A 115,343-nucleotide genomic window follows, 5' to 3' on the forward strand; every position below is an offset into this window, starting at 1 on the left:
TTTCTCTATTTCCTTTTTCAGTTGTTCCTATTGCAATATGACAAGCTTTTGATACTACACGATTGTTTTCCCTTACTTTTATGTAGACCACATCTACAATTAGATACGGAATTTTTAGTTTGCTTAAGTCACTATTTCTCCATAGCTTTACTTCTTCGTCAAGCTCTTTAGTTAAAGATGATACAAAGGATTTAGAATATGTTTTACCACACATATTTTCTATCACCTTGGATACTTTTCTTCTTGATACTCCTTGAACATACATTTCTAGCATGGTTGAAAGTAGTGTTTTTTCATTTCTTTGATATCTTTCAGATACTTCTGTTGAGAATTTACCATCTCTTGTCCTAGGTACTCTTAAAGTTAATGTTCCTATTTTGGTTGTATAGTCACGTTCATAGTATCCATTACAGTAGGTGATTCTGTTAGGATCTCTTTGATAGGCTGTATTTTCTAAATATTCATCTTTTTCCATAAGTTCATTAAAAACTTTTGTTAAGATAGATTTGGCAATTTTATTATCTACAGATTCATTAATTAAATTTTGTATTTCTTCTTGATTAATTGTAAAATGTAATTGGGTCATTTGTTCCTCCTAGTTGGTTTTTGTGGTTAAAAACATTGTACTAGTTTGGGTTTTAAATGACCTTTTTCTTTTTACACAATTATACGGACTCTATCATTTTATTTTATCATATTTTTAACAATATGACTATATTATTAAAATGAAACTGCAATATTTTTATTTATCATTTGATTTTCTTGTGAACTAACTTTATTAATTAAAGTAAATATTTTATATGCAAAAATTCTAAATTTTTGCTATAATAATAGTGTAAATTATCGAATATATTTTAGGACTTATATGATTTCTATATTATTCGTTAATTACCATAATCAAAAAGAAGATCTTCCCCAAAATTTGAGGAAGGTCTTCTTTTTTATAAGGCAAAGTATAAAATAACTACTGATATTAAGTTCCATAGGCTATGAAGATAGGCTGAAAGTCTTAGACTATTTGTAAGGTACCTAACCATAACTAGGACAAAACCTAGAGAAAAATAGACTAAAAATGAGTAAAGGTCTGTAGGAATATGCATTAGGGCAAATACTATATTTGCAAGTATAAGCGATATAATATCTCTTAGGTTTTGGTCGTTTTTTTTAAAGATTTTTCTAATTATACCAGGAAAATACTCCCTAAATGTGTATTCTTCTACAGCTGGAGCAAGTAGTACCATGTAGGCTATAAGAGCTGGTGAAAAGTTTAAGGCTAACATATTTTCTATGGCTTCTTGGTTTTGTGATATAGAAGCATTTGATCCAAATATCATACCTAATAAATAAGATAATGTAAGAATTGATACAAAGCCTACCACTAGAACTTTTAAAGTGTTTAATACCCCCATCTTGTTTTGGTGTCTTCTATAAAAAATAAGATAGAAAATTAAGGTAAAAAGAGCGTATCCTACTGTTATAATAAAAACTATATCTCTACTCATTCCCATCATTATACTAGTTATAGCAGGTGTTGAGCCAAATAATATAAGTAAAATTAAAAGAATAAGTCCAATTATCCTATATTTTCCTATAAATCTTTTTGATAAATATTTCATAATACCCCTTTCATTTTCGTTAATACTAGATATTTACCCTAAATTTTATTGATTAGCTATTTTTATATTTTCTTGTATTTATCATTATAATCAAACTCACTAATGTTTTTTTGATAATTGACACATTTTGAAAAGAAAATCTAAAAATATTCATACTTAAATTCTATCGTACAATTATTATTTTTTAATATATTACTTTTAGTTCTTTCTAAGTTTCTAGCTATTATCTCTTCATATTAAGATTTTATGTCTTTGTTATTAATATCTTTAATATTTTCCTTAATTATCTCATTATATTTTACCTTAAAACTTGGATTTAATAATATATAAGACCACTTTCAAAGTATGTTCAATATATTTAATGCTATTCTTATTTTTCTTTATTTCTTATCATAATAAAATCTACATTTCTATATTGCTATAATATATATCAAGGCACAAAAAAAGAAGGGAAGATCCCCTCTTTACAGTATTTTAATACCTTATTTTATTTGCAATTATTCATATAGTCCAATTTTTTGGCAAAGCTCATCTATTTTGTCTATTATTTCACCTATAAAGTCAATTGTATCTTCTAGGGCTTTGGTATTTGTCATATCTACTCCTGCTTTTTTAGCAAGATCCATTGGACTTAGAGTTGAGCCTAAGTTTAGAACTTCTCTCCATCTTTTTATATCTTCCTTATCTCCATGGATTAACTTTTCTGAAACTTGAGTTCCTATGGTAAGTCCTGCTGAGTAGGTATATGGGTAAAGTCCCATATAATAATGAGGTTGTCTCATCCATGTAAGTTCAGATCCATCTACAAGTTTGACATCACTTCCCCAGAACTCTTCTAGTTTTTCTCTAAAGATTTGGTTTAAGTCATCGCTTGATAGACTTTCTCCCTTATCTACTCTTTCATAGACTTCTCTTTGGAAAGCTGCCTCTAAAAAGTGAGTTACAAAGTTGTGGTAATAGGTTTTTGAAATCATTGTATCCAATACCCAAAGTTTTTGCCTATCATCTTTGGCGTTTTTAAGTAGATATCTTTCCATAGTGATTTCATTGGCGGTTGATGGACTTTCTACAAAATACATTGATACGTTAGTGTTTAGAGCGTCTTGATTTTTGTTGGCATTTTCAAAGTGTCCAGCGTGTCCTAGCTCGTGGGCAAGGGTCATTACTTGACTCATGTCCTTGTTGTAGGTTGTCATGATATAGGAGTGAACTCCGTAAGGAGTATCACAGAAGGCTCCAGTTCTTTTGCCTTCATTTTCTGCATAGTCTATCCATCTTTCTGAAAATGCTCTCTTAAGCATTTCTACATAATCATCTCCCAAAACTTTTAGACCATCAATTATATAATCTCTCGCTTCCTCTATTTCAATTTCTTTAGAAAATCCTGAATCAATGGAAAGTTTAAGGTCTGCATAAGTCATTTCATCTAATTTATAGACTTTTTTGATGATATTTGCATACTTTCTCATATATTTTGGAAGTTTTGCCATAATTGTGTCTATATGATTGTCATAGATTTCTCTTGGTATATCTTGGTAGGATAAAAGCATATCAATTACAGAATCAAAGCCTCTAAGTTTCGATACTATTTTCTCATTTTGCACTTGAGTATTATAGATAGCACCATTTCCTCTTTCATATCTTCTAAGGGCATCGTGGTAGTTTCTAAAAGCTTTTCTTCTTACTTCTGTGTTTTTATCAGCCTCGAAGTATTCTTCAAAGTTGTTGTGATTAAGATTTATCTTCTTACCATCAACTTCAATTGGATCTACTTTTATATCTCCATAACGCATGGAAGAATATTCACCATAAGGTGCATCAAATGTTGGGGCAAGTTTTGATAAAACTTCTTCTGCACTATCATCTAGAATATGGTCCTTTTTATCTAGGATTTTTTTAAGGTAATAGTCATAGTCTGGATTTTCTTTTCTAGTTTTATTTACTATATCTTCATCAATTTTTGTCAATAGTCCATCAAAAAATGTAAGATTTGATCCTATATCACTAGATATAGTACCAAATTTGGCATATCTTTTTTGAGGATGTGGGTCGTTTGCATCAACTTCTGTTGAGATTCCAGCAAAAGATCCTAACCTATGAAGTCTTGCCACTATATCTGATAGACTCTTTAAGGCCCTTTTTAATTTTTCACTAGAGTCTATCTCTTTAAATTCTTCTTTGAAATCTTCACTTAATTTTAGGGTGTTTTCTAATTCATCATAGAAAGCTTTGTCATTTTCAAATATATCTTCTAATTTCCAAGTTTCTTTTACATCAACTTCACTTCTTTTTTTCATAATTTCCTCCTAACTATCTATATTCCATTATACCCTTATAAAGGAGTATAATGAAAAAAACGGAGGTATTATGACTATAAATTTAAAAAAATTAGAAAATTATGCAAAACTTGCAGTAGAATTTGGTGTAAATGTTCAAGATGGTGAAGATGTTTTGATAAATTCTTCTATAGAGGATCCCTCTCTTGCAAGATTTATCACAAAATATGCTTATGAAAGTGGGGCTCGTAAGGTTAGCATAAATTGGAAAGATGAAGAAATCATAAAGCTTGACTACACATACCAAAATCAAAAAACTTTAAATGAAGTTCCAGACTATATAATAGAAAAAAATATCTATCAACTAGAAAAACATAGGTCTAATAGGATTTCAATTATTGGAGATGACCCAGATTTATTAAAAAATTTGGATCAAAAAAAGATAGCTGAGGCTGTAAGGGAGAATTCTTTAAAGCTTAAAGACTTTGTAAAATATACTATGAACGATATGGTTTCATGGCTTGTTATAGCCTATCCTACCAAGAAATGGGCTAAGAAAATCTTTCCCGAACTAAAAGAAAATGAAGCAGTAGATAAGCTTTGGGAATTAATTTTTGACGTAAGCCGTATAGATGAAGACTGGAATAATACTAAAAAGAATTGGCAAGACCATATAGAACTTTTGAATGAGAAGGCAAGCTTTTTAAATGCTCATCAGTTCGATGAAGTTTGCTACAAGTCTTCTAACGGAACAGACCTTAGGGTAAAACTTCCTAAAAATCATATATGGATGTCAGCATCATCAAGAAATGAAAAGGGAGATACTTTCTTGCCAAATATACCAACAGAAGAAGTTTTCACCTCTCCTCAATATGATGGAGTAAATGGAAGACTTGTTGCAGTAAAACCACTTGTATATAATGGGGTGATTATAGATAAGTTTGAATTTACCTTTAAGGATGGACTTGTAGTAGACTTTAAGGCAGAAGTTGGATATGATACTTTAAAGGAAATGCTAGAATCCGACCCAAATGCTAAAAGACTTGGAGAAATCGCCCTTGTACCATACCATTCTCCAATAAATGAATCCAATGTCTTATTCTTTAATACACTTTTTGATGAGAATGCCTCATGCCATTTCGCCCTAGGTAAAGCCTATCCTACTACTATAAAGGGTGGTACAGAAGTAGCTGACGAAGATCTGCACACCATAGGTCTAAATGATTCTTTAATCCATGAAGACTTCATGGTGGGAGCAAAAGATCTAGATATAAAGGCCTACAAAGATGGAAGAGAATATCAAATATTTACAGATGGAAATTGGGCTAAATAAACTTAAGAATAAAAACTGAAGTTCTTTTTAAAAAAATAGCGAATTTCTATCTTTTCATGATTGTAAGCTAGTCTTAGAAAATTTCAAAAAAGTTTAATTGATATTTGATACCAAATCATCATAAAGTATTTGTAATGGTTTTTAAAGATTAATTCATTATAAAATTATCGATAAACTAGCAATTATTGGTATTTAGCTACTATTATTTTTATGTAATATATTTCCTAGATTATTAATATATGTATTTAATATAAAAAGTAGATGAACTTTTTAAATTCATCTACTTTTTATATAGCTTGACTTAAATTTTCAGCTAATTTTTCGATTTTTTATAAGTTTTATTATCCTACTTACCACAAAAATAATAAGAATAAAATCTATAATCATAAATCCTACATAAATATAATTTGTTATCTTTACATTCTCACTTACTTCAATTTTTTCTGTCTTTTGATTTTCTGTAGGATTTTTTTCATCTTCTACTCTTCTTGCATTTACCAAAAGCCTATTTGGCCTTGGCCAAAAAAATGGATGACAGGTAAGAAGGGTTATTATATCTTCTCCCTTTTCTATTCTTAAGCTTTCCCAATCAAAAGGACCAATTACTTCTTTTGAAAATACTTTGTATGTTAGAGTCCTATCAGCTCTTTTTATATAAATTAAATCTCCATTTACCAAATCATCTGCATATAAGAGCATGGTATCTCCCCACCATCCCCTATGGCCTGCAAGGACTGAACGTGTTGATTCTCCTCCTACCGGGATTGATGAACCTGATACTTGTCCCAATCCCCAGGCTATATGGTCATAGCTTGCATCTAGATAAATTGGAATTACTTTTCCAAGTTTTGGTATTTCTATATAAGCAAATATATCATCTGGATTATCAAGAATTGATTTAGACCCGAAGTCCCCTACTTCAAATGGATCTGTCATTGATATGTCAGAATCTTTTATAGTTTCATTGTATGCTATAGCTCTTTTTTCTACCTCGTCTAGGATTTCTTTATCTTCCTCTGCTTGAGATTTCAATACTTTTTCATAGACCATTTTGTTTTCTATGTCGGAGTAGAATCTTTTTGCAATAGGAAAGGCTAGTATTATAAGACCTAGAAGTATTATTATATAGCCAAATATTTTCTTATTTTTCTTTGAGTCTTTCTTCAATATCTTTTACCTCCATGTTCATCTTTTTTTGACGATGTTTTTCTCTAATATAGGTTAGAATGGTAAATAAAAGTATAGGGATAAGAACTAAAAATAGTTGGTAGAAGTCTGGTCTTATCTTTGGGGTGTTGGCACTACCATCATCTATTGCCTGAGCATAATCTATTCTTTCTCCTCTTACTAAAAGCCTATGTGAATTTATCATATATGGTGTACAGGTAAGAAGGGTTGCATAATCTTTTTTATCAACTACTAAAATAGGATCAAAGTTAGTAGGCTCTACTACTTGAATTTTATCCACCTTGTAGGCTAAAGTTTCTTTTATATTGTGGATATAGAAAATATCTCCCTCTGTAAGTTGATTAAGATACCTAAATAAGACTGCGTTAGGAAGACCTCTGTGAGCTGTGATTACCGTATGGGTGGAATCTCCCCCTATAGGAAGCGAAGTTCCCTCAAGGTGACCTGCTCCCTTTTCAAGAACATCATCGCTTGTTCCTGCATATATTGGGATATCTACTGCAATTTTTGGTATTTCAATATGCCCTAACATCTCATGGACTTCAAGCATTCTTGCATAGTCGGCCTTAGCTTCTTTTACCTTTTCATCATAAGGGTCAGAGATTATAGATGGATCTAAAGTTTGGTTGTAAACTCTCGCTAATTCCATCCTTTTTTCTAGGTCTTCTTTGCTTACATCATCCTTAGCCTTTTTAAATTCTATGATTTCATCTTTGGCCTCTATCTCGTAGAATTTTTGGCTTATAAAAGGATAGGAGAAGATAAGAAAACCCACTAGGAATATGAGTAAAAAAGGTAGATTTCTTCTTATGTCTTTTTTACTTAACTTCATCATCTTTACCTAAATTTTCTATTTGGTTTTTGATTTCATCAATTTTTTTACTTGTCTTATTATTTTCTTTCCTTAGTTTTCTTATTCTAAATAGGAGAATTATTATAATAATAAGGGCTATAAAGAATAGAATCCTAAATATCCAGTTGGTTTTGGCTTCTTTAATCAATTCTTCATCTACACTTTCTACATATTCTACCCTGTGACCTCTTACTAAAAGTCTATGTGAATTTATCATAAAAGGAGTACAAGTAAGTAAGGTTGCATAATCATGTCCTGGAAAAATCATAAGATCTTCAAAGTTTGTAGGCTCTATTACTTTGATTTGATCAACTTGATAGGCAAGGGTTTCTTTAATATTATGTATATAAAACTTATCTCCTATTTTAAGTTGGTCAATATTTGTAAATAGAGTCTTTTCTGGTAGACCTCTATGGGCTGTAAGGACTGTATGAGTGTTGTTTCCACCTATAGGAAGAGAGGTTCCTTCAAGGTGGCCTACACCAATTTGTAATACATCTTCACTAGTTCCTGCATAGATGGGTAGGTCTTGATTTATCTTTGGTATTTCTATATGACCTATCATTTCCTCTACTTCGAGCATTCTTGCGTACTCCCTCTTGCCAGCTTCTTGTTTTTCCTTAGCAAATGGATCTTCCGGTACAACTCCTGATAGAGCATCATTGTATGCTTTTGCAAGACCAATTCTTCTATCTATTTCTTCCTTATCAATCTTTGACTTACCTTGGTTAAATATTTCTACTTGTTCCTTTGAATCTAAGGTATAGTACCATCTTGATATTATAGGATAAAGAAGAACCAATATCCCTATTAGAAATATCAGCTTCCATAATATATCTTTTAATGTAATTTTTTTCTTTTTTTTATTCTTACTCATTAAATCACCTATTTTAAAGTCCTTGTTTATTATATCTTACACTACTTGATAATTTTAATAAAGAATTTTTGTAAATATATAATTTCAGGACATTTTCTTCTTTTGCTCTATCTATAAGTGAAAGGAGATAAGATATGAAAATTAGAATATTATTTAAAATCAATGATGGTGCAGAGGAAAAAAAGATTTCTAGAACTTTTTCAAATTTAAATGAAGCATTAAGTAATGAAAATCTTAAAAACTTTGCCCAAGCCTACATGTCACTTACTGACATTACTGCTTATACAGTAGAAAAAATAACAAGTAAAGAAATATAAGGAAGGAGTAAAAAATGGAAAATAGAAAATTAAAATTAGGATTTAAGGATGACTTCAATAAGTCAAAGACCATATCAGTTGACTATCCAAAAGTAGACCTTAACAATCAAGAAATAAGGACTGCTATGGATAAGATTATAGAAAGCAAGGTAATAGAAACAAAAGATGGCAAGATAAGTAAAGTTGACAAAGCCTATATAGAAAGAGTTTCAAGAGACGAAATCAATGTAAATGAAATAATTTAAGTAAAGCTGGCTTAGGCCAGCTTTTTAAATACTAAATTTAAATAAAACTTATCAGTCTTAATGGAATTTAAGGTCTATTATTTTAACCTTAAAGTTCTTTTAGGCAAATAATAAAGTCCTAAAAGGACTTTAGCAAATTAAACTTTTATATAAATTTCCTATAGACTAAGTATGTCGACAAATAAATAGCGATCGCAGTAAGGAAATTTTATGAAAATATGTATAGAAAACTTGGATGCGATTATAAGAAAGTACAAACCACTTATCATAAGCACTATAAACAAGTTTCCAATCTATGATAGGAATGAAGCCTATATCAAAGCTTATGACTTTATCCTTAATATAGTGGAAGACTATGATGAGAAAAGAGGAAAATTTGGAGGCTATATAAAATATAGACTATATTATTACTTTCTAGATATGAGTAAAAAGAAAGAAGCAATATCCCTAAATGATAAAGATAAAAAGGGAATAGAACTAATAGAAAATCTTAAAGATAATATAGACATAGAGAAAGATTTGATTAAAAATGTCGAAATAAAAGTATTAAATGATGCAATAAAAAAGCTTAACAAAAGACAAAGAGATATAATCTATCTAAAATACAACAAAAATTTCTCCCACAAGAAGATAGGAAGTTTATTAAATATTAGCCCTAAAACTGTAACTAATATTCATGGTGATATTATATATAAGCTAAGAAGGATTTTACGTGAAGAAGAGATTTTAGAAAATTTTTAGTTTTTTATAAAATTTCATAAGTTCTAAATAGAGGAATTAAAGCTTATAATTAATTTTTTGATTTCATTAAAATAATTTCATCGGAAATTCTTTTATTAAGATATAAAACAAGCCAATAATTGACTAATAAGATGAAATATAGTACACTTAATGTCTAGAGAAGACTTTCTTCTGTGGGGAAAGGAGGCTTTATGGACAATATTATCGCCATCTTACCTATTGAAATCAAAGGTTTTGGTATTGGCTGTGAGGTCTATTATACATCTCATATTGTAAAAGATAAGAGATCATGTGAACTTTTTTTGAAACATTTGTGTGCCAAAAGGGCTATTTCTGTAAAACTTATGCACAAAAGAATGAAAGATATCTTGAAAGTTTCAAGGAATTTACCTTATTTTATTGATTCCTTCAATGTATTTTTTCCCTTTAAGATAAATGAAACTGACCATGATAATCTTAGGAGAGCTTTTGTAAATGCCTTTTATGTTGAAAATATCAAAGATTCTACTATTTTTCTCAAAAATGGGTCTACCCTTTCAAGTCTTAATAAGGATAAGTCCTTAAAAAATAATTTTAACCATGCAAGTAAGGTGATGTACATGGCCTTAGCTAAAGAATCTACTAACTTTAAAAAAAGGCTTGAGCTTTATCAAAGTCTTAATATACTTGATTTTTAAAAAACAGGCTCCCTCAAAAAGGGAGCCTGAAATCTTAGATAATATTTATCCTTCATATGCTTCTTTATCTACAAATAAATAGCAATTTGGGTGAAGGTGTAGTAGGCTTGCTGGGAAATTTGTGTCAATTTTATCATCTTCTATAATTTTCTTTACAGCATCAAACTTATTTTTTCCACTTGCAAGTACAATTATGGTTTTTGCATTGAAAGCATCTGCCATTCCCATTGATATTGCGTATTTTGGAACATCTTCTTCTGATTTAAAAAATCTTGAATTTGCCTTTATAGTTTCATCTGTAAGCTTAACTATAGATGTTCTTTTGTTAAGTTTGTCAGCTGGTTCGTTAAAGGCTATATGTCCATTGTTTCCAAGTCCTAGTATTTGAATATCTCTAGGTCCCATTTCATCAAGAACTTTGTCATATTCTTTAGCATATTTTTCGTCATTTGTATCAGCCTTTGGTAGGTGGGTATTTTCTTTTTTAATATTTACCTTATTAAATAAGTTTTCATCCATAAAATATTGATAAGATTGTTCATTTTTTGGGTCAATTCCTACATATTCATCAAGGTTTACTGACTTAGCCCAGTGGAAAGATATTTCTCCATCTTTTTGTGCTTTTACTAAATTTTCATAAAGTCCAACTGGTGTTGAACCTGTTGCAAGTCCTAATTTTGATTGTGGCTTTTCTACTAAAAGGCTTTTAAATAAGTCTGCTGCCTTTTTGCTCATCTCTTCATATGAATCACTTACTATAACTTTCATATAAAATCCTTTCTTTATTTATTTGTTTCTTTTTATATTTTACTGGTTATTGTTTTTTTTTAAATGCTAATTTTTAAATGAATGAACTGGAGCTGGTATTCTTCCACCACGATTTATAAAATCAGATGAAGAAGACTGTCTTATATCCATAATTGGAGCATAACCTAATAACCCACCAAATTCGGCATAGTCACCACACTTTTTGCCATAGACAGGAATTACTCTTACTGCTGTTGTTTTTTGATTAATAACACCAATTGCTGCCTCATCTAAAATCATAGCTGATATAGTAGAAGCCTCAGTATCTCCAGGGATTGCTATCATGTCAAGTCCCACAGAACATACACTTGTCATAGCTTCAAGTTTATCAAAGGTCAAATGTCCTGCATCTGCCGCCTTAATCATAGCTTCATCCTCACTTACAGGAATAAAAGCTCCTGAAAGTCCTCCAACAGATGATGATGCCATAAGACCTCCCTTTTTTACTGCATCATTTAGCATAGCAAGAGCTGCTGTTGTTCCATGTCCCCCAACATGCTCTATTCCTATCTCTTCAAGTATTCTTCCTACGCTATCTCCAATAGCTGGGGTAGGTGCTAAGGATAAGTCAAGGATTCCAAATTCCTTGCCAAGTCTTTTAGCTACATCACGACCAATTAAATCTCCCATTCTTGTAATCTTAAAAGCAGTCTTTTTGATAGTTTCATAGACCTCATTTATTGGTTTTTTCTTATCTTTTTCAATAGCAGCCTTGACAACTCCAGGTCCTGATACACCAACATTTATAACAGTATCAGCCTCTCCTACCCCAAGAAAAGATCCTGCCATAAATGGATTGTCCTCAACTGCATTAGCAAAGGCTACAAACTTTGCACAACCTAGAGAATCTTGGTCTTTGGTAAGTTTGGCTAAGTCTTTAATTCTCTCTCCTATAAGCTTAACTGCATCAAGATTAATACCTGCTCTTGTAGATCCTACATTTACAGATGAACAAACATAATCAGTAGTTGAAAGGGCGTGTGGAATAGAGTTTATCAAAATTTCATCAGATTTTGTCATAGATTTTTGAACAAGGGCAGAAAAACCACCGACAAAATCAACTCCAACATCTTTTGCCACCTTATCAAGAACTTCTGCATATATCGTATAATCATCCAAAGCTGAGCTTGCTGCAACTAAGGAAATAGGTGTTACTGAAATTCTGTTATTTATTATAGGAACTCCATATATCTCTGATACTTTTTTGGTAGTTTCAGTGAAATTCTCACATTCTTTCATCATCTTTTCATAGATTTTTTTGGTTGATTTCTTATAGTCACTATCGGCACAATCAAGAAGGTTGATTCCCATAGTAATAGTTCTAATATCCAAATGCTCTTGGTCAAGCATCTTTATTGTTTCAATAATTTGCTTAGTATCCATAACTAAATCCTTGCCATCTTATCAAAAAGTTCTTCGTTTTGGAGCCTTAAATCAAGGCCAATCTCCTTAGAAAGCTTCCCTATAGCCTTATTTACATTTTCAAAAGAATCATTAGACTCTTTTAAGTCAACATTTAAAATAGCAACAAACTTATCATCCATAATAGTTTGACTAAAATCTAGGATGTTGATATTGAACTTAAAAAGTAGTTCAGAAACCTTATATACAATACCCGGTTTGTCATTTCCAATCACTGTCAAAATTGCTTTCATAATATTCTCCTATTTTTCCAAAGTTTCTACTAGAACTATTTTAGCATAATAAAGTGAAATTTAAAACAAGCTTTTTAGACCCATTATTAAAGGGACAAAATGAACATCCCTTTTGTCCCATGTTATAAACTATTCTTATTAAAAAATCTCATTTTAATTATGCATATGCCTATAATAATTAAAGAGAATTTGTTTTGGTGCACTTGAATCTAAAGCTTTCCCCCACCCGCATAGCAGATGTTTTTTGCTTTACTATATTCCATTTGCTCAACTAACTTAAGTGTACAATAAAAAACTGCCATTTGGCAGCTTTTCTGTAGACAAAGTACTTTGAAATTTATTATACACAAAACTTCTTACATCTAGTTAAAGAACAGAACATTACTTTAACTTAAGTAAATAGTAAAGGAAAGTCCCTTTATATCTAAATTAATTATATAGTAAAGAAAAACTTATTAGCTTTATTCATTAATTTACTCTCTGCAATAAAAATTTGTCTTTTTTCAAATTCTTATTTATTCTCTTTTGTTAGGATTTCGTAGATTTCGTCTCTATTTGCATTTTCTACAAGATTATTTACTACTTCTTCTGCATTGATTTTATTTGCTACGTTTGCTAGTATTCCTATGTGGTCATCGTCTTTTCCAGCTATTCCTACTATTAGTTTTACAAGCTCTCCGTCCCAATCTACTCCTTTTTTACTAACTATAACAACTATTCCAGATTTTTTTATAGATTTTTTAGTTTCACTAGTCCCATGAGGTATGGCAAGACCTATACCAAAGTGAGTTGGAGCTTCCTTTTCTCTTTGAAGCATACCAGCCTCATATTCCTTATCTACATAACCTGATTTTTCCATAAGTTCTTGAACTTTCTTTATAACTTCTTCCTTACTAACAAATGTTTCATCAAGGATTATATTTTCTTTTTTTAATATTTGCCTATAAGTTTTATTTTTCATTTTCTTTTCTTCAAAGCTTTCATAATACTTGCCTTCTTGATTTTTAATTTCGGATAATAACCTATCTAAATTGACATCATTAAGATAATTCTCTATTGTTATAATATTATAATTTCCAAGTTTTCTTTTTGCCCTGTCATACAGGTTTTTGTGTAATACAACTACATCATAATCACTTGGAACTTCTTCTATGGTAAAGTTTTTAACTTGAATACTGTTTATGTTGTTATCTTTTAGCATTTTTGCAAATCTTGATGCTCCCATGGCAGATGAACCCATTCCAGCATCACAAGCAAAGGCAACTTTACTAATTTTTCCTGTGATTTTCTTATTTTGTTTCATTTCTTTAGTTTGAGCTTCATATTTTCCTATATTTTCTTCGCTTTCCTTGCTAGCTTTAAGAATTAATGATGTAACTAAGAAACTTACAAGAGTTGCTACAAAAACTCCTAATATAACTCCAAAGTAGTTTCCTCTTGGGGTTAGGGCAAGGTAGGAGATGATTGAACCTGGTGATGGTCCCGCTGTTAATCCAACTCCTAGTATGTTAAAGATAAAGGTTCCTGACATTCCACCTAAAATCATTGCTATTATTGTGATAGGTTTCATCAATACATATGGAAAGTATAGCTCGTGGATACCACCTATAAAGTGGATTACTATAGCTCCTGGTGCTGATTTTCTAGCTGATTCATTGCCAAAAAGGGTATATGCTAGTAAAAGTCCTAGACCTGGTCCTGGATTTGATGCCACCATGAAGTATATGGATTTTCCTGTAGCAAGGGTTTCTTGCATACCTAATGGGTAGTAGATACCTTGATCTATTACGTTATTGAGAAATAACACTTTAGCTGGTTCATTTATCACTGAAAGTAAAGGTAAAAATCCTGTTGATACTAATACTTCGATTGCCTTTGTTATTAGAATATTTAACGATTCTATAAGTGGTCCTATAAATAAATAAGATAGAATCATTAGGATAAAGCCTAAAATACCAATAGCAAAGTTATTAACTACCATTTCAAAACCAGACCTAATCTTATTTCCAAGTAATGAATCTACTTTTTTCATGATATAGCCACCAAGAGGTCCCATTATCATGGCCCCTAGAAACATTGGTATTTCGGCTCCTATTATAAGTCCCATTGTTGCTATGCTACCTAGTACTCCACCCCTTTTTCCACCTACCATGGTTCCGCCAGTATTTGCTAAAAGTAATGGTAGGAGGTATTTAACTGATGGAGCAACAAGGCCTGCCAATTTTTTATTTGGAAACCAACCTGATTCGATAAATAGGGCTGTTACAAGACCCCAAGCTATAAAGGCGCCTATGTTTGGTAAGACCATATTTGTTAGAAATCCACCAAATGACTGAACTCTTCCTCTAATTGATATTTTTTCTGACATTTCTTACTCCTCACTCAAGATTTGCATGGTATTGCCATAGTTTGACCATATCGATATTTTTGTCATTAACTATTTTCAAAGCTATAGAATCACCTAGTATTAATAACGCTTGTTCAAACAAACTTGTCATAGGTTGCTTGCTTAGAAGCTCATCTTTTAGATTTAATTTAGTATTTGTTGGTATCCTAAGCATGATATCAGTATATTCTTTCATGCTTGAATTAGGGTTTGAACCTATGTAACAAACCATTGCTCCTATCTCTTTTGCCTTTTTTGCTATGCTTAAAGGATAGAGACTTTCTCCACTTCCTGAACCTACTATAAGCAAATCGTTTTCAGAAATAGCAGGCTCTGTTATCTCCCCAACTACATGACAGCTTACACCAAGGTGGGATAGCCTTTTGGCTATAGCCTCAAGTGAAAGCTTAACTCTTCCTACACCTACAAAAAATACCTTCTCAGACTTATTAATTTTTTCTATTAACTCATCAACTTGTTTTTCATCAATTTTTTCAAATAAGTTGGATAACTCACCCAAAATAATTCCATAAGATTCTTTAAAGTCCATTTTCTGCCTCCTTTATACTTTTTATGATGTTTTCCCTATTTTCCTTAAGATTTAAGCCTTTCTTATACAAACTTTTTGAACCTAAAACCAAGTCTCTTGCACCATATGATATATAGTCATTAAACTTATCAGTACTTACCCTTCCATCTAGTTGTATTTTTGCCTTAGAGTTTGATCTATCAATCATTTCTTTGATATTTTTAATCTTCTCTAGACCATATTTTATTTGCCCTTCATTTTTGTTTGTTGCATAGCCTGGATTTATCATCATAATTAAGACAGAGTCTAGTTGGTCTATTACGTATTTTAGAACACTTTCATCCCTCGCAGGTGTAAGGGCAACTCCTACTTCTATGCCTGCATTTTTTACTATATCTATATATCTTTGGACATGAACTGATGTTTCTTCATGGAAGCTAATCCTATCAACATTTAAGTTAATCATCTCTTTTATAAAGTATTCGTTGTTGACACTCATTATATGAACATCAATATACATATCAGTATATTTTCTAATTTCTTTTATTGTTTCAAGTCCAAGTGGCATAGATGGGGCAAAAGCTCCATCTATAACATCTATGTGTAGCCTATCAAAGCCTGATTCTTTAAGCTCATCAATGCTTTTTTCAAGATTTAATAAGTTAGCACACATTATGGATGGTGATAGTAAAGTCTTCATTTGTGCTCCTTTTTTTTGCGTGTTTATGCTGTTTTATCTTATATTACCATCGTAAACACGCATTGTCAAGCATTTTCCTGTATTTTTTTGCATGTTTGCTTGATTTTTTAGATAATCTAGGTAAATTCTTATTAGGAGAATATATGTTAAAAGCTGAAAGACAAGAAAAGATTATTGAGATTCTCGAAGTTGAACACAAGGTTATAGCAAGCGAGCTAAGTAAAAGGTTTGACGTTTCAGAGGACACTATTAGAAGAGATTTAAAAGAATTAGATAATTTAGGAAAACTTAAAAGGGTTCACAGTGGAGCTTTAAAGATTGGACCAAAGATTACCAATTTTGAATATAGATCGAAGATTGGTCAGGAAGAAAAAAAAATCATGGCTAAAAAAGCACTTCCATTTATAAAGGAGAACTCCCTTATAGTTATAGATGGTGGAACTACAAACAACACCCTTATAAATCAAATTCCTCTAGACTTTAAGTGTAAGATTATTACAAATTCCATACCTATAGCAGTGAGTCTTAACAACCACAAGAATATAGAGTGTATAGTCTTGGGTGGAGACTATGACAAAAGAACTATGAGTAATTTCGGACCAATGACCCTAAAAGAACTTGATTACTTTGTTCCAGACATTTATATAATGGGAGTTTACAATATTAATCTCGAATATGGTGTAAGTGTAAATACCTTTGAAGAGTCTGTCATAAAAAAGAAAATGAGTGATATTTCTACAGATGTCTTATGTATGGTTACAAAGGATAAGCTTGAAACTGTGAGCAATTACAAGCATACGAACTTAAAGGATATAACTTATCTTATAACATCTAATTGGGAAGATAAGTTTAAGAAAAAATATAGAAAATTTATTGAAAAGGTAATATAAATAATTAAAATATCCAGACCAAGTGGCCTGGATATTTTTTATGTTTTTAGTCTATTTTTTCATATTCTTCAACTATTTTTTCAAATAGTCCACTTCTTTCGTCTTTTTTGATTTCTGCAAAGTGTTCAATGGCCTTTTCTATGCCATTTTCTTTGATATAATCTTGTATTTCTAATGCTTTTTCATCTTCTTTGTTGTCATATTTGAATGCATAGGCTATGGCTTTAGCAAGATAATCATATTCTAGATTATTGTCATAGGCTGATATTGCAGGACTTACTAGCCTATCTGTTTTACCTAGCTTTCTTTGTGGATCTCTTGCAACTCTAGCTACTTCATCATGGCTTGCTGTCTTTAGAAATCTATTTAATTTTGATTCTTTGAATTTATCTAACTCTACTTTATCAAATCCATATTTTTTGATTAGTACTTTTGATGATTCTTCCATTAGTTTTTTAACATCCGAAAGAATTTCTTCATCTCCGAAGGCCTCATCCATCATTGTGTAGCCTTTATAGTAACCAAAGTAGGATGTTGCTGCATGAACTCCGTTTACTAGGAAGAGTTTTCTTTCTAGTTCTTCGTCTATGTTTTGGGTGTATTCAGCATCTTTTATTGGTTTTGTTGTTGAATCTTTTAGTTTTGTTTGTTCAATTACTGCTTCGAAGTCGTCTGAAATTTCTACTACTGACCTTCCATCTACTGTTTTATTTTGTACAATTCTGTCTGTTACTGTGTTTGGGAAAGTTGCAAGGCTATCTACTTCTTCTTCTGTTAGACTTGTGTTTTGTAGTAGGTGTCCTTTTAAGATATCACTTGCTCTGAAGGCATTTTCAAAGGCCATTATGTCTACTTTTGGTGTAGATGGGTCTTTTTTTTCAAGGCCTTTTGCTATAATCTTTGATGTTGAGTCTAGGTTTTCTACTCTTACTGAGGTTGTTATGATATCAGCTTTTGTAATTGCTTCATAGATTTTTTCAAGATCTTCATCTTTACTTGAGCATAGGGCTGATACATTTTCAAGTTTTATAGCTTTATTTTCATGATCCATTAGTTCTAGACCTACATATCCATCTTCATTGATTTGGTCTACTATTTTGTCAAATACATCTACAAATATGAGTTTGTAACCTGAGTCGTGAATTATTTTTCCAAGTAGCCCACGACCTATGGCCCCTGCTCCAAATTGAATTGCTGTCTTCATATTTATTCTTCCTCTCTTGTTAAGATTTCATATATCTCATCTTTATTGGAGTTTTCTACTAAGGAATTTACTATCTCTTCTGTGTTGATATTATTTGCGACATTAGCAAGAATTCCTATATGATCATCACCTTTTCCAGCTATTCCTACTATTAGTTTTACTAATTCTCCGTCCCAGTCTACTCCATTTTTACTTGTTATTACTACAAGACCTGATTTTTTTATCTCTTTTTTAGTTTCATTTGTTCCATGTGGAATGGCAAGACCTATGCCAAAGTGGGTAGGGGCTTCTTTTTCTCTTTGAAGCATACCAGCTTCATAACCCTTATCTACATAGCCTGATTTTTCCAATAATTCTTGAACTCTTTTAATGGCTTCTTCTTTATTTTCAAATGTTTCATCTAAAATTATATTATCCTTTAATAAGATAGTATTTTTCTTTTCTTCTTTCAAGTCAGCTATTTTTTGAGTTTCTTCTTTTACTTCTTCTTTGTTCTCAACTTTTGCTGTACTTTTTGCTTCTTTAAGCCTTTCTACAACTTGATCATATTCTGGAGCTTGCATGAAGTTATTTACTGAAACATGTATTGCATTTGGAACGATTTGTTTTGCACGCTCTGTAAGATCTTTATGGGTTACTACAAGGTCTACATCTTTTGGAAGATTGGCTATAGCTACATTTGTTATATCTATTCCTTCTAATAATCCTGCTTCTTTTAGTTTTTTCTTTAAGATGCTTGCTCCCATGGCTGATGAACCCATTCCTGCATCACAAGCAAATCTTATCTTTGAAATGTTAGCAAATGACTTTTCTTCGTTTACTATTGCTGTTTCTTTTCCAGATTTATTAGCTTTTACATCTCCCTCTGCCTCATCTAAACTTTTTGAGCTTTTAGAAGTTCTTAATATTACTGAACCTATAGCAAAAGAAATGACTGTTGCAACTAGAAATCCTAGGATTGTTGCAAGGTAGGAGCCTTTTGGAGTCATAGCAAGCCAAGCTAGAAAACTTCCTGGTGATGGGCTTGCTACAAGTCCACCATTAAGGAGTTCAAGAGTAAAGGTACCTGAAGCTCCTCCCACTATTGTTGCAAGGATTAGTTTTGGATTCATAAGGATATATGGGAAATATATCTCATGGATTCCACCGAAAACTTGAATTATAGCTGCACCTGCCGCTGATGATTTTTCTCTTTTATTACCAAAGATAGAATAAGCAAGAAGAACTCCTAGTCCTGGTCCTGGATTTGATTCAATCATAAATAGGATTGATTTTCCAGTATCTGCAGCTTGTTCTAATCCTATTGGTGTAAAAATACCATGATTTATGGCGTTATTTAAAAATAGGATTTTTGCTGGTTCTATAAAGATGTGAACTAAAGGCAAAAGTGATCTTTCTAATAAGAAATTTATTCCAGCTGCAAGTAAGCCAGTTAGACCTGATATAAGAGGTGCTACAATTACATATGATAAAAGGGCTAAGCCTAAGGCTAAAAATCCTGCAGAGAAATTGTTTACAAGCATCTCAAAGCCTTCTGGAACATGTCCTTCATAAGCATCTTGAAGCTTTTTAAGTAGCCATCCTCCCAAAGGTCCTAAAAGCATGGCAGCAACCAGCATTTTTTCTTCTCCTGCTGCAGCTATTGCTCCCATTAAAGCTACTACCCCTACTACTCCACCCATTTTAGGATTAATAAGGTTTCCACCTGTATAGGCTATAAGTGCTGGTATAGCATATCTTAGAAGTGGATCTACTATCTTGTTGAAATTTTCATTTGGTAGCCATCCTGCTGGTATGAATAAGGCCGCCATAAATCCCCAAGCAATAAGTGCCGCTATATTTGGCATTACCATGCTTGAAAGGAATGATCCAAAGTTTTGGACTCTAGATCTTATACTTTTTTCTGTCATAGTCTCCTCCTTTATTTATTTATTATAATTATACCCAATAAATAAATTAATAACTTAAAAAAAAAACCTGCCTATAGGCAGGTTTTTTAATGAAAGATTCTAATTTTTATTCTTTAAATTCTTTATTAATTAATAATTAAAGTTTGCAACCTCAAAGAAATCTTGTGGATGTTTACAAGCAGGACAAATCTTAGGTGCTTTTTTACCTTCGTAAAGGTATCCACAGTTCCAACATTTCCAAATTACTTTTTCTTCTTTTTCAAATACTGTTCCATTTTCAATATTATCATGAAGTTTTTGATATCTATCTCTATGAGCTGCTTCTACTTTAGCAATATGTTCCCAGCTTCTTGCTATTTCATCAAATCCTTCTTCTCTTGCAATTTTTGCAAATGATGGATACATATCTTCAGCTTCTTCGTTTTCTCCATCGATTGCACCTTGAAGATTTGTTAATGTATCATGGTATACAACTGGAAATGCTGTATAATCTGGGTTTAATTCGATTGCATCAAGTTTAAATTCTTCTTTAAGATATTTATAAAATTGTTTAGCATGAACTTGTTCGTTTCTTGCTGTTTCCTCAAAGATTTGTTGAATTTGAACATATCCTTCTTTTTTAGCGATTTTTGCAGCAATTGTATATCTCATTGTTGCTTGTGATTCACCAGCAAATGATGTAATTAAGTTACTTGCTGTCTTTGTTCCTTTTAATGATGTCATTATATGTACTTCCTTTCTCTTGCGTTACTCAAATACATGTTCTTGTCATCTCTACATTAATTACTATATACCTTTCTTTAAAAATGTCAATAATGATTCTAAAGTTTTAATCATTCTAAAATAATGAAAATTATTATCATTATCAACAACCTTTTCCTTTATTTTTTTTATAATTGCTCATATTTTGGGTATAAATAAAAAAAGGAGGATTTGTAATGAATATAGATTTTACTAATGTTGACCTTACAGGTCTTGACTCTTACAAAGACAAAAGTCTCGATGCATTCAAAACTTTAATCGAGAAAACAGGAGAAGGTAGTGACTTTTTAGGTTGGATTGATAGGCCAGTTGACCTAGATATGCAAGAATATGAAAGAATAAAAAAAGCTAGCAAGAAAATCCAAACTAATTCCGATGTACTTGTAACTATTGGTATAGGAGGATCTTACCTTGGAACAAAAGCTATAGATTATGCTATGGCAGGCTATTTTAGAAGAGAAAATGGTACTCAATTAGTATATGCAGGACATCAACTATCTGGCGAATACCTCTATGACCTACTTGATTTTCTAAAAGAGAAAGAATTTTCTGTAAATGTCATTTCAAAGTCTGGTACTACGACAGAACCAGCTATCGCTTTTAGATTTTTAAAGGAAATGGCCGAAGAAAAATATGGTAAGGAAGAAGCTAAAAATAGGATTTTTGTTACAACCGACAGACAAAAAGGAGCTTTAAAGGATTTAGCTACTAAAGAAGGTTATGAAACTTTTGTTGTACCTGATGATATAGGCGGAAGATTTTCAGTAATTTCGGCAGTAGGTCTTCTTCCTTTATGTGTAGCTGGAGTTGATATAGACAAATTTGTTGATGGTTTTAAAAATGGTCGCAAAAAATATACTATTAATTCATTCGAAGAAAATGATGCTATAAAATATGCAGCTATTAGAAATATGCTTTACGAAAATGGTAAGGATATAGAAGTTTTAGTAAACTATGAACCTAAACTTAAGTATATTTCAGAATGGTGGAAACAATTATTTGCAGAAAGCGAAGGAAAAGATGGCAAGGGACTTTTCCCAGTATCTGTAAATAACACTACAGATCTTCACTCCCTAGGTCAAATGATCCAAGATGGCAAAAGAAATATATTTGAAACAGTTCTTAAGGTTCAAAAACCAGATAAGGATATTACAATTAAAGAGGATTCTGATAACCTAGATGGTCTAAATTATTTAGCAGGAAGAGACCTTTCTTATGTAAATGAAAAGGCCATGGAAGGTACAATCTTAGCCCATATCAAGGGAAATGTTCCAAATATTCTTCTTACTATAGATGATGTATCTGAAGAAAGTTTGGGAGAACTTTTATACTTCTTTGAAGTAGTTGTTGGAGTAAGTGGCTATATGCTTGGAGTTAACCCATTTAACCAACCAGGTGTAGAAGAGTATAAAACCCAAATGTTCAAACTTTTAGGAAAACCAGGATATTAAATAAAAAAATAAGACCTCAAAGACTCTTTGAATTAGAGATTAAATAAAAACTAAATTAGGAAGTCTTTAGGTGGCATGATAAAAGGCTATGGGTTTATGATTCATAGCTTTTTTCTTTAGTTATATAATAATTAATATCTTCTAATTACTTGACTAATAGAGGAATGTATAGGAATATGTATAGAAAAGTGAAGGAGAAAAACATGAAAAATCAAGAATTAAAAAGACAAAGCTTTATAGAATATACCTAAGAAAAATCAAAAAATTAAAGACGTACTTTTAGATATGGCTAAAGAACACTCATATGAAATTAAAGAAAGAGGAGACCTTGAAAGAAAAAATAATGATGCAAAAGATTTTCTAGATATACCAATTTGATCTTTAAAGAGAATGCTTAAAGAAGATTATGAACTTGGAAAGATAAATTCTTAAATAAATGAAAAAGGCCATGAACGAATCATAGCCTTGAATTATTACATATCTTTTATAGAAGATTTTATATGTTCTCTTTCTTCGTTTGAAAGATTGTATTTATCAAAAAGCTGTTTATCAATTTCATTAATAGATTTTGTCCAGTCGATATCTGACTCAGAAGTAAAATCTTGAAGTGGAACAAATCTATATACTATTTGAGTAGTGTTTTGAGATGATTTAACCAAAGTAACCATAAATCTCAAGAATTTACTTTCTAAATATTTTTTAAGATTCTGTGCTTCTTCGATTGTTTCAAACTTTCCAATTGGTATTAATGAATCCGTACAGGCAGATTTTTTCTCGCCGATATATGGTTGACCAATCACCTTTTTATCAGTATGAGGTGCTCCAGCAGATTTTGATATGAAAACTTTATATGAGTTAAAAATGTCAACATTCTTCTTTATTTTATCTTCTATGATATACCTTATTTCATTAGCTTTACACCTGAGTTCGCAAGCACCTTTGAACATATAAATTGATGCTACTTTTTCCACAACACTTTGTTTCCCAATAATTCCGAAGGCATTTCTTCCTTTAGTTATTTCAGTTAAAGGACGAAATTCTTCTTTTTTTACTTTTTTTAGGATGCTAAACTGATATTCGTCTGTAAGTATTACATCTATTCCTTTTATAAATAGTTCTCTTTTTTTATGAATACTATTGCCATTTGTATGCTTTATAAAATCTAATTCACCAATATGTTTATTTGATGATATAAAATAGCAAATCCCCCCTTTAATTTCTACAGAATTAAAAATGTCATTAGTATCTTCAGTCAAGTCCATAATATTGTGTAAAATTTACTAGCACAATTTGTATAGTTATTCTATAATATTATACCAGTTTGTACAAACTAATTTTCACATTAATGTGAAATCATTCCTAAAATTTGTAAGGAAGTACATGATATTAAAGAACTTAATCCAGAAATAATTAGAACTTTTGTAGATGAAATTCATGTAGAACAATCAGAAAAAGTTCAAGGAACAAATCTTAAAAGACAACAATTTGGTTTTATTGGAACTTCATCGGTAAAATCGACATATAAAAACCGGCATAAAGGTTAATATCTTCATGCCGATTAAATTTAATGGAATTAATCCCTAATTAAAATCCACAAATGGATCTTATTTTTACTTTCTTGTAAATAAAAGCATAAAAGGAAAAATTCATCTTTATATTAATTAAACACAAAATAAGAATAAATATATAAAAATAGGACTGTTGCACAATGAATCAATCATTTAAAAATCATCACAAACTCCTCCACTATTATTTGACCTCCATAAGCGGCAGGCTATTATAAGTTGTCTATAAATAACTTGTAATGATATAACAATAGAAATTCATATTTTTGCAACAGCTCCATCACTTATTTTTGTCAGCATATTTCAAAGCACCACCTAAAATAGCATTAATGAAGTCTCTTGATTCGTAGATTTTATAGTAGCTTAGTTTCTTATCTAAGATAAGTTTAGCTGTATTCTCTTCTATAGTTTGGTTTTCATTTGAAAGTTCTCTTACAAAACTTTTATGAAGATTTTTGTCTTTTGGGTTAAGGGTGTCAAATACATCTATGTAGCAAACATTTTTGACGTCAACTTCTACTTCAAGTCCATCACTTACCTTTTTTATATCTTTTACTGAAACTTTGAGATTTGCATAATTTGCCTTTAAGAATTCTTTTTGTTCAGGCAATTCACTAGAATATGATTCAGATAAGACTTTGTTGATTTTACTAACCTTATCAAAATACTTCTCTTGAGCTTTTATATCTTGTTCTTTTATACTAAGTACGGCCTTATCAATAGACCTTTGAGGAGTATTATAGAATTTTTCATATAGGAAAAATGGAGATATAATAAGTATTCCAATGACTAAAAGCCTAATGATTCCATTTCTTTTATTTTTCTTTTTTCTTATATTTTTTCTTTTGTTCCTATCATGTTTTTGATAGGGAGAAGTTTTTCTTTCTCTTGATTTTTCAGCGAAAATTTCACTTCTTTTTTTCTTAGCCATGATTTATCCTTTTAACAAATAATTTTCTTTTAAATCCCTATTATTATATAATTAAAGTGGTGATACTATGAAAAAACAAAAATTAATAATAGCAGATATATTGGCTCTTATTTTAAGCCTTATCATGATATATTTACCCTTATTTACAAATAAAGAAACTTTTTCCTGGATATATTATTCATATATTACGGCTTATTTTGCATCCATTTTTTCAAATACTAAGGATAGAAAGGTCCTATTCTTTTTCATTCCTCTTATATCTTTAAGTTTTATAAGAGCTTATATAATAGGATTTGACCCTACTAAGCCTAGAATTTTACTTAATAATTTATCTGAAATAATTGCATCTAATTACAAAATAATATTGCATATATTTATATTATATCTAGTAGAAAGGATTTTAACAAAAGTATTTGGAGCCTACTTTACAAAAATATGTGGGATAATATTATTTATCCTTTATTTACTATGCTTTAATACATCTTATCTTAAAGGTTTAAGTCCTTTCAATAAATATATGTTTTTTGGCTTTATATACTTTATCTTTGCAAGAATTAACCCTTCAAAAAAGATAAACCCTTATCTTTACATAATAGCTTTTCTTATCTTTATAATTGAAATTTTTATTATAGATAAGACTAAGATTTTTATAGGATTTTCTATAGGTTTTCTACTCTTAACCTATCTTATTTTAAAGGCTGATATATATGAGATAGGCTTTGAAAAGTACTTTTTAAATTCCCTTTTGTATCTTTTTGTACTTATTAAATTTCTTTTAGAAAATCTTTTATATCTTTCTAATTTAAACCTATATATTTCAGCTACTATAATTTCATTTTTTATAAGCATAATTTTTTACCAATTTAGGATAAAGATTTTTGACTATCTTTTCTTGGGAGTTCACAAAGATAATGCTAAAATAATAAAAAGTAAAAAAAGAGCCTAGTTATTGAATCTTAATTTAGATTTTAAAAAAATTATTCGAAAAAGTATAAAGCTATAAGTATAATCTATGGACTTTTAATGTGCTATTAATTTTTAAATAAATAGCATAAAAGCTTTAATATAATTTAAAAATTGGGGGATATTATGAATCCAGACATAAATATTACTGGTATAAGATTAGAAACAAATTCGCTTATTCTAAGACCTTTTAAAAAAGATGATCTTAAAGATTTTAATGAATATGCAAAAATTCCAGGTGTTGGGGAAATGGCTGGTCGGACTCATCACGAATCTATAGAAGAGTCATCAAAAATTTTAGATATGTTTATTAACGGAAAAAAGACTTTTGCTATAATCAAAAAAGAGACTGGTAAAGTTATAGGTTCATTTGGCATAGAAAAATATAAGGAAGAACTTGTTGGAGAAAAATATAAAAATTTAAAATGTAGAGAAATAGGCTATGTCTTAAGTAAGAATTTTTGGGGTAAGGGCTATATGACAGAAGCAGGTCATGCAATCTTGGAATATTGTTTTGATACTCTAGAACTAGATGCAGTATTTTGTGGATATTTTAAAAAAAATACTCAATCAAAACGTGTAAGTGAGAAGTTAGGTTTTAATTATTTATTAGAGCATTTCTTCTACACTAAATATGGAACTAAGGAGCAAGCAATATTAACTGTAATTCATAATAGCCAATGGAGAAAACAGCTTTAGATATTTTGTTAAAGTGATTAAGAAGACTATAGGAGTGTTGCCTAATATTAACTTATCAATTAAATCATCACTTTTAATTTGAGGAATTTCTTGTTACTTGGGATTATTTATAGTTAAATCTGTGATAAATAATTTAGTATCTTATAAAAATCCTAAAAAAGAATAATATTAAATAAGGAAGCTGTATAATATGTTTTTCTATAGTACATCATTTTATTTCTTATTTTGTTAGCATTTTTTCTTGACATAAGTTTTATCCTAATTAGCTTTTTAGCCTAACTATGAGATTTTTATACATAAATTTTACACAGTCATATAAAATTAAAAGGGGCTGTTGCAAAATTATGAATTTCTATCGTTGCATCATTTCAAGTTACTCCTAGACAATTTGAGAATAGCCTGCCGGCTCATGGAGGCCAAATTGTCGTAGAGGGACTTGAAATGATATTACAACGATTAATTCATTTTGCAACAGCCCCCTTTCAATTTGCGTCTAAGACTTCTTTAATTATTTAATTTATTGAGTCTTTAGATGCTATTTTTTAAAGAGGATTAAAGTATTACTATTATTATTTTCTTTTTTTACTTATAAATAGTCCAAGCATTGCACTAAAAAGACTTGCTAGGGATAGTTTAAGTGAGTTTATACCTGTTTTAGGGTTATTAGATTTTTTCTTTTCTCCAACATATTTAAAATCGGTTTTTGTCTTTTTAGATTTGACTTTCATTTTAATTCTTTCTGGTTTTTCTTCTTTTAAAAGTCTTATATAGTATTTACCATCATTACCCTTTCTTATAATATATAGCTTGTTAAGCTTTGAATTTTTGATTATAGCTTCTGCCTGTTTTATCGCATCTGATTTTTTATCAAATCCCTTATCCAAGTTGAAAGTATCTTCTGTAGCTTTTTCGTCTACTACTATTTTATCATCTGAAGGTTTTTCTTGATTTTTTTCATTATTTTTGTTTGTTTTTTCTTTCTCTTTATCTTCTTCTATTTGTTTTAAAATCTTTTCAAAAGAATCATGACTTATTAGGTCATTTTCTTTTAGGTAATCGAAGTTTTCCTTTAATAAGTCAAAGCTCTTATTATTACTATCTTTTATAACTAGAAGTAGCTTATCATAGTCTATAGCCTTATGACCTTCATTTGTATTTTCAAGTCCAAAGATAAATTCTGCTGCTGATAGGAACTTGTTGGCTTGATCACCATAAGTTTCTGTTGGGGTGATTATTATTTTCTTAGCAATAATTGCTTTTTCAAATTCTAAAGTCTTAGCACTTGCATCATTTGCGTAGTCTTTAAATTCTAATATTCGTGAATTATTTTTATCATCAATTATTTCTAATTTTCCTGCTTTTATTCTACCATTTGCTCCAGATTGTCTTGGAAGATAGGTGAAGTTTTTGATTAGAATTGGCTTAATTAGTTCAACAGTTGCACTTTCTCCAATTGAAATATTTTGCCAAGGTGAATGCCAAATCGTGCTAGAATCTCCATCAAAAGCATTTTCAAGTTCTTCTCCACCTTGTGCGACTGCATACAAGTTTTCTATATCTTCAATGTTTATATATTTTTTTGTAAGTTTAAGTTCATTTTGTTTCGTGTAGACATCGTCTATGAGTTTTTGTAAGTCTTCTGGATTTATATCTTCACTTGCTATTACAAGCTTAGCTAGGGCGTCTTGGTAGGTCTTTACTGATTTTTCATCATAGATTGAAAGGTCTTTTTCTGTATAAAAGTTTCCAAAGAAATTTTCTTTTAATAAACTTGATGATAGTTCTACCTTTCTTATTAAAAGATTATCTAACATAAAGTCCTTGTAAGATCGGAAGTTTGCTTCATTTCCACCACTTGCTTTTGTATCAGCAGGTTCAGTAGTTGAAAGTATTCCAATCCACCTTTGTTTACCACCTTCTACCAAGAATTTAGCCCTCTTACCGCTTTCTTCCTTACCATCTTCCCAGCTTTTTCCTAGGGAATATACTCTTAAGTTTTGTGGATTAGTATATTCTCCATCTCCTATTACAAAAGCATAAGTTCCATCACTTCCTGCCTCATAGTCAAAGGCAACTTGATAGATATATCCTTCTTCAAATCTAAAGTTTTGTGGAATTGTTTGATAAACCAATCTATTTCTTCCTGTTAAACCATTGGTCTTAAGTGACCAATTTCCATCTATTACATCATTTATAACTTTTCCATTCCATCCTTTTTGGGTGTATGGAGCATTCTTTTCTGCAAGATGGGTTCTATTGTCTTCTACCCCTTCAACTCCTCCTATTACAAATGGGAAGATACCTTGTCCAACTTGTTCAAAATCTTGGAAGAAGTCTCCTTCTTTGAGATCATGATTATTTCCATACATTTGTGACTTGTTTTCAAACACTCTCAAATCATCAAAGTAGCTTGCCCCTCTTCCAGTTTCCCTTCTTAGAGTAAGAGTAACATCTTCTGGATTATCTCCAGTTGTAAAGTATACATACATATTTTGGAAGTAAGATTTATTATCCACTGTTGCAGACTTATCCCATGTATTATGAGCATTGGCCTTTACATAGTTTAGAGCAATTGATTTTTCTGTATAGTTTGAGTAAGTTTTAGAATTTGATTTTATATCAATAAAGGCTTTTGCATCTGACCTATTGTCTACTCCAACATAGATTGCATATTGAGTATTGGCCTTAAGTCCTTTAATATTTTGTGTAAGAGATACTTCATCTTCGTTATCAGCTATCTTAAGCATAGGGTTTGCACCTTGAGATAAGACAACTTGGACTTTTTCTTTATCTCCCTTTATATCCCAGTGGTCTAAAGACTTGGAGTTAAATCCAACATCTTCTATTCCCATAGCTTCTGACCATTTAATGTCTTCTTTTTTTGCATTTTCTTTATAGATTACATAGGCAGTGTTTGCCTTAGCATCTAACTCTATTTTTCCATTTTTTATCTCTATTACTTTTTCATTTTTCTTTCCTAAATCTGTAAGCTCATATAAATAAACTTTGCCACTCCATCCATCAAGAACATCCCAACTAGTCTTTCCGCCTTCTGGATTAAAGTGGTATAATTTTTCTATTCCTTCAAACTCCCATGGAAGAAGATATTTTCCTTCATCAAAAACTACTTTGCCATTTAACTTCATCGTTCTTTGCATGTATCCTTCATCATTTAGGTCATTTGATTTTCTATTTATAATAAGCTCATCAAATCCATTTTCTTTTTCATTTCTAAGCTTTATTTCCATCTCTGGTGTCCACTTGTAAGATTCACCATTATCACTCATATCAACTGCTTTTCCATTTTTCCATTCATAAACCCTGTAGTGTTGAACGAATTTAGTTGGAAGATTTGTTTTAAAGATATTTCTTATAAAACCTGCCCAATCATTTCTTCCTTGCCAGCCTTCAAAGTCTATCATGTCATAACCACCTAAAAGTGGATTAACTGCGGCTCCACCATAGGCTGGGTAATTTCCAACCCATGAATCTTTTTGATGATTTCTTAAAAATCTAACTATATTTGAGTTGATTCCCTTAAGCGAATAACCACCGTATGTTAGATCTGCTGCCCAATGTTGGAAAGTAGAGTCATACTCTCCAGCAAAGCCCCATTCGAAAGCCGCTCTCCAGCCTAAATCATTAAGCTCTTTTGAAAGCTGATGACTTGCCCATGCATTGTTATTTCCTGATTGACCATTACCCCATACATCTACATATATAAAATCAAGCCTATCTCCAACGATTTTCTTTAAATCTTCAAATCTATTAAAACGTCCATAAGCTAAATCATAAGCTGCATCTATATTTATGCCTTGGTCAAGCCAATTCCAACCATAGGCAAAATTTCCATTTCTATCTTTTCTTAGCCTATCTGGTGTGAAATATTTACTTTCTGGATAGGTTTCTGATGCATTTACATGGATTCCAATTCTTGCTCCATACTTTTTTCCTAATTCTAAAAGCTTATTAAAATCTTCTGCTCCACCCATTCTCTTACCTATATCAGCATAGTTTAGATGACCTGAGTCATGACCTTCTGATCCATATCCTTTTAAAAGAACCATTTGTCCAAGTCCATCCGTATTTAGGTAAACTTTCTTAATCCCATCAATACTTGTTAAGAATGGATTTTGGGCTTGAGAACCAAAGTTCATGGCTATTCTTTGACCTACTAAGTCTTTTACGTATTCATGACCCATTGGGTTATTCATTATATCCCTATAGGCTATGGCTCCATCTTGCCAGTCGATTTTACCATCATCATTTAAGTCATCTGCAAAAGCAATCTTTGCTGATGGTTTTATCCAAGTTCTTTCATCAAATACTTTGTAGCTACCATCTTTATTTTTATAGGCAAGTTGGTAGATGTAGGAAGATGAGTTTATTCCTAAGAAATTTTCATCCCCATAAGTTTTCTTTTCTATGGTAAGCCTAGTATAATCATCTGATCCACCACCATAGTTAAATTGAGAATTTGACCACACAGCTACTGAAAGATTCTTATTGGTTACAAATCCATACATGTAACCTTTCTCTTCTATATCATTCATAGGATTATCAACATCTATATGGACATCTCCCCTTTTATGTGTATTTACACTCATTCTAGCCCCATCAAAAGCGGCGCCTTCATCCTTACTTGATACAGATGCTAGAAAATTATCCTTAAAATCAATAGTTGAGATTAGTTTTTGAGGATTATCAATTGTTTCTCCTGCCTTAATATTGTTATTATTTACAATATCTACTATATTAAAGTGTAATTGATTTTTAAGAACTTTCATCCTTACATCTAAGATAGTATCTATGAAAAACTCCTCATTTTTAATACTTAGGGTATATTTTGCTTCATTTCTGCTAATTTTTTCATACTTAACATTTGGTTTTACTTCTACACCATTTATAGTGAGGGTATCTGCAAAGTTAGGATTTGCCTTAAAGGTCTTTCCTTTATAAGAATATTCTTTAACTCTTGGAAAAAGTGTATCTATGCTAGCCTTTATATCATCTGCTTCTATGCTATCATAAATGGCCTTAGAATCATCTATCTTAGCTCCCTTTTCAAATATTTTTTCTTCTTCTTTTACATTTTCTTGATTGTCTGTCTTGACTAGGACATTAGTAAGTTCTCCATTAAAAGAACCTAATTTTAAAAGAAGAGTCCTATTTTCAATCAAGGCATCGAATACATTTTTAGGAATAACTGTCGTATCAAATACTGCCTTGCCATTGTTTGTCGCATTGAGTTGCCCATCCTTTTTGATAGATATAGATAAGGAATTTTTCTCGCCTATTTTTGGAGTTTGAACTCTTGCTCCCTTATAATAGTCCCCATTTCCATCAAATTTATATTCCCAAAACCATCCGGCTCTGTCATATCCTACAAATATATTATTCTTATAATCTTTGTGGTAGAGGAATACTCCAAATCTCGATTCCTTTTCCTTTGATTTGTCAATAAAGTCAATATTTACATTGGTATTCCCAGAAGGATCTGACATAAGTCCTTCCTTTTTAAAGGTGGCAGTATTTGCTCCGTTGTCATTTTCTTTTGTTGATTTAAGTTCATTATAGTGGCTACCATCTAGTTTGGTTTCCTTAACCTCTCCTTTTTGAGATGTTTTTTCCCATTCTATAACTTCTTTACTGGTATCGTTTTTCTCAGTAGTATTTAAATCATTCTCAGTATTTTCTTCTAAATCTTTTTTTATATCTTCTTTTGTATTTTTATTTACTTCTTCTTTTGTATTTTCTTCGGCTTTATTAGAATTGTCTTCTGCTATGGACTCGTCTTTTTTAAGCTCTTTTATAACTTCTTTATTTTCTATGTTTGAGTCATTTACTACATCTTCTTGTGCAAAAGACTCACTAGAAGCTATAGTTAAAACTGATAAGGAAATAACACAAGCTAGAATTTTTTTAGGTAGTTTGTTCTTGACAAGATATTTTTCTTTCATATCGTCTCCTTTATATCGTTTTCCTAATAATTGAAAGTATGGTAATTACCACTTCTTATATCATAAAGGAATTATTTTTCTTTGTCAAACGTTTTTTTGATAAATGGTCACTATTAGAGCTTATAAGTGCTTTTTGACAAAGAAAAGAGGCTGTTGCAAAATTATGAATTTCTATCCTTGCATCATTACAAATTACTCACAGACAATTGAGGATAGCTTAACATCTCATGGATGTAAAATTGTCGTGGAGGAGCTTGTAATAATTTTGGAAAGATTAGTCATTCTGCTACAGTCCCATTTTTTAATTTATAGATTTTTTTCGATTTTTTGCTTATAGTCACGTCTTAAAAAATATACACAATAAAATGCCGCAAAAAATTCTGCTATTATAAAGGATATCCAAATCATATTTATATTTCCTGTCCTTTCTCTTATAAAGTACATAAGAGGAAGAAGGATTATAAATTGCCTTAAGAAAGGTTCAAATAAAGCTACTCCAGATGATGATAAGGATTGAAAAATTGAAGCACATACTATGGAGAATCCTACTGGTAGGTAGGATATTGAAATTATCCTAATCATAGGTACTCCTATATCCATCATCTTTGGTGTTGCTGAAAACAACTTAAGTATAGGTACTGGAAATACCATAAAAATTATCATGCCAAAAACTATCATAATAGTTGCTGCAGATATAGATAATTTTATAGCTTCTTTTATTCTTTTCTCATTGCCTGCCCCAAAGTTATAAGAAACTATAGGTACCATGGCATTTGATATACCTAAAACCGGCATGAATTCGAAACTTTGCAACTTAAACATTACCCCATATGCTGCTATAGCTGATTGACCAAAACCTGCAAGAATTGTATTTATGAAAAATACTGCAAAAGAAGTTATAGCATTCATTAAAGCTGCTGGAAGTCCTATAGCAAAAATCTCCTTTAAAATAAGATGAGATACAGAAAATCCCCTAAACCTAAATCTTATTTCCTTATTCTTTCTTATATTTAGTCCTAGTCCAACTAAAGCTCCTATGATTTGACCTAAGACTGTAGCGATTGCTGCACCCTTAACTCCCAATTTTGGAAAACCAAAAAGACCAAATATAAAAATCGGATCAAGTATTATATTTATAATTGCTCCAATTCCTTGAGTTATCATTGTATAAAAAGTAAGACCTGTCGATTGGAGGAGTTTTTCAAAAAGAATTTGGAAAAATACACCCATAGAAAATAAGCAAACTATATATAAATAATCTATCCCATAGGATATGATTTCAGGATCTTTTGTTTGCATTCTTATAAAAGGTTCTACAAAAAATAAGGCAATAATAACAAATACAAATGATAAAATACCTGCTAGCATAAGTCCATGGACTGCAACACTTGATGCCTCATCTTTCTTATTCATGCCCAAATACCTAGATAAAAGGGCTGACACACCTACTGATATACCTACTCCAAAGGCTATAATTACATTTTGTACGGGAAATGAAATTGTAACTGCTGTAAGAGCCTTTTCTGAAAGCCTTGCTACAAATATTGAGTCTACTATGTTATATATAGCTTGAACAAGCATTGATATAATAATGGGAATACTCATCTCAAACAAGAGCTTGCCCATAGGCATATTCCCTAACTTTTGTGATTTTACTTCTGCCATCTAATCTCCTTTCAAAAAATAAAAATAACGGCAAGTGCCGCTATTTAAATACCTATATACTTACTTTATTAAATTTAATGAATATTGCAAGTCATTTTCAAAGTTTTTTACATTTTATTTTAGATGTTACTTAATTTATTTTTACTTTTTTTTAAAAATAAAAGACTCTTATATTTTTTTGGAAATGGATAATAGATAAAAGCCCCTGTTTTCCTTACTATATATCCATTAAAGTTTTGTTTAAACCTTAAAACTCCATCTGAACCATCATAAACCCCATCTATCCCAAAGAAATTATAGGTTTTAATTCCTCTTTTCATAATTCTTTTCATCGCTTCAAATTGTAGGATAAATGGTCCTGGAAGTTTTTGATATTTTGTTAAAGATCCCCCTAAGAAATATATAGCTTGATTGTTTTGATAAACTAGGATCATATTAGCAAGAGGAATTATATCACGACTTGCATCTTCTTTTAAATCTTTTAAGCTTTCTATTTCATTTTTTAAAGAATCTCTTCTTTGCTTATTCTTATTATTCTCTTTTATACCAGATAGTATTTCTTCAAGTCTTTTTATAGAATTATTTAAGTTAATTTCTGCTACTAGAAACTCTTTTTTATCGGAAAACTCATCATAGAAAGTATTATAATAGTCTATAGACTTATCCCCAAAGCCTTGTCTTTTAGCAGTTTCAAGGGTTAAACTTTTAAAATCTTCCATTTCATTTTTTTTAATTTCCCTAACTCTTATATCAAGCTCCTTAGCTTTTTTTATTTTTCTTTGGGCATTTTTATTAAATGAATTCAAAAGATTATCATAGTCATCTGGTAGAAAATCAGACAAATCTTTTACGAATTGATAATCAGGTGATCCATCATATTCAGGAACTGTCCCATCATTTCTTATATATCCAAGCTCTTGCATCTTATAGAAGGTAGAATAGTCTTCATCTGTTAATGGCTTTCCCTCTTGGTCATACTTTCTGAAATCTTTGTCAAGCTTTATTACAAGTTTTAAATATCCATTTTCTTTGGCATAATCTTTCATTTTATCATAGAAGAGATATTCATATTTTTCATTATAAGAACTTGCACCTACCATAAAGTCAATTCTTTTCCCGCCGAGAAAATTTCTAATAAAGCTAAGACCAACAGCAAAAATTTCTTCATCCTCTACGAGAGCTAGAAGTTTAGTTTCCCTATTATTACTTTCTAAAGAAGCTTTCATTTCACTAGTTTGCAAAAAAGAATAAGTTTCTACTTTCTTTAAAAAATCATCATATTTATTTCTTGAAATTTCTTTTATTACCATAATTGCCTTTCCTATTTAACTCTTATTATATATATGATATCATATATTAGCTCAATTAATAAATAAGAGCAATTTATATATTTTAAAATCCCTATAAAAACAAATAACGGCCGAGGCCGTTATTATTCTTATCCAAAAATTTCTTTTTCAGATTTTCTTATATGTCTTTTTAAAATTATTTTTCTTTCAAAAGAGTTATCATATTCCATTATATTTGGATTGGCTGTGTTTATTACTCTTTCTTTATCATTAAATTCATCTAATAGACTCTTGTCCATATGCTCTTCTAAGCATTTTTCACTTAATTTTATTAGCCTAAATTTCTTAGATGGCTCTACCAATTCACTTTTTCCATATCCTAAATCATTTATAGCAAGTTCAATTAAATTTACTCCAGCAAGAGTAGAGTAATAGAATGTCCTACCTTGTCTTTGGTTCATCTCTAAAACAAAGATTTCTCCAGTATTTGAATCCATCTTAAAATCCAAGTTAAATAAACCTACATAAGCTAGCTTATCAACTATATATTTTGCAATCTCTCTCATCTTCTCATTGTCTGCATCAACTTGAACCAGGTGATTTCCTACCGTCAAAACCCTTTTGTCAGAGATTAGATTTCTTGCAAGAACCATGGAAGTTTCACCCTTAGTAGACCTATATCCATTTAAGGAATACTCTGATCCATCTCCTCCATTTACATATTCTTGTACAATCATCTCTCCCTCGTAACCTGCCTTATAGATTTCTTTCAAAACTTTAATAGCTTCTTCTTTTGATGATATATCATAACCCTTTTGTTTTTTTTCGAAATCAAGAGCATAAAGGGCTGGGAAATCATCAGGCTTCATAAAGATATGTCCTTCAAGACTTAAGCTTTCTATATTATCTTTTCTGATAATTTCAGTTTTCGGATACCTAACCCCTATCTTATCAAGATATTCATAAAACTTTGACTTATAAAATAATTCTTTATAAATTCTTCCGAAAGGATAGGCAGCCTTACAATCAAAGTCTAACCTATCTAAATTCTTACATAGTATATTAAGATATATCTCATTAGGTGCAAAGATTATAAATATTGTATCAGGATACTTTTTTGCTTCTTCATTAAGCATAGTCACAAATTGATCATCATGACTTGAAAATCCTTTTTTATAAGTAAGGGTTGAGATTTTAGTATTTCTATAAACATTTAAAATCCCTGACCCTACCGTAACTGCCTTTTTATTAAAGGCTTCAAAGTAGCTCCTAGCTACAGAGTATGAATTATCGTCCGTACCTAAAACTAAAGCTCTTACTTCTTTCATCATATCTCCTAGAATAAAGACTTCATTGACTTGGAATCTTTTTCTTCATTTAATTTTTCAATAAATTCTTCGAATGAAACGTCTTTTGTTTCTTCTCCGTCCCTATTTCTTACTGTAAGTTTGCCAGATTCTTCTTCTTTTTCACCTACAACTAGCATGTAGTTTGTTCTCATAAGTTGAGCTTGTCTAATCTTATAGCCTACACCCTCACTTCTGTGGTCAACTTCTACTCTAAAACCTTCTTTTTCGATTTTTTTACATAAGTCATCAGCAAAATCAGAATATTTATCAGATACTGGAATTATAACAACTTGTTTAGGATTAATCCAAAGAGGGAATCTTCCTGCAAATTGTTCTGTAATAGATCCTATAAATCTTTCAATAGAACCTAAAAGAGCTCTGTGAAGCATAACTGGTCTTTGTTTTTCACCATTTTCATCTACATATGTTAGGTCAAAGTTTTGTGGCAATTGGAAATCAAGTTGAATTGTTCCACATTGCCATGTTCTTTTAGCCGCATCTTCTAAGTGGAAATCAATCTTTGGACCATAAAATGCTCCATCTTTTGGATTTATTTGATATTCAATTCCACGTTCTATTAAAGCATCTTCTAGGGCCTTTTCTGCAAAGTTCCACTCTTCAATCTTACCCATAAAGTCATCTGGTCTTGTTGAAAGCTCGATTTTATATTTGAAACCAAATGTAGAATAAAGTAAATCGGCAAGGTCAATCATCTTAAATACCTCATCCTTTACTTGACTTGGTAGGCAGTATACATGAGCATCGTCTTGAGTAAATGTTCTTACTCTGAAAAGTCCATGTAAAGCACCTGAAAGTTCATGTCTGTGAACTTGGCCATATTCTGCAAGTCTTATAGGAAGATCTCTATATGAATGTGGTTCTTCTCCATATACTAATACTGAACCTGGACAGTTCATAGGTTTTATTGCATAATTCTCACCATCTATTTTTGTAAAATACATGTTTTCTTTGTAGTGATCCCAGTGACCTGACCTATGCCATAGTTCTTCATTCATAATTAATGGTGTTTTTATTTCTCCATAACCATTTTTCTCAAGTACTTTTGTCCACCAATTTAAAAGCTCATGTCTTAGAATCATTCCATTTTCTTTGAAAAATGGGAATCCTGGAGCTTCCTCATGGAAAGAGAATAGGTTCATTTCCTTACCTATTTTCCTATGATCACGTCTTTTGGCTTCTTCTTGTAATTGTATATATTCATCTAATTGTTTCTTCTTCTCAAAACTTATACCATAAATTCTTTGAAGCATCTTCCTATCAGAATCTCCTCTCCAATAAGCACCAGCTATTGATTTAAGTTTGATAGCCTTTATAGCTTTTGTTGAAAGAAGGTGTGGTCCTCTACAAAGGTCAACAAATACACCATCTCCCATATCATATATTGTAATCAACTCATCTTTTGGAAGATCTTCTATCAATTCAACCTTATAGTCTTGACCTTCTTTCTTGAAATATGATAGGGCATCTTCCCTTGAAATTTCTTTTCTTTCAATTTTGAGGTCTTTTTTTGCAATTTCTTTCATTTTTGCTTCGATTTTTTCTAAATCTTCTGGAACAAACCTATGCTCTAAATCTACATCATAGTAGAATCCATCATTTATAGCAGGTCCTATAGCAAATTTAGCATCAGGCCAGATTTCTTTTATAGCTGCTGCCATTAAGTGGCTTGATGTATGCCAAAATATCTCTTTTCCTTCTTCATCATCAAATTTAACTACTCTAAAATCACAATCTTCATTAATTGGCTCAGCATAGCCTTTAACTTCACCATTTACAACAGCACCAAGAGCTGATCTAAAAAGTCCTTCAGAGATATCTTTTGTAACATCTCCTACTCTTACTCCATCTTCATATTCTTTTACATTTCCATCTGGCAATTTTACATCCACCATATTCTCTCTCCTTATTCTTTAATAATTACTTTTAAATAATAAAAAAGACACATCATCCCAAAGGACGATGTGTCGTGGTTCCACCTTAATTTAAACTCATTAATGTTTTATCGCAGACCTTGCGCTTCCTATTAAGGAAAATATCGGGGGTGGTCTTCAGAATAGTCTTTAATAGAAAGCTTTCAGCTTCTGCTTTCCTCTCTGTAAAAAAGTAAAATCCCTACTCTTCCCTTCAAATACTTATATGAAACTTATGTTTACATAATACTACAAAAAAATTTAATTGCAAATAATTTTTAAAAAAGTTTATTTGCCTAAGAAAATATTTATAAGAATAAAAATCTATTGTAACTTATATAAGCATGAGTTATGATTTTTATCTTTCCAAATAAGAACTTCTCTTTTACCTAAATAAATTCTTATCTTAATAAATAATGTTTAATTCTGATTATTTTTCATAAAAAATATTGCTAATCGAAAAATATTTTCACAATTTATATAGTATGTGATATAATACACGCATGATTAAATAAGGAGTTATTATGGTTTTAACTAATACAAAAATTAAAAGAAAATTTATAAAGGATGAAGCTTACGATATAATCTCCGAGCAAATTATAAGGGGTGAGTTAATGCCTAAGACAAGACTTAGGATAAATGACTTATCTAAAGACTTGGGGATTTCTAGAACTCCTGTAAGGGAGGCCTTATTAAAGCTTGAAGATGAGGGACTTGTTATGACTAAGGCAAATAGGTGGACTATGGTTGCCCCTATTAATATCAAAGAAACCTTGGATATCTATCCAATTATTTCAAGTTTAGAATGTCTTTCACTTAGGTTAGGTTTTAAAAGGATTGATGAAAAAATAATTAAAAAATTAGAAGATGTTAATGAAAAGATTAAACTTAAAAGTAAGGAAAAAGACCAACTTGAAATTTTAAAACTTGACGAAAAATTTCACAAGATTATTATAGACTCGTCTTTAAATGATGAAATTTATCCTATAATTGAGGGTCTTAAGAGAAAGGTAAAAAGAGTTGAAATTTACTTTTTTGAAAGCCATAAGGATCAATTTACAACTTATGAGGAACATAAAAAGCTTATTGAGTACTTAAAGGATAAAGATTTTGAAAAATCTATAAATGCCCTAAGAAAAAACTGGGTCAATACCCTTGATAGTCTTGACGAAATTACTGAAGACATTGAGGTAGATAGTGATGAAGATTTGTTACCAAATAATTAAATTATTAAGAATAAAATTATTTTAAATATAGTATACTGTCAAACTTAATTAAGATAGGCCATTTTCTAATCTTTTATAAATATAATACTTAAGATAAAGGATATAGCTTTTTAACAGTAATAGTAGCTATCTAATAGGCTTACAACTTTCTTGTAAGAGTCAATATTTGCCAAATGTAATTAATTTTGTGTACAATATTGATCCAAATTTATACTTCAAAGATTTGCAAATATGGTAAAATTTTAAAATCAACTTATTCTTAGTTTTTGCTATCTTATTTTACTACAGATATAAGTTAATTATGATAGTGATTTTACTTTAATAGATTTAAATTAAGGCTTTGTGTAAATTTTCTATTTTTAGGCTTTAAATTTTCACAACGCTTTTAATTTTAACTAATATTAAAATGACCTCTTCTTTAATAAGTAAGTTTACAACAAAATGTATATTTAACTTATCATTTACAATTTTAATGCTATATTTATACTATATGATATTATTGAAAATATATTCTAAATTATTTTTATTATTATAATTAATTATTCATTACTTACTTCAATGATATATCTATATTTTTTATTGCTCCCTAAACCTGACAAGGATTTAGGGAAACAGTAATCCAAATTTAAATAATAATTAAGTTTTGAAATTTTCTTAATATTAGATTAGGAAAATTATTTTTTATTTAATATTAGTGATTTTGGGTATCAATTTATAGTTAGGAGATGATTATATGCTTAAATTCATGAAAAAAATCCCGGGCGGACTACTTTTAATACCAATGCTTATATCCGCCCTTTTTCATACTTTTTTGCCTGACTTTTTTGTGGTGCCAGGCATAACAGAAGCCATTTTTACCACAAAAGGAACTAATTATATAGTAGGACTTATTTGTTTTTTATCTTCAACTGCTATTGATATAAAAAATATAAGCAAGGTTTTAAAAAAACAAGGTACAATCCTGCTTCTTAAGATTTTCCTTTGCTTTATATTTGGAATAATTTTTATAAAAATCTTTGGACTTGATGGAGTCTTTGGCATATCTGCCCTAGCCTTTATTACTTGCATTTGTTCTATTAACCCATCCCTTTACCTTGCCCTATCTCACGACTATGGAAATAAAGATGATGAAGCAGCCTTTGGTCTTACAGGAATTCTTTGTGTACCAGCCTTTCCTATCTTGGTTTATTCTATATCTAAATCATCTGCGATAGATTGGACACCTGTAATATCTGTACTTATACCAATTGTACTTGGAATATTGATAGGAAATCTTGATAAAGATATGGCTAAATTCTTCACACCTGCTGTAACTATCCTTACTCCTTTTATGGGTTGGTCTTTTGGAGCAGGAATAAATATTATAGAGGCCCTAAAAGCAGGCCCTCAAGGAATACTTGTTACAATATTATTTTACCTATTGATATTTCCTCCAATATTTTTCTATGAGAGAAAAATCCTTAAGGAAAATGGAATTACAACATTTGGTATATCTTCCATAGCAGGACTTTCTGTATCAGTTCCAACTATAATTGCCCATACAGATAAGAGTATAGGCCTTATAGCCAATACTGCTACAGCTCAAATAGCCCTAGGAGTTGTCCTAACAAGTATTATAACTCCAATTCTTACGGGCATTTATACAGACAAGAAAAAAATAAAGAAAAATACTTAAAAAGAATAGAGTCTGTTGCAAAATTATAAATTTCTAATGTTTCATCATTACAAGTTACTCATAGACAATTTGAGAATACTTCTATCTCAATGAAGTCCAATTGTCGTGGATGATGTTATAATGGCTTTGGAAAGATTGATTCATTTCTGCAAATGTCTTCTTTACTTTTTTTAGTATATGTACTATAATTATAAACAAAATATAAATTGGTAGAGTAGGACTAAAGCGTTAAGTGCTAGAAAATGGGATGTTGTTTCTAGACGAAAGATTTTAGTCCGCATCCGCTACCATCATATCCTATGATGGCAGACTACCGAATAGGAGGAATTTTTGAAAAATCTTAAAAACATTAGAACTATGATATTGCTATCATTTTTTATAGCCTTATCAGTTGTAGTATCCAAATTTTTTTCTATCACTACAATGAGCCAAAAGGTTGGTCTTGGCTTTATAGTTACAGCCCTTATGTGCTCAATTTTTAATCCATCACTTGCAGTTATTGCATCTATAATAATTGATCTTGTGGCAAATCTTTTATTCCCAACTCCTGGAGGTTTTTACCTTCCCTTTGTTATTACTAAGATTGCTTCTGCCCTTATCTATACTTTCTTTTTGTATAGAAAAGAGATTACAAGAAAAAACATCATATGTGCAACTACTCTAAACACCTTGATTACAAGCTTATTTTTAAATACAATCTGGGTAAGCCAGCTTACTGGAAATCCCTTTATAAGCCAATTTTTATTAAGGATACCCTCTATGGCCTTTAACTATGTCTTACACACCATAGTTTTAGTTATAATCTTGCCAAAACTTGCACATCTATTAAGAAAAGAAGTAAAAAGACTAGGTGCTCAGCCAGAAAATGCACCTTATTAAAAATTTTTAAAAACAGGGATTATTGAAATTAACCCATAATATGGGATAAGTTCATATAGGCCCTGTTTTTTAGTCTATTATTTATTAAATTTTCATTTTTCTTAAAATCTCTTTTGAAAAATAAATTTATTGAGGTTTATATGAAGTTTCATAATAGAACATGTCTCCTCTAGCATAGGATATAGTATACTCTATTATATTTTCTTCAATATCAAATGTTGTTCTAATAATCTTAAGGCAGGGACTATTTTTTTTAAGTCCTAAGGACTTTGCCATCTCACTATCAAGCTCTGATACTGAAAATCTCTCCTTAATTTGGTAAATATTTACCTTAAAGTTTTCCCTAAATATATCATATAGGGCCTTTTTTTCTAGTAAATTTTTATCTACTTGAGAAAACCTCCCATAGGGAATAGTAGTTTTTTCATACATCATCGGCACATTATCTGCCAACCTTAGTCTGTCAAATTGTATGACTTTTTCCTTATCTTTTAACTTCATTTTATCCTTTAATTTATTATTTGCATCTCTTATGGCATAGTCTACTACTAAAGACTTAGGCGTTTTGCCATTTTTCTTAGTTTGCTCTGTAAAGGAATAGTAGTTTGATAAGTTTTCCCTATCTCTTTCTCTTATAAAGGTTCCCTTTCCCTGAATTTGGTAAAGGATACCTGAATTTACAAGATAGCCTATAGCATTTCTTACGGTTGTTCTTGAAACATCGTAGTCTTTACAAAGTTGCCTTTCTGAAGGAAGCTTATCTCCATTATTCATTATGGCAATCTTTTCCAAAAGTTCATCTATAAGCTTTGTATAAAGAGCTGACATTTATTTATATTCATGAATTGTAACGCCTTTTACAACTCTGTTTACTGTGTTTGATCTAGAAGGATTGTCAGGTCTATTACCCACCCTTAAACTTGTAACTAGAGCAAATATTTGGGCAATTACTATATATACTATAGAAAGATAAGCATCATTTAAGTCATCTGATTCAAAAATAAGCTCATAATCTCTATCAAGATTGGAATTTGCAATTCCTATCAACTTTTTAGCTATACCGTCATTATATACTTCGTCTAAAACATCAAGATCATATAGTCTTGTATAAGCATTTGATGATACAAAAGAAACTAATAGGGTATTTTCGTCTATGAATGATTTTGGACCATGTCTAAATCCCATAGAAGAATCCCAAATTGTAGCAACCTCTCCTGCTGTAAGCTCTAAAATTTTAAGTCTTGCTTCCTTGGTAAGCTTTCCTAAAGGACCTGAACCAAGATATACAACCCTATTAAAATCAAAGTTTACTAAGTCTTCTAGTTCATCTATTCTAGCATAAATTTCTTTTCCAAGTTTTGAAAGCTTTTCTACAATTTCCTTTTTATTTTCACTCTTTGAATCGAATATCAAAAGAGTTGCTAAAAGCATAGATGAAAATGAGTTTGTCATGGCAAAACCCTTATCATTTGTAATTTCAGGCTCTAAAAATACATAAGAGTTAGGATCATCATATAGACCTTTTGCAAGCTCACCATCTTTTGCACAAGTTATAGGTAGGTTGTAGAAATCATCCACTAATTGTTGCCCTAATTTAACTGCAGCTAAAGATTCTGGGGAGTTTCCACTTCTTGCAAAGGAAACTAAAAGAGTCTTTTGATCTTTTTGAAAGTGTAGGTAAGGGGAAGAAACTAAGTCTGTTGTAGCTACTGATTCAAAGTTAAAATCACCATGAGTCTTAAGATAGTCTACAGCTACATTCCCAACATATTCGCTAGTTCCTGCTCCTGTAAATATTACCTTAGTGTCTTTGCCAAGTTTTTCTAAAAATTTATCAATATCGCCTTTTCTTTCTTCATACAGGCTATACACATCAAGCCAAGTATCAGCTTGGTTTAGAATCTCAGTATAGGTGTTTTTAAAGTCTTTTTCTTCTAATTTGTTTTTATCCAATAGCATAATAACCTCCTGTATTGGTAACTACCATTACTTTAAGTGTATACGATTCCAAGTTTCATGTCAAGATTAGAGACTAAAAATAGCTTTGGAATTTAAATTTTATTATCTATTCTTTTTCCTGTTTCAGGATCAAATAAGAATATTTTATCACTATTTAAATATACACTGATTTCTTGATCTATATCATAAGATAAGTTATCAAAATCTCTAATAATTATCTCATTTCCATTAAAATCTGTATATATTACCTTTTCGCTTCCCAGAGATTCAACAACAACGACTTTTGTTTTGATTTCTATATCTTTTTCACTATTTCTTTTAATATTTATATGTTCAGGTCTTATAGCAAGTTTAATATTACTTTTACCAAAAGCCTTAATAGTATATGACTTAATATTTGTAAAAAGCTCTTCTGGAAAATTTACTAAGCTATTTTCTAATTTAACTTCTTTTTCATCTATATACATATTAAGCATATTTATCCTAGGAGAACCTATAAAACCAGCTACAAATTCGTTGATTGGATTTTCATAAAGATTAACTGGACTGTCTACTTGTTGAATTATTCCATCTTTCATTACTACAATCCTGTCCCCCAAGGTCATAGCCTCAGTTTGGTCATGAGTTACATATATAAATGTTGTATTGAGCTCTTTATGTAGTTTATTTATCTCAGTTCTCATTTGAGTCCTAAGTTTTGCATCTAAATTACTTAAAGGCTCATCCATTAAAAACACTTCCGGATTTCTCACCATTGCTCGACCTAAAGCTACTCTTTGGTTTTGTCCACCTGATAATTGGCTAGGTTTTCTGTCAAGATAAGATTCTAATTGCAATAACTTAGCAGCCTGACTTATTTTTTCTTTAATTTCTTCTTTAGAAAATTTTTGATTTTTTAAAGCATATGCCATGTTATTATATACAGTCATATGTGGATATAAAGCATAATTTTGAAAAACCATGGCAATATTTCTATCTTTAGGTTCTACATCATTGATTACCTTGCCATTTATTTTAATTTCTCCACTACTTATGTCTTCAAGGCCTGCTAACATCCTCAAGGTTGTGGATTTTCCACAACCTGATGGGCCTACAAATACAATAAATTCATTGTTTTGTACACATAAATTAAAATCTGTTACAGCATGATATCCATTTTCATATATTTTATTTACATTAATAAATTCTATATTACTCATCTAGTCTCCTAATGAAATCATCAATTTCAACAACTTTTGATTCTTTTCTTGCCTGTTCTGATGCAAAACACATCATGTGACTCATTATAGATTCTTCTGCTCCAGTTTTAACAACTTCACTTTCTCCATGACATGCTTCATAAAAGGCTTTTATTATTCCATAGTCTGCTCCGCCATGACCTGAAGCATTGCTTATAACTTGGTATCTTTCTTCTTTATAGCTTTTAAATCTTTTAACCTTAATTATTTGATCACAGTCATCTGCTATAATTTCACCTTCTGTGCCCATAATCTTAATATTTCTATGTACATCATTAGAAAAGGCTGAAAGATTAAATACCACTTCAACATCATCTTCAAATTCTATGGAGATTGCTTGATGATCACATACGTTGTTATCACATTTATAAACACATCTTCCATAAGGTCCTTCTCTTAAAGCTTTCTCCAGACCCTCTTTTGTCCTTGTAACATCAACAACATCGCGCCAGCCAAGTCCTGGATATCCTGTATAGAAGTCCTTAACCGAAAATACACATGTATCTTTATACTTACAATCAAGACACCTATCTGCTGCACCACTAGGTTCATTTTCTTTTTTAAAATAAGATAGTTTCCCAAAAGATGTAATATATTTTGGTTTTTTTCCTGTAAGGTATATTAAAATATCCATATCATGGCATGATTTTTGTAGAATTAAAGGTGAAGATAGATCTTCATTTCTCCAATTTCCTCTTACAAAAGAATGAGCAAAGTGAAAATATCCTATATTTTCATTATGATTTATAGAAAGAACTCTTCCTATGGCATTAGAGTCTATAAGTTCTTTGATTTTTACAAAAAATGGTGAGTATCTTAAGACATGACATATCATAAATACCCTATCCTTTTTCTTAGCTTTTTTGGCAATATTGAATACTTCATGAGCGTTTGGACTTATTGGTTTTTCAAGCAATATATTTAAATCATAATCTAAAGCTTTCATACATACGTCATAATGATCCCTATCTGGTGTTGCTATTATTAAGGTATCCACAAATCTTTCTTCATCCATTTTTTCAAAAAAATCTTTATAGTCTGTAAATATGTAGCAATCATCAATATTAAATTCTTTTTTACAAGCTTCAAGCTTTTTCTCATCAATATCTACAAAAGATTTTATTTCTACATCCCCATATTCTCTTAAAAGTCTGGCATAGGCAATTCTTCCCCTATGTCCTGCTCCAATTACTCCTAATTTCATAGTTTATCCTTTCATTCCACTTGTTGCTAAACTTTCTATAAATTGCTTTTGAAATATAGCAAATAATAATATCATAGGCCAAATTGAGATAAGAGCACTAGCCATATAAACAGGGTAATTTACTGCATATTGTCCTGTTGAAGCTAAGTTTGCTAATCCTACTGATAGAGTTTGTTTCTCTGGTAAAGTATTAACTATTAATGGCCACATTAAATTGTTCCATGTAAATAATAAACAAGTTATTATCAGTGTAACTATGCCTGGCTTCACTATAGGAAGGCATATATCTTTAAAGATTTTAAATTGTCCAGACCCATCTATTCTAGCAGCCTCCTCCAATTCTTTAGGTATTTGGCTAAAGAATTGTCTCATTAAAAATGTGCCAAAAGCTGAAAACATAGAAGGTAAGACCAAAGCTGTTATTGTATTTAGTAATCTTAATTTATTCATTATTTGAAATTGTGGTACTAAAAATATTTGTGAAGGTACCATTAAGATTGACATGATAAGAATAAATATTGCATTTTTAAACGGGAAATCTATCCTCGCAAATGCGTATCCAGCCATAGTGCACATTGTCACCTGTCCTATTGTTGTAATTACAGCATATAATACTGTGTTCTTAAATAGAACTGGGAAATTTAGCTTACTTAAACTTTCCGAAAAATTTGATATTTGAGGGCTACTTGGAAATATCTTTGGAGGAATTTGCATAGATTCACTAAGTGTTTTTAAAGATGTAAGTATCATCCATAAAAATGGCAAAACAGTAAATACTATACCTATTAGAAGTACTACATGTATCATGATTTTTCTCCAACCTTTAATTTTCAATTCCACCCACCCACTTTCTTTGTATTTTTAATTGTAAAAATGTTAATATCATTATAATTATAAATAGAATTGTAGCTATTGCGGCTCCATATCCCTTTCTACCAAAATCAATAGCTGATTGATAAAATAGGTATACTATAGTTTGAGTACTCTTTAAGGCTGGAGATGTTTTTGTAATCATCATAAATACAATATCAAATACTTGAAGACTTGATATCATTGATGTTGTTAAAACAAATACTAAAGTAGGGGCTACTAAGGGAACAGTGATAGTGAAAAATTGTTTAATTTCACTTGCTCCATCTAATTTAGCAGCTTCATAATATTGTTTAGGAATAGACTGCATCCCCGCAAGAAAATAAACTATATTCATACCTAAACTCATCCAAATTCCAACAACTATAATACACAACAAAGCCGTATCATTATCAGCTATCCATGCTCTAGGTTCTCCACCAAAAAGCATTATAAATTGATTTAATAAACCATATTGTCCATTGTAAATCCATTTCCAAATCATAGCTACCGCTGCAGGCATTGTTACTGCTGGCAAAAAATATAAGGTTCTATAAATTCCTACTCCCTTAATATTTTTATTCAATAAATTAGCTATAGACATTGATATAAGAACAGAGATTGGAACTGTGATTATAGTATATTTTAGAGTATTTCTTAAAGATAGATAAAAATTTTCATCTTTAAATAACTCTTTATAATTATCAAATCCTACAGGATTCCAAACTCCAAATGAATTCAAGTCTGTGAACGAATAAAAAATATTTTGAAAAAAAGGAATTATAAAAAATATAGTTAATCCCAACAATACTGGGAGTATCATTAGATACCCCCACATTGCCAAGCGAAGATTATATTTTTTTCTTTTCTTTTTTTTAATCTTCATATAATCACATTCCTATTGATTAATTTTGTTCCTTTTCTAAGGCATCATTCATTTTTTGGGCTAAATCTTTCAAAACATCCTTTACTGGTTTATTAAATGAATACATCTCATTTATTGCATCTTCTTCATATGCATTCCAAACAGGTGTATTTTTACTAACTGGGTATGGAACAGAGTATTCCAATTCGTCTACAAAAGCTTTTAGATTCTTATCAGGATAAGATTTTTCCCAAGTTTCCAAAACTTTATTGTTAGCTGGTATAACAGTAGCTTTTTCAGCCCACATTTCATTTACTTCTTTGGAGCCAAGATAAGCTAAAAAGTCTAAGGCTTGATCTTTGTTTTTTGAACCCTTTGCTAAACAATATGAAAGACCATGAATAGTAGCAGCTCTTTCTTTAATTTTAGGCATTATTTCAAGATCTATATCTTTACTTATATTTTCATCACCTAAATATTCTGGAATCCTCCAACTTCCTGAATAAATCATAGCTATCTTACCAGCCTTAAACAAATCTGTATCATTGGTATCTGTAAGTGTTTTAAGATCCGGTGAATATCCTTTTTCTCCTATATCAATCCATCTTTGAATACCATCATAAGCTTCTTCTGTGTCATAGCCTGACTTTGTCTTATCTTTATTGATAATATATCCACCACATTGAGGTATAGTATCATAATATCCTTCTTGAGTCGCAGGTTTAAATGAAGTTCCCCAAATTCCCTTGTCCTTATCTGTTAATTGTTCTGCTGCCTTTACAAAATCATCCCAAGTCCAATCTTTGTTTGGATAACTAACGCCTTTTTCATCAAATAATTTTTTATTATAGAAAAGAGCTGTTAGATCCCAATCTTTTGGAATACCATATAAATGATTATCATATGTGTATAAGTTGATTAATCCCTCAGGATAATCTTCTTTTTTTATTCCCATCTTATCTAGATAATCATCTAGGGGTTCAATTACTCCATTACTTACAAATTTTATAAAATTAGGTCCATTCATTGTAAATATATCTGGCATAACATCACCTTGGGCTTGGGTTTCTAATTTTGTGAAATGATCTTTAAATGTTGTCTCTTCTATTTGTATATCTACTCCAGGATTTTTTTCTTCATATTTTTTTTCGATATCCTTCATTGTTGCAATTTGATCTGGATTCCACATGGCAATACGAACAACGTTTTCCCCAGATTTAGAACTCTTCTCTTCTGAGCTAGGATTTTTAGAATCTTTGTTTCCACATCCTGTAACCAATAGTGCTAACGACATACACAAGGCAAACTTTTTCCATAATTTCATATTTTTCTCCTCTCCATTCTAAGTCATAAATGATGAAATATTTATGACTTAAATGTTTTTATGTATGGTAATTACCTTATCTTTAGTATAATACAGTTCTTTAATGTAGTCAAGTTTTTTTAATATTATATAATATTAAAAATGGGCCCTATTAAGGACCCACTTGTGTTTTTTTATTCTTCAATTTTATCAAAAACTGATTTTGCTGTTTCTTTTAATACTTTGTTTAAGCTTTGTATATTATCCAAGCCTTGAGTATTTAACCATTTTATTGCATCATCATCAGATTTAGCGAATTCTTCAACTCCACCCTTCCATGTAGCTCTTCCACAAAGTACTCCATTAAATTCTGAGCCTGCTTCCTTTGCAAATTTAAGTGTTTCTTTGAATAAGTCTGCGCTTACCCCACCTGATAAGAAGATAAAAGGAATTTTGCTTATATCTGATTGTTCTTTGAAAAATTTAGAAGCTTCTTCTTGGCTATAGACAACTTCTTTTCCATATCCTTCGACAAAATTCATATTTACTGGAGTTTCAAGTTTTAAGACATCAATCTTATATCTTTCATCTTGAAAGTCTTTAACTGCTGCATTTACCTTGTGAGGTCTAACTTTTGCAAATTCAGCACTTTTACTATCTTCTATTTTTTCATCATAGACTATTAGTTCAAGGAAAAATGGAAGTCCTAAAGCTTCACATTCATAACCTATCCTTTCAATAAAGGCCTTTTTCTTATCATTTGTTTCTTTACTTTGATCTACATCATAGTAAAGAAGAATCTTTATAGCTTCTCCCCCTAGTTCTTTAAGCCTTAAAACTGAACATCCATCTATAAGTTTTGGTAGTCTTTCAGGATCATTTTTATCAAAACCAGTTACTTCATAACTAATCAAGAGTCCTGCATTTTCATCCCTTACCTTTATTGCTTCAAGTCCATATATTGGATCTAGTAAGATTGATGATGAATATTTTGTTAATTGTTTAGAAACTAATGATTTAAATCTTGAAATATCTTCTACATTGTTTAAATTTTCATCAAAAGCTCCTATCATTTTTTCCATTGAGCCTCTTTGATCTATAGCAAGGGCTGCTATTACTCCATTTTCATTAGCAAGCTTTTTTAAATTTTCTACCTTTTCTTTTGAAATTTTCATATTATATCTCCTTTATGCTTATTTTTTCATAATACTTATCAAAATCATTCATATTTACATGAGCTATTTCTTCATTTAGGACATTCAAAAGTCCACAATTCATAGATTTTCTTATAAAATCTTCGCCACTTTCTTTATTAAAAATTGCAGATATAGCACCTGCAAGACTTGAATCTCCACTTCCTACTGGATTTAGTGCCTCTACTTTTGGAACAGCTGTTTTATAAATTTTATCATTTATTTTAACTACCGCTCCACTAGCTCCTTGACTAACAATAATATATTTTATTTCAGATAAGACAGAATTTGAAAATATTTCTTTTATTTTTTCATCTTCTTCTGGGAATTTCTTACCAATTATATCTATAATTTCCTTTTCATTTGGTTTTATAAGATCAGGTTTAAAATCTGCATTTACTAAATCTTTGAGTGTTGAGCCTGATGTATCAAGGGCTACAAATATATTTTCATTTTTTGCAAATTCAATAATTTTCTTATAAAAATTTGAATCAAGGCCTTTTGGAAGTGAGCCTGATATACTTATAATATCTAAATTATTAGCAATTTCTTTAAGATGGGCTAAAAATTCATCTTCTTTTTCTTTAGAAACTTCTGGGCCCTTTTCAAGTATTTCTGTTTGCTTGCCATCATGTAAAATAGCTATGCAATTTCTTGTTTCATCATCTAACTTTATAAAATCATGAGATATTTTTCTCTCATCTAATCTTTTTTCGATAAACTCGCCAAGCTTTCCACCAATAAAGCCTGAATTTGTAACATCTTCACCTAATTCTTTTAGTACATAGGATACATGGATTCCCTTTCCTCCAGCATCTTTTTCTACCTTAGCTGTCCTATTTACATCATCTATAACAAAACCATCTAATTTGTAGGATATATCTACAGAAGGATTGGCAGTTATGGTTAAAATCATATTATTGCCCCTTTTTCATAATATTTTTTGGCTAGAATTAAAGAACCTTCAATAGGAGTTGTATAAGGCTCAATTATTTCTATATTGTTTTTTATATGCTTTTCAATAGCCTCTATAAGTTTATTTCCTAATTTATATACTCCACCTGAGTAAGAAACTTTAACACAACCATCAAAATCAAGTTTATTTATAAGACTGTCTATAGTTAAGGCAGCTTCATAGCCTACTTTGTCTAAAAGTTCTATGGCATACTTGTCGTTTTTTTCTAATGCTGGGTTTAATAGCCTTGCACAATTTGCTATTTCATCCCTTTTCATCTTTTCTGCTATATCTATCAGTTCAACATCATCTTTTATGCCTAATTCATTTTTTACCAATTCATATATATAAGTTTTTTCTATTCTTCCATCACTCATTTTTGTGAATAAATTCAAAATATTCTTACCTATAAAGTAAGCACTGGCTTCATCTCCTAGAAAAGGTCCCCATCCACCTGATCTATCTGAATTTCCTTTATCATCTACACCAAAGGCTATAGAGCCTGTCCCTAAAACAAGATTTATACCTGCTTGTGCGTTTAAGGATCCAGACCATCCATTAACACAGTCATTTCCCATCTTGTACTTACCTTTGCCCAAAAATTCATCAAAGAATTCTTCCATGAATTTTTCGTTTTCAGGATATTGACCATAGCCTGGTATAGCCAAAAAGGAAAAATCAATATCTTCAATCTTTATTTTTGCATTATCACAAAGTTTATTTATAGCTTTTGTAACGTTATCACTAAATTCATCCCTAGTGATTTGCTTTAGGTGAATAGTATTAGTTTTCTCTTTAAAATGTTTATTGTCAACACATAAAAGATAATCTGTTTTTGTACCACCACCGTCTACTCCCAAGAATATAGACATAGGCCCTCCTATAAATGTTTTATATTGTTTGTTTTTATATCTATGATATAATAATATAGTAAAGATATTTAATTGTCAATAGTGAAAATCCATATTTTCAAGGATTTGATATAAATTAATAATGAACAATTTAAAACATTTATTTTTAAAGAGGTATAAGATGTTAAAAGAGGAAAGACAAAATTTTATTTTAAACCATGTCAAAAAAAATGGAATAATCAGAGTTTCTGATGTAACTGAAGTTTTAGATGTAACTGAGATGACAATAAGAAGAGATCTTAAGGAACTTGAAAATAAAAATAAATTAAAAAGAATCCATGGAGGGGCAAAATACATAGATGATTTAACCGAAAGAGAGTCAAGTCACCAAGAAAAATTGCATATGAACATGGAATATAAGATAATTATAGCTAAAAAAGTTTCTAACTTAATCAAAGATAATGATACCGTTTTTATTGGAGCTGGTTCTACACTAGAACTTGTGTCAAATTATCTTGATAATAAAAAATGCAAAATCGTCACTAATTCACTATTTCTTTTTAATAAAATTTATGATAAAGAAAATATAGAATCAATTCTTGTTGGAGGAAGGATAAGAAAGGTTACCGGAGCTTTTGTAGGAAATTTTTCAGATAATATAGTTGAAAGTCTACATTTTAAATCTGCTTTTATAGGTGTGAATGGAATAAATTATAATAATGCTTATACATATAATGAACAAGAAGGAGAACTTCAAAAATTAGCTCTTGATAATTCGGTCCACAAATATTTAGTTGCTGACCACACCAAAATTGGTAAGGAAGATTTTTATTCATTTTATAATATAGATGAAATCCAAGCTGTTATTTCTGATGATAAAATCAGTAATGATAAACTTCCAATACTTAAAGAATATACTGATATTATATAAGGACTTATATCTAAGTAAAATATAATTTCTCATTCTTAATTTACTACTTCAAAAACTACTACATATGAAAGTGTTTTAGAGTATCTACAATCTCTTTCTTGGACTTGTTGATACTCTGAATTTTTTATATCATATGTTCCTTACTTTTGGTATATTTTATAAAAACACCTTAATTTAAGATATTAAAAATTAAAAAAGGGACTGTTGCAGAATGAATTAATCGTTCAAAATCATTACAAACTCCTCCACGACAATTTCACCTACTTAAGTGGCAAGATATTCTCAAATTGTCTATGGCTAACTTTTAATGATGCAACGTTAGAAATTCATAATTTTGCGACAGCCCCTTTGTCTACAGTCTATACTATGGATAAATTATAATATCCTCTTACTTTCTATCATGTAAAATACCCGATACATGTTTATATAATAATTTAGTTGCAAGAATTTCTATTGTTCCCTTTACTAGGTTAAATGGAACTATGGCAAAGACCATAAGTGTAAAATATGACTTAACTAGGCTATTTAACTTGGATGTCATTTGTACAAAAGTGTCCATACCTACTCCCATTATCTTTCCGTATAGTGGAAAGATTACAAAGGCATTGGAAAATGTTGCAGCAAGGGTCATAAATAACATTCCTACTATAAGTGCTATAGTTGCTGTTTTTTTAGTCTTCTTTCTTTGGTAGATATAAGCTGAGATGAAAACAAAAAGTCCCCCAACTATAAAATTTGATATCTCTCCAACTCCACCTGTAGAAGTCTTGGTTAAATTTAATAAGTTCTTAATAAGTTGAATTAATACTCCATAAACAGGACCCATTGAAAAACCACCTATAAGAGCTGGAACATCAGCTAAATCAACTTTCATAAAAGGCGGTGCTATAGGAATTGGAAATTGAATAAACATAAGTATAAAACTCATAGCAGACAAAATTCCTACCTTAACTAAATTTCTTAACTTTCTTTGGTCACGACTCATAATATCCTCCTTAATTTTAGGCATTAAAAAATGCCCATAAATCAGGGCATAAGGAAAAGTCCATACAAAAATGGACATCTTCTTTCATCCAGACTATACTGTCGGTTTGGGAATTACACCCAATCGGTCAAAAGACTCGCAGACTATAACTGCCGGTTTAGGAATTTAACCTCACCCTGAAGATACTTTTATAATAACATAAAATTAAAAAATTAACAAAATTAATCAAACTAAATATAAAAAAACTTTTAAGATAAAAATTAGATAATTTGAAAATTATGAAGATTAATAAGTCCTTATTTTTAGAAAAATAGTAATTAAGCACTTATAAAAATTTAGATAAAAAGTAAGATGCAATTGTCATTTCATTTCCAAAAATGATAAAAATAAGTTTATTTAAAATATTCAAACTTTCAATCTTTATAATATTTCTTTCTTATTTTAATTCAACCTATTAGTGCCAACTATATAGGGATATTATTTCTTATTATTTAATTTTTCTAGTTGACACTAATAAATCATCTTGCTTTATGCTACTAGTACATTACTTATTCCTTATGAAATTCTCCTGTAACAAGCTTGGATGATATCCATCCCTTTCCTATATAAAGCCAGTATCTTTCTCCATCACTTTCTACTTTTGTTGGATGAACTACTTCTCCCCTTCTTACTTCTCCCTTTTTTTCAGATTTGATACTAGGAGATGCCCTAAGTTGACCTACACTAATATCTACAGTAAGGTCCTTTCCCATAAAGTCCTCTGCTTTATAAAATTCTACATAGGAAGGATTACCATTCTTATCCCATAGGTCATTGCTTATGATATTGTCTATATCATAGTCTTTAGAAAACTCTTGTTTTCTTTCTTTTATGCTTTTTTTCTTATTATTTTCCTTATCATCTTTTCCAAGTTCTTCCTTTGCCCTATCATTTACTACAGCTATATCTTGAGATTTAGGAAATAGTTCTATATATTTACTAGAAAGACTTTCTGCTTTTTCATAATCTCTACTATTAAAGATATCTACTAATTGGTCAACCGCCCTTTCTTCTGCATCTTTTAATAAGTCTTCTGCCTTTTTATAATCTGAACTGGTTGATTTTGGTATGGTCTTTAGCTTAGTAACCGCCATTTCAAATTCCCCATTTTTTATTAGAGATTTAGCATCAGATAAAACTTTAGCAAAATCGTTGGACTCATTTTTCAAAGAAGAACTAACTTTATTTGAAGATATTTCGCCTCCCACAGTATCATTTGTTTCTTTGTTGTCAATTAAAGCAAATCTTATAGCTCCTACTATAAGTACTATAATAAAAATTATAATCAAGACGGTTATTATAACTTTCTTTATCCCTAGATAATTATTGTAATTATCAGCAAGCTTTACCTTTTCATTTTTATAATTTCTATGAGTATTCCTAGAATCATTATTGTTAATATTTTCTCTAAAATCTTCTCTTACTGGCCTAAGCTTTTGGGTTGTTTCTTGGTCTTTATTTCTATTATTATTTGGATTAGAGTCATAATTTAGCTTACTTCCACAATTATTACAAAACTTAGCCCCATCTTCATTGGGATGACCACAATTTTGGCAATACATATGCACCTCCTATAATAATTATTATATATCTTTTAATTTCTATATAAAAAACGTGCTGATTGCACGTTTTATCTCACCTACTCTTGATCACTATATTGCTTTAATTTTCCAAGAGCTTGATTTTCTATTTGTCTGATTCTTTCTCTTGAAAGGTTGTAGATTGTCCCTATCTCTTCTAGGGTTTTTGGCTTTTCATTGTCTAGACCGTACCTGTAGACTATAATTTGCTTTTCCCTATCAGATAGTTGGTCTAGGGCCTTCATTAGAAATTCCTCCATATCTTTTTTGAGGATTTGATCATCTACTGGAATGGACTCATCTCCAACCATATCCATAAGCTCATCTCCAGTCGAGTCCTCACTATCAAGATTTATATTAAGACTTGTAGAATTTACTTGATTTCTATTTATAAGGAAAAGATCATCTGCTTGTTTTTTGTCTATTCCTTCTTGTTTTAAAATCTTATATAACTCTTCCTCGCTTGCTTCTGGATTTGCTTTCAAGATTTGTTTAAGTTTGTTTAGTTTTAAGTACTTCCCAGCAGGGATTCTTATAGTGTGACCTTCCTTGTTTATTGCCTTTCTTATAGCCTTATCTATCCACTTATAAGCGTAGGTTGTAAACTTATATCCTAAGCTTAAGTCGAATTTCTCCGCAGCCCTTATCATTCCAAGCATACCCGATTGAACTAAATCTTCTAGTTCTAGGTCATTTCCATGGGAACGATAAAAGTAGGATGCCCTGCTTCTTACAAGTCCTTGATTTTTATCTACCAAGGCTCCTAGAGCGTTTTGGTTGCCCTTTTGGAATTGTTCCACTATTTGCTCATTTGTTAAGTCTGATAATTTGAGAATATCACTTCTTTGTTTGGCAACTAAGAGGTTTGTCTTCTCCTTTTTTTTATCATCATCTTCAAATTCATTATCTAAGTCTTCATCTTCTAGATATTGATCAAACTCTTCCTTTTCTTCATCTGTAAGCTTTTTATAAATCTTTAAAGCTTCTTTTTGATCAATTTCTTCTTCATCGAAGAAGTCTTTGAATTTGTCTAAGACTTCCTCATCTTTAAAATTTATTTTATCCATATAACCACCATAAATTTGATCTGCCTTAGCAGTCAAGTTCTTATAAAAATGATTTGAATTTTTATAAATTGAATTTTTCCACCATCACCATTATTCATCTTTCAACCTGTCCCCTATATCATCTAACAAGTCTTTAAGCTCATCTGATATAGGAAAGTCCTTGAAGTTTGTAGAGAAGTCTTTTCTTTTGCTTCTTTTTATCTTATGTTTCATATTCATAAGCTCATTTCTAAGCTCAAGGGCTGTTATCCTACTTGCTCCTCTTTCAAAAGCAAGAGATTGAACTTGACCATCATCTGTAACCACCTTTACATTGTGACGTCTGGCATAGAGGTTGGTCATCTTTTCTATATAGGTATCAGCCGTTTGAAACTTCTTGGTATATACTATTTTAATACCCAATTTCTCACTTATATTTTCCCTATCTCCATCTGAGTTGTAGGCATCAAATACCAGCTCTACAATTTCATTTGAAAGACAGGCGTACTCTGCCATCATATCAATCAACTTTTCTCGAGCAAGTTCAAGTGATTGGGACTGGATAGACTTTAATTCGGGCCAAGAATTTATTATATTATAGCCATCTATATAGGTTAGGTTCTTTTTAGTTAAAGCCATTTTGCCTTATGGTCTCATATATTGCAATAGCACTTGCTACCGACGCATTTAATGAATTTATTTTGCCAAGCATTGGTATTTTAATAAGTCCATCGCAATTTTCTCTTACAAGTCTTGATAGTCCCTTGCCCTCGTTTCCTACAACAAGTCCAATCTTTCCTGTAAGGTCTGTTTGTGTAATATCAGATTCTGCCTCTCCAGCTAAGCCATAAATCCAGAAATTTTCTTCCTTTAGTTCTTTTATGGCCCTATTAATATTAATAACCTGTGCTATATCGATGTTGTTAATGGCTCCTGCACTTGTTTTATAGACTGTTGAATTTACCTTGGCAGAGCGTCTTTCACCTATGATTATTCCATCAAAACCAAAAGCTTCTGCACTTCTTATAATGGCACCAAGGTTATGAGGATCTTCTATTTGATCTAATATCATAAGTCTTTTTTTATCCTTTAACTCATCCAAGTCCTTATATTTGAAATCTTCTACTTCAATTTCTACTCCTTGGTGATTGCCATCAATTTTTGAAAAATAGTCCTTATTTTCATAGACTATTTTTACATTTCTTTCATTAAGTTTATTTATTATTTTTTCTATAAACTTATTATTACTATTGCTTTTTAAAATATGAGCTTTTAAAATTTTTTCACCAGTGTCTATAGTTTCAATTACAGGCTTTCTACCAAAAATCTTAGCCATTATTTAAGCTCCCACTTAGTACCTTCTTTGGTATCTTTTAAAATTATTCCCATTTGACTTAGCTTATCACGTATTTCGTCAGCTTTTTGGTAATTTTTCTCTCTCTTAGCTTCATTTCTTTCGTCTATCAGTTTATTTATATCATCTTCATCAACTAAATCAGTGGATTTTTTCCTGTTTTCAATTCCAAGAACATCTTCAAGTTTAAGATATAAATTTCTTGTTTTTTCTACAAATTCCTTAGATGAACTTGAGTCAACTTTTGTATTAGCAAACTTAGCAATATCAAACAAAACTGTTATGGCATCAGGAGTATTTAAGTCATCATCCATAACCCTTTTAAACTCTTTTGCAAATAAATCTAGCTCTTTAAGTGATTTTTTCTCATCATCTGTGAGATTTCCACTTGTAATTTTAAGCAAGTCATCTAACCTAAATTTGGCATTATTTAACCTATTTAGGGAGTTTTGGGCTTGTTCAATTATCTGTCTTGTAAAGTTTATAGGAAGTCTATATCCTGCTGATAGTAGCCAAAATCTTACAACCATGAGATCATATTCTTTCTTTATATCATGAAGGGTAAAGAAATTACCCAAAGACTTACTCATTTTAGTACCATCTACTTGAATCATTCCATTGTGCATCCAGTAGTTTGCAAACTTCTTGCCAGATCTTGTTTCTGATTGGGCTATCTCATTTTCATGGTGAGGAAATTGTAAATCTTCTCCACCAGCATGAATATCTATTGTTTCTCCCAAGTATTTTTTGGTCATAGCTGAACATTCTATATGCCAACCTGGTCTACCTGAACCCCATGGTGAATCCCATGAAATTTCACCTTGCTTTTTTGTAGCTTTCCATAAGGTAAAGTCCATAGGATTTCTTTTTTTGGCCTTATCCTTATCATCAAGCCTGTTTGATGCTCCTTCTCTTAAATCTTCTATATTTTTTCCGGAAAGATGACCATAGTTTTTGGCCTTTGAAATATCAAAATAAACATCTCCATCAGAAACATATGCCGCATCCTTATCTATTAATTCTTTAACAAAGTTAATTATATCATCCATCGTTTCTGTAGCTTTAGGGTGTATAGTATTTTCCTCATCTATATTCAAATCTTTGGAATCTTCCATGTAGGCTTTTATAAACTTGTCTGAAACTTCCTTTGTTGTAATATTTTCCTTAATGGCCTTGTTTATAATCTTATCATCGACATCTGTGAAGTTTACAACATATTTTACATCATATCCTAAATATCTTAAATATCTTCTCATGGTATCAAACACTACTAAAGGACGAGCGTTTCCTATGTGCATATAATCATATACAGTTGGACCACATACATACATTTTTACCTTATTTTCATCTATTGTTTTAAAGTCTTCCTTTTTTCTTGTGAATGTATTATATATTTTCATATCAAAATCTTCCCTTAACGTAGTTTAATCTATCAATTATCTTAGACTTGCCCATAATAACAAAGGCATTTCCAAGATCTGGCCCATGTACATTGCCTGTAAGAGATGCTCTTACTGGAAACCATAAGTTCTTTCCTTTTATGCCAGTCTCTTTTTGGATAGATTTCATTACAGATTTAGCAAATTCCATATCGACTTCATCAACTTTATTTAGTTTATTAATAAAGCTATCAAAAATCATCTTAGCTTCATCAGTTCTTATAGCTTCAACCGCCTCATCTGTCCATTTCATTTCGCTATCATCTACATAGTAAAAATAAGCTTGATCTACTATATCTGAAAACTTATCTATAGCTGATTGCCAAGTTGCTGCAAGTAGATTAAGCAATTCATCTGGATAGTCTTCACCAAAGAAACCTGCTTTTATGCAATAAGGCTTAATTGCCTTTGCTAAATCTTCAACGCTCATCTCTCTCACATAATGACCATTTATCCAATCAAGCTTTCTTACATCAAATACAGCCCCTGTCTTATTTACCCTATCAAAGCTAAATTGTTCAGCCAATTCTTCCATAGTAAAAATCTCTTCTTCGCTATCTGGTGACCATCCCAAAAGAGCAAGATAGTTTATTAAACCTTGAGGTAAATATCCTCTTTCGATGAAATCTTCAACCATTCCATCTCCATTTCTCTTAGAATATTTTTTGTGATCTTTATTTAATACTGTTGGTAGGTGGATAAATTCTGGAGACTTCCACCCAAAAGCTTCATAAAGATAAACGTGTTTTGGTGTTGATGAAATCCACTCATCCCCTCTTACTACATGAGTAATTCCCATTTCATGGTCATCAACTATAACTGCAAAGTGATAAGTTGGATATCCGTCCTCTTTTATAAGTACTTGGTCATCCATATCAGATGTATTAAAACTAATTTTCCCCTTAATCCTATCTTCAAATGAAATATCTGTATTTTTTGGAAGTTTTAGTCTTACTGTGTATTTTTCTCCATTTGCAATTTTTTCTCTTGCCTCATCAAGGCTTAAAGATCTACAAAGTCCATCATATTTTGGAGTAAGTCCATCAGCTTTTTGTCTTTCTCTTAAATTATCTAGTCTTTCCTTTGAGCAGAAGCAGTAATATGCCTTACCTTCTTCTATAAGTTGATTTATATATTTATCATAAATTCCAGCTTTTACCCTATCTGATTGGATATAAGGTCCAGCCTCTCCCACTTCAGTAACTTCTCCATTTTCATCAAGTTTTACACCTTCGTCAATTTCTATACCTGACCATTTTAAAGTCTTTAGAAGATTTTCCAAGGCTCCTTCAACAAATCTTGTCCTATCTGTATCCTCAATCCTTAAAAGCATCTTTCCACCAGTATGTCTTGCATAAAGGTAGTTAAAAAGTGCTGTCCTAAGTCCACCGATGTGGAGGTATCCTGTTGGTGATGGTGCAAATCTAACTCTTGTTTCTGTCATAATTCCTCCTTAAATTCTTGCTTTTATTATATAATATATTGACATTTTTATAAACATTTAACAAATTTACTTAATAGTCTTATCTATAATTAAGTTATTAACAATTTTTATAGCTTAATTTTAACGTAAAGTAGGGAGTGATTTTACACTCCCTACCCTATTATTACCCATATTTTAACACACAAAACAAATCATTTCAAGATTAATTATGAATTATATACTTCTTCTTGCTAGCTTAATTATATTTTCACTAATCTATTATTTTATTTGTTCTATAGTGTTTATAATGATTTAATTATATTATGAGTATTTTATAATTTCAATTAATGGCTATTAGGTATTTTAAAAATTGTAGTCATAAAATTCCAAAAATATAAATTTTTCTCTAAAAAGTTGTGAAAATTTAGTAAAAGATAAATCATTAAGATTTCAAGACTTATCACTGATAAAATCTTGATGGACAAGAACTTCTAGATAAATTATATGAAGTTATAGAATGTTTATTGAATATAGACAAAGACTTAGTGAATTTTAAACTTAGAGATTTTATAGGAAAAATCTGATAACTCTAATACAAAAAATCTCGCAAAACACAATATAGCTTAGGATAGTTTTCAATAGCAAGCCTAATTAAAGCTCTACTCGGCTAAGATAAGTCTAGTCTAGTCCAAGCTCTTATATCAGTAGTCTTATTTGGATTTGGTATAGAAAAAAATAATAAAACATTCTATAATATAAGTATAGTTTTTTTGCTTGTCATATTTATTATTTTGTACAAGATTTTAGCAGAAGTTTTGTTTATAACTTCTTATTAGGATTTCTTATCCATTTATAAATCTTGTAGCATTTCATGTGGCTTGCTTTATTACAAATTTTATCATATCTATATATCCTAATAAAATTATACTTAGAATTAAAGTAAGGTAAGCTTGTATTGATAAATTAATAGATTTATCTAAAAAAATCAATAAAGTTACAAGTAAAATAAAAAACAAAAGTGAAACTTATATCCATTCGACTATTATCTAATAGATAATCAATGATTTTATTAAGATTGTAAGAAATAACGAATCTTACAGTAAAAAATATGCTAAGTGTATAAAAACAGCTTAATATAAGCAAGTAGCAATAATAAAAATGTTACGAAGCAAAAGATTAATCAATAGCAAATAATTAAGTTTCAAAAGCCTTCAAAACTACTAATTATGGAAAACCTAGTTTTAAACATAGTTAGAGCAGGAAAAATCAATAGAAATTTTAACATTATAAATTCTAAATGGTAATATATTTTTAAAAAAACATTTAAAGTAAATCATTTTTTTTAAATAAAATCAGATAATAATTAATATTCACTTGTGATATAATTATATTAAAAATTTTAAGGAGGTAATATGGCTAGGTATTTGGTAGGAGATTCGATTGATACATGGAATTTTACTGACGCCTATAATAGTTGTAATGACAATGATATTATAGAGTTAGAAAAAAATTTCGAACTTTATCTCCCGAATGGTTTCATATTAAATAAAAACATTACTATTGAAGGTCATCTAGAAAATAAAAATAATACTGATTATTACACTAATAATATATATGGTGATTTTACAATAAAAAATAAGTCTAATGTATTGCTTAAATCCCTTTGGATTGAGTGCATAAATAATACAAAAAATATATTAAATATAAAAGACTCATCTGTTGTAAGTTTAAATAATGTAGTATTAAAAAGATCAGAAAATATAAAGATTAATTCTAACGAGGGTAAGTATCCAGATATTTACTTAGATGTTAATTCTAAGCTTTTTATGGACTCAGTTACGACTTTTGATATAGAAGACAATTATTCTGTGTTTTTCTTTAAAAACTCAAGAGTAGAGATTAAAAATTCAAATATTAACTCAAATCTAACAGTGAATAATTCAACAGTTAATATAGAAAATACCTCTATAAGCAAACATTATACAAATACAATTAATTGCCAAAACTCAACCTTATCTATAAAAAACTCTAGTGTAAAAGGAGGTTTTGTAGAAAAAGATTTGCCTTCTCTATACCTTAAAAATTCGAAACTCTATTCAAACAACTCTATATATGAACAAAATAAATATACTGCTAATATTTACCTATCAGATAATTCATATATTGAATCTTCTAATGACACCATCTCATCATTAAATCTATCTGAAAGTAGAGGGCTAATTGAAAATACTACAATAAAAGAAATAATTTTCATAATCAAAAAATCTTATCTTGTAAGTGATAAAAATTTGCTACTTTTAGGAAAAAACAATGAAAAAATAGATATCTATATGGATGATTTTTCTACATTAAGAGCAAAAATAGTAGATTTTTATAGGGTTTTTAATCCTAATGTTAGACTTAATGGTAATTCATACTTGCAAATTAATAATATAAACTATGAAGGTGAGTTTGACTTAGAAAAAATAAATAGCTTAAAATTTGAAACAAAGCAAGATTCTACTTATAAGATTTTAAGCTTAGATAATCCAGATAGTAAAAATGATAGCAATGGTTTAGAAAATTCTAATGAAGAAAGTAACAATGAAGTCGATGCATTTAGTGAACTCAATAAACTTATAGGTCTTTCCTCTGTTAAAAATGAGATAAATAAGATGGTAAGAATGGTTGAATTCAACAAAAAAAGGATGGAACAAGGACTTCCTGTTGAAAAAAGCTCACTACACTCAGTATTTTTAGGAAATCCTGGAACTGGAAAAACTACTGTTGCAAGACTTATAGGAAAAATTTTATTTGAAAATGGTGCCCTTTATAATAAAGATAAATATATATTTATAGAAGCTTCAGAGTCTGATTTAATTTCATCTTTTGTTGGAAAAACAGCAATACAAACCCATGAAATACTTGAAAAGGCCAAAGGTGGAGTCTTATTTATAGACGAGGCTTACACCTTAAATAAGGGTGATTCTTCTGTAAATCATGGACAAGAGGCCATAAATACCATTCTTAAATACATGGAAGATCACAGAGATGAAATAATGATAATCTTTGCAGGATATACCAAGGAAATGGAACAATTCCTTGAAACAAACCCAGGTCTTAAGTCAAGAGTTTCAAATAGGTTTATCTTTGAAGACTATACAAGTGATGAGATTGTTGAAATAGGAGAAAGTATCCTAATTAGTAAACAATATGTTCTAGAAGATAGACAATATTACAAGAAAAATGTATCTTTTGCTTATGAGTCAACACTTGATAAGTCAAATGCAAGATGGATTAGAAATTTCAATGAAAAACTCCTAAAAGTATTTGCAGATAGGGTAATAGAAACAGGCTCTGATGATTTTACTACTATAACAAATACTGATATAGATGAAGTTTTCGATTCTAAAAAATATAAAAATTACGATGATAAAGATGAAGATGCTTATGAAAAATTAAATAAGCTAATCGGTATAAATCAGGTTAAAAAACAGGTCAACGAATTTATTTCAATGGCAGAGCTTAACAAAAGAAGAAAAGATCAAGGGCAAAGAGTCCAATCCATGTCCCTTCATTCCCTATTTTTAGGAAATCCTGGAACTGGAAAAACTACTGTTGCTAGAATATTAGGTAGTCTTCTATATCAAAAATCTATTATAACTGAAAATAAATTCATAGAAGTTTCTCGTTCTGACCTTGTAGCTGGCTTCGTTGGCCAAACCGCCATAAAAACAAGGGAAGTTTTAAAATCCGCCCTAGGTGGAGTACTTTTCATAGATGAGGCCTATAGCCTTTCATCAGGAACTGGAAATGACTTTGGAAGGGAAGCAATCGATGAAATCCTCAAATTTATGGAGGACTATAGAGATAATATTGTAATAATATTTGCAGGTTACAGCAAAGAAATGGCTGAATTCCTTGGGATGAACTCAGGTCTATCTTCAAGAATACCAAATAGGTTTGTATTTGAAGACTATGACGATGAAGAGATTTGTCAAATAGGGCTATTAAGTCTAAATAGTCTTGGTTATAATATAAACGAAGATTTATATAAGGATATAATAGTTAATAATTATCACAAAACAAATGATAATAGTAACGGTAGATGGGTTAGAAACTTCAACGAAAGACTTGTAAAGACTATGAGTCAAAGAGTTGCAAATACTAATTCTGATGATATAGATAATATTTTAGATGAAGATTTACTTAATATAAAGGAGTAAAAAATGGATGATAACACTTATGTAAAGCCTCCTAATCTAGAAAAAGAGGATGAGTATGTAAAACCAAAAAGTAAAAAAGATGATTATGTTAAGCCTCCAAAACAAGAATATTCTAATATTAAAGAAAGTTATTACAAAATCAAGGAAAATCCTTATATCTATGAAAATAAAATTTACAAAGATCCTTATGAAAACCCAACTTATTTTGGTACACCAAAAGTCGGATTAAAGTTTTATATAAATTCCTATCTGATATACTCATTAATATTTGGATTTTCTATGTTTAATCAAACGAAATTAGTTGGTTTACTATTCTTGGCTTATAGCTTATTTTCAAATTATACCTACTCTTGGTATGCTGATTATAAGAAATATGTGGGTGGAAAATTCAAATGGTTTTTCAGCCCAATGGGTACTGTAGCTACTGCAGCAGCCTCAACATTTTTTCTAGATGCAGTAGATGGTGACTATAATTCTTTCAGCCTACTAAGACCTGGTTTTTATAGAAAAAATCAGCCTATACTTATATTTATAATATTATGCGTAGTAGTAGAGTATTTTAAATATATTATTAACTTTTTTATTGCCTTAGTTTCTATATTTACTCATAAAACTACAATAAGAAAATACAATGAGGCCGTAGATTATAACAACTAAAAAAATCCTATATATAAGCTAAAAACTTATATATAGGTTTTTTTATATTGCCCTAGCTTGATTTTTAGAATCTAATACCTCTGTTGGAAGACTTTCCAAAGCATATTCTAATTTTTTAATCATCTTTTCTTTATTTCTCATATGACTTGATACCCTAACAAGGTTTACTATATGTCCCGATGAGTATAAAACATCTCCTGGAACATTTAAATTTTTTAATAACTCTATTTGCTCTTCTAAGTTTTCTCTATTTGTTGTTTCTTGAAATTTGCCTTCTTCTCTCATCTTAAAAAGAAGTGAACCATATTGGACATCTGTTGACATGATAAAGATTCCTATAGGTGAGTAGGTATTTAAAAACTTGGCAGTCTCTTTTGCATTTTCCTTTGATTTTCCTCTACCCTTTATCCCTTGCATAACTATGGCATTATAGCTCATTTTTGCATATTTCATCTTTTCAAGACCCTTATGGTATTCTTCTAAGTCACATCCCTTATTAAGCCAGGATAAGACCTCTCTATCACCTGTTTCTACACCAAACCAAAGCTCGTTATAAGCTTTCTCCCTTAAAACTTTCAAATCTTCCTTGCTCTTATTTTTAAGATTATAAAAGCTGGCATAGGATGTGATTGTCTTTATCTCTGGTATATATTTGTGGATAAGATCTGATATTTCAATTAATTTCTCAGTAGATAGCACAAAGGGATCTCCATTTAAAAGATATATCCTTTCAATTGGTCTTGGATAGCTTTGTGAGATTTCTATAATATCACTTTCTACATCAGCCATGGGTGATATGGCAAATTGTGTCCTATGATACATTGTGCAAAAGGCACAATTATTATGGCTACAACCATAAGTTACCTCCAATAGTGGTGTGTAGGCTTCAAGTGGTGGTCTATAGACTTCTCCTGTGTAATGCATAATAGTCCTTTCTATATATTTTCTATAAATTTTTCGATATCTTCCTTGCTCGTCTTATAGCTTGTGACAAGTCTTACTATATTATAATCATTATCTTTTCCACAGCTTTCAAAAATGGCAAATTTTTCCCATTTTTCAACATCTTTATCACTTACTTTTACAAAAACTTGATTTGATGAAAATTCATAGGCTAGGTCAAAACCCTTGTCTTTAAGGCTAGTGCTAAGTTTTTCAGCCAAAAGATAGGCTTTTTTTGCACCCTTTATATATAAATCATCCATAAATAGTCTTTCAAACATAAGACCTGTCACAAAGCCCTTTGCAAGCATAGCTCCCTTTTGTTTTTGTAAATTTCTAAAATTTCTCTTTAAGTCATCATTAACTATAACTAAGGCCTCTCCAAACATAAGTCCATTTTTGGTTCCACCAAAGTAAAATATATCACAAAGTTTTGTAAGGTCTTTAAATTTTATATCTGATTTTTTACTTACCAATGCATGGGCAAGTCTTGCCCCATCCATAAAAAGATATAGGCCATTTTCTCTACAAAAGTCATATATCTCTCTAAGTTCTCCTTTTTTATAGAGTGTTCCAACTTCTGTTGTATTAGATATGTAAACTTTTCTAGCAACAGTATGATGTTCATTGGTAAAAGTCTTGTATTTTTCTTGAAGTTTATCTTTTGTAAGCTTTCCATCCTTTGTCTTAATGGTTTCAATCTTAATCCCACAAGCTTCAATCGCTCCTGCCTCTTGGTCTTCTATGTGGCCAGTCCTTGCTGAAATTATCGACTCTTCTGGTCTCATGCCAAGACTTGCACCAAGTATATTAGCACTTGTCCCACCTGGAATAAAATAGATATCAACATCATTATCCCCTAATTTTTCCTTTATTAAATTTTCTGCAATTTTTGTATGAGAATCTGTTCCATAGCCTGGATTTAACTCATCTAGGTGTTCTTTTATATAGTCTAGTATTTCTGAGTAACATATATCTGAATAGTCATTTCTAAAATTAATCATAAAGTCTCCTTAGTGAAAATGTTTCTAATTTAATCATACATTTTTAGAGGGATTTTACAACGAAAGCTTACTTCATAGATTTATGGATATAATATTGAAACATAAATAATCAACTTTATCTAGTAAAATAATAAAACTCAAACTTTATTCTAAAACTCCCATACAATTTGCATCTTATAATTTTACTATATTCGCTATTGCAAAATATCCTGACTAATAGATAGGACAGATTTATCAGTAATAAATTTTTCTTGTTATAAAGTGTAATATGTTATATAATAAACAAAAATTTTATTATATAAAGAAAGGAATCACTATGACAAAACGATTGCCCCTACCTATAGTTGGTCTTATGCTTTCTATGTTTGCTCTAGGAAATTTATGGCAGGATACAAGCCCTGGCTTTAGGATACTTTTTGGGACTATAGGATTTATTTTAGGACTTTTATTTATATTTAGGATTTTAAAAGATCCAAAAACCTTTTCAGAAGAGATGAAAAATCCAATAATGGCCTCAGTTATTGGAACTTTTCCCATGGCCCTTATGCTTTTTTCAGTATATATTAAGCCGATTTTTGGAAATAAAGCAATTTTAATTTGGTATTTAGCAATAATTTTTCATATAATTTTGATTGTTTATTTTACCCTTAACTTTATAATAAGGCTTGATTATAAAAATGTATTTGCATCATATTACATAGTATATGTTGGTATAGTTGTGGGAAGTTTAACATCACCTGCCTTTGAGAAGAAGAATTTGGGAATTGCTTTTTTCTATTTTGGTTTTATAGCTATGCTTATTCTTTTAGGGCTTGTAAACTACCGATACATAAAATATAAGGAGGTTCCAAATCCTGCAAAAGCACTTTTCATAATCTCATCAGCCCCAGCAAGCCTATGCCTTGCAGGATATATCCAAGCTTCAAATATGCCAAATAAGGCTATGGTAATTTTTTTATTAATCTTATCTCAAGCCTTGTTTATCTTTTGCTTGACTAAGTTTATATCCTATGTAAGACTTCCATTTTACCCATCCTACGCATCTTTTACCTTTCCATTTGTAATAACTGCAATAGGGATTAAGATGGCTTGTGGATTTTTAAAAAATGCTGGAATGAACCCTGGCTTATTGTTAGTTTTAGCAAAAATCGAGTTTTATTTTGCAACCATAATTTGCCTTTATGTTTTAATTAGATTTGTAATAAATTTTGTAAAAGTCAAAAATTAGAGGAGGAGATATGAATATTAAAGAAAGTATTAAAATAATTGACACCTACCTAGACCTTGATAGTGCATAAAGGGACGTTCACGCCATGCACTTTATCAGTGCAAATAATGAACGTCCCTTTATGCACTAACTGTATTGTCTCATATTATCACTTGCTATCATTACCGTAGATATATTGTGTAATAAAGCTGATTGGGTATTAGTCAAAATCCTTGATACCCCTAATCCAATAAGTAAGGAGTTTATAACTATAATTTTTTCATAATCCCTCCTCACCCTCTTATCTACAGCCTTTGAAAGCTTTATTAAATCAACTAACTCTTTTAAGCTGTCTGTTTTTATAGAAACATCAGCAATTTCTTTGGCAAGATCTGCCCCTTTTGACATTGATATACCAACATCTGCCTTTGATAAGGCTATAGAGTCATTAACCCCATCTCCTACCATTACTACCGTTCTACCCTCATCTTTCATTTTTTCGATATAAGAAAGCTTATCTTCTGGAAGTACTTGGGACTTATAGTAGTCAAGGTCAAGTCTTTTACTTACAGCACTTGCAGCATTTTCCGCATCTCCTGTAAGCATGGCTATATGCTTAAATCCTAAGTTTCTAAGACTTTTTATAGTATCTTTTGCATCTTCTCTCAATGGATCTTCTATACATAAAACAGCTATTAAGCTATTGTCAAAGGCCATAAATAAAAGTGAATATTCTTCCTTAAGTGAGTCTATAAGCTCTCTATTTTTATCACTTATAGGGATTTTTTCATCATCTAAAATAAAATGTTCACTTCCTATTAAGGCAGGCTTTCCATTGATTGTTGATTTTATACCATGAGCTAGAATATATTCGGGTTTTGAGTGCATTTCTTCATGGCGAAGATTTTTCTCTTTTGCCTTGTTCACAACCGCCCTTGCTATAGAGTGTGGAAAGTGTTCTTCAAGACAGGCTGCAATTCTTAATGCCTCATCAGCATTGGTATCTTCAAAGGTGATTACTTTTTTGACCTCTGGCTCTGACTTTGTCAAAGTTCCAGTTTTATCAAATACTATTGTGTCAGCTTTTGAGAGATTGTCAAAGTATTTTCCACCTTTAACGAGGACATTCGAATCAACAGCTTGGCTAATAGCTTTCATATAAGCAATAGGTATAGTAAGTTTTAAAGCACAAGAGTAATCAACCATCAAAAAGGCCTTAGCCTTTATAAAGTTACGGGTAAGAGCATAAGTGATACCTGCTCCAATAAAGGAATATTTTACAAGAGTATCGGCTGCATTTTCTGCCTTGATTTGAGTCTTGGACTTGTTTTTCTCACTATCTTCTATAAGCTTAATTATATGATTTAGCCTAGAATCATCATATTTGTTCATAGCCTTGACAAGGAGTTCTCCTTCTTCAAGAACAGTTCCAGCAAAAACGGTCGATTTTTCATTTTTCTCAACTGATTTAGCTTCTCCTGTAAATGAAGCTTCATTTACCATACCTAGACCTGAGATAACTTCACCATCTACAGGAATTGTGTTTCCCATAGACACATATACAAGATCTCCTATTTCAACTTCCTTAAGATCAATTAAGACCCTTTTATCATCTCTTTTAACAAATACCTTGTCCACATTAAGGGCGAGAGATGACTTGAGATTTAGCCTTGATTTTTTCAAAGTGTAGTCTTCAAGCTCTTCACCTAGGGATAATAAAGCCATTATGCTAGCAGCATCTTTATATTCTCTAGTAAGAATGGATACTGAGATTGCTGTAGCATCAAGTAAGTCAACATTCATCTTTCTTTCTTTAATTGAAATTAAGCCTTTTTTAATAAAGGGAATGGCACGTACTATGGTGAAAAAAGGTCTAAGTGGTATAGGCATTATATAGCCAAACAAAATCCTTCTATAAGCTGCATCTCTTACTATATGAAAAACAGATCTTTCTTCTTGAGCAATGAAGTCTACATCATCTATCTCAAAATCATCTAGACTTTTAGGGTCAAGATTTAGGATAAATCTTGCAACCATTGGAAGGGCTTCTTCCTCATATTTTACAACTATAGACTTAGCAAGCTTTGAAATTTCACAAGATTTAACCCCATCAAGATTTTCGATTTTATACTTTAATTTATTAATGTGAGAGTCTTCTAGGTAGTCTTTGTATATAAATCTAGACCTTTGGGGACATCTTGCCTTAAGACTTGCTCTCATCCTAATCCTCTTTTTCTTCTTTTATTTCTTTCTCAACTTCTTCTTTTGCTTCATCTTCTTTTGCTACTTTTTCTATATCTAGGTCTTCTTTTTTCTCAGCTTCAATTCTTTCTTCGATTTCGTTTTTTACCTTAGCTTCTGCTACTATATCATCTGTAGTCATCTTTATATTTTCAACTGTCTTATCGATTGAGCTTTTTGCCTTTAAACCTTGTCTTACTGTAGCTACTGCTGCCTTCTTAGCAGCCTTTGAACTTAAAGCTTTTGCTCCTAAAGCTCCTGCAACAACTCCAATTCCAGCACTTAAAATTTTCTTGTTAATCTTGATATTCATTTTTCTCTCCTTATAATGTTTATTATTTTAAAATGATTATAAACCTATCGCAAGATTTATGCAAACTTTTTTAATTTTATTTTAAATTTCACTAATAAAAATCTTTATTACTATCATTTCTTCTAGTTAGTGCAAAAAGGGACATTAATGATTTGCTCTATAAAATATCTTTTGTGAGTTTTTTTACACTTTTATTCTAAAAAAACTTTCCCAGCTTTTAACTAGGAAAGTTTTCTTAAATTTAAAAGCATATATAATTCTTAGAAGATTTTTATGTATGCTTGGCTATTTAAGTAGCCAAGCTTAAAATTAATCACAATAAGGGCATGATTTGCCTTTGTTTTTAACCTCCTTATGGTTTTTAACTTTACTATAGCATGAAGTACTGGAACAAGACTTAGATTCTGTACAATCCTTACACCCAAAGTTTGAACCTTCTTTAATAAACCTTGTATATATGATATATGAACATATAGCTAATATAACTAGTAAAAATATCCATGATTGTAAGTTCATAAAATCTTCCTTTCTGCTTATCTTCCTTGTTGTGCAAGCCTAACTTTATATTTTTTCTTCTTTTCCTTATATTTAACTGGTCTAAAGATTAGATATAAGATTCCAATCAAAACTATTACAGCAAGTATTGTCTTAATTGAGAATATTCCATATAAGAAGAAGTTTGCTAAGTTATAGAAGATAAATGCTATTGAATATGCAAAAATCATTTGGTATCCTATTGCAATTAGTGTCCACCTATTGTTGTTCATCTCAGTTTTTATAGCACCTACTGCTGCAAAACATGGCATGCAAAGCATATTAAATAGTAAGAATGAATATCCTGCAATAGGAGTTCCTATAGCCGCATTGAAAGCTGTGATAAGTTGTCTGTTTGTTTCATCAAGATCTGAACCAATTCCAAGAACAACACCCATTGTTGAAACTACGTTCTCTTTTGCTACAAAGCCTGTAATTGTTGCAACAGCTGATTGCCATTGTCCAAATCCTAAAGGTTTGAGCAAAACTGCTACATATCCACCAATAACTGCAAGAATTGAGTTCTCTGATTCTGCTTCAACCATATTAAAGCTAAAGTCAAAACTTGATAAAAACCAGATTATTATAGATGAAACAAGGATTATTGTTCCAGCTCTCTTTACAAAGGCCATACCTTTATTGAATACATCTCTTAACACTGAAGTAATTCTTGGTGCATGGTATGGAGGAAGCTCCATAACGAATGGTGCTGGTTCTGAAGCAAACTCTCTAAATTTCTTAAGGATAACACCTGAGATAATTACTGCAAATATACCTATTATATAAAATGAGAAGGTAACTAAGGCTTGCTCTTGCTCGAAGAATGCACCTGCTATAAGGGCAATTACTGGAAGTTTTGCAGAACATGGCATAAAAGATGTAGTCATGATTGTAATTCTTCTATCTCTTTGATTTTCAATAGTTCTTGAAGATTGGATTCCAGGAACTGAACAACCTGTACCAATCATTACAGGTATGAATGATTTACCAGAAAGTCCAAACTTTCTAAATACCCTATCCATTACGAATGCAACTCTTGCCATATATCCTATATCTTCAAGAATTGAAAGTAGGGCAAATAGTACAAGCATTTGTGGTAAGAATCCTAATACTGCACCAACACCTGCTATAATACCATCTGTAGCAAGACCTACCAAAACATCATTGATACCCAAATTTGTTAGAAAATCTGCCGTAGCTGGTGTAAGAGTATCTTCAAAGAACCCATTAGCTGCATCGGTTGCACCTGTACCCAAAGTTGATATAGCTATATAGTAAATTACAAACATAACTAAGGCAAAAATTGGAAGTCCCAAAATTCTATTTGTAACAATCTTATCAATCTTATCTGTAGTAGAAAGCTTTGGTGGAGCTTTCTTAAGTACACGCTCTGAAATATCCCCAAGCGCATCATATCTTTCTGTAGTTATTATGCCTTCTGCCACATCTTCTTCTTTTTGCTCAAAATCTTCTCTTAACTTGTTGATTTTGTCTTTTTGGCTTTGTGATAATTTTATACTTTCAAGCATATCATCATCATTTTCAAAAGCCTTAATTGAATAATACCTTAATAAATTTTTATCAGTTGAATCTTTAATTTCATTTTCGATTTCAGATAGGGCTTTTTCTAGTTCTTTTGAAAAAGTAAGTGGATGTGGGAAGTATTTTTTTCCATTACTTTTAACAATTTCTTTAACTAAAGCATCGGTTCCCTTTTTCTTGCTTGCTATAATTTCAACAACTGGACATCCCAAAAGCTCTGATAGTTTCTTTGTATCAATGATGTCTCCATTGTTTTTAACAATATCCATCATGTTTAGGGCAAGAATTGTAGGAATACCTAACTCTATTAATTGACTTGTAAGATATAGGTTTCTAACAAGGTTAGAACCATCTACAAGGTTTACTATAAGGTCTGGTCTATTTTCTACCAAGTATTGCCTAGAAACAACCTCTTCCATAGTATATGGTGAAAGAGAATAAATTCCTGGTAAATCTTGGATTATAATGTCCTTGTGACCTTTTAATCTTCCTTCCTTTTTATCAACAGTAACACCTGGCCAGTTACCAACCCTTTGATTTGAACCTGTAAGTTCATTAAAAAGTGTGGTCTTACCAGAGTTAGGGTTACCTGCTAAAGCAACAGTATAAGTCATTTAATCCTCCACTAGTATATTTTTTGCATCTTCTTTTCTTAAAGTTAGCTCGTAACCTCTTAGATTAACTTGTATAGGATCTCCTAATGGGGCGATTTTTCTAACATAAACTTCAGTATTTTTAGTAATACCCATATCCATAATTCTTCTTATGGTTGCTCCATCTCCCTTAATCTTTTTGATAATAGCCGTCTCTCCGACAGCAACATCCTTTAAAGTCTTCATTAGTTTAACTCCTTTACATAAATTCTTTTCGCTAAGTCTTTATTTAATGCATACTTACTATCATCAACCATGATAATGTAATTCACACCATCAAAGAAAAATAACTTAACTTTCTTTCCTTTAACAAATCCCAAATTTGAAAGGCGGTTTTTCACTTCGTCATTTCCCGTAATCTTTATAACTTCAACTTCTTGTTGATCTTTGCATAAAGTAATTGGCATTATTCCCTTCTTTCCTTACTATTAATACTAATAATGTGATTTATAGCTTATAATAATATGATTTATTGTAATAATAGTCAATATCAGCAATCCACCGAAAAATCAGATTTTCTTATATAAATTACATTACTATAAAGATAATAGCTACATAAATAATATGTAAATATTGATATATATTATCAATATCTCTAATAAATATTATACAATTTATTTCTGATATTGAATATCAATATATTGACATTTTATCTTGAAACTTAAAATATATATAAAAAGTTTCTGACTTTTTTTAATTATTTTTAAAACTATACTTACTTCGTTAAATGTTGTTAAATATTTCTTTAACTTTCCCATATATTTAGATACAAAAATAATTTATTATTCAGGAATTTGAATCATATTAGAATAAATATAAAATTATTTCCAATATAAAAAAAGCCCCTAGGGCTTAATATGGAAAAACAGAGCAAAATACAACCCCATCTCCTAGGTGTACTCCTATAACTGGAGTAACATCTATTATTTTAAAATCATTTGCCTTTTCTATTTCTTCTGCCAATCCTTCTTTTATAATCTCTATAGGCTCATCACTACCTGCCCCTCCTATTATAAGTTGGTAACTATCATATTTAGTACAAAGCTTCTTTACGTATTTAATTAGTTCCTTATAAGATTTTTTCTTTCCTGTTACTTTCTTTATAAGGGAAACTTCTCCATTTTCTATACATAAAACCGGTGAAAATGAAATTAGATTACCAAGTTTTGCTATAGACTTTGGCAATCTTCCTCCACGAGATAGGGCATCTAGATTTTTTACAACCCCACATACATTTACATATTTGAGGTTTTCTAGGCTCTTTTTATATATTTGCTCTAAACTTTCACCATCTTCAGCATATTTTGCAGCCTTTATTACAGGATAGATTGATGCTATTGTTGCAGTGTTAGTATCAATTATTTCAATGTTTGCATCCGATTTCTTTTCTAGAAACTCATCTTTTCCTATATGCATCATTTGATTCATACCTGTTAATTTTTTTGAAATCGAAAAAATCAAAAAGTCCCTATATCCCCTATCATATTCTTCTTCTAATAATTTTAAGAAATATCCTATTGATGGGATAGATGTAGTTACTTTCTCATCACTTGCCTTATATTTTTCTAAAAATTCACTTTTTGAAATCTCATATAGGTCTATGTATGATTTATCCTTAAAATTAATATTAAAAGGTAGGATGGATATTCCATACTCTTTTGCCATCTCTAAGTCTATATTGCAACCAGAATCTGCTATTATTTTTACTTTTTTCATATTTACCCCATTTATAATTTATTATTTATAGTTTATATATATTTAAAATTTTTTCTTATTTATATCAATTTTAACACTACTATACTTTCTAAAAGCCTTAAAACAATTATTTAATATAAATTTAACAGACAATGATGTAGACATTATAAGAATATTTATTTTATATTTATCACATAAATTTAATAAATATACTCCATATGAAATCAGTTTGGTTTTTATTGCTTAATAATTTATATTTATGTAATCAATATTCTATAAATAGCCTTTTTGTAAAATTTATTAATATTTTTCAAAAAAATATTTGCAATTTTAAAATTTAGTGTGTATAATTAGTTTTAATAGTTAGGAAGTGGAGCAGTAGTTAAGCTAATTTCTTAAGAGAGGTACTGTGTGGTGTAAAGTACTGAAATTACTTAATGAAACTAGCCACCAAGCTGGGTAGCTGAAATAAGAGTAGGTTATTCCGGGAACTCCCGTTACAGAGTTATTCATTATAATTGAGTGCATCAACTGATGAAGAAGAGTGGTACCGCGGGAGTAGTATAAATTTATTTAGATATTCACCTCTCGTCTCTTTGCTTAGGCAATAGAGACGAGAGGTTTTTTATTGCCAAATACTGGAGGAATATATGGAAAGAACAAGTAATAATTTTAAAAAAACTAGTATAGGTAGGAAACAGATTGTCCAATCAGGAGTTTTCTCCTTGGCCTTGATGATGTTTTCATCTCATGCTGGAGGTGGTTTTGCAACAGGAAATCAGGCTAATACATATTTTGTAGGATTTGGAAATATGGGTATTATTTCAGCTATATTTGCTATGTTTATCCTTAGTTTTGTTGTAAGGGAAGCAATTATAATGTATAGGGCAAATGATTTAAAGTCATATAAGGACTTGTTTAAATGTCTTTACCATCCATTCGATAAATTGTCTATCTTCTTTGAAATTTTCTATCAAATAATGGTTTTAATGGCAATTGCATCAGCAATTTCAGGTGCAGCTAGTGCTTTGAAAGAATATATGAACTTCAATTATGTAGTAGCTGCCATTATGGTTTCTGCTATAGTACTTTTTTTAGTAATTTTTGGAGCAGACTTTGTTAGAAAAATTTCTGCTGTTATGGGAATTGTTATTCTTGTCACAGCTATATCAATTTATATCATAGGAAGCTTTATGGGGGAAGGAATCTTTACAATTATGAAGGCTGACTTTATTGAAAATGGATTTAGTAATTTTCCTAAGGCTGGTATAAATTCATTTGTATATGCAGGTTTTCAATGTGTACAAATACCTTCGCTTATAGCATGTTCTAATGTTATAAATAATAAAAATGAAGCAAGCTTATCTATGAACATAGCCTTTATCATAAATTTTATAGCTTTGGTTTTATCAGTGACTATGCTTTTGTCATGGAGGAGTGTTTATATGAATGTTGATGGTGGAGAAGTTTTACCTACCTTGACATCAACCCAAGCTATGGGCTTTAAGTGGATGGGAATCTTCTACAGTATATCTTTGTTTATGTGCTTATTGTCAACAGCAGTGTCTATAGCCTATGGTTTTGTAGCAAACTTTGAAAATGCCAAGGTAATTTCAATTATTAAAAGTGCAAAAATAAGAAGAGCTATAGTAGCTTTATTTATAATAAGCATTTCAATGTTTATATCAATGGTAGGCTTAACTAACATTATAAAATATGGATATGGCTATTGTGGATATATAGCTATAATATTTATCATAATTCCATTTATGACAGTTGGGGTGTATAAAAATAGAAAAATCTTTGAAAGGAAAATAGAAACTAAGATGAATACTTAATATTATATTAATAAGACTTTAATAAAACTAAATAATTCTATCTTAAGCAAACACCTTACTTTAGGCTTTAGAAAAGATTGTTATAAAAATATTTTATAAAGTTTTATATATTTTTATAAGTCTAGATTTCAACATCTATTATTTTTTGGTAAAATTTTTGCATAAATTTAAAAATAATTGCTTGCTTTTTCATTTAAAAGGGTGTAATATATTTATTAACAAGTTTTGACGTGGAAAAGTAAGCTAGTTGAATTTAAAGAGAGGTACTATTTGGTGTGAAGTACTATGAAGACTAGGATGAAAAATCACCACCGAGCTATAATGCCCAAATTTTTGTAAGCATTATCGGGAACTCCCGTTACAGAGTTAATCATTATAATTGAGTGCATCAACTGATGAAATAGAGTGGTACCGCGGGAGTGGATTATTTAGTTTTAGTCTCTCGTCTCTAAGCCTTAGGCAATAGAGACGGGAGTTTTTTTATTGCCTTAGAAAATAATAAATTTTAAGGAGAAAAGAATGAAGTTAAGGAGAAATCTTTCAAAAAATGCAGTTGTTTCTATAGCCCTGATGCTATTTTCAGCCCATGCTGGTGGTGGATTTGCTACGGGTAACCAGGCCAATACATATTTTGTAGGACTTGGTTTTTGGGGAATATTTTCAGCCATCCTTGCCATGGTTATTTTGTGTGGGATGCTAAGGGAAGCTATGATTATGAAAAATAGTAGGAATCTTTCATCATACAAAGAAGTTTTTGAAAATCTTTATCACCCCTTTGATAAACTAGCTTACGCCTTCGAGGCCTTTTACCTAATCATGGTAGTTATGGTTATAGCAACTACCATATCATCTGCAGCAAGTGCCTTGAGTGATTCTTTTGGCTTTTCTTATAAGATAAGCCTTGTATTGATATCTGCCCTTATCCTTCTTATGGTCATGTTTGGAGCAAATCTTGTAAGAAAATTTGGGGCAGTAATGGGAATTTTAATCCTTGTAACAAGTCTTTCAATCTACTTTTATGGAAGCTTTTCTGTGGAAAATCCTTTAGGAAGGCTTACAAATGAATTTAGTCAAAATGGATTTTTACACTTTCCAAAGGCTATTGAAAATGGCTTTGTCTATGCTGGTTTTCAATGTGTACAAATACCTGCAATGATAGCTTGTTGTGGAGTTCTTAAAAATAAGGAAGAAGTTACAAGGTCTATGAATATATCAAGCCTAATAAACTCACTTGCCCTTGCCCTGTCAGTATTTATGCTTTTTGTATGGAAAGACTACTTCATGGGTATAGAAAATGGAGCAACTCTTCCTACCCTCACAGTCACCAAGGCACTTGAGAAAAATTGGATAAGCGTATTTTACCTAGTAAGTTTAATACTTTGTCTGATATCATCAGCAGTTACCATAACCTATGGTATGGTCGCAAGATTTGAAGAAAATGAAAAATTAAAGAAAATAAAAAATATAAAAGTTAGAAGACTTCTTCTATCACTTTTTATAGTATTAGGTTCTATGCTTATATCAAGTATAGGTCTTACAAATATAATAAAATATGGATATGGCTATTGTGGATATCTTGCAATATTCCTTATAATAATACCTTTCCTTACAATAGGGGCCTATAAAAATTATAAGTATATGCAAAAAGAAGAAAATAAGGTTGGAGAAAATATACAAATATCATTGGACTAAAAATAATATAGAAAATTTTACAAGAGAGGTAAATTATGGAATTTGAATTTGTCGAAAAAAAGGAACTTAAAGAAAAACCAAAAGAAAATCTAGGTTTTGGAAAATACTTTACAGACTATATGTTTGTTATGGATTACACAGAAGATAAGGGCTGGCACAACAAAAAGATTATCCCTTATGGAGATATCACAGTAAACCCATCAACTATGGTTCTCCACTATGCTCAAGAAACCTTTGAAGGTCTCAAAGCCTATAAAGGAAAAGATGGTAAAATATACCTATTTAGACCATATATGAATGCCAAAAGATTTAAAAACTCAAATGAGAGAATGTGTATGCCAGAAGTTAGTGAAGAACTTTTCGTAGACTCAATTAAAGAGCTTGTGAAAGTTGAAAAAGATTGGATTCCTGAAGGAGAAGGCGAAAGTCTTTATATAAGACCTTTTATGTTTGCCGATGAAGAGTCCCTTGGTGTTCACGTTGCCAAGTCATATAAATTTTTGGTAATACTTTCTCCAGTAGGAGCTTACTATCCAGAAGGAGTAAACCCTATTAAAATCTATGTAGAAGATGAATATGTAAGGGCAAGTGTTGGTGGAACTGGTTTTGTAAAGTGTGGTGGAAACTATGCGGCAAGCCTTATAGGGCAAAAAAAGGCAGAAAAACTAGGTTATACACAAGTACTATGGCTTGATGGAATACATAGAAAATATGTAGAAGAAGTCGGCTCTATGAATGCTATGTTTTTAATCGATGATACAGTGGTAACTGCACCAATTGAGGGAACAGTTCTTCCAGGAGTTACAAGAGATTCTATAATGACCTTGCTTAAAGACTTTGGCTACAAGGTAGAAGAAAAACATATGCATATAGATGAATTAATGAAAGCTGGACGTGAAGGAAGACTAAAAGAAGCCTTTGGTACAGGAACAGCCGCAGTAATCTCCCCTATAGGGGAACTTTACTACAAGGGTGAAGAAGTAATTGTAAATGACTTTAAAACAGGAGAACTAACTCAAAAACTTTACGACACCCTAACAGGAATCCAATGGGCTACAAAAGATGATAAGTATAAGTGGAGAGAAGAAGTCAGATAGGAGATAATAATGACAAGCGTAAATTTGACAAATTATAGCGTAAGCAGGAACAATTATAAGTCCTTGGCAAGAGTATGTAAAGATGAAAGGGTAGAAAATGTAGTAATAATCGGTGGTAAAAGGGCAATGAAGGCTGCAAATAGCCTTATAAAGGAGGCTCTACAAGATACAGAAGTTAAAGTTTTGGGAGAGTTTGTATATGGTAAAAACTCGACCAATTCAAATATTGAAAAACTTCTTAAAAAAAACGAGGTGAAAGATGCCGATGTAGTATTTGCTGTAGGTGGTGGTAAGGCAATTGATACTGCCAAGGTTATAGCAGATAGGTTAAATAAGGACTGCTATTCCTTTCCAACAATCTGCTCAAACTGTTCATCTGCAACAGCAATTTCTGTAATTTATAATGACGATGGCTCCTTTTCCCACTATGAGGATAAGATAAAAGCACCAAGCCATATTTTTATAAATATAGAAATTCTAGCAAAGGCCCCTGAAATTTATATGTGGGCAGGAGTAGGTGATGGACTAAGCAAAGAAGCCGAAGTTTTATTTGCTATGAGAGGACAAGATTTAAATCACGTGGCAAAACTTGGTAAAGCCATTGCCAAATCTTGCCAAGAGCCTTTCTTAAAATATGGCCAACAAGCAATTGAAGATTGTAAAAACAATAAAAGCTCTAAGGCCATAGAAGAAGTCGCCATGGACATATTTATAAATACAGGAAATGTATCCAACCTAACCAACCAAAAAGACTTCTACTACAACTCATCTCTAGCTCACGCTTTTTACAATGCAAGCTGTTCAGTAAAAAGAGAAGGACACTTTGAACATGGAGAAGTAGTATCCTTCGGTGTACTTGTTCTTCACGCTTATGATAGAAATCTTAATGAACTTGATAAGATAGGAAGATTTAATAAAAAAGTAGGACTTCCTACAAAACTTTCTGACCTTAACTTAAAAATTGATGACCTTGAACAGATAGCAGATGAGGCCATGAAAACAAACGAGTGGAAAAAGGCGAAAGTAGAGCTTTCAAGAGAGAACTTTATAGAGGCTATAAAGGTAGCTGACCAATATGGTAAGGCCCTTGATGATGAAATGAAAATTGAAAAAGCAAGCTATGAAAAAATAGCTAAATAATATAAATAAACAAATCAAAATTTAAAATTAAATATTTTAATAAGTAAATACAAAACTAAAATTTATAAAAGGACTCTTGCAAATAATTTAATCCTTGCAAGAGTCCCTTATTTTTTATAATCTATATCTTGTAATACATTAATATAAAACATTATAGATTTTTATAAAAATTCCGAATCAATTCTAAAATAACAAAATTAAAGAAGAAATCAAAAAGTAAGGGATAATTAAGCCGTCCATAATTTAATAAAGCTATATCAGATAATGAAATCTTTTGTAGGTATTGCTATTTTGAATTTAAAGAAATTATCTAAAAGATAATATATCTATAATCTATAAGAAAAACTAGAAGATTTGTTTATAGCTGATATAAGTAGGTCTTAAAAAGCTTTCCAAAGCCTATACCCATAGCCTTAAAATAATCTTTTAAAAATTCTTTCATAATTCATTTTTCTTTCTATTCATTAGACTTAGAAAAATTATAATTTACCAAAATATTATAAAATGATAAAATATAAAAAAAGAGGTGCTTATGAAAAAAATATTAAAAATTTTAGCAGGTTTTATAGGAGTTGTTTTTATCTTATTTCTCATACTTCTATCCTATCTTTGGATAAGAGAATATAGACCAAAAGAAGTAGAAGATATAAAAGTTATGGGAAAAGCAGAAGAAGAGATTGAAAGTAATAAAGAATATAAGATTATGACTTGGAATATCGGCTATGCAGGTCTTGATAAGGATACAGACTTTTTTATGGATGGAGGAAATATGGTCTTTCCCATAGATAAAAGCCATGTAGAAAATGCTTTTGATAATATATTAAAAATATCAAAAGAAATAGGTGCTGATTTTAAACTTTTTCAAGAAGTAGATAAGGATTCTAAAAGAAGCTACCATATAGACCAAGTTGAAATTCTAAAGGATAACTTGGGTGGAAATCTAGCCTTTGCCCTAAATTATAAGGTAGATTTTGTACCATTTCCCTTACCACCACTTGGAAAAATCACATCTGGAATCCTTACCCAAACCGAGAAAAAAATAGAAAAATCAGAAAGATACCAACAACCCATCCCCCACAAATTTCCAGTAAGACTTGCAAACCTTAAAAGGGGATTTTCTGCCTCCTACCTTCCAGTAAAAGAAAGCGATAAGAAATTTGTCCTAGTAAATATCCACCTAGACGCATACGAATCTGGAAACCAGGGAAGGCTTGCCCAAAGTAAGCAAATCATAGACTTTATAGATAGTGAATATAAAAAAGGAAACTATGTCCTTGTAGGAGGAGACTTCAATCAAGAACTTAGCGAAGTAAAAAAAGAAGTACCTGAAGGAATATGGGATCCAAGTCCCTTCCCTAAAGAATACCTAAAAGACTTTATGAAACTTCTTTATGGAGATAGCGAAACATCTGTTGTAAATGATAAACCATATACTGGAAAAGATGCCTATCTTTCTACCATAGATGGCTTTATAGTTACAGATAATATAGAAGTTAAAAATATAAAAACCATAAAAGAGCAAAACTTCCAATACTCCGACCACAATCCTGTTCTTTTGGAATTCAAACTTAAAAACTAAGAAAAAATTGTATGGATTTTTTACTTCCATACAATTTTTTAATTTCTTATATATTGATATTTTTATTTTTCCCTAATAGGTTAAAACCTAGGAGTGCTATAACTGTAAATATTGTCAAAAGGGTTGAAAGTGCTGCTGCTACTCCATAATTTCCTCTTACTACTTCTGTATATATGGCTACTGTCATAGTCTTTGTTTTAACATTTGTAAGAAGTATTGATGTTGAAAGTTCTGATATCAATGTTACAAATGATAAAATAGCACCTGAAATCAAGCCACTTGCCATCATCGGAACTGTGATTTTTAAGAAAGTTTTTAATTTACTTGCCCCAAGACTTATTGCAGCTTCTTCTATAACTATTGGAATTTGTTGTAGGGTTGAACTTGCAGATCTTAGTGTATAAGGCATTCTTCTTATTACAAAAGATATAATGATAATTTGTATTGTTCCTCCCATTGCCATAAAACCACTTCTTCCAAATCCATTTGCAAATGATTTTAAAAGTGATATACCTATTACAACTCCTGGTAATATAAATGGAATCATTGTAAATATATCTATCAAATTTGTAAAGAAATTTTTTCTTCTTACAACAAGATAAGATATTATAAGTGATAATACTATTATTACTAAAAGTGCTATTATTGGAAATAAAATAGAATTTATAATTGAATTTCCAAGTCTTGATATAGCTGTTTGATAGCTTTTTAGTGAATATCCATCTATAAATATTTTTCCTGAAGTCTTTTTAAAGGATGTATATGTTAAATATATTTGTGGAAGAATTGATAAAAATACAACAATATACACTAATAAATGAGCAATTATATTAGCTGGTCCCTTTAATTGTTTTTTTGCAACAGGATTTAAGAAATTTGATGAATAAGCTGATTTTTCAGCAATCTTTTTTTGTATTATAAAGACTAAACTTGTAAATATAATAGCGATTACAGCAATAGCTGATGCAAAAGATTGATTTGTACCAACTTCTCCTACAAATTCGTTGTATATTAGCACAGGAAATGTTCTATAACCTTCTCCAATAAGCATTGGTGTACCAAAATCAGACATACATCTCATAAAGACCAAAAGAGAACCTGCAAGTAATGATGGAACTATGAGGGGTAAAATTATTTTAAAAAATCTTCTAAGTCCCACACAACCTAAATTCTCACTTGCTTCTATTACGGATGCATCTATATTTTCAAAAGCAGACTTTGCATATAAGAATATTAATGGATAAAGTTGTAGCGAAAATACCAATAATATCCCTTTAAATCCATAAATCTCTGGGATTTTTATAGAAAATACATTTGATAGAAACTCAGTTATAATTCCACTTCTTCCAAGTAGCAATATCCAAGAATATGCCCCTATAAATGGTGCTGACATTGAAGCTATAACTATAATTATATTTAAGGCTGTATTTCCCTTTATCTTATACATACTCATAATATATGCAATTGGTGTTGCTAAAAGTATGGTAGATATTGTAGCTAGACTTGATATTTTCAAAGAGTTTAGGAGGGTTTGAAAATAGTAATTCTTGGAGAAAAATTTATGGAATTCATTGAAAGTAAATCCCTCTCCTTTTACATATACTGAAGATAAAAGCAATCTAATTATCGGATAAACTAAAAATAGCAAAAGTCCAATTAATATAACAATTGTAAAAATCTTCCATATATCTATATTCTTTCCTTTACTTTTCATAACTATCACCTACTAGATTTAGGCTACCATCTTTAGTAAAAACATTAATCTTTTCTTTTTTTATCTCAACAAAAACCTTATTATTTATAGTTTCTGTTTGATTTAGATATGATTCTTCTAAAACATCAATTTCTTCATCATTAGGATTTATCATATGAAAATGTGTATTTGCTCCCAAAAACACATGGTCTATAACCTTACATTCCATACCCTTATCACTTCTTATAAGATCTTCTGGCCTTACAGATAAGATTATCTCACAATCATCTGCTGTATTTAATTTCATATCTAATTTATAATCTTTGCTAATTTCTATTTTTTCATCTTTAGCATTATAGAAGGCTTTAATTTTATTATTTGTGCCTATAAAATTTGCAACAAAAGTATTGATTGGTTTGTGATATATTTCTCTTGCACTTGCACATTGTTGGATAACTCCATCTTTCATTACTGCAATTCTATCAGAAATAGCCATAGCTTCTTCCTGATCGTGTGTTACATATACCGTTGTAATTCCTACCTCTCTTTGGATTCTTCTTATAGTCTCTCTTAACTCTACTCTTAGTTTTGCATCAAGATTTGATAAGGGTTCATCCATGAGTAAAACATCAGGTTTTATTATTATAGCCCTTGCAAGGGCAACTCTTTGTTGTTGACCTCCAGATAAGGCTTGTGGTTTCTTTTCAGCATGTTCTTCTATTTGCATAAGTTTTAACATCTTGTCGGTTTCTTCTTTTATAGTTTGAGAATCTACTTTTCTTTCTCTTAAACCAAACTCGATATTTTTTCTTACTGTCATATTTGGAAATACGGCATAGTTTTGAAAAACCATTCCTATATTTCTTTTAGATGGATCCATATCATTTATTCTTTTGTCCCCAAAATAAAAATCTCCACCTTCTATTGAGTTAAAACCTGCAATCATTCTAAGAAGTGTTGTCTTACCACATCCTGAAGGACCAAGGAGAGTAAAAAACTCTCCATCCTTTATTTCAAGATTGATATGCTTTACAACTTCTCTGTCCCCATATTTTTTTACTGCATCTTTTATTAGAATTTTTGACATAAGCTTATCCTTGTATGTCTGCGAATATTTCTTTATATTTTTCTACTATTTCTTTTTGATGACTTGTGACATATTCATAATCCTCTTGATCAAGTTTTATATCTTTTAAATCTTTCATATAATCATTCATTTCAACATCATCTCTAACTGGTCTATTTGTTGTTTGACTTGCTAGAATTTGTTGTGCTTCTTTTGATGTTATAAAATCAATAAATTTCTTTGCATTTTCTTGGTTAGGTGCATTTTTAACTATAGCTGTAACTGATGGCAAGAAAATTGAACCCTCTTTCATATAAACTATATCAATATTATCAGCACCATCTTTTTTAAGTTGCATAACTGGATCTTCATAAGATAGCCCTACTGCCATCTCCCCATCTGCTACTGTCTTATATACTGATGATGAAGATGATTGGATTTTACCATCTACATTTGTAAATAAATCCTTAACATATTGCCAAGCTTTTTCATCTTCATATCCACCCATTACTTTTAACATATTTGTAAGATGACAAAATGCTGATGAAGATGAAGTAGGATCAGCTGTTGCGATTTTTCCTTTTAATTCAGGATTTAGTAAATCTTCATATCCCTCTATTTTTATATCCTTAACCAAATCTTTATTTATTATAATACAAGAACCATCTAATTTATCAGCGGCTGGTATAAACTCATTGTGTTGATATTCTTTTATAAGTTCACTGTCATTTGTTGAAACATATTCATCAAATAAATCTTTATTTTCATAAAAAAGACTATAAGCTGAACCCCATATTACATCTGCAACAGGTTGAGCCTTTTCTCCTTTTAATTTTGTGAAAAGTTCTCCTGTTCCTGCTTGTTGTAATTCTACATTTATTCCTGTACTTTCTTCAAATGCAGGTATAATTGAACTTACAATTCCCTCAGAATTTGGTGAATATACTACAAGAGTATTGGATGAATTTTCTTTAGTTTGTTTATCATTGCTTACATCCTTACCTCCACTATCATTAGATGAGCATGCTGTTAAGCTTATAGCAAGAGCCAATGATAAAATAGCAAATATTTTCTTCTTCATAATTTCCTCCAATTTTTTTATTATTGTTATTTGTTAATATAATTATATAAAATAAAAATCTCAAAAAGTATACAATCCACCAATAAAAGGTATACTTTTTGAGATAAAAAAACGTTTTTATATCTTTATCATATATTTTTGTTATATTTTCCAGGACTTATACCAACAAATTTTTTAAATACCTTAGAAAAATATTTTTGATTAGAAAATCCACACAAAAAAGCTATATCTATAATCATAAGTTCTGTATTTTCTAATAATTTTATAGCTTCTTTTATCCTTACCCTATTTAAATAGTCATTAAAAGTTATAGAAGTATATTCCTTAAACTTTTTATTTAGCATAGATTCACTATAATTAAGTTTCTTTTCTAAATCACTTATTGAAATCTTCTCGCCGTAGTTTTTTTCTATATAAGCTATCATTTCAAGAGCAATATCAGATTTTTTATTTTCATTTTTTTCAATTTTTAATATATCTATATTATCTTCCTGATTTATAAAAGATTTTCTCATTTCATAAATATTTTTGGCAGTTATTAAAGACTTATTCAACTCTTCAATATCGATAGGTTTTAGAAGATAATCTGTAACTCCATACTTTATTGCCTTTTTTGCATAATCAAAATCATTATAACCTGAAACAATTATGGCTGAATATTCATAGTCCAGACTTTCTTTTATCATAGTAAGTCCATCCATCAAGGGCATAGAAATATCTGTAATAACAAGTTCTGGATTGAATCTCTTAATCTTTTCCAATCCTTCCAAGCCATTTTTTGCACTTTCTAAAACCTCCATCCCATATTTAGAAAAGGATGGTAAAATCTCAAGTTTCTTTCTTATAATTTCTTCATCTTCTACTATTAAAACCTTCATACTTACACCTTAAAGCTAATTCTTACCATTACAAAATCATTTTCTACAAATTCAAGACTTGCATCCTTATATAAGATTTTCAGTCTTTTTAAAGTATTTTCCAATCCATGATGTTTGTCAGATAAAAATGAATTTTCGCTTTTTCTTATGACATTTTCATTTATTCTATCAATTTCATCTTTAGACAAAGCCTTACCCGAATCAATAGTATCAATATAGACTTTATCATCTTTTTTATATATATTTATCCTTATTTTTATAGTATTATCATCTCTAAAGCCGTATTTAAAGCTATTTTCTAATAAAGGCTCTAGAAACAATTTACAAACCATGACCTTGTTTAAATCATCCTCAACATTGATTTTTAAATCCATCCTGTTTTTATATTTAATTTTTTGGATTGCTATATAAAGATTCAAATATTCCAAATCTTCTTCCAAATGCAAAAAACTCAAATTATTTATTGAATATCTCAAAAGTTTGCTCAAATTGCTAATAAGTCTTTGACACTCATCCCTATCTATATACATTTGATAAGAAATTATATCCAAAGTATTATATAGAAAATGAGGATTAAATTGACTTTCCATAGTTCTAAATTCAGAAGCTTTTTTCTCATATTTTAAACTGACATTATTGCCTTCAAGCTTTTTGACATTTTCAATCAAAACATTTATATTATCAGCTATATATTTTGTTTCATCATCACTATCAATAATAATTTTATCATTTTCTCCACTAGATACACCTCTTATAGCTTGGGTTAGGTTGTTAATGGATTTACTGATTTCAAAAGAAATTTTCTTGGTGAAAAATATTATAATAAGAATATAAACAAAAGATACCAAAGATAGGATAAAAAGCACTAAATAAAGCAAGTCTTTAGTAAAAAATTTTTTTTGCACATTATAAACCTTGAATTCTCCAAAATCTCCTTCTCTTTTTAGGTAGGAGTCCTTAAACCCATTTATACTATTATTTAAAGAGATATTGGATAGGTTTCCTCCCTTTGCCAAGACTCTGTTATAAGAGTTGCTTATGATAAAGTTTTTGGAATAATTATTTAATATATTTTCAACACTCGCACAAGATATATCAAGACAAATTGAACCATTTCCAAAATCCTTAATATAAATCAAACTCATCTTTCCCTTATCATAATAGCTATAATACTTTTCCTTATCAAAAGATGAGAGCAAAATTTTTATATATTGGTCTTTTTCCTTAGTCAATAAATTATTAAAAGAAATTGAATTAGTCCTATTCAACTCTTTATCATAAGCATGGAAAGAAAAATCAAGACCTTCCTTATTTCTCAAACCATAAACTTTCTCTATAAAATCACTATCTTTTTCATTAATAAAATCTAGGATATCATCTTTATTTTTATCAATAAATAAATCATTATCAGCAATTATTTCGTTGAATTTTTTACTTACAAAATCAAATTCTTTCTTATTGTTTATCCTGTCAACCCTCATCAAAATAAAATAATAAATAAGAACAAAAACAATTGAAATCATCAAAAAACTAATAATAAAATATTTAACCAAATTTTTATATATTTTATGTTCAAATTTCATACAAACTCATAAAATCTCGCCTATATAATATTCTTATCCTTCAGATAATAAAAAATACCATCACAATCTACACTTTTACATATATCATAAGAAATATTTTTCAAATCGTCTGATCCATTCGCCATGGCTATTCCATTTACTTCTTCAAACATTTGAAGGTCATTGTTTCCATCTCCAAAGGCGAGAGCCTCCTCTTTTTTGATTTTATAATATTCTAAAATCTTTCTTACTCCAAGTCCCTTTCCCCCGTCTTTAGGAATAATGTCAACAGCCCTATCCCACCAAGCTGCAATCTTTGCACCCCTTGTTCCTAGAAGTGCCCTATCATATTCTTCCTTTCTTATGGACATATTTAGCTGATAAATCTTGGTTTTTTGAGCAAAGGATATTAAGTCATCTATAAAATCCGGCTTATGATTTGAAAATCCAAAATACATACTCAAAGCATCATCAAAATAATCTGCCACATATGATTTTTTTCCTGCCATAGCAAGGGGCTTATCCATAGCCTTTGCGTTTTCTATAAAATGTAGTACATCCTCATTTGTTAAAGGGTTTGAGAAAATTTCTTCTTTCTCATTAAAGCACAAAGACCCATTAAAGCTTAAAAACGAATCAAAATCAACCCCTTCAAAGACAGGAATTTGAACAGGAGCTCTTCCTGTAGCAATACAAATATGAATCCCCTTATCTTTTAATGCATTTAAGGCAATCTTTGTTTTTTCGCTTATACTATCCTTATCTAGGGAAATTAAGGTTCCGTCTATATCAAAAAATATTATCTTTATATCTGTCATTTATTCTCCTAATAGTTTCTCTTTTATTTATAATATAATGCCTGCTTGTTTTGGTAATCGTCCTATATTTAAAAATTCAAATTAAACAATTTCTTTGTTTTACTCACAATAAAATCATATAAGCCTTTTCTATATTATAACATTTTATTTTTAAACTAAAAGGGAGAAAGGGGCCCCTCATTTTCGTCCCCTTTATCCCTTAAAAAAAGACTGCTGCAAAGGTTGATTTGCAACAGTCATTATTTTTCTAATCTTTGGCCCTTACAGTTTTTATACCGTAGGCTATTAGGATTAGGCCTGTTATAAATATTATTAGTATTTTGACATCACCTGTTTTTACAAGGGAGCTTGTCTTTTTTCTTTGACGTGATCCTCCACCAGGTGTAGGTGGAACCTTTCCCTTGTAGTTTTCAACTTCTATTTTCATTTGGTGGGAGTTTTCTCCAATTTCAAAGTCTATTGGGTCTATTTTTAGGATGTAGTCCTTTGTTGGAGTTTTTGTTTCTATTAGCCTATAAGTTCCATATGGGAGTTGTTTGGTTTTGAAAATACCATTTTTACCACTTGTTAGTGTGTAGATTTTGCCATTTTCTTCGACATCTTCAAAGATTTTGTCTGTTTTGACTTGGACTTTAAAGACTGCCCCTTCTAATGGGTTTTTGGTATCTCCATCTATCTTTACAAAGGTGAAGATATTGGTTCGAGAATCTTTCTCATTTTCAAAATCGACTGTTTCTCCATCTTTTAGAAAGCTTGTTTCTTTCCCCTTATTTTTTTCATATCCATTAAGGGGACTTGTTTCTATGAATTTTGCTTCTTTTTCAAGGCCTTTGACTTTAATCTGTCCCTTATCGTTTGTGATAAGTTCTTCTATCTCGCCTTCTTTATCATAGATGTAGCCATCATCTGTATTTTTAAACTTGAGTGTATTACCTTCTTTATCAACTAGCTTAAATCCTACACCCATAAGGGTGTCTTTGCTATCCTTGTCTATTTTTCTAAGGATTATATCATGAACTACAGTCTTTGGAATAATAGTAGCAGGGTTGATGGTTGTTTCATCTATACTTACAATAAAAGGTTTGAAAGTTTTTTCTTCTGTTTTAACTTGTCTAAACAGATAGGTTCCATAGGATAAGTTTTCTACCTTAATTAAATCTTTTCCATCTTTCTTATCACTGACTTTAACTGTTTTTTTCTCACCAAATTTTTTATTTAGGTCAGCTTCATCAACGTTGGAAAAATTATTTACAAGCTCTTCAGCCTTTTTTTCATAGTCTTCACTATTATAGTCTATCAAGCTTTCATCATCAATCTTCCAATAATCAATAGCAGCTTCACTATTGTCTACTAAAATATTTAGGCTATTTCCGCTTTTAGCAAAAGCCAAAAGAGGAGTAACTAGGTATAGGACTAAGGCAAATACTAAGACTTGTCTTAGTTTTATATTAAGTTTTTTCATATTACTCCTCCATGTATAAACTTATGCTTCTTTTTTATTTGCTTGGATTTTGTATGCAGCAAGACCCATGATTGCGATACCTGCTACTACGAATATAAGTGAACCAATTCCACCAGTTTGTGGGATTGAAACTTTCTTATTCTCTATTTGCTTACCATAGCCAGCGTCTTTATTATCTTTGTTGTATTGAAGTTCTGAGTCTACTCCTGCGTATGAACCTTTTTCTACTGTGAATTCTGGTTTGTCATTTCTTGCAGCATAGCCTTTTGGAGCTGTTTTTTCTTCTAATTTATATTTTCCATAAGCTAGACCTTGGATTTCAAATCTACCTTGTCCATCAGATGTTACAACTACTACATTTTCATCAGCCTTTTCTCCCCAAGTATAAGCATTTGCGTTTTCTTTGAATGCCTTATTGTAGTCTTCTTGAGCTTTATCAATTGCAGCTTTTGCTGTTGTTCCTTTATCACCTTTTTGATCTTCAGCTGATAGATTATTATAGTCTGCTACTTTTTGATTTAATGTATCTTTTGCTGTTTTTACAGCTTCTGGACTAGTTTTAGCAGCTACTAAATATTTGCTTCCATCTTCATTTGTAATGTAGAATTCTGCTCCAGCAAGTCTTTCTTGTTGGTCACCTGATTTATTATTTGTCTTTACAAATTTCTTACCACCATTTACAACCTTTGGTTCTGTTGGGTTAAGTGGTTTTGGATTGTCAGATCTGTGGTTTACTACTGTTATAGTTCCATCTGCGCCTTTTTTGAATTCAGATTCTGAGCCTGATGTTGTTGCAATTTCTACAGCCTTATATTGTTTATCCTTTTTAAGACCCTTCCATGTGTAAGTCTTACCATAAACAGGTGGGTTTTTTGGATTTCCAGGAATACCATCTCGACTAGTAGAACCTATTGTTACTGTTCCTTCAAAGGTATAGTTATCAACTTTATCAAGGTCACTTTCTTTTACATCTTCGCCTGTATTTGCATCTACAAGTTTAAATGTTGCAGTTTCACCTTCTGCCCATTCTCCATCATCCCATGATTTATTTATTGTCAATTCACCATTTTCATTTGGTTTTGTTGGGTATGGTGTTGTTCCAAAGCCTGGTTTGTTACCATAATGGAACATGATGTCGTTGGCTTCTGGTATATCTACTACTGATTTAGAGTTTACAGTTGCAGTATATGTTAAGGTTACTTCTACAGCTTCTGTTTTTTCATTGACTTTTTTAAGGCCTGTTTCTGTAAGACTAGCTACGAAACCTTCATCTGTTTCTTCTAATTTATAATCTGTATTTTTTTCTAAATTATCTTGTCCAACTTTTATTAAAAGCGAACCTTTTTTGAAAGTTAAACCACTTGTCATCTTATCATCCCACTTAGCTGTTTTTAATTTTGAGTTAGCAGGGATTTTTGTTTTAACTTCATAAGGTACTTCTTTACCAATTTCTGCTGTTACTGTAGCTTTTTTCTTTTGGTAGTTTTCATAAACTGCACCAACTTTTGAGCCTGCTTCACCGTCTTCAACAACTTTTAAATCATTTTCTTTTGCAAAGTTTTTGTCGATTTCTGGCTTATTTTCTGTATTTTTTGGATAAACGTGAGCGTCGGCTACAATTCCATCTTCATTTACTAAAGGAAGAGTTAGAAGTGTAGGTACAGCTTTTGAGCCTGTAAGTACGCTTTGACCATCTTCGCCCTTGTATGTTGATTTTGTAAGGTCTTCTACTATTCTATATTTACCTTCAAAACCTGTTGTTGTAAATTTAAGACCATCTTCTGTTGTTAAACCTTCTTGTCCATTAACATCTTCCCATTGATCATTATTGTTTACATCAACTTGATCTTCTTGAATATTAGCTTTTAATTTTTGAAGTTTGAAGTAAACTCCAGGAATTTCTTTTGCTTCTGCATCAAAGAAAGTTCCAATATCTGGAATTTTATTACCATCATATCCTTTTTTGTTTACATCATGATTTTTTAATGCAGTTTCTGTCAAAAGAATTTTATGCACTGTTACTGTATTTGTTGTTGTTGCATTACTAGGTGCTGCATTAGCTTTTGCGAATGGTTGTACTACTATTCCAAGTACCATAGCAAGAGCTGTTAAAAATGACAAAATTTTGTGTTTCATATTTTTCTCCTTTTACCCTTTTTGTCAATTTACCTTGATAAATTTTTGGCTTTTGCCTTATCAATTTTTATAAGTTTAAAACTTATAGTTAGAAACATTCCTACTTTTATAATTAACTCAAAGGACCCTTTGAGGGTCTTTTGAGTAATTAACTTAATTTCTCTTTTTTCTTAGAGTAGCTTAGAACAGCTAGTATCATTAGAGCTAATCCAATGATTGTAAATCCTATCCAAACTCCTGGTCCACCAGTTGATGGATAGACTGCCTTTTTATTTTCTATTTGCTCTCTATTTTCATCAGAGTTTTCTAATTCTTTATCTTCTAGCCTGCCTTCTAGGTCTTCTTTATAGATTTTTCCATTTTGGACTTTGAACTTATAGGCTATAGGTTTAAGATTTGCATAACCTCTTGGAGCTTTGACTTCTTTTACTTGATAGTCCCCATCTGGGATTGATTTGAATTCAAATCTACCTTTATCGTCTGAAGTTGCTGTCCAAGCTTTATCATTCATGTTAGTTGGATCTACTTCTTTGCCTTCTTTTGTTATAGTTAGGTAAGTTTCTCCAATTTTCTTTTGAAGTACAAATTCTGCACCTTGAAGTTTAGTTTCTTTATTTGTAGAATCTACCTTCTCAAAGTAGATATCAGGATTTTTCTTATTTTCTAAGACAAGTGTCATATCATATTGGTTTCTTAATAGATACTTGTCATTTGCAAAGCCTGGATTGTGCTTATCTTGGCCTTGGCTAATTGAACTGTCATATGCCACGTACTTATCTATGCTTTCTGTGGTTTTAAATCCACTAGCTTCCAAGACTCCATAAGCAAGTCCTGCCCCAACTTTACCATCTTTATTGTATGGCATATCTACTATTACTAGGTATGTTCTTTGAGGATTTGTACTTGACTCTTCCGATGAAGATCCTTCAGGAGTATCTTCTTTACCTTTGTTTTCTTCTATAACTAGGTTTATTGTATTTTTATCATAGGCTAGTTTGAAGTTGGCATTTTTGTCTATAACTGTAGGAGCATCGAGCGTTGAAGTATTATTGACAGGAATTACCCTTACTTGGGTGTTAGAGTCATTTAGTTTTACTCCGCTGTCTGCTCTTATTCTTATGTCTTTTTCTGTGCCATTTAGTTTTACAAGGTTGTATTGCCTAAAGACTTTTTTGTCTTTGTTGATACCAACTATTTTGCTATCAAGATTAGCTGATGATTGACCTTGTAAGTTTGTAACTGTTGCATCTTTTATTTCTAAACTATCATCAAAGGAGTTGGTCCATAGGATTTTACCATCACGAGTTACTTCAATCTCCCAAGTTTTGTCTGTTTTATTGTAGCCATCTGGAGCTTTCATCTCTTTTAAGGTGTACTTGCCGTAGGCTAGGTCTTCAAATGTAACTTGACCCTTGCTATCACTTTTTAGTGTTCGGTCATCATAGCCTTCTACGTCTTTTCCTTCTAATAGGAATTGGGCTCCTTCAAGTGGATTTCCATCTTGATCTAGCTTTTTAAGTTTAAGGTCTGCTCTCTTGTAGTTTGCAATAATTTGCTTATTGTCTAAGATATCTATGAAGTGACCATCTTTGTCAACCTTGAATGATGATACTCTTTTTTCTGGAAGTTTGTATCCATGTGGAGCCTTAGTCTCCCATACTTCATAGCTACCTTCAGCTAGACCTTTCCATGAGAATTTACCATAGACATCTGATTTTCTTTCTGAGCCCTCAACTTTTACGCCATCTTTTCTTAGTTCAAACTCAGCCCCTTCAAGTACTCCTAGCACATCTAGGTCTGGCTTATGGCTAGTTTCACCAGTCGGATTATCTGTATTAACATTTGAGATGACCCCACCATCAATCTTGGTGTATTCTATTACGTTTTTGTAGTTTACGAAATTAAACTCAAGCTTACCTTCTCCACTTGCTCCTGGCACATAGAATTTAGACCATGAATGAGCCTCTCCAGTATAGTCAGTGTAATGTGTCCATCTAGGACATGATGTTGTCTTTCTACCATATGCATCAAGGCAATAGTATTCTCTATGGCTATAGTTTACGCTTGATAGCAATGATGTAGCCTTAGATGAATCACTTAGCTTACCCTTTATTTCTAATACATAGGTTGAATCTTCATCACCTCTAGCATTGAAGTATTCTTCTGGGAAAGTTAACAGTTTAGTTTCATTTGGATTGTAACCAAGAAGTCGGTTCCATTGGTCATAAACAGGCACATAGTGCGTAGTGAATCCATCACCTATAAATCTTAGGTCGCTTCTATTATCAAAGTCTACTGCATTAGATTGTGGTAGGTATCCATTTCGCCAGTTTTGAGCAAAGCCCCTGCCAGTTTTCTTATAAATCCTAACAGATAGACTATTTGCATCTATAGGTTGGTTAGTAGTAAATGTTAAATTCTTGTTATAAAGAGATTTGTTCCATAAGTTGTAATAGACAACAGCTGTAAAGGTCTTTTCCTTTGGATCTACTCTTAGATTGTACATCCATGCATCAGTTGTTGGATTCGCATAGCTTCTAGTCCCTTGACCATCAAGCATTACACTATAATCTACCCTTATATTGTCAGTAAAGATTTGATCTGCTTTTGCATATCTTGGATTTCCAATTGTTACTCTTATTGGAAAATCTTGTGTGTGATCTATCTTTATCCTATCTGGATATAGTTGAATAAACATCTGCATATCTTCTGGTTTATAGTTTTCAACAAAGTTTGTAAAGGTATAGGTTATAGATTTTCTATCATCATTGATTTTTGCCTTGGCAATTTTTCCTGATGGACTCATCATATCTAGGAAGGATGAATCTGTCTTTCCTACTCCATCGTTGTCTTTAACTATTCCATCTAGGTCAACATTATCTGAGAAATTGACGGTAAAGGTATCTCCAGGTTTTACCATTTCACCTTCTCTTAATTTGAATCTAAACTGAGCGAAGATTGCCTCTCCTTCATTAGGATATACAACTTGTTCGCTTTCGCTCTTGCCACCTACTGACTTAACAGAAGCTTGCTTTCCATCAAAGATTAACCTATCAGATACATCTTCAGGATTTATTGGCTTGTCTGGGACAGTCCAACTTTGATCTCCTATGAGTACTGGTTTTTTCTGTTTATCAAGCATATAACCATCTAGAGTTGATGTTTCCATTAACCAATAGAAGCCATTAGGTAGGTCTGTAAATTCTGCCTTACCTTCAGAGTTTGTTGTTTGTACAAATGAAGTACCATCTATGGATGTTAGGGTGAATTTTACTCCTTGAAGTTTTTTACCTTCTTCATTGGTTTTGTTTATACTAAACCTACCCTTTCCTGGTTTGTAGTTTACTATCTTAGTTAGACGAGTTTTATTTTCATCAGTTATTTTCTGATAACCATGTTGGGTTAATATTTCTATATCATCGTCTATTACTCTAAATTCTTTTACTGAACCTTGTGGTTTCATATAGCCATCTGGAACTTTTGTTTCCATTATCCTATAATAACCATCTTTTAGATTTTCAAGCTTAAATTTACCATCTATATTGGATTTTAACTTATAATCATCAAGTCTATTGTAGCTTGTTTCATATACTTTTTCTCCATTCTTTATGATATATCTTTTGCCTGTTTCTTTTTCTGTCATTATCAAGTCTAGATTTCTTGTAACTGGATAATAATCCTTAGCTGAATCATCTTGTCTTTCCAAGACAAATTCTACATTTGCTAATGGCTTATCTGTTTGTTTATCAACTTTAGTAAACTCTATGCCTATTTTTTTGTTTACAATCTTTAATGGTCCATTTACCTCTACACCTCTTAAAGGAGTAAGAGGTGGGAGTGTTGAAATAACGTCCCCTGTTTCATCGATTGGTCTATTTTGCTTATCAACTAAGATTGAGCCGTCTTCATTTAGCACTGCCACAAGCATTGCTGTAAAGGAGCCATTTTCTCTTGTAAATTTTATCTTATATTTTTTCAAAGTTTTTTGATATCCATCTGGTGCCATAAGTTCTTCTAGGATATATGTTCCTTCGGATATATCATCTACTTCAAACTTATAAATATTAAGATTTGGATCTCCAGCCAAGTTTACTTCTTTTGTATAAGTTTTAGCATTTTTATTTGTATTATCATCAGCGGGCGATAATTTTAATTTTAAATATCCCGTTTTAATATTATCATAATTATTTGGTCTTGGTCTACCATTTAGTGATATTTTTGAAAAAACAAAATAATCTTTTTCAAAGTTTCTTATCCAAAAATCACTGTCCTTATCTTTTCTGAGGCTAGGTTTTCCTATTCTAGGGATATTTGCCAAAATATAATCAAAATCAGCGAAATTTCCTACTATTTCATACTGTCCATTATCATTTAACTTAAGCTCATAGAAGGTTTTTTGTAAGTGGTTATTTCCATCTTCCTTAATTTGGATAACAATATATCTATCCATTTTTTTGTATCCAGTTGGTGGACTTGTTTCTGCTAGGGTGTAGACACCCTTTGATAGGTCTGTTATTTCAAAAGCACCATCCGATGACACTACTTCATATGGGGCAGCTATTGCCTGACCAGATTTGGCCTTATCTAGGTCATCTGGGTCATTGGAGTTTTTATAAAGGGTAAACTTTGTTTCTGATTTGATTGGGTTTTCCGCTTTATCACTAACCTTTTTCCATTTAAGATCTGTTGTATTCTTATGGTTTATAAGTTTATTTCCATAAGGGCTAAGACTTAAGTTGTCAGATTTATCGAAGTTATTTTGTTTGTATTTTTCATCATAGGCTTGATCATATTTTTCATAATATGATTTCTCTCTTGTCTTATCATATATAACTTCAAGACCATTTTTGCCTTTTTTAACTTCTATTATCCACCTATATTGGCTACTATTGCTTGAATAACCTTCTGGAATTATTATCTCTTCTAATTCATAGATACCTTCTGTTAGGTCGTAGAAGTTTACAGAACCATCAGTTTGGGAACGAGCTTTCCTATAGTAGGCTGTGGTTGCTCCACTTGTAGAATCAACCCCTGTTCCTTCTTGGTATTTTCCATTATAGACTCCCTTAAACTTTCCATTTTCATCATATAGGTAGCCTATTGTTTTATCTTCTGAAGCTAAATCCCCATCATGGATTTTATCTCTTACTTTCTTTAGGCTAAAGACTGCATCCTTAAGTGGTGTGTCATCTTCTTTCAGCTTAGTGAAGTTAAACTTGGTTTTCTCATAGTTTATGATTTGGTAATCTGACTCATCTTTTTTGTCAGTGACCTCTCTTATGGAAAGGTCATTTTTATTTTCTGAGACTATCTCAAGTTCACCTGTACTTTTATCTTTAACTTTTATAGTAAAAAACCATGGGTTAGGTTTTTGGAACCTGTCTAGGATTCTAGTTTCTTCTAGTTTGTAGCGTCCTGGTCCAAGATTATCGAAGTTAAATCTTGAGTTATCGTAGGAGTAGATAGTTTTTTCATATCCCCCTTCGATTTTTTCACCTTTTTTATCAACCTCACTTAGTTTAAAGTCTGCTGCCCTAACTTCTTCTCCCTTGTTATCCAATTTTTGGAATTTAAGGTCAATATAGGACTTGGCATTTGTTATTGCAGACAAGTTACCATTTTGATCGGTCTTATAAGGGTATGAATCTGCCTTAACTACTTGTTTCCACTTACCTTGTTCATTTTCTGTGAAAGTTATAGTAATATAACCATCATTTTTCTTATAGCCTTCTGCAGGGGCTATCTCTTCTAGGATATAGGTTCCTTCTGGGATATCATTAAATTCAACTCCTAGAATCTTATCAGATATTGCCTCTTCTTTATAGATTGGGTCACCTTTCTTGTGTATTACAGCCTCATTTTCTATAATATCTTCTTCATAGGTGTCCTCTACTGGCTTATTACCGAAAAAGCTTGTTTGGACTGTGCCATCCTTATTTGTTTTTACCTTAATTAGTCTAAATTTTGCACCAGAGATGGCATTATAGTTAAGATCTACTTTTTTAAAGTTTAGTTTGGTTTTATTCTTGTAGTTAGTTACTTGAACATCATGGATTTTCTTATATGGGGCATCTGGTCTTGCAGGGTATGATCTTCCATCATCTGCTACTATCTTGGCATATTTGTTAAATACTGGATCATCTACTCCCAGCCCCTTAATGGTTGTTCCTATGAGTTTTTGCTTTTCTTCATCACTGATAGCCTTATTGAAATCATCAGATTCAGAGAATGTATGGCTAAAACCAAAGTCTATGTTCATGTAGTCGGCATCTCTTGGGCTTTTGTCTTTGTTAACATAAACCTTAAAGTACCACTTCATAGGATTGCCATCTTTATCTTTTGGAATTTTGTAAGAAGCATCTGGAGTTTTTATTTCTTCTAGTTCGTAGATTCCTGGAGTTAGCTCTCTAAAGTAGTTATCTCCCGGCTCACCTGTTGCTTCTGATACAGCGTCAAATTCTTCATTATAGTATTTTGGATATGTGTAATTACCTGTTGGCTTTCCATCTATATACTCAGGTGCCTTTTCTCCATTTATTATCTTACGTGCCTTAAATTGTGAGCCTGTTAGAGTTCCCTTGTTTGAATTTACCTTAGAAACTCTTAGAGGAATCCTAAATCCACTCTCATCATTATTAAAGATTTCTGTAAGATTACCATTTGCTATTTCTATAGTTACTTGATTTGTATTAGGATCGACTTTCTTAAAGTCAACTGGATAAACTGATACAGTTTCAGTTGCCCATTCATTTGCATTTTTTTCATCTCTAGTATAGACAACTCGATATTGCCTACTAGGGTCAAGATTAGCAAAATCAAGGCTTCCTTGATATGGGGCATCTTTAACATCTGCCACATCTGTCCAAGAAAGACCATCACCTACTTGAAGTTTAATACTTCCTGCTTTACCACTTGGTTGTGTCTTATCTTCTTCTCCATTTATTTGATTTGAGTAGGTAAAGTCTACTTTAAGATTTATATCTCCTTGTGGAGTAGGAGGATTTACTTTCTCATTTCTTCTTATGATAAGATTATTTGTATCAAGATTTTCAAAATCGCTTGAATTCTTTTTGTCTGGTATCCATTTGAGAATATCATGAATCAAGTAATCTTGGTTAACTGAAGCATCATCATCTAATCTTAGCTTATAATTTATTACATACTCTTCACCTTCATTTGCTGTATTATTAGGGCTTGGTATATCAAATCTATAGATTCCATCTGCTGTGTTGGCTGATACCTTGCTTAATGGTTCTTCTTGTCCATTAGATTCTTTGTTAAAGCTATTAGATATCAAACTAACATGAGGATCTGGTCTAATTTGTAATTGTCCATTTTTAAGAAGTGATTCATCTATGCTTGTGCTAGGACCTTTTTTTACAAAGTTGTCTTCTACTAACAAGCTATCAAAGAAGTCTTTTTGTACATATGGGGCAATATTTTTTACCCATTGATTACCTATCCAATAGTTAGTTGCCTTGAAGTCAAAATGATCTATACCACTTATAGCCTTATCTGCCATATAATCCCTATATCCAGTATATGCTCCTGTATTGTCAGGATTTGTTAGGGTATCAACATGGCTTACCCAGCTTTCATAGCCTTTAAATGCTGATGTTATCTCAGATTGCCTATACTTATTGTATCCACCTTCCGAGAATCTATTAGAAATATTTCCATTATGGCTTGGAAGATTTATTACAAATTTTTCATCATAGCTAGCATCATTTGACATAATACTATTAACCCAAGAATTAAAGTCTTTTTTCCTAGTTACCATTAGCATATATGATGAATCATCGGTTATTGTATTTCTTTGGCTTACCCCAAAGGCTGTTAGGTAATCTCTTATCTTGGTATCTTCTGTTACAATATTGTTCGCTCTTATTAGCTTCATCGGATAATCTTCTTTTCCTAGATAATCATAGTCTGCAAGATTTACCTTATCAAGAAGCATCTTGTTTTGATTAGAGACACCTGAATATTGGATAAAAGATATATCTACTTGTGAGCCATACTTTTGTGCTGTATCTCTTAAGTCTGTTATAAACTTATTTATATTACCATCCAAACTTGTAGGACTAGATATAAAACCTGAATTTGAAGGGTCCTTGTCCCTATCAACCAACATTACTACATGGATTTTCTTTGGCCTTGTTTTATCTTCTATAGTTGTTCTAATCTTAGGTATTATAGTAAGTTTAATATCTCTTGTTCCCTCATCAGTATTTACAGCACTAGCATCTACATCGATATTTGCATTTTTTGTATCTACAGAATAAAATTTAGAGTCTAAATTAGCTGAACTTACTGCACTTAGGCTTTCGATATTTGAAAGATCTAGACCTGTATTTTCTAGTCTAGGACTATTTAATACCATTCTTGAAAGTTCAGGTGTTAGATTTATTTTTTGTCTTGATTTTAGAACTGTACCATCATCTCTTACTAGGATATACCAAGGGTTAGGATCTCTTTCATAACCAGCTGGTCCTCTATACTCTTCTAGAACATATTTTCCAGGTTTTAATTGGTCGAAAATTATTATACCTTGATTTTTTGGAAGCTCTTTAGGATCTTTTCCTATTTGCTCGTTTGGATTGTCTGGATTTGGCTTTGTTATAGCTTCTCCCGGACTTACCTTTTGTATATATTCTTCAGCAAAACCTTGGGCGTTTTTCTTTATCTCGAAATCATCAGTTGCAGTGTAGAGTCTGAAGTATGCTCTTCTCAAACCAACCTTGCCCTTGTATGGAGCAATTGCATCTCCTGTTTTCTTTATATACAATTCTCCGAGTTTAGCTTCTTTTTTATAATCTATAACTCCTTCAAAGATTGCATGTTCACCATATTTGGTATTGTTGTTAGGATCTCTTACTATAACTTTCATTTGACCTTCATCGGCTATGGCTTCTGCTTCAACCTTTAGTAGGATATCATTAGCTTTTTTATAACCTTTAGGAGGATTATTTTCCCTAAGTACGTAGTAGCCACCGAATTCTAGGTCATGAATTTCAAATTGATAGTCATATTTTTCTTCTTTAAATACCCTATCTTCTGAATTTGTCTTAAAGATATTTTGTATTATAGGCTTTTCATTTATTTTATCACCTATGATTGTTCCATAATAATCAGACTTGTATAGGTCAAAGCTTACAGGCTGACCAATTTCATCTACAAGTTTTTCATTTGCCAAGATAGGATTATAAACACCATCACTTGATGCCAAATACTTAGCAAAGTTTATATCAATTTTTCTGATATCATTTCCTATTTGATAAGCCTTTGTACTTCCACTATTCTCATCGGACTTTATAATATCATCTAAGCTTACTTCTTCTAGTTCTTCTACATCCTTATCAAGGTCTTTTTCTGTTGGGATTTTGTAGAGTTTGCTTTCAAGATTTCCTTTACTATTTTCTTTTACTACAAGTTTCCAACCGAAGAAATCTACTTTTGAATATCCCTTTGGTGCTTGAAGTTCCTCTAGTAGGTATTCGCCTTCTGAAAGATTGTCAAATACGAAATATCCACCATTTTTAGCTTGTTGACCATCTATCAAAGCAGCTGGTGGGTTAGTTTTTTCTGTATTATCAGAATAAACTTCCTTGAGGTAGAACTCATTATCTATTGTTCTTAGAGAATAGAGCCTAAATTTAGCATTGGATAGGCCTAGATGTTCATGACTTGGGTCAGCTAGGACATCCTCTCTAACTTTCCTAAATTTTATACTTGTTTTCTTAGTTTCATTTATTATTTCGTTTTGATTTGTCTTGACATTGTATATGTTTTTGTCTACAAAGCTTACTTCTACCTTTTTCTTACCTGCTGAATCTGTTGTCTCTTTAGCTTCTAAGATTAGCTTAGGGGCTTTTTCATAGCCTTTTGGAACGGATGTTTCTTCTAATATATAGAAGCCCTTTGGCATTTGCTCGAATTTGAAATCACCATAAGAACCTGTTGATTTTTGTTGGTAGAGTAGACTTCCATCAGTTTTAGTATCAAAGTCTGTTTGGTTTGCCTGTGCCTCGCTTAGATTTGTAGCTTTAAGTTTTGTAAGAGTAAATTCTGCTCCATCAAGCTTGGTATGCTTGTTTTTCTTGGTGAATTCTACCTTACCGAGGTTATCTTGGATATTGGTTACCTTTATTTTAAGCTTATCATTGTCAAGTTCTACAAGCTTTCTACCATCGGCAGATGTTGGTACCTCGCTTAGCTTTACTTCTGTCTTATAGCCATCATTTACATGAATACTAGGTAGGTTTTTGTAAAGGTATGGTCCATCGTCTGGGTTAATTTCTTTTCTTTCTACTACTATCCTAAAAGGCTTAATGGCTTCATAACCTTCTGGTGCAAGCTCTGATACCCTGTAGGCGCCTGGTTTTAGGTAAATTTTACCAGAGTCTTGATCATTTGTTTTGTATTTTTCTACCTCACCTGTATATATATTGGTAAAGATGAAAGTTGCTCCAGAAAGTCTGGTCTTGCCGTCTTCTTTGAACTTATCAATTTCTATTGGTTCTACTACATGAGCTGATATTAGCTCTTGGTATTTACCAGGATCAGTATGGGAATAAAATATTAGTTTAACTGATTTTGCCTTATCCTCTGACCAGTCACTATTGTTACCATATGATGCCTCAACTAGCTTTATAATATCATCAGCATATTCGATTTGAAGATCACTAACTGGAGGATAGTTTCCTATCCTTGTTTCATTGTCCTTTAGCATCCTAAATCTATTACCATGCTCATCATATGTCATACGGCTTTGATCAGAGCCTTCAAATTGCTTTTCTTTTTTCGAAGTTCCAGATATATTTGGACCACCTAGGGTGTAATCGACCTTCCAAGAATCCGAATTGTAAGTTGATGAATTAGAGAAGTAATCTCTTCTTATATCAACCCCATCTGTATAGTGATGGATTACCCTTTGAAGCATAGAGCTTTCCACTTGCCTATGCATGATTTCACCTGTTTTTGATGTGTAGTTTTTCTTAACTTGTTCACTATAGAAGAAGATTCTTTTCATTAAGTCTTCCATAGCTTGACCTTGGCTTTTAGAACCGTCCCTATTATATTGTCCATATTCTTGTAATTTCGGAACAAGTCTGTAACCAGATGTATTGGAATTACCTTTGACATTTTCATTAAGTCTTGATATTAGGAAGTCTCCTGATGGATTTTCATTTTTATCAAGGAAGATCCCCTTCTTGCCCTTGATGGTTGGATCATCTGTACCACTATTAAAACATAGACCCATGTCAAAGTTTCTATTAATCCTCATTATAGTATAAGGATATTCCATATAGGCTATAAAGCCATTCATAAGCTCATCTTGGCTTATCTTTTCAGTATATAGGTCTATATATCCGCCTCTGTCAAGAACTGATGAAGGATCAAAGATGTCATTTTTCTTTTCTTTGATAGTTGTCCTCATGTTGTAGGTATCATTTCTTGAGCCTGTTTGGTTTTCGTAAGTATAGGAAACAATAGTACCTGGGTAATATCTTCCATTATCAAGAAGAACATCCCTTACCCTAGTAGTTCTTCTATATCCTCCATCTACAAGTGGTACGAAGTATACTTTTGTCTTGCTTAAATCTTGTTTATCTCCTATTCCATTTAAGAGAAAATCAGGTGTTTCAAGGCCTAAATCTTCATCTTCTCCTAGTCTAATAAGGTCTTGAGCACTCCAGTCAACTCTATTGTCAGTAACTCTATTTGCTACTATGGTTCTTGTTGAGTCATAGAAGAAATTTTCATTGGTGAATTTATCTTGATAAGCATTGTTTGCAACTATGTTTGTTTCTATAAGGTTAAATGGTACATTAGCATATGTTTGGGCTTGTTCAAGTCCCTCTATCCACTTAAAGATTGTTGGGATTTTCCTAAACTCTTCAAGTTTTTTATCAACCATAGCCTTAATATAGTTGGTGTCTGGGTTTAGCCTAAGTCCCATAGAATAGGCTTGGTGGATTTGATTAGAATCTATAGGAGCTATAACTCTTATGTATAGTTTATCTCCTAACTCAGACTTATTTATGGAAGTATTATCCATAAGAAGTTCTGCTTCTTTATCTGATGTTGTATAGCCACTATTGTAGTCATTTATAGGGCTGGTAGATAATTTGTATTTGAAATTTCTAAGTCCTTGTGCAGCTGAGGAGAATAGGCTTATGTTAAGCTTACTAAAGTCGAGATTTTCTCCTTTTGTGCCTGCTAAAGGACTAGTGTCTACTTCTATATCCCATAAGACATTTAAGTCATTTTGGTCGATAAACATAGATGAACTTCTATTTCCATTTGAGTCTATGATGCTTTGCTTGGATGTCCAAGAAAGTTTGTATGGGTAGACTGTTTCATCGCCTGTTTGCTCATTTATAATATAACTTGTATTTCCTATTACTGGAGATGAGTCGGTTAAATTAACCGTCTTTGTAAGTAGGTCTTGCTCTGGGTTATTTTTTGGAGCAAGGGAGATATTTACATCTATGCTATCACTATTTCCAATATTATCTGTATCAAAGGCTAGGCTTTGATTTATATCTAGATTTATATTAGATTTTATAGACCTAACAAAGGTGTATCTAATATAGTGATTGTCTCCATCTTCTACATAAGATGGAGTAGCTACTACCTTGCCAGAATTATCTTTTAATTGCTTTAGCGAATATGTGCCATCTGCTTTTAGATAAGGACCTATTTTTAGGTCAAAATACCAACCAGTAGGTATAGGCCAAGTAGATGTTGCCATAACTTGTAGGCTAGTATTTACTTGAAACTCCTTATCAGAAAAACTATTAGATACCCTTAAATTATTTGGTCTAAAGTTTTCTTCCTGATCTTTTTTTACTAAGTCCTTTATTGCCTTATCATTGGCAGACATGAGTTTTTCTTCTTCATCTGGTGTAAGGATATATTTTTCTCCAAGCTCATGGAGAAGGTCTTGAATTTCTTTGATACCGTTTTTAGGATTAGCTAGAGCGTCTTTTAATTCTTTATCTGCCTTGTCAAAGTTTGAAGGCTCTTCTTGTTTCTTTTCTTCCGATTTTTCTTCTTGGTCTTTGTTTTCTTTTTCAGTATTAGCTTCTTGTTCAGCCTTTTTATCTTCTTCAGTCTTCTCTTCTGTTTTTTCTTCAGACTTTTTATCTTCTTCTGTTTTTTCCTTTTCAGTATTTTCTTCAGCTTTCTTATCTTCTTCTGTCTTTTTTTCTTCAGTCTTTTTTTCTTCCTCTGCTTTGGACTTTTCTTCCTTATATTGCTTAAGAAGGCTAAAGTCACTTTCTAGGGAGTCTGTATCATATTTTTTTACCTTATCATCTGTTAAAACTGCAAGTAGGTCTCCCTTATTTTTAATCTTTAGATTTCCCTCACTATCCTCTTCATATAAGTTAAAGTTAGGATCAGGTGATATGTATTTATAGAAATCTAAATTGAAAAATAGCTTATCTTTTTCTTCTGCAAATCTTGTATATCCTTTGTTTTCAAAATCAAAGTTATCTAAAACTTTTAAGTCTATATAGGAATAGTTTTTGCCATATTTCTTATCAGGCTCTCTACCTTCTTTTATATCAAGGTAGGTTTTTTCATCAACTATCCTAAACCCCTCATCTTCTTCTATTATTGATATATCTAGGTCAAGGCCTTGGTCATTGAGGTCCTTTTTTACCCTATCATATTCTTTGCTTGCTTCTTCAATAGTAGAAAAATGCCCTTTTTCATACAGGCTTATATCATCCCTATTTACAAGTCTGAAAGTACGGGTTTTATCTGATATACCAACCGCTATTGAAAATTTATTCTCATCTTCTTCTCTTTTAGCAAGATCGTTTAATTTATGGGAAATTGTAATAGAAAGATTGGTATCAGAATCTGTCTTTAAATCTTCTATTGTTTTTATGGTATTTGGGTCTAGCTCCTCAGCCTTTGATGGAAAGGCTGGAATCATAACTTGAAGAACCATAAATAGTGCCATCAAAAACGACATTACTTTTCTCAGTGCTTTTTTCATATGCTCTCCTATTTCTATGTGGATATACAAGCTTGCTTTAGCTATCTTTGCACTATCTAAACTAAACCTAAATTTTACTGACCAAGTCGGTTCAACTTTTTAATAAGTTCGAAGCTTATATGGGCTTTAAGTTAGTTTATTGTTTTTCAGCATTTTAATTCATTTTACTTAAGCTTATGTAGTTTTTTTATAAAACTAACATATTTTAAAAAAACCGATAAAATTCACAAATATTTTATTAATATTTAAAAGTTTATTTAATTATATACCTAAAAATATTTTAAGTCAACAAAATTCTCACATATTTAAGTTCCCAAAATTGTTTAAAATTTTTTGGCGATATCCTTTTCATCTGTCTTAGTTTACAGCAATTTTCAATTAATTATTATCAATTATTATTTTAGCTATCCATACAATAATATTATATATTTAACAATGATAGGTTTTCTGCTTTAAAGACTTTTTTAGAAAGTAGGCTATTATCATATAGAAATACATTTTTCAAAATATTTAGCAATAAAAAAGTAGATGAAGTTTCCAAATATCATCTACTTTTCTATAATCTAAGCATTCATTCTAGAGTAATTTCTCATAATTATTATTTATAATTTTATATTCTAATTATTATTATTTTTGTATTCTTCGTTTCTTAATTGCATTTGTTTCTTATACCACAAGAATAGTAGTAAATAAACTGCTATAACTGCTAGAGCTATAAGAATCATTTTTCCACCTTGTCCATTAGCAAGTCCAACAAAGTAAGCTACAAATTTTTCTATAGGTCCTTCAAGTGTTGAGTGTGTTATTAGTGCTGTACTTGGCAATCCTTCTGGGAAGGCATGAACTGATTTAGCTGCTTCTGTTACATATGGTGCAATTAATGTGCCTGACCATAAAAATATTGGCAACATGAACACACCTATGATAATCATTCTAATAATTTTACCTCTTGTAACTACTAAAAGTGATGGTGTAAGTCCCATAGCTATGATTCCACCTAATGGTAGAACTTTATTTCCAGGTAAAATTAAAGCCATAAGTAACATAATAGGAGCAAGAATATTTGCTGCTGCCCACATTTCTGATCTTCCTGCAACGAATGGCCAGTCAAGTCCTATGTTAAGTTTACGTCCACCAAGTTTATTGTTAGTAAAATCTGCTATTCCTTGTGATAGGGGTTCTACTGATTCTATAAACCATTGACCTATAACTGAAAATAGCTCCAAACATGTAGCTGCTGTAAATGCAAGACCAAATGTATCAATTATTGGCATTCCAGCTAGTATACCTATAAATAGTCCTAGATAAATTCCTATTGCAAATTTTGAACCCCAGAAGCCAATCTTTGAGTTAAGTTTTGCAGCATCAAAGTCGTATTTATCTAAAAATGGAAATAATTTATCAATTATTTTATCAAATACCATAACAATAGGATTCATCATGTAGTTCATGTGGGTTGTTGTCATTGGATTGTCTTCTGGAGCATCTAATAAGTCATTAAATGTTGGTTTCATAAGATCTGAATTTATAATCTTTAGTACACCTATAAATATTACTAAGATTGTAGCAACTATTAAATTTGCTCCCATATATATTGCGAATAGACCTGTAATAGCTAAGTGCCAAATATCAAATATATCTACATCTAATGTATTTGTCTTTTTTAAAAATAGCATTACTAAGTTTACAATAATCATTACCAATAAAAAGTATAGGGTATATGGTGAACCCCACGTAATTGTAGCAAGTGGTGCCCAACCTACATCTGTAATACTTAACTCTACTCCTGTTCTTTCAACAAATTGTTGTAGAGCTTGTGAGAAATTAGTAGTCAATATTCCCATTATTGCTCCAATAGCTGTAATCGCTATCGCAAGTTTAATACCACCTTCTAAAGCCCTCGAAAATTTTACTCCTACCAATACAGATATTAATGTTAATACTATCATCATTAATACTGCCGGAGTCATAAAGTCCATAAAATTACCAAACAAGACATTGGCAAAATCAATTATAGCTTTCATCTTTTTCTCCTTAAATCATTTTTGAATTGTGATTTTATTTTAAATTGTTTTCTTTGATTATTTTTTCAACTTGATCATAAACTGGTTTAGCCATAGCTGGCATTCTATAAAGAATAGGACCGGCATCAACTGTAGGAGTTTTTACATCAAAACCTAAATCTGTTTTTGAAATTCTTGCAAAAATATCATATTTGCTTAGCATATCCTCAGTGATATCCTTTACCATTACTGCATCACATTTTAAAGCATAACCTCTATTTTTCATTTCTGTTTCCATTGCGTTTTTAATTTGATGGCTAGAGTTAACTCCAGCTCCACAAGCTGCTAACATTTTAATCATAATTTTTCCTCCTAAAATTTTTCCTTAATAAAATTATAAATATAATCAACGTCGTTCGATTCAAACATTTTCCCAATATCTTCAGTTTTTGTAACAAAATCCATTATCTGAGATAATATGTTAGTTTGTTCTCCACCACTTTTATTCAAAATCATAAAGGCAAAGTCGACCAAAATCTCTTTATCTGGCTCAATCATATTATTAAATTTAAGACTATTTTTCAATTTAATAGGTATGATTTTTGTTACATTTACTGTAGATGGCTCTGTATGTGGAATGGCAATGTTTGAAAGATTAGGATTAACAACAGACATATCCATACCTGTTGGATAATTCTTCTCTCTTTCTAAAATCATTTCGTAAAAGTTTTCTTTTACAAATGATTTTTCTAGAAGCTTTTGATAAATATAATAAAACAAATCTTCCTTATTTTTTGCATCAGATACATATATACAATCTTTATCAAATAGTTCAGTCATTTTAATACCTAGTCGTGATAATAACCTTTCTTCCATTTTTCGATATATTCATCAAAAAACTCATCATTGTTTACTTGGTTTTCTTTATCTTTATCATATTTATCTTCAAGAGCCATTAATTTATCTATTAATTTTTTGTTTTCTTCTGTTTCTTTGTATTTTGAATTTATAAATGAATCAACAATTTCTAAAGCTAAATCTTTGCCGACTATCATTCCACCGAAGGCAATTACATTGGCATTTAATTCTTCTCTTGCGTATTGGGCTGTTATACAGTCCCTAACCAAGGCACAACGTGCACCAAATGTTTTATTTACTGCTGTTGATATCCCAACACCTGTTCCACATAAAACTACTCCAAGATCACATTTGCCACTTACTACAAGTTCTGCAACTTTTTTCCCATAAATTGGATAATGTGTTCTTGTATTATCGTAAGTTCCAACATCGACTACCTCATGTCCTAGACTTTTTAAATGGTCTGAAACTTGCATTTTTAAACTTGTGACAATATGGTCACAACCTAAAGCTATTTTCATTATTTCTCCTTGAATTATATAGTTAGTATTATAGCATCTTGTTAAGCATGTCTATCCTAATTTGATGACGTCCACCATCATATCCATGGCTTAAAAAACTCTTTAAACAACTTTTTGCAAGAGCTTCACCTACAACTTCTTGTCCTAGGACTAATATTCTTGCACCATTGTGTCTTTTTGTCATAAGTGCTGATCTTTCATCAGATACTTCGGCAGCTACTATGCCTTTGAATTTAGAGCATGCCATATAAGAGCCGGCACCATAGTTATCGATTACAACTCCTACTGAGCTATCATCTGTTTTTTCTTTTAGTTGACTATTTTCTTCTAAAAGCTTTTCGCATACAACAGATGAACTATCTACGAAGTCAAAACCATCTTTTGATAAATCCTCATATTCATATCCCATTTTTTCAATCTCATTTTTAAGGATATCTTTTAATCTTTTACCATTGGTGTCCGATGATATATATATCTTCATGACGAAACCCTCCTTTTTCTTTTTTGTTTATTTTTGTTTACTAATGTTCTTTATATAAAGAATATACCATTCTCAAACAAATGTCAACACCAAATTTGAAAAAGTTTTCAATTATTTATGAAATTTATATAAACTAAGTTATTATAATCTGATTAAATAGGGCTTTTTGGCTAAAAAAACCTAATTAAAGAAGGATAAAAAAATCTAGGATAAAAATAAAATTACCGGCAAGCACTGACTATGACAGGAGTTTATAGCTTTTTATAAGAATATTAAAATTTACAGTCTTTTCATTTTTAAAAAAACATTTCCCTAACTTGTATTTTAATGAAAGAGCTAAGATAATTTTAAAAATTATATATTATAAGAGGAGATAAAAATATAATATAATAATTTTTTTGTATTTTAATATATTTTTTAAAATTTATTATAAAGAAGCTTAAAGGCTTATTTTGTATCGTTTTCATATGTTTTTTATTTATTTTATTTTCTAATTTAGGCGATATTCTTTCTATATATATTTATAATTTTTGTATCTTTTTAATATTTTTCTCTAATTATTATCTGAGCAAAATTTATAAATTTAACAATCAATTTTTTTATAAAACTTTGACAAAGTAATATAATTATATTATAATAATGGTAATTACCAGGTTAGTATTTACATCTATTTATCTTTTACTTTTATATGTTTTAATATACAAATTTAAAAGATAAAGGCTTAGAGTTTTTGTTTTTTTATTTTTTCATTAGGGAAAATGTTTTAACAAATGCTTTTTTTAGTAAATATTAAAATTTATTTAATGAAAGGAGGTTTAATGTTAGCTGATATTGCAGTCACATCCTTGGTATTACTGGCATTTATTAGTATTTTTATATTAATAAGTCAAATAATAAGCCACAAGAATTTAAATAAGAAAAAAAAATATTTTGAAGACTTACACAAGAATTTAAAACCTGGCAAAAAAATCATGTTAACTGATGGTATATATGGAGAAGTTATTTCTTTGAAAGAAGACTATGTTATTGTCAGTATTGCCAAGGATGTAGAAATCAAGGTTAGTCGTTACTCAATTAGTGAAATTTTAAATTAAAGAGGGGGAAGTCTATATGCCAAATATAGTATTGACAAGAATAGACAATAGGCTATTACACGGTCAAGTTGCAACTCAATGGACTAAAGCTATCGGGGCAAATCTAATATTAGTTGCAAATGATGAAGTTGCAGGAAATAAAATGAGACAAAATCTCATGAATATGGCTGCTCCTACTGGAGTTGCTACTAGATACTGGACAATTCAAAAAACCATTGATACCATTCATAAGGCTGCTGATAGACAAAAGATATTTATAATATGTGAAAGTCCATCAGATGTTTTAAAGCTTGTTGAAGGTGGTGTTCCAATTACAAATGTAAATATAGGTAATATGCACATGGCCGAAGGTAAAAGGCAAGTAGCAGGTGTTGTTGCAGTAGATGACACAGATGTAGATGCTTTTAAAAAATTAAAGGAAAAAGGTGTTAATTTAGAGATTAGAAAAGTACCTACAGAATCAGCAGAGGATGTCAACAAACTATTTTCATAAAAAAATCTAGGAGAATTTAATGAACTTTAATATAATACAAATAATTTTAATATTCTTAGTTACTTTCGTAGTAGCTATCGACCAATTCTCTTTCCTAGAGTCATTATATCAACCGATTATTACAGGTCCTGTTATAGGAGCAATCTTAGGCGATATGCAAACAGGTCTAGTTGTTGGTGCAACTTACCAATTGATGACTATAGGAAATATGCCTGTAGGTGGAGCTCAACCTCCAAATGCAATTATAGGCGGTATTGTTGCTGTAATTTTTGCAATTACATCAGGGCTTAGTCCAAACGCAGCTGCAGCTGCTGCTATTCCATTTGCCCTTTTAGGACAATATGGTGTTACAATTATATTTACTTTAATGAGTCCTGTTATGTCAAAGGCTGATCAATATGCCAAAGAAGCTAACCCTAAGGGAATAGAAAGGATTAATTACTTATCTATGGCTCTTTTAGGAACTATTTTTGGAATAATAGTAGTATTATTCTTTATAGCTGGTTCATCTTTCGGAGCAAAACTTGCCGAAAAAATTCCAGAAACTCTAATGCATGGACTTGGAGTAGCTGGTGGAATGATGAAGTTTGTTGGTTTTGCAGTTTTATTAAGACTTATGGTGTCAAAAGATCTTTGGGGATTTTTCTTTGTTGGATTTTCCCTTGCAGTTATAGTTATGGCAAATGATTCTTTATCAGGATCAGCTTTATTAATCATTTCACTTATTGGCTTTGCTCTTGCTTTCTGGGATTATCAAATCCACTTAAAACTAAAGAGTGCAAGTGTTAGTGGAGGTTTCGAAGGAGGAGAAGAAGATGGAATATAATGATATGAACTCTTATAAGGACACTAACCCTAGTCCAAAGCTAGATCAAAAAACTTTAAATAAGATGGTTTGGAGATCACTTTTTCTACAAGCATCTTTTAACTATGAAAGAATGCAAGCTGGAGGATGGTTATATTCAATTTTGCCAGGTCTTGAAAAAATACACACTAACAAAGAAGACTTGTCAAAATCTATGACACATAACCTTGAGTTTTTCAATACTCACCCTTTCCTTGTTACATTTGTTATGGGTATTAT

General features: G+C 30.9%; 88 protein-coding genes, 2 riboswitches and 2 other annotated features (1 of these 92 running past the window's edge). Of the genes, 26 read left to right on the forward strand and 62 right to left on the reverse strand.

What is annotated here, in order from left to right:
• From FYJ26_RS03215 to pepF, 3 genes are all read right to left on the reverse strand, one after another.
• Positions 1-586, reverse strand: a 586-nt coding sequence (locus tag FYJ26_RS03215) for an IS256 family transposase (protein WP_195837842.1), incomplete at its 3' end; no start/stop codon positions are given.
• A gap of 355 nt (positions 587-941) precedes the next feature.
• The gene (locus FYJ26_RS03220; protein ID WP_154539547.1) at positions 942-1,616 is read right to left on the reverse strand and encodes a CPBP family intramembrane glutamic endopeptidase; all 675 of its coding nucleotides are present in this window, start codon (positions 1,614-1,616) and stop codon (positions 942-944) included.
• A gap of 497 nt (positions 1,617-2,113) precedes the next feature.
• Complete coding sequence (gene pepF / locus FYJ26_RS03225) at positions 2,114-3,913, reverse strand: oligoendopeptidase F (protein WP_154539549.1); 1,800 nt, start codon at positions 3,911-3,913, stop codon at positions 2,114-2,116.
• A gap of 70 nt (positions 3,914-3,983) precedes the next feature.
• Here pepF and FYJ26_RS03230 point away from each other — a divergent pair, with 70 nt between their 5' ends.
• Positions 3,984-5,225 carry an aminopeptidase gene (locus FYJ26_RS03230; RefSeq protein WP_154539551.1) on the forward strand — a complete coding sequence of 414 codons (1,242 nt, stop codon included), beginning with the start codon at positions 3,984-3,986 and terminating at the stop codon, positions 5,223-5,225.
• 309 nt (positions 5,226-5,534) lie between these two features.
• Here FYJ26_RS03230 and FYJ26_RS03235 read toward each other — a convergent pair whose 3' ends face one another.
• The 3 genes from FYJ26_RS03235 to FYJ26_RS03245 are packed head-to-tail and all read right to left on the reverse strand — an operon-like array spanning position 5,535 to position 8,143.
• Positions 5,535-6,392: a class C sortase gene (locus FYJ26_RS03235; RefSeq protein WP_154539553.1), complete on the reverse strand. Its 858-nt coding sequence runs from the start codon at positions 6,390-6,392 to the stop codon at positions 5,535-5,537.
• Complete coding sequence (locus FYJ26_RS03240; protein ID WP_154539555.1) at positions 6,367-7,245, reverse strand: class C sortase; 879 nt, start codon at positions 7,243-7,245, stop codon at positions 6,367-6,369. The genes FYJ26_RS03235 and FYJ26_RS03240 overlap by 26 nt, the downstream gene beginning before the upstream one ends.
• Positions 7,232-8,143: a class C sortase gene (locus tag FYJ26_RS03245; protein ID WP_154539557.1), complete on the reverse strand. Its 912-nt coding sequence runs from the start codon at positions 8,141-8,143 to the stop codon at positions 7,232-7,234. The genes FYJ26_RS03240 and FYJ26_RS03245 overlap by 14 nt, the downstream gene beginning before the upstream one ends.
• A 134-nt stretch (positions 8,144-8,277) precedes the next feature.
• On the opposite strand from FYJ26_RS03245, the gene FYJ26_RS03250 reads away from it, so the two are divergent.
• From FYJ26_RS03250 to FYJ26_RS03265, 4 genes are all read left to right on the forward strand, one after another.
• On the forward strand, positions 8,278-8,460 hold the full coding sequence (locus FYJ26_RS03250; protein ID WP_154539559.1) for a DUF1659 domain-containing protein: 183 nt from the start codon (positions 8,278-8,280) through the stop codon (positions 8,458-8,460).
• Positions 8,461-8,474: 14 nt separating this feature from the next.
• Complete coding sequence (locus FYJ26_RS03255; protein ID WP_154539561.1) at positions 8,475-8,705, forward strand: DUF2922 domain-containing protein; 231 nt, start codon at positions 8,475-8,477, stop codon at positions 8,703-8,705.
• 210 nt (positions 8,706-8,915) lie between these two features.
• Positions 8,916-9,446, forward strand: a complete 531-nt coding sequence (locus tag FYJ26_RS03260; protein WP_154539563.1) for a sigma-70 family RNA polymerase sigma factor — start codon at positions 8,916-8,918, stop codon at positions 9,444-9,446.
• Between the two features lie 191 nt (positions 9,447-9,637).
• Positions 9,638-10,123: a hypothetical protein gene (locus tag FYJ26_RS03265; protein ID WP_154539565.1), complete on the forward strand. Its 486-nt coding sequence runs from the start codon at positions 9,638-9,640 to the stop codon at positions 10,121-10,123.
• Positions 10,124-10,168: 45 nt separating this feature from the next.
• Here FYJ26_RS03265 and nagB read toward each other — a convergent pair whose 3' ends face one another.
• From nagB to FYJ26_RS03295, 6 genes are all read right to left on the reverse strand, one after another.
• A complete protein-coding gene (gene nagB, locus FYJ26_RS03270) occupies positions 10,169-10,891 on the reverse strand; it encodes a glucosamine-6-phosphate deaminase (protein WP_154539567.1) in 723 nt (240 codons plus the stop codon).
• Positions 10,892-10,957: 66 nt separating this feature from the next.
• Entirely contained in the window at positions 10,958-12,313 is a 1,356-nt protein-coding gene (locus FYJ26_RS03275; protein WP_154539569.1) for a PFL family protein, read from the reverse strand.
• 2 nt (positions 12,314-12,315) lie between these two features.
• Positions 12,316-12,585 (reverse strand): ACT domain-containing protein, encoded by a 270-nt coding sequence (locus tag FYJ26_RS03280; RefSeq protein WP_154539571.1) that lies wholly within the window; start codon positions 12,583-12,585, stop codon positions 12,316-12,318.
• A gap of 511 nt (positions 12,586-13,096) precedes the next feature.
• Complete coding sequence (locus FYJ26_RS03285) at positions 13,097-14,953, reverse strand: PTS mannitol transporter subunit IICBA (protein WP_154539573.1); 1,857 nt, start codon at positions 14,951-14,953, stop codon at positions 13,097-13,099.
• A 10-nt stretch (positions 14,954-14,963) separates the two neighbouring features.
• On the reverse strand, positions 14,964-15,521 hold the full coding sequence (gene hxlB, locus FYJ26_RS03290; RefSeq protein ID WP_154539575.1) for a 6-phospho-3-hexuloisomerase: 558 nt from the start codon (positions 15,519-15,521) through the stop codon (positions 14,964-14,966).
• Positions 15,511-16,200, reverse strand: coding sequence for a ribulose-phosphate 3-epimerase (locus FYJ26_RS03295; protein ID WP_154539577.1), 690 nt, complete (start codon positions 16,198-16,200; stop codon positions 15,511-15,513). Before FYJ26_RS03295 ends, hxlB begins: the two co-directional genes overlap by 11 nt.
• A 143-nt stretch (positions 16,201-16,343) precedes the next feature.
• On the opposite strand from FYJ26_RS03295, the gene FYJ26_RS03300 reads away from it, so the two are divergent.
• Positions 16,344-17,090, forward strand: a complete 747-nt coding sequence (locus FYJ26_RS03300) for a DeoR/GlpR family DNA-binding transcription regulator (protein WP_154539579.1) — start codon at positions 16,344-16,346, stop codon at positions 17,088-17,090.
• Between the two features lie 46 nt (positions 17,091-17,136).
• Here FYJ26_RS03300 and FYJ26_RS03305 read toward each other — a convergent pair whose 3' ends face one another.
• The 3 genes from FYJ26_RS03305 to rbr all read right to left on the reverse strand — a co-directional run bounded on the left by FYJ26_RS03305 (position 17,137) and on the right by rbr (position 20,927).
• The gene (locus FYJ26_RS03305) at positions 17,137-18,294 is read right to left on the reverse strand and encodes a mannitol dehydrogenase family protein (RefSeq protein WP_154539581.1); all 1,158 of its coding nucleotides are present in this window, start codon (positions 18,292-18,294) and stop codon (positions 17,137-17,139) included.
• A 2-nt stretch (positions 18,295-18,296) separates the two neighbouring features.
• Positions 18,297-20,204, reverse strand: a complete 1,908-nt coding sequence (locus FYJ26_RS03310; RefSeq protein WP_154539583.1) for a PTS mannitol transporter subunit IICBA — start codon at positions 20,202-20,204, stop codon at positions 18,297-18,299.
• Positions 20,205-20,333: 129 nt separating this feature from the next.
• Positions 20,334-20,927 (reverse strand): rubrerythrin, encoded by a 594-nt coding sequence (rbr, locus tag FYJ26_RS03315; protein ID WP_154539585.1) that lies wholly within the window; start codon positions 20,925-20,927, stop codon positions 20,334-20,336.
• Positions 20,928-21,142: 215 nt separating this feature from the next.
• Between rbr and FYJ26_RS03320 the strand changes: the two genes are divergently transcribed.
• Positions 21,143-22,417 (forward strand): glucose-6-phosphate isomerase, encoded by a 1,275-nt coding sequence (locus FYJ26_RS03320; protein WP_154539587.1) that lies wholly within the window; start codon positions 21,143-21,145, stop codon positions 22,415-22,417.
• A gap of 473 nt (positions 22,418-22,890) precedes the next feature.
• Here FYJ26_RS03320 and FYJ26_RS03325 read toward each other — a convergent pair whose 3' ends face one another.
• Positions 22,891-23,679, reverse strand: a complete 789-nt coding sequence (locus FYJ26_RS03325; protein ID WP_195837843.1) for a hypothetical protein — start codon at positions 23,677-23,679, stop codon at positions 22,891-22,893.
• 147 nt (positions 23,680-23,826) lie between these two features.
• Here FYJ26_RS03325 and FYJ26_RS03330 point away from each other — a divergent pair, with 147 nt between their 5' ends.
• Positions 23,827-23,961 carry a hypothetical protein gene (locus FYJ26_RS03330; protein ID WP_326831238.1) on the forward strand — a complete coding sequence of 45 codons (135 nt, stop codon included), beginning with the start codon at positions 23,827-23,829 and terminating at the stop codon, positions 23,959-23,961.
• Positions 23,962-24,262: 301 nt separating this feature from the next.
• Here FYJ26_RS03330 and FYJ26_RS03335 read toward each other — a convergent pair whose 3' ends face one another.
• Complete coding sequence (locus FYJ26_RS03335) at positions 24,263-24,913, reverse strand: hypothetical protein (protein ID WP_154539589.1); 651 nt, start codon at positions 24,911-24,913, stop codon at positions 24,263-24,265.
• Between the two features lie 67 nt (positions 24,914-24,980).
• Between FYJ26_RS03335 and FYJ26_RS03340 the strand changes: the two genes are divergently transcribed.
• Together FYJ26_RS03340 and FYJ26_RS03345 are read left to right on the forward strand one after the other, a co-directional pair.
• On the forward strand, positions 24,981-25,859 hold the full coding sequence (locus FYJ26_RS03340) for a hypothetical protein (protein WP_154539591.1): 879 nt from the start codon (positions 24,981-24,983) through the stop codon (positions 25,857-25,859).
• 143 nt (positions 25,860-26,002) lie between these two features.
• Complete coding sequence (locus FYJ26_RS03345) at positions 26,003-26,575, forward strand: GNAT family N-acetyltransferase (RefSeq protein WP_154539593.1); 573 nt, start codon at positions 26,003-26,005, stop codon at positions 26,573-26,575.
• 569 nt (positions 26,576-27,144) lie between these two features.
• Here FYJ26_RS03345 and FYJ26_RS03350 read toward each other — a convergent pair.
• The 5 genes from FYJ26_RS03350 to thrS all read right to left on the reverse strand — a co-directional run bounded on the left by FYJ26_RS03350 (position 27,145) and on the right by thrS (position 38,751).
• On the reverse strand, positions 27,145-32,535 hold the full coding sequence (locus FYJ26_RS03350) for an endo-alpha-N-acetylgalactosaminidase family protein (RefSeq protein ID WP_154539595.1): 5,391 nt from the start codon (positions 32,533-32,535) through the stop codon (positions 27,145-27,147).
• Between the two features lie 306 nt (positions 32,536-32,841).
• Positions 32,842-34,200: an MATE family efflux transporter gene (locus FYJ26_RS03355; RefSeq protein ID WP_154539597.1), complete on the reverse strand. Its 1,359-nt coding sequence runs from the start codon at positions 34,198-34,200 to the stop codon at positions 32,842-32,844.
• A gap of 119 nt (positions 34,201-34,319) precedes the next feature.
• Positions 34,320-35,510, reverse strand: coding sequence for a peptidoglycan bridge formation glycyltransferase FemA/FemB family protein (locus tag FYJ26_RS03360; protein ID WP_154539599.1), 1,191 nt, complete (start codon positions 35,508-35,510; stop codon positions 34,320-34,322).
• 128 nt (positions 35,511-35,638) lie between these two features.
• Positions 35,639-36,817, reverse strand: a complete 1,179-nt coding sequence (locus FYJ26_RS03365; RefSeq protein ID WP_154539601.1) for a carboxylate--amine ligase — start codon at positions 36,815-36,817, stop codon at positions 35,639-35,641.
• A gap of 8 nt (positions 36,818-36,825) precedes the next feature.
• Entirely contained in the window at positions 36,826-38,751 is a 1,926-nt protein-coding gene (gene thrS / locus FYJ26_RS03370) for a threonine--tRNA ligase (protein WP_154539603.1), read from the reverse strand.
• Positions 38,752-39,293: 542 nt separating this feature from the next.
• Between thrS and FYJ26_RS03375 the strand changes: the two genes are divergently transcribed.
• The 3 genes from FYJ26_RS03375 (at position 39,294) to FYJ26_RS03385 (ending at position 42,549) form a co-directional block, all read left to right on the forward strand.
• Positions 39,294-39,995, forward strand: a complete 702-nt coding sequence (locus FYJ26_RS03375) for a GntR family transcriptional regulator (protein WP_154539605.1) — start codon at positions 39,294-39,296, stop codon at positions 39,993-39,995.
• A 733-nt stretch (positions 39,996-40,728) separates the two neighbouring features.
• On the forward strand, positions 40,729-41,670 hold the full coding sequence (locus tag FYJ26_RS03380; protein WP_154539607.1) for a 2-keto-3-deoxygluconate permease: 942 nt from the start codon (positions 40,729-40,731) through the stop codon (positions 41,668-41,670).
• A 208-nt stretch (positions 41,671-41,878) separates the two neighbouring features.
• Positions 41,879-41,959: riboswitch (THF riboswitch) on the forward strand.
• A gap of 41 nt (positions 41,960-42,000) precedes the next feature.
• Entirely contained in the window at positions 42,001-42,549 is a 549-nt protein-coding gene (locus FYJ26_RS03385) for a folate family ECF transporter S component (RefSeq protein WP_154539609.1), read from the forward strand.
• Positions 42,550-42,675: 126 nt separating this feature from the next.
• On the opposite strand, the gene FYJ26_RS03390 is transcribed toward FYJ26_RS03385, so the two are convergent.
• The 10 genes from FYJ26_RS03390 to FYJ26_RS03435 form a co-directional block, all read right to left on the reverse strand.
• On the reverse strand, positions 42,676-43,377 hold the full coding sequence (locus tag FYJ26_RS03390; RefSeq protein WP_154539611.1) for a GntR family transcriptional regulator: 702 nt from the start codon (positions 43,375-43,377) through the stop codon (positions 42,676-42,678).
• Positions 43,378-44,508: an SIS domain-containing protein gene (locus tag FYJ26_RS03395; protein WP_154539613.1), complete on the reverse strand. Its 1,131-nt coding sequence runs from the start codon at positions 44,506-44,508 to the stop codon at positions 43,378-43,380.
• Between the two features lie 92 nt (positions 44,509-44,600).
• Positions 44,601-45,707, reverse strand: coding sequence for an ABC transporter ATP-binding protein (locus tag FYJ26_RS03400; RefSeq protein WP_154539615.1), 1,107 nt, complete (start codon positions 45,705-45,707; stop codon positions 44,601-44,603).
• Complete coding sequence (locus FYJ26_RS03405) at positions 45,700-46,950, reverse strand: Gfo/Idh/MocA family protein (protein ID WP_154539617.1); 1,251 nt, start codon at positions 46,948-46,950, stop codon at positions 45,700-45,702. Before FYJ26_RS03405 ends, FYJ26_RS03400 begins: the two co-directional genes overlap by 8 nt.
• Before the next feature lie 3 nt (positions 46,951-46,953).
• Complete coding sequence (locus FYJ26_RS03410; protein WP_229771204.1) at positions 46,954-47,784, reverse strand: carbohydrate ABC transporter permease; 831 nt, start codon at positions 47,782-47,784, stop codon at positions 46,954-46,956.
• Positions 47,774-48,685, reverse strand: coding sequence for a carbohydrate ABC transporter permease (locus FYJ26_RS03415; protein WP_154539619.1), 912 nt, complete (start codon positions 48,683-48,685; stop codon positions 47,774-47,776). The genes FYJ26_RS03410 and FYJ26_RS03415 overlap by 11 nt, the downstream gene beginning before the upstream one ends.
• Positions 48,686-48,704: 19 nt before the next feature.
• On the reverse strand, positions 48,705-49,988 hold the full coding sequence (locus tag FYJ26_RS03420; protein ID WP_154539621.1) for an ABC transporter substrate-binding protein: 1,284 nt from the start codon (positions 49,986-49,988) through the stop codon (positions 48,705-48,707).
• A gap of 173 nt (positions 49,989-50,161) precedes the next feature.
• Positions 50,162-51,142 (reverse strand): tagatose 1,6-diphosphate aldolase, encoded by a 981-nt coding sequence (locus FYJ26_RS03425; RefSeq protein WP_154539623.1) that lies wholly within the window; start codon positions 51,140-51,142, stop codon positions 50,162-50,164.
• 1 nt (position 51,143) lies between these two features.
• Positions 51,144-52,076, reverse strand: a complete 933-nt coding sequence (locus tag FYJ26_RS03430) for a hexose kinase (RefSeq protein WP_154539625.1) — start codon at positions 52,074-52,076, stop codon at positions 51,144-51,146.
• Positions 52,073-52,987, reverse strand: a complete 915-nt coding sequence (locus FYJ26_RS03435) for an N-acetylglucosamine kinase (protein WP_154539627.1) — start codon at positions 52,985-52,987, stop codon at positions 52,073-52,075. Before FYJ26_RS03435 ends, FYJ26_RS03430 begins: the two co-directional genes overlap by 4 nt.
• Before the next feature lie 160 nt (positions 52,988-53,147).
• On the opposite strand from FYJ26_RS03435, the gene FYJ26_RS03440 reads away from it, so the two are divergent.
• Positions 53,148-53,897 (forward strand): DeoR/GlpR family DNA-binding transcription regulator, encoded by a 750-nt coding sequence (locus tag FYJ26_RS03440; protein WP_154539629.1) that lies wholly within the window; start codon positions 53,148-53,150, stop codon positions 53,895-53,897.
• 388 nt (positions 53,898-54,285) lie between these two features.
• On the opposite strand, the gene FYJ26_RS03445 is transcribed toward FYJ26_RS03440, so the two are convergent.
• From FYJ26_RS03445 to gltX, 7 genes are all read right to left on the reverse strand, one after another.
• A complete protein-coding gene (locus tag FYJ26_RS03445) occupies positions 54,286-54,882 on the reverse strand; it encodes an ECF transporter S component (protein WP_154539631.1) in 597 nt (198 codons plus the stop codon).
• 72 nt (positions 54,883-54,954) lie between these two features.
• Positions 54,955-55,070: riboswitch (FMN riboswitch) on the reverse strand.
• A 360-nt stretch (positions 55,071-55,430) separates the two neighbouring features.
• The gene (locus FYJ26_RS03450; RefSeq protein ID WP_154539633.1) at positions 55,431-56,483 is read right to left on the reverse strand and encodes a zinc-ribbon domain-containing protein; all 1,053 of its coding nucleotides are present in this window, start codon (positions 56,481-56,483) and stop codon (positions 55,431-55,433) included.
• A gap of 77 nt (positions 56,484-56,560) precedes the next feature.
• On the reverse strand, positions 56,561-57,568 hold the full coding sequence (locus FYJ26_RS03455) for a sigma-70 family RNA polymerase sigma factor (protein WP_154539635.1): 1,008 nt from the start codon (positions 57,566-57,568) through the stop codon (positions 56,561-56,563).
• A gap of 90 nt (positions 57,569-57,658) precedes the next feature.
• Positions 57,659-58,186 carry an NYN domain-containing protein gene (locus FYJ26_RS03460; RefSeq protein WP_154539637.1) on the reverse strand — a complete coding sequence of 176 codons (528 nt, stop codon included), beginning with the start codon at positions 58,184-58,186 and terminating at the stop codon, positions 57,659-57,661.
• Complete coding sequence (gene rlmB / locus FYJ26_RS03465) at positions 58,173-58,883, reverse strand: 23S rRNA (guanosine(2251)-2'-O)-methyltransferase RlmB (RefSeq protein ID WP_154539639.1); 711 nt, start codon at positions 58,881-58,883, stop codon at positions 58,173-58,175. The genes FYJ26_RS03460 and rlmB overlap by 14 nt, the downstream gene beginning before the upstream one ends.
• A complete protein-coding gene (gene cysS, locus FYJ26_RS03470) occupies positions 58,883-60,301 on the reverse strand; it encodes a cysteine--tRNA ligase (RefSeq protein WP_154539641.1) in 1,419 nt (472 codons plus the stop codon). Before cysS ends, rlmB begins: the two co-directional genes overlap by 1 nt.
• A gap of 1 nt (position 60,302) precedes the next feature.
• Complete coding sequence (gene gltX, locus FYJ26_RS03475; RefSeq protein WP_154539643.1) at positions 60,303-61,784, reverse strand: glutamate--tRNA ligase; 1,482 nt, start codon at positions 61,782-61,784, stop codon at positions 60,303-60,305.
• A gap of 1,391 nt (positions 61,785-63,175) precedes the next feature.
• On the opposite strand from gltX, the gene FYJ26_RS03480 reads away from it, so the two are divergent.
• Together FYJ26_RS03480 and FYJ26_RS03485 are read left to right on the forward strand one after the other, a co-directional pair.
• A complete protein-coding gene (locus FYJ26_RS03480; protein ID WP_154539645.1) occupies positions 63,176-65,968 on the forward strand; it encodes an AAA family ATPase in 2,793 nt (930 codons plus the stop codon).
• 3 nt (positions 65,969-65,971) lie between these two features.
• The gene (locus tag FYJ26_RS03485) at positions 65,972-66,625 is read left to right on the forward strand and encodes a hypothetical protein (RefSeq protein WP_154539647.1); all 654 of its coding nucleotides are present in this window, start codon (positions 65,972-65,974) and stop codon (positions 66,623-66,625) included.
• Positions 66,626-66,667: 42 nt separating this feature from the next.
• On the opposite strand, the gene FYJ26_RS03490 is transcribed toward FYJ26_RS03485, so the two are convergent.
• Together FYJ26_RS03490 and FYJ26_RS03495 are read right to left on the reverse strand one after the other, a co-directional pair.
• The gene (locus FYJ26_RS03490; protein WP_154539649.1) at positions 66,668-67,549 is read right to left on the reverse strand and encodes a radical SAM protein; all 882 of its coding nucleotides are present in this window, start codon (positions 67,547-67,549) and stop codon (positions 66,668-66,670) included.
• A gap of 11 nt (positions 67,550-67,560) precedes the next feature.
• A complete protein-coding gene (locus tag FYJ26_RS03495) occupies positions 67,561-68,571 on the reverse strand; it encodes a threonine aldolase family protein (RefSeq protein WP_154539651.1) in 1,011 nt (336 codons plus the stop codon).
• A gap of 316 nt (positions 68,572-68,887) precedes the next feature.
• Between FYJ26_RS03495 and FYJ26_RS03500 the strand changes: the two genes are divergently transcribed.
• Positions 68,888-69,799, forward strand: a complete 912-nt coding sequence (locus tag FYJ26_RS03500) for a TDT family transporter (RefSeq protein ID WP_154539653.1) — start codon at positions 68,888-68,890, stop codon at positions 69,797-69,799.
• 126 nt (positions 69,800-69,925) lie between these two features.
• On the opposite strand, the gene FYJ26_RS03505 is transcribed toward FYJ26_RS03500, so the two are convergent.
• From FYJ26_RS03505 to FYJ26_RS03535, 7 genes are all read right to left on the reverse strand, one after another.
• On the reverse strand, positions 69,926-71,998 hold the full coding sequence (locus FYJ26_RS03505) for a heavy metal translocating P-type ATPase (protein WP_154539655.1): 2,073 nt from the start codon (positions 71,996-71,998) through the stop codon (positions 69,926-69,928).
• Between the two features lies 1 nt (position 71,999).
• On the reverse strand, positions 72,000-72,332 hold the full coding sequence (locus FYJ26_RS03510; protein WP_154539657.1) for a DUF6110 family protein: 333 nt from the start codon (positions 72,330-72,332) through the stop codon (positions 72,000-72,002).
• A gap of 309 nt (positions 72,333-72,641) precedes the next feature.
• Complete coding sequence (locus tag FYJ26_RS03515; protein ID WP_154539659.1) at positions 72,642-72,848, reverse strand: hypothetical protein; 207 nt, start codon at positions 72,846-72,848, stop codon at positions 72,642-72,644.
• A 17-nt stretch (positions 72,849-72,865) separates the two neighbouring features.
• Positions 72,866-75,022 (reverse strand): ferrous iron transport protein B, encoded by a 2,157-nt coding sequence (gene feoB, locus FYJ26_RS03520; RefSeq protein ID WP_154539661.1) that lies wholly within the window; start codon positions 75,020-75,022, stop codon positions 72,866-72,868.
• Positions 75,023-75,247, reverse strand: coding sequence for a FeoA family protein (locus FYJ26_RS03525; RefSeq protein WP_154539663.1), 225 nt, complete (start codon positions 75,245-75,247; stop codon positions 75,023-75,025). It lies immediately after the preceding gene.
• Entirely contained in the window at positions 75,247-75,468 is a 222-nt protein-coding gene (locus FYJ26_RS03530; RefSeq protein WP_154539665.1) for a FeoA family protein, read from the reverse strand. The genes FYJ26_RS03525 and FYJ26_RS03530 overlap by 1 nt, the downstream gene beginning before the upstream one ends.
• Before the next feature lie 445 nt (positions 75,469-75,913).
• A complete protein-coding gene (locus tag FYJ26_RS03535) occupies positions 75,914-76,777 on the reverse strand; it encodes a DegV family protein (protein ID WP_154539667.1) in 864 nt (287 codons plus the stop codon).
• Between the two features lie 335 nt (positions 76,778-77,112).
• Positions 77,113-77,355: a binding site (T-box leader), on the forward strand.
• Positions 77,356-77,406: 51 nt separating this feature from the next.
• Here FYJ26_RS03535 and FYJ26_RS03540 point away from each other — a divergent pair.
• The 5 genes from FYJ26_RS03540 to FYJ26_RS03560 all read left to right on the forward strand — a co-directional run bounded on the left by FYJ26_RS03540 (position 77,407) and on the right by FYJ26_RS03560 (position 84,102).
• Positions 77,407-78,594, forward strand: a complete 1,188-nt coding sequence (locus FYJ26_RS03540; RefSeq protein WP_229771205.1) for a hypothetical protein — start codon at positions 77,407-77,409, stop codon at positions 78,592-78,594.
• A 216-nt stretch (positions 78,595-78,810) separates the two neighbouring features.
• Positions 78,811-79,047: a binding site (T-box leader), on the forward strand.
• Positions 79,048-79,113: 66 nt separating this feature from the next.
• The gene (locus tag FYJ26_RS03545; protein WP_154539669.1) at positions 79,114-80,286 is read left to right on the forward strand and encodes a hypothetical protein; all 1,173 of its coding nucleotides are present in this window, start codon (positions 79,114-79,116) and stop codon (positions 80,284-80,286) included.
• A gap of 35 nt (positions 80,287-80,321) precedes the next feature.
• Positions 80,322-81,383 carry a branched-chain amino acid aminotransferase gene (locus FYJ26_RS03550; RefSeq protein ID WP_154539671.1) on the forward strand — a complete coding sequence of 354 codons (1,062 nt, stop codon included), beginning with the start codon at positions 80,322-80,324 and terminating at the stop codon, positions 81,381-81,383.
• Between the two features lie 9 nt (positions 81,384-81,392).
• Positions 81,393-82,523, forward strand: coding sequence for an iron-containing alcohol dehydrogenase family protein (locus tag FYJ26_RS03555; protein WP_154539673.1), 1,131 nt, complete (start codon positions 81,393-81,395; stop codon positions 82,521-82,523).
• A 532-nt stretch (positions 82,524-83,055) separates the two neighbouring features.
• Positions 83,056-84,102, forward strand: a complete 1,047-nt coding sequence (locus FYJ26_RS03560; protein WP_154539675.1) for an endonuclease/exonuclease/phosphatase family protein — start codon at positions 83,056-83,058, stop codon at positions 84,100-84,102.
• A 46-nt stretch (positions 84,103-84,148) separates the two neighbouring features.
• Here FYJ26_RS03560 and FYJ26_RS03565 read toward each other — a convergent pair whose 3' ends face one another.
• The 14 genes from FYJ26_RS03565 to lacA form a co-directional block, all read right to left on the reverse strand.
• Positions 84,149-85,816: an ABC transporter permease gene (locus tag FYJ26_RS03565; RefSeq protein WP_154539677.1), complete on the reverse strand. Its 1,668-nt coding sequence runs from the start codon at positions 85,814-85,816 to the stop codon at positions 84,149-84,151.
• The gene (locus tag FYJ26_RS03570; RefSeq protein ID WP_154539679.1) at positions 85,806-86,882 is read right to left on the reverse strand and encodes an ABC transporter ATP-binding protein; all 1,077 of its coding nucleotides are present in this window, start codon (positions 86,880-86,882) and stop codon (positions 85,806-85,808) included. Before FYJ26_RS03570 ends, FYJ26_RS03565 begins: the two co-directional genes overlap by 11 nt.
• Positions 86,883-86,886: 4 nt before the next feature.
• Complete coding sequence (locus FYJ26_RS03575) at positions 86,887-87,942, reverse strand: extracellular solute-binding protein (RefSeq protein WP_154539681.1); 1,056 nt, start codon at positions 87,940-87,942, stop codon at positions 86,887-86,889.
• Between the two features lie 128 nt (positions 87,943-88,070).
• Complete coding sequence (locus tag FYJ26_RS03580; RefSeq protein ID WP_154539683.1) at positions 88,071-88,820, reverse strand: response regulator transcription factor; 750 nt, start codon at positions 88,818-88,820, stop codon at positions 88,071-88,073.
• Between the two features lie 2 nt (positions 88,821-88,822).
• Positions 88,823-90,403: a sensor histidine kinase gene (locus tag FYJ26_RS03585; protein ID WP_154539685.1), complete on the reverse strand. Its 1,581-nt coding sequence runs from the start codon at positions 90,401-90,403 to the stop codon at positions 88,823-88,825.
• A gap of 20 nt (positions 90,404-90,423) precedes the next feature.
• A complete protein-coding gene (locus FYJ26_RS03590; RefSeq protein ID WP_154539687.1) occupies positions 90,424-91,200 on the reverse strand; it encodes a Cof-type HAD-IIB family hydrolase in 777 nt (258 codons plus the stop codon).
• Between the two features lie 247 nt (positions 91,201-91,447).
• On the reverse strand, positions 91,448-92,662 hold the full coding sequence (locus FYJ26_RS03595) for an MSCRAMM family protein (protein WP_154539689.1): 1,215 nt from the start codon (positions 92,660-92,662) through the stop codon (positions 91,448-91,450).
• Positions 92,663-92,683: 21 nt separating this feature from the next.
• Positions 92,684-94,798 carry a pilin N-terminal domain-containing protein gene (locus tag FYJ26_RS03600; protein ID WP_154539691.1) on the reverse strand — a complete coding sequence of 705 codons (2,115 nt, stop codon included), beginning with the start codon at positions 94,796-94,798 and terminating at the stop codon, positions 92,684-92,686.
• Positions 94,799-94,946: 148 nt separating this feature from the next.
• Positions 94,947-108,809, reverse strand: coding sequence for a SpaA isopeptide-forming pilin-related protein (locus FYJ26_RS03605; RefSeq protein ID WP_154539693.1), 13,863 nt, complete (start codon positions 108,807-108,809; stop codon positions 94,947-94,949).
• Positions 108,810-109,426: 617 nt separating this feature from the next.
• Positions 109,427-110,833: a PTS galactitol transporter subunit IIC gene (locus FYJ26_RS03610; protein ID WP_154539695.1), complete on the reverse strand. Its 1,407-nt coding sequence runs from the start codon at positions 110,831-110,833 to the stop codon at positions 109,427-109,429.
• 34 nt (positions 110,834-110,867) lie between these two features.
• Positions 110,868-111,173, reverse strand: coding sequence for a PTS sugar transporter subunit IIB (locus FYJ26_RS03615; RefSeq protein WP_154539697.1), 306 nt, complete (start codon positions 111,171-111,173; stop codon positions 110,868-110,870).
• Between the two features lie 11 nt (positions 111,174-111,184).
• The gene (locus FYJ26_RS03620) at positions 111,185-111,652 is read right to left on the reverse strand and encodes a PTS sugar transporter subunit IIA (RefSeq protein WP_154539699.1); all 468 of its coding nucleotides are present in this window, start codon (positions 111,650-111,652) and stop codon (positions 111,185-111,187) included.
• Between the two features lie 8 nt (positions 111,653-111,660).
• Positions 111,661-112,191 (reverse strand): galactose-6-phosphate isomerase subunit LacB, encoded by a 531-nt coding sequence (gene lacB, locus FYJ26_RS03625; protein WP_154539701.1) that lies wholly within the window; start codon positions 112,189-112,191, stop codon positions 111,661-111,663.
• Between the two features lie 28 nt (positions 112,192-112,219).
• Positions 112,220-112,672, reverse strand: a complete 453-nt coding sequence (gene lacA / locus FYJ26_RS03630) for a galactose-6-phosphate isomerase subunit LacA (protein WP_154539703.1) — start codon at positions 112,670-112,672, stop codon at positions 112,220-112,222.
• Between the two features lie 818 nt (positions 112,673-113,490).
• On the opposite strand from lacA, the gene yajC reads away from it, so the two are divergent.
• The 4 genes in view from yajC to FYJ26_RS03650 are tightly spaced (at most 19 nt apart) and all read left to right on the forward strand, a layout consistent with a single transcriptional unit that may run on beyond the window.
• Positions 113,491-113,766 carry a preprotein translocase subunit YajC gene (gene yajC / locus FYJ26_RS03635; RefSeq protein ID WP_154539705.1) on the forward strand — a complete coding sequence of 92 codons (276 nt, stop codon included), beginning with the start codon at positions 113,491-113,493 and terminating at the stop codon, positions 113,764-113,766.
• Between the two features lie 16 nt (positions 113,767-113,782).
• Positions 113,783-114,259: a PTS N-acetylgalactosamine transporter subunit IIB gene (agaV, locus tag FYJ26_RS03640; protein ID WP_154539707.1), complete on the forward strand. Its 477-nt coding sequence runs from the start codon at positions 113,783-113,785 to the stop codon at positions 114,257-114,259.
• A 19-nt stretch (positions 114,260-114,278) separates the two neighbouring features.
• Positions 114,279-115,085 (forward strand): PTS mannose/fructose/sorbose/N-acetylgalactosamine transporter subunit IIC, encoded by an 807-nt coding sequence (locus tag FYJ26_RS03645; protein ID WP_154539709.1) that lies wholly within the window; start codon positions 114,279-114,281, stop codon positions 115,083-115,085.
• Positions 115,075-115,343: the beginning of a PTS system mannose/fructose/sorbose family transporter subunit IID gene (locus FYJ26_RS03650; RefSeq protein ID WP_154539711.1), read on the forward strand. Its footprint extends 727 nt past the window's final position; only the first 269 of its 996 coding nucleotides appear in the window; the start codon lies at positions 115,075-115,077; its stop codon lies off the right edge, out of view. Before FYJ26_RS03645 ends, FYJ26_RS03650 begins: the two co-directional genes overlap by 11 nt.

The organism is Anaerococcus porci, from assembly GCF_009696575.1.
Lineage (GTDB): Bacteria > Bacillota > Clostridia > Tissierellales > Peptoniphilaceae > Anaerococcus > Anaerococcus porci.

What these genes read in the sequence shown, in the direction of transcription:
- FYJ26_RS03220 (WP_154539547.1), bottom strand. Translation starts at nt 1,616, where the DNA reads ATGAAATATTTATCAAAAAGATTTATAGGAAAATATAGGATAATTGGA.
- pepF (WP_154539549.1), bottom strand. Translation starts at nt 3,913, where the DNA reads ATGAAAAAAAGAAGTGAAGTTGATGTAAAAGAAACTTGGAAATTAGAA.
- FYJ26_RS03230 (WP_154539551.1), top strand. Translation starts at nt 3,984, where the DNA reads ATGACTATAAATTTAAAAAAATTAGAAAATTATGCAAAACTTGCAGTA.
- FYJ26_RS03240 (WP_154539555.1), bottom strand. Translation starts at nt 7,245, where the DNA reads ATGAAGTTAAGTAAAAAAGACATAAGAAGAAATCTACCTTTTTTACTC.
- FYJ26_RS03245 (WP_154539557.1), bottom strand. Translation starts at nt 8,143, where the DNA reads ATGAGTAAGAATAAAAAAAAGAAAAAAATTACATTAAAAGATATATTA.
- FYJ26_RS03250 (WP_154539559.1), top strand. Translation starts at nt 8,278, where the DNA reads ATGAAAATTAGAATATTATTTAAAATCAATGATGGTGCAGAGGAAAAA.
- FYJ26_RS03255 (WP_154539561.1), top strand. Translation starts at nt 8,475, where the DNA reads ATGGAAAATAGAAAATTAAAATTAGGATTTAAGGATGACTTCAATAAG.
- FYJ26_RS03260 (WP_154539563.1), top strand. Translation starts at nt 8,916, where the DNA reads ATGAAAATATGTATAGAAAACTTGGATGCGATTATAAGAAAGTACAAA.
- FYJ26_RS03265 (WP_154539565.1), top strand. Translation starts at nt 9,638, where the DNA reads ATGGACAATATTATCGCCATCTTACCTATTGAAATCAAAGGTTTTGGT.
- nagB (WP_154539567.1), bottom strand. Translation starts at nt 10,891, where the DNA reads ATGAAAGTTATAGTAAGTGATTCATATGAAGAGATGAGCAAAAAGGCA.
- FYJ26_RS03275 (WP_154539569.1), bottom strand. Translation starts at nt 12,313, where the DNA reads ATGGATACTAAGCAAATTATTGAAACAATAAAGATGCTTGACCAAGAG.
- FYJ26_RS03280 (WP_154539571.1), bottom strand. Translation starts at nt 12,585, where the DNA reads ATGAAAGCAATTTTGACAGTGATTGGAAATGACAAACCGGGTATTGTA.
- FYJ26_RS03285 (WP_154539573.1), bottom strand. Translation starts at nt 14,953, where the DNA reads ATGTCAGAAAAAATATCAATTAGAGGAAGAGTTCAGTCATTTGGTGGA.
- hxlB (WP_154539575.1), bottom strand. Translation starts at nt 15,521, where the DNA reads ATGGACTTTAAAGAATCTTATGGAATTATTTTGGGTGAGTTATCCAAC.
- FYJ26_RS03295 (WP_154539577.1), bottom strand. Translation starts at nt 16,200, where the DNA reads ATGAAGACTTTACTATCACCATCCATAATGTGTGCTAACTTATTAAAT.
- FYJ26_RS03300 (WP_154539579.1), top strand. Translation starts at nt 16,344, where the DNA reads ATGTTAAAAGCTGAAAGACAAGAAAAGATTATTGAGATTCTCGAAGTT.
- FYJ26_RS03305 (WP_154539581.1), bottom strand. Translation starts at nt 18,294, where the DNA reads ATGAAGACAGCAATTCAATTTGGAGCAGGGGCCATAGGTCGTGGGCTA.
- FYJ26_RS03310 (WP_154539583.1), bottom strand. Translation starts at nt 20,204, where the DNA reads ATGACAGAAAAAAGTATAAGATCTAGAGTCCAAAACTTTGGATCATTC.
- rbr (WP_154539585.1), bottom strand. Translation starts at nt 20,927, where the DNA reads ATGACATCATTAAAAGGAACAAAGACAGCAAGTAACTTAATTACATCA.
- FYJ26_RS03320 (WP_154539587.1), top strand. Translation starts at nt 21,143, where the DNA reads ATGAATATAGATTTTACTAATGTTGACCTTACAGGTCTTGACTCTTAC.
- FYJ26_RS03325 (WP_195837843.1), bottom strand. Translation starts at nt 23,679, where the DNA reads ATGGACTTGACTGAAGATACTAATGACATTTTTAATTCTGTAGAAATT.
- FYJ26_RS03335 (WP_154539589.1), bottom strand. Translation starts at nt 24,913, where the DNA reads ATGGCTAAGAAAAAAAGAAGTGAAATTTTCGCTGAAAAATCAAGAGAA.
- FYJ26_RS03340 (WP_154539591.1), top strand. Translation starts at nt 24,981, where the DNA reads ATGAAAAAACAAAAATTAATAATAGCAGATATATTGGCTCTTATTTTA.
- FYJ26_RS03345 (WP_154539593.1), top strand. Translation starts at nt 26,003, where the DNA reads ATGAATCCAGACATAAATATTACTGGTATAAGATTAGAAACAAATTCG.
- FYJ26_RS03350 (WP_154539595.1), bottom strand. Translation starts at nt 32,535, where the DNA reads ATGAAAGAAAAATATCTTGTCAAGAACAAACTACCTAAAAAAATTCTA.
- FYJ26_RS03355 (WP_154539597.1), bottom strand. Translation starts at nt 34,200, where the DNA reads ATGGCAGAAGTAAAATCACAAAAGTTAGGGAATATGCCTATGGGCAAG.
- FYJ26_RS03360 (WP_154539599.1), bottom strand. Translation starts at nt 35,510, where the DNA reads ATGGTAATAAAAGAAATTTCAAGAAATAAATATGATGATTTTTTAAAG.
- FYJ26_RS03365 (WP_154539601.1), bottom strand. Translation starts at nt 36,817, where the DNA reads ATGAAAGAAGTAAGAGCTTTAGTTTTAGGTACGGACGATAATTCATAC.
- thrS (WP_154539603.1), bottom strand. Translation starts at nt 38,751, where the DNA reads ATGGTGGATGTAAAATTGCCAGATGGAAATGTAAAAGAATATGAAGAT.
- FYJ26_RS03375 (WP_154539605.1), top strand. Translation starts at nt 39,294, where the DNA reads ATGGTTTTAACTAATACAAAAATTAAAAGAAAATTTATAAAGGATGAA.
- FYJ26_RS03380 (WP_154539607.1), top strand. Translation starts at nt 40,729, where the DNA reads ATGCTTAAATTCATGAAAAAAATCCCGGGCGGACTACTTTTAATACCA.
- FYJ26_RS03390 (WP_154539611.1), bottom strand. Translation starts at nt 43,377, where the DNA reads ATGTCAGCTCTTTATACAAAGCTTATAGATGAACTTTTGGAAAAGATT.
- FYJ26_RS03395 (WP_154539613.1), bottom strand. Translation starts at nt 44,508, where the DNA reads ATGCTATTGGATAAAAACAAATTAGAAGAAAAAGACTTTAAAAACACC.
- FYJ26_RS03400 (WP_154539615.1), bottom strand. Translation starts at nt 45,707, where the DNA reads ATGAGTAATATAGAATTTATTAATGTAAATAAAATATATGAAAATGGA.
- FYJ26_RS03405 (WP_154539617.1), bottom strand. Translation starts at nt 46,950, where the DNA reads ATGAAATTAGGAGTAATTGGAGCAGGACATAGGGGAAGAATTGCCTAT.
- FYJ26_RS03415 (WP_154539619.1), bottom strand. Translation starts at nt 48,685, where the DNA reads ATGAAGATTAAAAAAAAGAAAAGAAAAAAATATAATCTTCGCTTGGCA.
- FYJ26_RS03420 (WP_154539621.1), bottom strand. Translation starts at nt 49,988, where the DNA reads ATGAAATTATGGAAAAAGTTTGCCTTGTGTATGTCGTTAGCACTATTG.
- FYJ26_RS03425 (WP_154539623.1), bottom strand. Translation starts at nt 51,142, where the DNA reads ATGAAAATTTCAAAAGAAAAGGTAGAAAATTTAAAAAAGCTTGCTAAT.
- FYJ26_RS03430 (WP_154539625.1), bottom strand. Translation starts at nt 52,076, where the DNA reads ATGATTTTAACCATAACTGCCAATCCTTCTGTAGATATATCCTACAAA.
- FYJ26_RS03435 (WP_154539627.1), bottom strand. Translation starts at nt 52,987, where the DNA reads ATGTCTATATTCTTGGGAGTAGACGGTGGTGGTACAAAAACAGATTAT.
- FYJ26_RS03440 (WP_154539629.1), top strand. Translation starts at nt 53,148, where the DNA reads ATGTTAAAAGAGGAAAGACAAAATTTTATTTTAAACCATGTCAAAAAA.
- FYJ26_RS03445 (WP_154539631.1), bottom strand. Translation starts at nt 54,882, where the DNA reads ATGAGTCGTGACCAAAGAAAGTTAAGAAATTTAGTTAAGGTAGGAATT.
- FYJ26_RS03450 (WP_154539633.1), bottom strand. Translation starts at nt 56,483, where the DNA reads ATGTATTGCCAAAATTGTGGTCATCCCAATGAAGATGGGGCTAAGTTT.
- FYJ26_RS03455 (WP_154539635.1), bottom strand. Translation starts at nt 57,568, where the DNA reads ATGGATAAAATAAATTTTAAAGATGAGGAAGTCTTAGACAAATTCAAA.
- FYJ26_RS03460 (WP_154539637.1), bottom strand. Translation starts at nt 58,186, where the DNA reads ATGGCTTTAACTAAAAAGAACCTAACCTATATAGATGGCTATAATATA.
- rlmB (WP_154539639.1), bottom strand. Translation starts at nt 58,883, where the DNA reads ATGGCTAAGATTTTTGGTAGAAAGCCTGTAATTGAAACTATAGACACT.
- cysS (WP_154539641.1), bottom strand. Translation starts at nt 60,301, where the DNA reads ATGAAAATATATAATACATTCACAAGAAAAAAGGAAGACTTTAAAACA.
- gltX (WP_154539643.1), bottom strand. Translation starts at nt 61,784, where the DNA reads ATGACAGAAACAAGAGTTAGATTTGCACCATCACCAACAGGATACCTC.
- FYJ26_RS03480 (WP_154539645.1), top strand. Translation starts at nt 63,176, where the DNA reads ATGGCTAGGTATTTGGTAGGAGATTCGATTGATACATGGAATTTTACT.
- FYJ26_RS03485 (WP_154539647.1), top strand. Translation starts at nt 65,972, where the DNA reads ATGGATGATAACACTTATGTAAAGCCTCCTAATCTAGAAAAAGAGGAT.
- FYJ26_RS03490 (WP_154539649.1), bottom strand. Translation starts at nt 67,549, where the DNA reads ATGCATTACACAGGAGAAGTCTATAGACCACCACTTGAAGCCTACACA.
- FYJ26_RS03495 (WP_154539651.1), bottom strand. Translation starts at nt 68,571, where the DNA reads ATGATTAATTTTAGAAATGACTATTCAGATATATGTTACTCAGAAATA.
- FYJ26_RS03500 (WP_154539653.1), top strand. Translation starts at nt 68,888, where the DNA reads ATGACAAAACGATTGCCCCTACCTATAGTTGGTCTTATGCTTTCTATG.
- FYJ26_RS03505 (WP_154539655.1), bottom strand. Translation starts at nt 71,998, where the DNA reads ATGAGAGCAAGTCTTAAGGCAAGATGTCCCCAAAGGTCTAGATTTATA.
- FYJ26_RS03510 (WP_154539657.1), bottom strand. Translation starts at nt 72,332, where the DNA reads ATGAATATCAAGATTAACAAGAAAATTTTAAGTGCTGGAATTGGAGTT.
- FYJ26_RS03515 (WP_154539659.1), bottom strand. Translation starts at nt 72,848, where the DNA reads ATGAACTTACAATCATGGATATTTTTACTAGTTATATTAGCTATATGT.
- feoB (WP_154539661.1), bottom strand. Translation starts at nt 75,022, where the DNA reads ATGACTTATACTGTTGCTTTAGCAGGTAACCCTAACTCTGGTAAGACC.
- FYJ26_RS03525 (WP_154539663.1), bottom strand. Translation starts at nt 75,247, where the DNA reads ATGAAGACTTTAAAGGATGTTGCTGTCGGAGAGACGGCTATTATCAAA.
- FYJ26_RS03530 (WP_154539665.1), bottom strand. Translation starts at nt 75,468, where the DNA reads ATGCCAATTACTTTATGCAAAGATCAACAAGAAGTTGAAGTTATAAAG.
- FYJ26_RS03535 (WP_154539667.1), bottom strand. Translation starts at nt 76,777, where the DNA reads ATGAAAAAAGTAAAAATAATAGCAGATTCTGGTTGCAATATAGACTTA.
- FYJ26_RS03540 (WP_229771205.1), top strand. Translation starts at nt 77,407, where the DNA reads ATGGAAAGAACAAGTAATAATTTTAAAAAAACTAGTATAGGTAGGAAA.
- FYJ26_RS03545 (WP_154539669.1), top strand. Translation starts at nt 79,114, where the DNA reads ATGAAGTTAAGGAGAAATCTTTCAAAAAATGCAGTTGTTTCTATAGCC.
- FYJ26_RS03550 (WP_154539671.1), top strand. Translation starts at nt 80,322, where the DNA reads ATGGAATTTGAATTTGTCGAAAAAAAGGAACTTAAAGAAAAACCAAAA.
- FYJ26_RS03555 (WP_154539673.1), top strand. Translation starts at nt 81,393, where the DNA reads ATGACAAGCGTAAATTTGACAAATTATAGCGTAAGCAGGAACAATTAT.
- FYJ26_RS03560 (WP_154539675.1), top strand. Translation starts at nt 83,056, where the DNA reads ATGAAAAAAATATTAAAAATTTTAGCAGGTTTTATAGGAGTTGTTTTT.
- FYJ26_RS03565 (WP_154539677.1), bottom strand. Translation starts at nt 85,816, where the DNA reads ATGAAAAGTAAAGGAAAGAATATAGATATATGGAAGATTTTTACAATT.
- FYJ26_RS03570 (WP_154539679.1), bottom strand. Translation starts at nt 86,882, where the DNA reads ATGTCAAAAATTCTAATAAAAGATGCAGTAAAAAAATATGGGGACAGA.
- FYJ26_RS03575 (WP_154539681.1), bottom strand. Translation starts at nt 87,942, where the DNA reads ATGAAGAAGAAAATATTTGCTATTTTATCATTGGCTCTTGCTATAAGC.
- FYJ26_RS03580 (WP_154539683.1), bottom strand. Translation starts at nt 88,820, where the DNA reads ATGAAGGTTTTAATAGTAGAAGATGAAGAAATTATAAGAAAGAAACTT.
- FYJ26_RS03585 (WP_154539685.1), bottom strand. Translation starts at nt 90,403, where the DNA reads ATGAAATTTGAACATAAAATATATAAAAATTTGGTTAAATATTTTATT.
- FYJ26_RS03590 (WP_154539687.1), bottom strand. Translation starts at nt 91,200, where the DNA reads ATGACAGATATAAAGATAATATTTTTTGATATAGACGGAACCTTAATT.
- FYJ26_RS03595 (WP_154539689.1), bottom strand. Translation starts at nt 92,662, where the DNA reads ATGAAAAAACTTAATATAAAACTAAGACAAGTCTTAGTATTTGCCTTA.
- FYJ26_RS03600 (WP_154539691.1), bottom strand. Translation starts at nt 94,798, where the DNA reads ATGAAACACAAAATTTTGTCATTTTTAACAGCTCTTGCTATGGTACTT.
- FYJ26_RS03605 (WP_154539693.1), bottom strand. Translation starts at nt 108,809, where the DNA reads ATGAAAAAAGCACTGAGAAAAGTAATGTCGTTTTTGATGGCACTATTT.
- FYJ26_RS03610 (WP_154539695.1), bottom strand. Translation starts at nt 110,833, where the DNA reads ATGAAAGCTATAATTGATTTTGCCAATGTCTTGTTTGGTAATTTTATG.
- FYJ26_RS03615 (WP_154539697.1), bottom strand. Translation starts at nt 111,173, where the DNA reads ATGATTAAAATGTTAGCAGCTTGTGGAGCTGGAGTTAACTCTAGCCAT.
- FYJ26_RS03620 (WP_154539699.1), bottom strand. Translation starts at nt 111,652, where the DNA reads ATGACTGAACTATTTGATAAAGATTGTATATATGTATCTGATGCAAAA.
- lacB (WP_154539701.1), bottom strand. Translation starts at nt 112,191, where the DNA reads ATGAAAATAGCTTTAGGTTGTGACCATATTGTCACAAGTTTAAAAATG.
- lacA (WP_154539703.1), bottom strand. Translation starts at nt 112,672, where the DNA reads ATGAAGATATATATATCATCGGACACCAATGGTAAAAGATTAAAAGAT.
- yajC (WP_154539705.1), top strand. Translation starts at nt 113,491, where the DNA reads ATGTTAGCTGATATTGCAGTCACATCCTTGGTATTACTGGCATTTATT.
- agaV (WP_154539707.1), top strand. Translation starts at nt 113,783, where the DNA reads ATGCCAAATATAGTATTGACAAGAATAGACAATAGGCTATTACACGGT.
- FYJ26_RS03645 (WP_154539709.1), top strand. Translation starts at nt 114,279, where the DNA reads ATGAACTTTAATATAATACAAATAATTTTAATATTCTTAGTTACTTTC.